This window comes from Oscillatoria salina IIICB1 (genome assembly GCF_020144665.1).
Taxonomy (GTDB): Bacteria; Cyanobacteriota; Cyanobacteriia; order Cyanobacteriales; family SIO1D9; genus IIICB1.
Genome location: NZ_JAAHBQ010000005.1, coordinates 1 through 98,081 on the forward strand (window position 1 = coordinate 1; position 98,081 = coordinate 98,081).

Below are 98,081 nucleotides of genomic sequence, written 5' to 3' on the forward strand. Positions count from 1 at the left end.
GTATGATTGCTTATTTACTACAAGCGGGCTTTTTTCGCCCGGTTGTTTCTATATTAAACACAATGTTGTGTTTTGTAAAGTGTTTTCAGAAACTTTTTTACCAAGATTGTTATCCGGGGGGCCACTGCATTTGGCGATCGCCTAAAATATGACAGTGTAGATGATCTACTGTTTGACCGCCATCAGGACCGTTGTTAATTACCAAGCGATAGCCGTTAGTCAATCCGGCATCTTCTGCCACCTTTTTTGCTGTCAGTAATAAGTGACCCAAAAGTTCTCGATCCTCGTCAGTAGCTTCCTCTAACTGAGAAATTGGTTTTTTGGGAATCACCAAAATATGAGTCGGCGCTTGGGGAGCAATGTCTTTAAACGCAAGGGCTAAGTCATCCTCATAGACAATATCGGCGGGAATTTCCCGACGGATGATTTTGCCAAAGATAGTATCGCTCATAACGAATGAGAAGTTAATTATCTAGTTGATGTTGCAATTGTATGCAATTCTAAACCTAGAAACCTAAGAGTCAAACAAGCTAGGAAGTAACAGTTGCGAGAGTTTACTATATTGGCTAACAGTTTTCAGGGTAATTAATATGCTTGCAAGGGTTTGGAGTGCATCTATTGTCGGCATTAATGCTGTTCAAGTGGGAGTGGAAGTAGATGTCTCTGGGGGACTGCCGAAAACGACTGTGGTTGGTTTACCCGATACCGCAGTACAAGAATCTCGCGAAAGGGTTAAGGCGGCTTTGAAAAATTCTGGTTTTGCCTTCCCTCTGCGGAATATTATCATTAATTTAACTCCGGCGGATTTGCGCAAGGAAGGTCCCAGCTTTGATTTGCCGATCGCTGTGGGTATTTTAGCGGCTTCGGAACAAGCAGATGCTCAGTTATTGGGAGATTATCTATTTTTGGGAGAGGTTTCCCTGGATGGAAGTTTGCGCGCGATCGCTGGTGTCTTACCCATTGCGGCTGCGGCTCAACGCTTTGGTATTGTTGGGTTAGTCGTTCCCGCTAGTAATGCCAAAGAAGCAGCCGTTGTTGATAACATTTCTGTCTATGGTTTTCAACATCTATCTGAAGTAGTAGATTTTCTCGATCGCCCAGAAAATTTTTCACCAATCAGATTAGATGCAAAAGCAGAATTAGAGAAATCTCCTCTTAATGTACCCGATCTCAAAGATGTGAAAGGACAAGCACACGCCCGTCGCGCTTTGGAAATTGCTGCGGCTGGAGGACACAATTTAATCTTTGTCGGACCTCCGGGTAGCGGCAAAACTATGTTAGCTCAACGTTTACCAGGAATTTTACCACCTTTGAATTTTTCAGAATCTTTAGAAGTTTCTCAAATTCATTCAGTTGCCGGTTATTTAAAGGATAAAGGTACGCTGATCAAAGAACGACCTTTTCGCAGTCCTCATCATTCTGCATCGGGTCCCGCTTTGGTTGGTGGTGGTAGTATTCCTCAGCCTGGAGAAATTTCTTTAGCTCATCGAGGGGTATTATTTTTAGATGAATTAACTGAGTTTAAACGCAGTGTTTTAGAATTCTTGCGCCAACCTTTAGAAGATGGTTTTGTCAGCATTTCTCGTACTCGTCAATCAGTAGTTTTCCCCGCTCAATTTACTTTAGTTGCCAGTACCAATCCTTGTCCTTGTGGTTACTATGGCGACCCCATTCAAGCTTGTACTTGTTCGCCTCGCCAAAGAGAACAATATTGGGCAAAACTTTCTGGTCCTTTGATGGATCGGATTGATTTACAAGTAGCAGTTAATCGTCTCAAGCCGGAAGAGATGATTAAACAAAGTACCGGAGAAGAGTCCCAACCAATTCGAGAGCGAGTAAGTCAAGCAAGAGCCAAAGCTTACCAACGCTTTCAAAATGAAAAGAATCTAGTTTGTAATGCTCAAATGAGAACTAAACATTTGCGGCATTTCTGTCAATTAAATGAAGCTTCGAGTAAGTTGTTAGAAAATGCAATTCGTCGCTTAGGACTTTCCGCAAGAGCAATGGATCGCATTTTGAAAGTATCCCGCACAATTGCCGATCTCGCTGGTGATGAAAATTTGCAAACTAATCATGTCGCTGAGGCAATTCAATATCGGACAATTGATAGAATGCAGTAGAGGTTAAGTAAAAAAACTATGAAAATTATCAATGGCAATGGAAGCAACAAATTTTCCCCAGAAGGTTGGGATAGCGTTCAGTCTGTAGCTGCCAGTTTTGGCTTGTCTGGATGGGAACTTTTAGATAAGTTACAATCTCAGCAATTAACATTGATAGAGTTAGAGGAATTAGAAGATTTGTTAGATACTATTGCTGGACTTGAAGGGCTTTTATCAGCGAAGGAAGAGGGTACAATTACTTGGGAAAAAGTAAAAAATGAATTAAATCGTTAATTGACTGTGTATACTGTAGAGTTAACTAAAAATTAATTAATCTATCGACCGATCGCTTCTATAAATTTAATTCATTGTTGCCATAAAATAAGAGTAAACTTGGGATTTAACCAAGAATTTGTGGCATCAGAGACTTTCTGTTACCAGAAGCGGTACAATATGACGGTTGTATTCTCCGACACCAGCCGTGATTGAACGTTATACTTTGCCCGAAATGGGCGATTTTTGGACTGATAACTATAAATTCAAAACTTGGTTACAAGTAGAAATCGCTGTTTGTGAAGCCCAAGCGGAATTAGGCTATATTCCTAGTGAGGCGGTTGAGGAAATTAAAGCGAAGGCTAATTTTGACCCGCAAAGGATTTTAGAAATTGAGGCGGAAGTTCGCCATGATGTAATCGCTTTCTTGACAAATGTCAATGAGTATGTAGGCGAATCCGGTAGATATATTCACTTGGGATTGACAAGTTCTGATGTGCTGGATACAGCTTTAGCACTGCAATTGGTGGCTAGTTTAGATATTATCTTGTCGAAGGTAGAAGAGTTGTCTCAGGCGATACGTTACCAAGCGCAACAGCATCGTTATACAGTAATGGTTGGGCGATCGCATGGAATTCATGCTGAACCAATTACGTTTGGGTTTAAGTTAGCGGGTTGGTTAGCAGAAGTTTTGCGTCATCGGGAACGTTTAATTAATCTCCGTCGCCAAATTGCAGTTGGTAAAATATCTGGTGCGGTGGGAACTTATGCTAATGTTGACCCGAAGGTAGAAGCCTTAGCTTGTGAAAAATTGGGGTTACAACCAGATACAGCTTCGACACAAGTAATTTCGCGCGATCGCCATGCCGAATATGTCCAACAATTAGCACTTTTAGCTGCTTCAATTGAGCGTTTTGCTGTAGAAATTCGTAACCTACAACGCACTGATGTTTTAGAAGTAGAAGAATACTTTTCTAAGAAGCAAAAAGGTTCTTCGGCTATGCCTCATAAACGTAACCCAATTCGTTCGGAAAGGTTAACAGGTATGGCAAGAATTATTCGTGGCAATGCTGTTGCTGCTTTAGAAAATGTTGCCCTTTGGCACGAAAGAGATATTTCTCATAGTTCTGTCGAAAGAGTTATTTTTCCTGACTCTTGCATTTTAACACATTTTATGCTTCAGGAAAGTATTAATTTAGTGAAAAATTTATTAGTTTATCCAGAAAACATGAAGCGGAATATGAATGTTTACGGCGGCGTTATTTTTAGTCAGAGAGTGCTACTTTCCTTAGTAGAAAAAGGCATGACTAGAGAAGATGCTTATCGTCTTGTTCAAGGTTGCGCCCACGAAGCTTGGAATCAAGCAGATGGAGATTTTCATCAATTGATTAGTAAAAATGAGACTGTTAATAAATATCTCTCTTCTGAAGAGATAAAAGCTTGTTTCGATCCCCAACATCATTTGGAAAATTTAGATGAAATTTATCAACGTTTGGGTATCTAAAAAAGAACAATTTTAGCCGGATAAGTTAATTTCTATGCGACTACTAAAACCTCGACCTCCTTACCAACCTCTCCTCCTACGTTTAGGACATGGACTAACCAGTTTTTTTGTCATTGCAGCTATTTTAACTGCTTTTTGGACTTACAATACTTATGACGGACGATGGGGAAGAATTCCGTTACCTAAGTGGAATGCTATTGAGGGAATTCATGGCACATTTGGCTTATTTTCGTTGCTGATATTTCCTTTATTTTTTCTGTATGCAGTGCATCGGGGACATAAGCGGCTGATTCAAGCCAATTCGCTGAAGAAACTAACCCAAGTTGGTAAACCTGTTTGGTGGTATACCCTGCATCGGCTGACTAATACACTCACAATTTTGGCGCTGACTTTTGCCTTATTTAGTGGTAAAATGATGGATGAAACTTGGTTGCCCAAAGGTGAGCTAGATCGTGGTTGGTATTATGCACATCTTATTTCCTGGGTAGTGCTAGTAATTTGTATTAGTCTCCACGTTTTGATGGGTGCGAAAGTGGGAGGTACTCCCCTGTTAATGTCGATGTTTCATTGGCGTTTTCGTGCTAAAGATAGCCCGGTTTTATGGCGAGAAAATATCCGGAGAATGTTAGGAAGGTCGAGAATTTCCTCTAGTTTAGTGCAAGAGTGGTCGCAATTATCTTTTCCCCTGAAAGTGTTAGAAGTTATTGTTTTTGTTAGCTTGGTAGGGGCGTTTATCTTGCCACTTTTTAAGGGGTAAATGAGCGTGGATGACTGGAAATTAATCGCTGGGGAATTATGAATAATTAGTCAAAATTTCATTATTCATAATTCCTTTTGCTTAAATTGATGAAGTCTCTACTCTTGATTTTCCGGTAGTTGTTCTTGTTCTTTGTTATGCTGTTCGATAGTATCTTTTGCGTCATTAGCTTTGTCAATATGCTGTTGTCCTGGTAAAGTGGTATCTTCGGGTTCGCTTTGGGAGGAACAACTAGCGACAAACAGGAGTAAACTAAGAGATGCGATCGCGATCGCACACTTCGATTTAAACATCTATCTCACCTCGTCTCTATCGTGATATATTCATTTTAGTCTGGCGGGAGGATTCGGTGACGCGATCGCGCTTACTAAATTAAGTTTGATTAAGAAAAAATCTCTGGAAAACCTAGTTATTAATTTACTTCATAAAAGCGGCGATCGCCAAACATCCCCAACCAATCAGAAACGCGACACCACCAAAAGGTGTAACGGCTCCTAACCAGCGTACACCACTTAAGGAAAGTGCATATAAACTTCCCGAAAAGATCGCGATTCCCGCAATAAAAGCATAACCTGCAACGGAGAGATAGGTTTGAGATAATTCAGCGCGACTGAGCAACAATGCTACTAAAATCAGTGCTAAAGCATGATACATTTGATATTTAGCACCAGTCTCAAAGATTTCCAAAGCGCGATCGCTAATTCTATCTTTGAGTGCGTGAGTTGCAAATGCACCACCAGCAACGGATACACCTGCAAGAATTGCTGCGATCGCTAAAAAAATTCTACTCATAATCATCTTTGCTACCTACATCAAAAACTTATAAGAAATCTTACCTGATTCGCTTACTTCAAAATCAGCATCAAATTCTTTTGCTTTGCTATCTAAATATTCTTTAGCTACAGCAGCAGATAGATTTGCTTTTCTTGCTAAATCCATAACTGTAATTTTACCATGATTTTCTGCTAACAAACAATCAAAAATAGTTTGGATAAATTCATGAGTTTGTTGTTGCTTTTCGCGAGGTAAACTCCAAATTAACCATCCTCCAGCAGTTGCTTTTAGTTTATTAGCTAATAATGATGAGGTAATTCTAGCTAGTTTTTGAAAGTTACTCTACCTTATGAAGGTATGAAGATAACGGATATTTACTATAATAAAAAAGACAGTTTATCTCATATTTGCTTAATTGCTATGCAACTAACATACTTAGACAGTAATTCCTGGTTAATTGAAATAGCTGGAAAAAGAATCCTTATCGATCCTTGGTTAGTGGATAATTTAGTTTTTGGCAATCAAACTTGGTTATTTAAAGGAGAAAAGCTTACTCAGCGTGAAATTCCGCAAAATATAGACCTAATTTTACTATCTCAAGGTTTGGAAGACCATGCTCATCCACCAACATTAAAAAAATTAGACCATAATCTTCCTGTGGTTGGTTCTCCAAATGCAGCGAAAGTTACTAAAAATTTAGGATATTCTCAAGTAACAGCCTTAAAACATGGAGAAAGTTTTAACTTAGCAAATACAGTAGAAATCAAAGCGGTTCCTGGTTCTCCTATTGGTCCCACTTTAATCGAAAATGGTTACTTGATTAAAGATTTGGCAACGAAGCAAACGATTTACTACGAACCTCATGGCGAACATTCTCCAAGTATAAAAGAAGTTGCGCCTGTGGATGTAGTAATTACACCGATCGCTAATTTATCTCTTCCTTTAATTGGACCAATTATCAAAGGACAAAAAACTGCTTTAGAAATTTGTCAATGGCTACAACCACAAGTAATTTTGCCGACTGCGGCTGGTGGAGATGTGAAGTTTGAAGGTTTATTACTTGGTTTGCTGCGGACTGAAGGAAGTGCGGCAGAATTTAGGGAAATGCTAGCTCAAAATAACTTGAATACGCGAGTTATTGACCCGAAACCAGGAGAAACTTTGGCTTTGGAATTAGTTAATTGATGTAATTTTACGGTACACCTAAAATCAAGTTGTCAGTCTACAAGGAAAATCCTATGTCCGAGACTGTTCCGGCTCAATATAATCTTAAACTGCCGCCAACTCAAAAAGAACTTCCTTGCGATGATGGTATACCAATGGAAACAGCCCGTCACAAAGCGCAAATGGATCTGCTGATGGAAACTTTATCAACTTGGCTGGATGCTAGGGATGATGGGTTTGTGGGTGGGAATATGTTTATTTACTTTAGTCTTGCCCAAGTGCGAAATCAAGACTTTCGCGGTCCAGATTTTTTTGCTGTTTTGGATGTACCGAAAGGTGAACGTCTGAGTTGGGTGGTTTGGGAGGAAGGTAAAGCCCCCGATGTGGTGATTGAACTAATTTCGGAAACGACGAAAGAACGAGATAAAAATGAGAAAAAACGGATTTACCAAAATCAGATGCGAGTTCCTGAGTATTTCTGGTACGATCCGTTTAATCCTGATGATTGGGCGGGATTTGCGCTCCAAAACCGCGTTTATCGACCGATCGCCCCAAATCATCAAAATCAACTGATTAGTGAGTCTCTCGGCTTAGTTTTGCTGCGCTGGGAGGGCAGATATCACGGGATTGAGGCGACTTGGCTGCGTTGGGCGACTTTAGAGGGAGAATTGTTGTTAACTGATGGGGAAATGCGCGATCGCGAACGGTCTGCTAAAGAACTTGCCGAACAACGCGCTGCACAACTGGAATCTCAACTACAACAAGTTGTCCGCAACTTACGCCAACAAGGAATGACTGTTACTCAAATAGCCAGTATCACGGGATTATCAGATACCCAAATCGAAGCAATCAACCCCTAATCACCTTTTCGCGCCACCAAAAAAACGGTAGAGAATCCAATCTTCTCTACCATTTTTTTGCTATTTTGTCAAGAGTTAATTATTCAGCTTTAGTTAAAATTGGTTGCTTATCAGAGGGACGAACCACAACCTTACCTTCCTCATCGATATCAACTTTCGCCGTATCGCCTTCGCCAACGCGACCGGAAAGAATTTCCTCAGCTAGCACATCCTCCAACAAGCGCATAATCGCACGACGTAACGGACGAGCGCCGTAGCTAGGGTTGTAACCTTCTTCGACCAAGCGTTCTTTGAACTTCTCGGTAACTTCCAAGATAATATCTTGTTCAGTTAGTCGCTTGAAGACTTCGCGGAGCATGATTTCGGCAATTTCCTTGACCTCTTCTTTGCTCAACTGACGGAAGACAATAATCTCATCGAGACGGTTGAGGAACTCTGGACGGAAGTAATTCTTCAGTTCTTCATTGACCAAAGAGCGAATGCGGTTGTATTGTGATTCGGTACGGTCTTCGCTGAACTCGAAACCAAGTCCACCGCCACCTTTTTCAATTACCTTAGAACCAATGTTCGAGGTCATAATCAACAAGGTATTCTTGAAGTCTACCGTGCGACCTTTAGCATCAGTCAAGCGACCATCTTCTAAGATTTGTAGCAGCATATTAAATACATCCGGGTGTGCTTTTTCGATTTCGTCGAATAGCACCACGGTGTAGGGACGACGACGCACTGCTTCAGTTAGTTGACCGCCTTCGTTGTAACCTACATATCCCGGAGGCGAACCAATCAACTTAGAAACAGTATGACGTTCCATGTATTCGGACATATCCAAGCGAATCATCGCTTCTTCCGAACCAAAGAAATAAGCTGCTAAAGCTTTAGTCAACTCAGTTTTACCAACACCAGTGGGACCGGAGAAGATAAAACTAGCAATTGGGCGGTTGGGATTCTTCAAACCAACACGGGCGCGACGAATAGCACGAGAAACAGCCTTAACCGCATCTTCTTGACCGATGAGACGTTGGTGCAAAGTATCTTCCATGTGCAACAACTTCTCAGATTCGGATTCAGTAAGCTTATTCACTGGTACGCCAGTCCAAGAAGCGACAATGTGAGCGATTTCCTCAGCATCAACCGAAGGACCTTCTTCATCATTGTCAGATTCAGTTTTCTTCGCATTAGCGATCGCCCGAATCTCCGCCTTAATTTCCATTTCGCGATCGCGTAATTCTCCCGCCCGGTCAAAGTCTTGCGATCGCACCGCATCGTCTTTTTCCTTCAACACCTGACGCAGTTCTTTATCAAGTTCTTTGGCTGCGGGAGGCAATTGGGAATTAATCAAACGTACCCGCGAACCCGCCTCATCAATCAAATCAATCGCCTTATCCGGCAAATAGCGGTCAGAAATATAGCGATCGGACAATTTCGCCGCCGCTTCCAGGGCTTCATCTAAAATTTTCAGTTTGTGGTGTTGCTCGTAACGTTCGCGCAAACCGTATAAAATTTCAATTGTCTCATCTACCGAAGGTTCGCCCACCATTACAGGTTGAAAACGACGTTCGAGGGCAGCATCTCGTTCAATGTGCTTGCGATACTCATCAAGAGTAGTTGCGCCGATACATTGCAGTTCACCTCTTGCCAAAGCCGGCTTCAAGATATTCGCCGCATCGATCGCCCCTTCAGCCGCACCAGCACCGATCAAAGTATGAACCTCATCAATCACCAGAATCACATTTCCAGCTTGACGAATTTCGTCCATAATCTTCTTCAGGCGTTCCTCAAACTCACCCCGATACTTCGTACCAGCGACAAGCAAACCGATATCGAGAGTAACCACCCGTTTTTCTTCAAGGATATCAGGAACATCATTATTCGCGATACGCTGCGCCAAACCTTCAGCGATCGCCGTTTTTCCGACCCCTGGTTCCCCAATCAAAACCGGATTATTCTTCGTCCGCCGACCAAGAATTTGAATTACCCTTTCAATCTCCTTAATTCTGCCTACCACCGGATCGAGCTTGCCTTCGGCTGCCATTTGAGTTAAATTAGCACCAAACTCATCCAAAGTCGGCGTTTTCGTGCGACCTTGATTCGGTCCGACTGCCACTTCCGCCGTTTCGCCCAACATCCGGATCACCTGCGTGCGAACCTTCGAGAGATCCACACCCAAATTTTCCAAGACTCTAGCTGCCACACCCTCACCTTCTCTGATCAAACCGAGAAGTAAGTGTTCGGTACCGATATAATTGTGTCCTAACTGTCGAGCTTCTTCTAAAGATAATTCAAGAACGCGCTTCGCTCTAGGAGTGAAAGGAATTTCCACTGCCACAAAACCCGAACCGCGACCGATAATTTTTTCTACTTCTATGCGAGCATCTTTAAGATTGACACCCATAGATTTCAAGACTTTAGCTGCAACACCCGTTCCTTCTCCGATTAAACCGAGAAGAATTTGTTCAGTGCCGACAAAGTTGTGTCCCAGGCGACGTGCCTCCTCCTGAGCCAGCATAATTACTTTAATTGCTTTTTCTGTGAAGCGTTCAAACATGGTCTATTTCCATAACCTGCTGCGTGCCCGTGTAAGCTGATTTTAGCACAGGGTTCTAGGGAGACTGTTGTTTTTTAGACAGTCACCAGACAATATTTATGACGTAAATCCCGATCCTGATGGTGAGGATTGGCGATCGCGATAATTTTGTTAACCTTTGTCTGCCCTATTTTTTCAAGCCTGATAATGCCAGTTATTGCTTTTCAAGTAATCCTCTATTTCTTGCTGCCATTGAGCTAACTCCACGGCAAATTCTGGGTAAGCCAAACCACCCCGCCAAAGAATCAAAGCATCTTCATTGGTACTTTGGTAGTAACCTCGTCTTCGTCCTGCTTCTCGAAAGCCAAACTTTTTGTATAAAGACAAAGCCACAGTATTACTAGCTTTCACTTCCAAAGTCGCACGTTCGAGACCTCGTTTAACCGCATCTGCTAGCAAGGCACGCAGCAGCATTTTCCCGAAACCTTGACCTTGATAATCTGGATGAACTGCCAAGATTGTCAGATGTGCTTCCTCCAGAATTTGCCAGTAACAACCAATGCCGACAATTTGTTCGCCTTGGTCGTGAGTTGCTTGGGCGATCGCGGGTATGGAAATAACCAACAACTCACTATTAGGACTTGCTAATTCACGCTCATAACCAGCTAATGTCCACAATCCACCTAAACATAATTTGTCCAGTTCGACAACCGCAGGCAATCTTTCTGGTGTTAAATGTAATAATTTTAGTTTTGCTAAAGTCACAGCACTCAATTGTACACTGAAACATGGGCGTGTTTGCGCTTTGTTTGTCCTTGGTCATCGGTCCTTAACCAGCTTAACCTACCGACTAACGACAAATGACTGAAGACAAATGACTAAAATTAAGAATTTGACCATGTTATCGACGGAAAAGAAAGTACCAAATTCAGCGATCGAGTATCTACCGCCGACAGGTGAAACTTCACCTAACCAGCAACTGCTACCTTTAACAGCCAAAGTCAATGAGAACGACTGTCTTGAAATTGGCGGTTGCGACGTAACTAGATTAGTGCAACAGTTTGGTTCTCCTCTTTACATTTTGGATGAGGAGACTTTGCGGGCGGCTTGCAGGCAATATCGAGATAATCTCACCAAGTATTACCCAGGGGAAACGTTAGCCATTTATGCTTCTAAAGCCTGGAACTGTCTGGCTGTCAATGCGATCGTCCAAAGTGAAGGCTTAGGTTTGGATGTAGTCTCTGGTGGCGAACTATATACGGCACTTCAAGCCAACGTCAACCCCGAAAAAATTTATTTTCACGGCAATAATAAGTCTGTTGATGAGTTAGAACTAGCGATTGACTGTGGATGCACGATTGTAGTCGATAATTGGCTAGAATTAACGCTACTGCGGGATTTAATTAGCGATCGCGCCAATGAACCAGTGCAAGTAATGCTCAGGTTAACGCCGGGGATCGAATGTCATACCCATGAGTATATTCGCACGGGTCACTTAGACAGTAAATTTGGCTTCGATCCCAATCAAATCGATCGAGTTTTTGCTTTTGTTAAGGCTCAGCCCAATCTCAACTGTATTGGGCTTCACGCTCATATTGGCTCGCAAATTTTTGAGCGTCAACCCCATCAAGACTTAGCTGCGGTATTAGTTAAGTGGCTCAAACAAGCTAATGAAATGGGTTTGTCAGTCAAAGAATTAAACGTCGGTGGTGGTTTAGGAATTCGTTACACCGAAACTGACGATCCCCCCAGTATTGAAGAATGGGTAAAAGCAGTTTCTCAAGCCACAGTCACAGCTTGTAAAAGCGAAAATGTACCCTTACCCAAACTAATTTGCGAACCAGGGCGATCGCTAATTGGGACAGCTTGCATCACTGCTTACACGATCGGTAGCCGCAAACAAGTTCCCGAAATTCGGACTTATATTGCTGTAGATGGGGGAATGTCCGACAATCCCCGTCCCATTACCTATCAATCAGTTTATCGAGCCGCGATCGCCAACCGTATGTTAGCTCCGGCACAAGAAACGGTAACAATTGCGGGAAAGCACTGTGAATCTGGCGATATCGTCCTTAAAGATGCTCAATTACCCGTTACCAAACCAGGAGATATTCTCGTAGTCATGGGGACAGGAGCATATAACTATAGCATGGCATCTAACTACAATCGCTTGCCCCGCCCGGCAGCAGTTGTCGTCTGTAATGGAGAAGCTAACCTGATTTTACGGCGCGAAACCTACGCCGACCTCATCAAACAAGACCGCTTGCCAGAAAGATTACTTCAACAAAATCAAAGTGACTTAGACCGTTAAAATCTAGCCAGAGGGCAGTTTTTTTGACCTCAAAAAACTTGCCCCCGCCTTCATGGGAACCAAAACCAGAAGTTCGTTAATCGCAGACAGTGTTTTTCGGAGAGATTTTCCCAATCAATCTTGAAGCCAGATCGAGCTTTCCGCACTTGGGCTATTCACAAATTATTGAAAAACGCTATACAGTTACACTGAACAATGCTTGGAGGAAAATCGATTTGAGGATTTGCCAAGCCAGGAACGGCGGATCGTTCAAAACTTCGTCCGGTAGTTCATCTGTTGTGCCAAGCCAATTTATCGATTCAGGAAAATTACCAAGCAGCAAATATTAGCACATTAAGCTAAAACATGGAGAACTAATTTTCATGCCTCCGTCGGGTTCCACCCCAAACCTAGGCTGGATTCAGTCTTGGCTACTATACGCCCTTGATATTGGATTGGTTCTAGCCCTTACCTATTTAGTGCTTCTCATTATTGGGGAGCGCCGGACGCTTTGGATGGTTCGAGGGCTAATTATTTTGATGTTAGCGGCGGTGGTAAGTAACCGAATCGGATTGATCCTGTTAAGCTTTGTATTGGAAAAGCTGGTAGTTGGTTCGGCGGTGGCAATGGCGGTAATTTTCCAGTCGGATTTTCGCCGCTTCCTCGAACAACTCGGACGTGGTGAAATTAAGCAGTTGTTTCAGCCGTCGCTCCGCTCGATCCCCAGACCTGATAGTGTAATTGATGAAATTGTCGATGCGGTGAAAGAATTGTCCCAAAATCGTACTGGTGCGCTGATTGTAATTGAAACTAGTGGTCCTTTAGACGAACGAGATGTTTCTGTACCAGGGGTTATACTTGATGCGGAAATTTCTAAAGAACTGCTACAAACAATTTTTCAAACTTCTACACTTTTACATGATGGTGCTGTAGTGGTGCGTGGTTCTCGAATTTTTGCTGCTGGAGTGATTTTGCCTCTTTCGGAGCGCACTGCATCCAGACAGTTAGGAACTCGCCACCGCGCTGCAATGGGAATTACGGAACGAGTGGAAAATTGTTTGTGTATCGTTGTATCAGAAGAAACGGGTTCAATTTCTCTTGCGGAGAAAAGAAACCTGAATCGACCTTTAACGAGCTCTAAACTAAAAGAGCTATTAGAGGAAAGATTCTCTCCTTCTGTTGAGCGTGAGGCTGTAGCACCTGGTTTGAGTCGTTTGAGTCGTCAAATTGGCTCTCAGGGACAGATACTGCTCAAACGTTTCTTTCGTCTTCCGTCATCGACCTCTGAAGAAAAGAAATGACTGCCAAGCAAAGTTTATTATCAAAGTTACCGCCAGATCTCGACCGTCACCGCTTGCCTAAGCACGTAGCGGTGATTATGGATGGAAATGGTCGCTGGGCTAATCGCCAGGGACTAGCTAGAATTATGGGTCATGGGCAAGGAGCGGATTCGCTGAAGGATTTGCTGCGCTGTTGCCAAGATTGGGGCATTCCGGCTCTGACAGCTTATGCTTTTTCTACAGAAAATTGGCAACGCCCTCTGGAGGAAGTTGAGTTTTTGATGACTTTGATTGAAAGAGTTTTGCGGCGAGAGTTAGCCCAAATGCAGGAAGAAAATGTGAAAATTCGCTTTGTTGGCGATCTAAGTCAATTGCCACTCTCACTGCAAGAGGAAATTGAACGCTCGATGCGCGAAACTCAAGATAATCGGGGCGTTCAATTTACTGTGGCGACTAATTATGGTGGGCGACAGGAAATTTTACAAGCTTGTCGGGCGATCGCTGCTCAGGTTAAGCAAGGTAAAATTGATGTTGATGGCATCGATGAGCAGTTGTTTGAAAAGCAGCTTTATACTGCGGGAATTCCTCATCCGGATCTTTTAATTCGTACTAGTGGTGAAATGCGTATTTCTAATTTCTTGCTTTGGCAAATGGCTTATGCGGAAATTTACGTGACTAATACTACTTGGCCTGATTTTACCAGAGAGGATTTTCATCAAGCTTTAATTGCTTATCAACAGCGCGATCGCCGTTTCGGTAAAATCTAATTCTTTAAGGTCCGCTAAATACTGCTGCTTCAATATCTTCTCTACTTAGAGAGTATTTGAAGGAGCGGGTAAGATCTTCATTCCTACTGTCGATGTTAAAATAACGGACGGTTAGTTCTTCGATTTCTAAGCAAATTTCTGCTTGCCATTCTGGTTTTTCTATCCACCAACAGTGAACTTGTTTTGGGTCTTGTTCGCATCCTTGTTGGATTAGCCACTGTTCGATTTCGGGTAAAGGATGATTGTATAAGGGGGTATCGCTATTTGGTAAAGACATATTTCTATCTAGTAACAAATTCCGCTCGTTGACTATGATTAAAAATTAGCGAATGTACTACAATATTAAACCATTTCGCTAGTGATAATTTAACTATAAATTTGCGAGCAGTCAAAGTTATTGGTGATGGGTTTGGGGTTGTTAAATTTATCTTTTTTTCTATTGACAAATGGCAGATATTGTGGTGTAAATAAGCTTACTTGATTGTGAATTAAGTTACGGTTAGTAGAGTGAGGAATTCTCAATGCAGCTTCTCCTCGAGTCAAGCCGATCGCGATTACTAATAATAAGCAAGCGATAAAAGTTAGCCCCAGAATAAATAAAGCAAAAATTTCGCCTTCGGATAAAGGGCGATCGCTATTATCGAGATAAGCTGAGTTAGATAGATGGCGATCGCGTGCATCAGGATCTCGATTTAAGTCTTGAGGTGGTTGAATTACTTGAAAGCGAGAATAACCGATTTTAAGATCGTAAAGCGATCGCCGTTCGGGATTGCTTAAAGTAGCGTAAGCTTCATTTAGTTGTTGGAATTTCGCTGTTGCTAAATCCGTGGGTAAGTCGGTAGTATCGGGGTGATAGCGTTTGCTCAATTCGCGATAAGAGCGGCGAATTTCAATTGCGGATGCAGAAGGATGTAACCCCAAAAGAGCATAGTAACTGTTAGCCAGCTTGGTATGAGCTGGTATCTTCCGACTTGTTGACTGTTCGGTGGCTCTATCTGTCGTCACGCTCTGTATTCTACTATGTATTTGCTTATTTTACCTTTTTTTTCCTCAATTTTGATATTTAAATTAGTAAATAATTTTACACTCATTTGCTTAACTTGAAGCGAAAATCTGCTTCAGGGCGATAATAATTAGTTACGCCCCAAAGGGCTGATAATAGTATCCAGCTTAAAGTATTTACTCGCAGATCGAAGATACTGACATCGAGTAAATTAAACAAAATACAGCTACTAAAAGCTACTAAATAAGAGAAAATAATTAACTTGTCGGAAAATTCTTCTTTCTCCAATGTTTTTAAGGAGGTTTGCGGGATATCCGAGAAACCGGATCTCGCCTTTAGATCTTTTTCCGTTACTACAGACCAATTTTGCCAGAAAATTATTGCTTGAGCCAGGATCCAAGCAACGATCGCCGATAAAAAAAATGTTGTGGGAATACCCGTTTCTGCGGCTAACATCAACCACAAATTGTGAGGATGACCGAGCCAAACATCCATTTCTTGTTCGTAAAGTAAGGTAAAATTACGCAAGCCCCAACCCAGCCAAGGACGAGATTTGCTCATTTTGATCGTAAATTGCCATTGAGTAGCACGTAAAGTCTCGATTGGGCGATCGCTAAACATTCGATCGGAAAGCCGCAGCCAAAAGTAAGCAGGAACAACTTTACGCAGCGCTCCCTGTCCCCATTTTGGTCCAAAAGATGCCCAAGCGATCGCTCCTGCTGCCGTTGCTACCCCTAACACTAACAAATACCAACCGAGATCGAGCGCAAAAGCTACCCCAATCAAGATTGTGATTCCCCAAGCACTACGGGAGCTGGTTAATAATAGCGCGATCGCGTCGGCAAGCAAAGTTATACTTAAAAATAACCACAACCAGCCTGTTTTTTTCTGCGGATCGTGTCGCCAACTTTGCCAAACATCGAGCCACAAACCAATTCCCAAACTAAGGATAATTAACTCATAAACTGCCAAAATATTTGCATACATAAACACCGAAGCCATTCTTCCCGAAGGATTTCCTTCTGGTGCTAAAATCCAACCCAAAATGGGTAATAATAATTCTCCACCACTCCAACCTAAATATAACTGTCCTAAACCAAGAATTGCGACAATTAACGAAGGAGAAACTAACAGCCAAGCAATTCTTCGCAACTGATTCGTCGTGCAAATCATCTTACTCATGGCGGCAAAAATCACCATAAACGGTAAGAAATTTGCCAAGCCTAAAAAAGCTTCACTAGGTCGAGCGGCAAAACTACAACTAATAATTAACCAAAGACTTAAAACAGCTAACGCCCAATTAATTCGGCTATGAATAATTTCGCGATAATTTTGCTGAAAAATTGCTCCAGTAACGACAAGAATTCCGATTCCGCCCCAAGTAGGTAACAAAGGAAAAATCAACAAAGAAATTTGAGTAAATTTCCACACCCATTGTCGATTTTTTGATGGAAAATTGTTAGTCATTTGCGAGCAAGAAAGGGCTTAAGCCTTAACTACAAACTTGAAAGGGCTAAAGCCCTGACTGCCAAATTATTAAGCTAATTCCCAACATTCTGCACGAGTAAGACGAATTTGGGCTAGGGCAAAAATAGTGGGAATAATGCGACCATAATTAGTAGCGATCGCGCGCCATCCAAGATCGGCAAATAAACTTGCCCATAAAACAGGTCCGAGAAAGGCAAAAATACTTTTAACTGCGGTTTGCCGCGCCGTTGCTACTGCCATTCCTCGTTTTGCTGTTTGTAAAGCCATATAATTTTGAAATTCCGCCATTGCGGCGGCACTACCGCGCACGATCGCGCCTTTAGCAACTTGATAGCGGGCGAAGTGAAAAGCAAACTGACGCGCTAACTGTTTCATCAGGATATTTTTGAGAATGGAACTAATAGCTAGCGCGCTACCACCCTTAAGTAATAAATTAATCGGATCGTGTTGTAATTGTACGGGCAAAGGTTCCGCTAAATTTGATTCAGCCAGCGATCGCTGTACTCTTACGGTTAAAGATTTCTTCTCCGAAGTTGGTAAGCGTTTCCATGCTTTCCCAATCAAATGGAGAAACACCTCGGCTTCAATGTCGGTGGTAGACATCTTTTTCGAGTAAGGAATTTTCAAGTAATGACAAACTTTAATTAGTGCTTCTCTGTAGGTAACTCCACCAGTTTGTCCCCGTAAAACTGTCATTCCATCTGCTGCGAGATAACGAAACCTAGCTTCGATCGCATCTAACCAAGTATCTTTATCTTCACTCTGAATTTCCATTGGATCTGGTGTCTGTAAATAGTCTAACGGATTAAACCTGCGGCAAAACAGAATTTGCGTTAATTGCTGCAACTCTTCTTCTGTCGCTAATTCCAGCGCCACCCTCAACTCGTCCAAAATTCTTCCCTCCAAAACCCCTATCTCGCTATTTGCACTCAACTATTTTACTATTTACGATCGAGTCACGACAGTTACCTTAGCTTTGTTCTACCTAAATTAACTTTAGTTCCTATTCTGGAAATTAACAGCAATTAGCCATTAATCGGTGTTATCTGCGATTCTGATTTATTTTTAGCGGAGATTAGTTAGTTTTGTTCGATCTTGGTATTGTTGGTGCTGGCTAGTTGTTTTGGCAATATCTCGCGCTGTGGGAGGAAGATTGGCTACGCGCGGACTACCTTATCTAGAAATTCCCGGAAATTTTACTACTCAGTTGGGCGATCGCTCTTGGGAGCGAAAATCTTTACGAATTATTACAAAAGCCCACTAGCGAAGTGTTAGGTGCGAGGGAGTGCAAGATTGCTTGATTCGTAATTGAGGATTAGTAGCCTCAAAATGCTTGGGGAGAGGTTGTTTCGGAATCGAACTTTGCTTGGCTAAATAAGTGTCTGTGAATTAAGAATACCACGTGCTTCTAGCTGTGGGAGTGTCAATTTGATGCTACAGTTTAGGCTTTTGGTTTGCTTATTTTATAATAAATTTGAGCTTTGACTCAAACCTAATGTTCCTAATTTTTTCTAACTCTTGAAAATGGGTAATTCTTTGATTGTCGATAACAGTAATTTTCAGGCTGAAGTTTGGGAAAAGTCTTATGAAAAGCCAGTAATTGTGGATTTTTATGCGACTTGGTGCGGTCCTTGTCAAATACTTGCACCAATTTTGTCAAAGTTGGTGCAAGAGTATGATTTTGTCTTAGCAAAAGTCGATATTGACAAAAATCAGGAGTTGGCTTCTCGTTTTCAGGTTGAAGGTGTCCCGGATGTGAGAGTTGCTAAGAAAGGCGAGATCTTTCCTGGTTTTGTTGGGGCTTTGTCAGAAAAAGATTTACGCGAGTTTTTGGCAAATTTGGGTTTAAAATCTGATTTGGAAATGAGTTTAGCTGCGGCGCAAAATGCTATAACTGGAGGAGATGTCAAGCTGGCGAAAAAACTCTTCGATGATTTGTTTGTCAAGTATCCAGAGAATAAACTTGTCGCGATTGAAGCGGCTAAGTTTTTAGTGAAATGCAATCAGTTGGAAGCTGCTAAGAAGATATTAGCAACGGTTGGGGAAGATGAACGTGAATTTTATTCCCAGGCTCAATCTGTGTTAACTTTAGTTGAGTTTAAAGAAGCGATTCTTAATCCTGGGGAAAGTGAGTTGGATCGAAAGTACGCTCAAGCTGCTAAGTTAACTTTAGCGGAGGATTATGAACGAGCTTTACAGTTATTTTTGGAGATTGTCGAAACAAGTCGTAAATATCGCGATGATGGCGCTAGAAAGGCGATGTTGGCTGTGTTTAAATTGTTGGGGGAAAATGATAGTTTGACGCAGAAATATCAGCAAGAATTGATGATGACTCTGTATTGATGGGAATTGGTGACTGGGGATTGGGGATTGGGAAGTAAATTTAATCCAGAAGCTAAAATTTGGCGATCGCCTCTGCTCAGAAAATTTTATTTTACAAATTTGGGGCTGAATGGCGATCGCACGGCGGGAAACAGTTCAATCCATAAAATTGCTCATTTGTCAATAACCAATTTTGTGAGCAATTCTCGATGAAGTTGCGCCGATCTCTGCTCAAAAAGCTGTTATGCACAAAATAGAAAATTTGTCAAGAGCTAAATTTCACTAAAATTCCTGGTTCAGTTTGGATGGGTAAAACGTCGAGAATGTCAGTTTTAGCACAATATTCTAAATCTTCGCGACAGTCTAAACCAAGCAGGCGTTTACCGTGGCTAGCTAACTCAAACATTTGTACCAGTTGACTTTGCCATTGTTGGTAAAGAGCGATCGCGCCGATAATTTCATCATTACCGACAACGGCGGGATCGGCTTGGAAGAAAGATAAGGCGATCGCGCCCGCACAAACACTATCCTCAAGAGAATAAGCACCTTGCCAGCCAGAACCCACTAACCACAAGGTTTCCGGCTGTTTTTCCTGTAAATAATCAACCACAGTTTGGCGATTTACCATTGCCCCTGTAATCACCACAGGCGACTTTTCCACCCGTTGTAAAGCGCGAGTGCCATTCGTAGTAGTGAGAAACAAGCGCTTACCCTGCACCACATCCTGAGTACAATCCAGGGGAGAATTACCCAAATCGCAGCCTTCAACCTTAGCACCGCCTCTTTCCCCAGCACGCAGCACTTTTTCCGGTGGTAAACTAGCGCTCACTTGCATTAACTTATCAATATCGCTAAAAGCTTGTACCGCTTCCGCACCAGCATTCAACGCCGTAGCGATTGTCGTCGTTGCTCGCAAAACATCAATTACAACGGCACAATCAGGTAAACTATCCGTCGGAGTAAGTTCAGGAGTGTGATAGTGAAATATTTTCATTAGCGATCGGTAATTTCCTTGGGAAAAAACGATGAAACTGATTGAGGTAATAACTGTTATTCAGCAGTTACCTTACACAGCTTACCATTGTAATAATCGTAAATATAAATAATTTGTAAACAAAACCTGGTTGAAGTGAGGAGGGGAGCTTTGAGTTACAGATTTTCAGATTATGCCAATCGTCAAACTAGAGCTAAAACTTGCTCGTCAAGTGTAGTTTTGCCTTTAGCAGTAGCGATCGCCGTACCATTTTTTGTGTCTCCTGCGGCAGGAGCATCTTCTTCCCCAGAAGCACATATAATTGTGCAAAATAGGATTGATTTCCAAAATTTATATGTCGATCCGCGATCGGGTAGCGATTTACAAGGAGATGGCACTCAACAACGTCCTTTTCAAACGATTACCAAAGCTTTAGAAGTTGCTCAACCAGGCGGTGCGATTAACTTACTACCGGGAAGATACACGGCGGAAACAGGCGAAAGTTTTCCTTTAATTTTGCCAGCAGGAGTAACAATTAAAGGTAACTCTCGCAACCAAGGCGCAAATTTAATTATCGAGGGTGGTGGCAGTTTCAACAGCAATTTTGCGGGCAGACAAAATGCAACTCTTGTCGTCCAAGAAAAAGGAACTATTAGCGGTATAACTGTTAGTAATCCTAGTAGTCAAGGACACGGAATCTGGATCGAAACCAGCAATTTTGTTTTGGAAAATAGTTCTTTTGTTAATAATGGTAGTTCGGGCATTTACATTGCTGGCAACAACTCACCAACTATTAGTAACAATTATTTTCGCGAAAATAGCGGTAGCGGGATAATAATTTCAGGGAACTCAAAGCCTCAAGTGCGAGATAATGTTATTACTAATTCAAGTAATGGAATCAGAGTCATCGAAACAGCCGCACCAATTTTAATTGGCAATCGCTTACTGAATAATAAAATTGGCGTATTACTTGAAGATAGCGCCCAACCAATGTTGCGGGACAATCAGATCGAGAATTCACAACAAGATGGATTGCTAGCGAAAGCGCGATCGCGTCCGGATCTGGGAACTAATGGTCAACCAGGACGAAATACTTTTAGTAACAATAATCAATTTGATATCAACAACCAAACCGATAATCAAACAATTTCCGCTTTTGGTTCTCGCCTTACCGGAAGAGTACAAGGAAAAATTAATGGTGTAGAAAATGCCAATAATGTTTCACTTTCAGATATAATTGAATCAGGGACAAATCCGACTCTTCAACCGATATCTAATATCCAAATCAACTCTAGACCTCGATCTAATCCAGTTCAAATTCAAGCAGAAGCAGCAGAAGAAAATGTAATTCCGATTCCCGTATACCCAGCACCGAATAATACTCCTCCCTCAGAAACATTTAACACACCCCGTCGGGAACTACGAGATTTATTAATTCTTGAACCGAGTCCATTACCAAATGTACGCGGCGATGATATTTCCTTAAACGATTTTCCCGCCCTACCAACAATTGAAACCTCGGTTTTCTCACCACCAAGTAGTAATTCTCCTAATATTACCGACCCAAATATTACCCCAGAGACATCCCAATATAAAGTTATCGTCGAAACCAGAAATTCCAGTCAAGAAGCAATAGTGCGATCGCTAGTTCCTGCTGCTTTCCGCATCACTTACAACGGACGCTCGATGATGCAAGTAGGTCTATTTGACAATATTGAAAATGCTGAAGAAATTGTCCGCACTCTCAATCGGAGGGGTTTACAAGGAATTATTGTTCCTTTGTAATCGCCCTGTTTGGCGATTATCCTGGGCTTAATTGTCGAAGAAAAGTTGCGTGTTCTGTTGTCGCCAAACCAATTTCCAAAACTCGTCGAACTTCGACTAAATCGCCATTTAAAAGTGCCTCTACCGACAACCATAAACCTGGAAAAACCTGAGAGCGAATTATGCCTTCTGGATCGGGTGATAAAGTAAGATATTCTCCAGCCTGCCATTGAAACCAATCAAAACGGCGATCTGCTACTTGCCAAACTAAATACTCACAACAGCGATTGCGACGATAGACTTGTAACTTATCTCGCAAATCATAAGAAGCGCTACTGGTAGCAATTTCGACAATTAATTCTGGCGCACCTTCAAGATAGCCATCTTCACTAATAGTTGATTGTCCCTCTCGTGCAATTCTTAATAAAGCATCCGGTTGCGGTTCATTGTCAAAATCGAGGCGCACAGTCGTATTATCAGCTACTTGAACTCCCGGCGTAGCCGTCCAGTAAGCCCCCAGCCATGCCATAATTTGAGCATGAGGTGTACCGTGAGCGATCCGAACCGGAGAACCCATATAAACTATTCCTTCAATCAGTTCAGCTTTTTTTAAGTGAGGCATAGCCTGATAGCGACGTTCAAATTCTTGACGAGTGAGGCGATCGCCATTTTCTAAGGGTAAAATTTTCTCTGTAGTTCGCATCTGGGCTTGTCTCTCCTCTTGCACTATGTTCCTTGTTTGGCGATTATCCTGGGCTTAATTGTCGAAGAAAAGTTGCGTGTTCTGTTGTCGCCAAACCAATTTCCAAAACTCGTCGAACTTCGACTAAATCGCCATTTAAAAGTGCCTCTACCGACAACCATAAACCTGGAAAAACCTGAGAGCGAATTATGCCTTCTGGATCGGGTGATAAAGTAAGATATTCTCCAGCCTGCCATTGAAACCAATCAAAACGGCGATCTGCTACTTGCCAAACTAAATACTCACAACAGCGATTGCGACGATAGACTTGTAACTTATCTCGCAAATCATAAGAAGCGCTACTGGTAGCAATTTCGACAATTAATTCTGGCGCACCTTCAAGATAGCCATCCTCACTAATAGTTGATTGTCCCTCTCGTGCAATTCTTAATAAAGCATCCGGTTGCGGTTCATTGTCAAAATCGAGCCGCACAGTCGTATTATCAGCTACTTGAACTCCGGGCGTAGCTAGAGAATAATTAAATAACCAGCCCATAATGTGAGCGTGAGGATTGCCGTGAGTAATCCGAACCGGAGAACCCATATAAACTACTCCTTCAATCAGTTCAGCTTTTTTTAAGTGAGGCATAGCCTGATAGCGACGCTCAAATTCTTGACGAGTGAGGCGATCGCCATTTTCTAAGGGTAAAATTTTCTCTGTGGTTCGCATCTGGGCTTGTCTCTCCTCTTGCACTATGTTCATTTTAGGCTTAGGAAAACAGCATCGAGAATCGGTTAGTTTAGGAGTAGAAATTATTGAGCAAACCCTCAGTTTCCCAAGAGGTCAAGTGACATTAACACCTACCAGCCCAGAAACTAAAACTTTCTTGCTTGAGTTACCCCAGAATCTCGCCCTGTACGTCACTCAAGAACAGTTTGCCACCCTAGCAGCCGCTAACCGTGACTTAAGACTCGAAAGAACTGCACCAGGAGAGTTAATTGTGAATCCACCCACAGGCTGGGAAACAGGTGAACGCAATTGCAATATTTCTGGAGAATTATACTTGTGGTGGCGTAATTCCGACGAAACTGGTAAAGCTTTTGACTCTTCTACAGGCTTTACGTTACCCAATGGTGCGATTCGTTCCCCGGATGCTTCTTGGATAAGTCGAGAACGCTGGGAAGCGCTGACTGCCGAAGAAAAAGGAACATTTGCAAATATTTGCCCGGATTTTGTCGTGGAGTTACGGTCTAGCTCAGATCGCCTGGCAACTCTGCAAGCTAAGATGAGAGAATACCTTGATAATGGCGCAAGACTAGGCTGGTTAATCGATCCACAGCAACGACAGGTAGAAATTTATCGCTTGGGATTAGCTGTAGAAGTGTTAGAAAATCCTGCCGAGTTGTCCGGTGAAGATGTCTTACCTGGTTTTGTCCTCAATTTGCGCCGGGTATGGAGTTAAAAAACGTTTTCTAGTTATCACCAAAATTACTATTTGTAGATAGTCAAATTTTTTATCTCGCGTTACCATCTTTTTTCATTAATTTTGTCGATCGAGTCACCTCTGTAGTTAATTTTCACTGGAAAATCCTCCTTTTGGGTGAAGACAAAACAAAGATAAAAAATATAATAAAACTGGGAAGATTGGAAATTAAAAAGTCGGGAACTGAAAGCAAGGATTAGACCGTCTAGTTGTTTAGGTTAGCTACCTAATCCTTAGTAAGATTTGATTTCCAATTAGCAAAATATGCACAACTCTACCTATAAATCACTTTCAATATTACTTTTGACTGGTATTTTATCGGCGGGAGCAACTTTGACCTTACCCGATCTTGCGGCGGGATTTGTAAGTTCTAGTCAAGCAAGTGAATATCTCGCCCAAAATTCAGTTGGTTCGGAATTACCCAGATTAGTTGGTTCGAGAGTTTTACGCCAAGCTAGTCAAGATTTAGGCGTTTCTGTCGATAGGTTAGAGATCGCTAATGCCGAAAAACGTACCTGGAGTAATGGTTGTTTGGGATTGGCTAAACCCAATGAACTTTGTACTCAAGCTTTAGTAGAAGGTTGGCGAGTAACAGTTACTAATGGAGAACAAAAGTTTATTTATCGTACTAATAGCGAAGGTAGCAATATTCGCTTAGAAACTGGCAATTCACCTATTAGTAATTTACCTCGTTCAGTGGCTCAGGCAGTATTAGAAAATGCGGCTAGGAAGTGGAATGTTTCTAGTTCGGCTTTACGCATTGTTGAGGCGGAAAAACAAACTTGGAATAATGGTTGCTTGGGACTAGCACAACCCGGTGAAGGTTGTACTGAAGCATTGGTTGAAGGTTGGCGAGTTACTGTTGCTCGCGGGGAACAAAAGTTAGTTTATCGGACTAATGATGACGGTAGTAATATTCGCTTAGAAACTGCCAATTCTCCGGTTAGTAATTTACCTCGTTCCGTGGAAAGAGCAGTATTAGCGAATGCAGCACGCCAGTGGAATGTTCCTAGTTCGGCTTTACGCATTGTTGAGGCGGAAAAACAAACTTGGAGCGATAGTTGTTTGGGATTGGGACGAGCTAATGAGTCTTGTCTGCAAGTATTAGTAGAAGGTTGGCGAGTTACTGTTGCTCGCGGGGAACAAAAGTTAGTTTATCGGACTAATGATGACGGTAGTAATATTCGCTTAGAAACTGCCAATTCTCCGGTTAGTAATTTACCTCGTTCCGTGGAAAGAGCAGTATTAGCGAATGCAGCACGCCAGTGGAATGTTCCTAGTTCGGCTTTACGCATTGTTGAGGCGGAAAAACAAACTTGGAGTGATAGTTGTTTAGGATTGGGACGAGCAAATGAGTCTTGTCTGCAAGTATTAGTAGAAGGTTGGCGAGTTACTGTTGCTCGCGGGGAACAAAAGTTAGTTTATCGGACTAATGATGACGGTAGTAATATTCGCTTAGAGACAGAAAATACTCCTATTAGTAATGCACCCCGTCGAGTTATTAATACCGTGTTAGAAGATGCGGCAGAAAAATTAGAAGTTCCGACAAGTTACTTGCGTATTGTGAGCGCGGAAAAACGAACTTGGGGCGATCGCTGTTTGGGAATACCCAATCCTTTAGCTTTGTGCGCTCCGGCTATTGTCGAAGGTTGGCAAGTTACAGTTGATGTAGGCGATCAAATTTGGGTTTATCGTACCGATGAAAGAGCCGATCTAGTTAAGGTAGAAAACCCTTATGCTTCTGAAGATATATTTTCGCGATCGCTAGCTGAGGCGGTTTTGCGTCAAGCTTCCCAAAAGTCGGGTTTACCAATGAGTCAACTGCGGATTGTCGAAAGTTCCCGCCACACCTGGGATGGTTGTTATGGTATTTATATCGATCGCCGCGCTTGTCCGGAAATTGGTATTCCTGGCTGGCGAGTTATTATTGCCAGCGAAAATGGACAAAAACTGGTTTATCATACCGATCTCAACGGTTCAGAAATTCGTTTTAATCCAATTGATAGCGAATTGGGATCGGTAAATGAAGTCAAACCTGTTCGTATTCCTACATCTGAACTCCCAGAAAGTTTACCCAGAAATGTAATTTTCCGCACTGTTTCCTCTGGTGGATTTGCTGGACGCACTTCGGAAACAATTTTGTACACCAACGGGCGCTTAGTTCGCAATCAGTTAGGTGGGAATGGGACAATTTTGTCAACGGAAGCTGATAGTATTTCTCGTCAGCAAATTCGCGAATTTCAACGCCTACTTCAACAGCAAAATTTTGCTCAATTCAACCGTCTCAGTTATCCTGCACCGAGGGGTTCTGCTGATTTTATTACAGTGACTTTAATTGGTCGTGACAGTGTAACCAGCTACGTTGATTTTAATCAAGATCGGCTACCCTTGTCTTTGCAAAATGTAGTTAAATCTTGGAATGAGTTAAGCGGCGGTATCTAAGCAAGTGTAGATTGGGTTGGACAAAAAGTTCAACCCAATTTTTAGCTAAAAAAATACTTCTCTACAATAACAATTTGAGGGCTAATTGAAAGCCCGGTACAACTTCTTCACCACTTAAATTTGCTGTAGCTGGATATTGGGTAATTGTGCCGTCGGCACGGTAAACTAAAGCTTGTTGATTTTGACGATCGATTAACCATCCTAACTTTACGCCATTAGCAATATACTCTTGCATTTTTGCTTTCAGCGTCTCTAAATTATCAGTTTTCGAGCGAATTTCAATCGCGAAATCTGGAGCCAAATTAATAAATTCATCTTCTCCCCGATCCCAGTTTACAGGTAAGCGTCCCTTAGCGACAAAAGCAGCATCTGGCGATCGCACTGCTCCATTTTTTAGTTTAAAACCAGTAGAAGAACTAAAAACATGACCCAGGTCATTATTTTCTACCCAAATTAGTAAATAAGCGCCTGCTTTTAGTTCCCTATTTCCAGAAATTCCTCCAGTTGGTGGCATAGTTACTAATGTACCATCAGCATTACGTTCAAAGCGCAGTTCGCTATTTTGAGAACTAAGCTGCATTAGTTCTTCATCTGTTACTGTATAAAAAGACTTTACCATGTTTCAGCTATTAATTATTAGTTGATATTGAGGATAATTTTGTACCTTGTTTTAATTTTAACTGCGGGGGTCGAGAGCATCTCGGAAACCGTCGCCAAGAAGGTTAAAAGCGAGGACAATTAAAGTAATAAATAAACCAGGAAAAATGGTTGTCCAAGGTGCAGAAAGAGAATAACCCCCTTTAAAAGCATCTGCAATCATTGTCCCTAATTCTGGCGTCGGTGGTTGTGCACCTAAACCCAAAAAACCCAAACCTGCGGCTTCGAGAGTAGCAGTAGCGATCGCCAGTGTTCCTTGAACTACAATTGGACTTAAACTAGCAGGTAAAATATGCCGCAAAATAATCCTTTGGGGGGATGCGCCTAAAGCTTTTGCAGCTTGGACAAATTCTTGCTCTCGCAGAGAGAGTACCATACTGCGAGTCAGACGGATAAAAATTGGAATTTGCACGATCCCCACCGCTAGCATAACACCCGACAAACTCGGTCCGACAACAGTGACAATGGCGATCGCTAAAAGTATCGACGGAAATGCTAACAATATATCCGTCAGCCAATTAATAAAAGTTTCCGCTAGCCCCCGAAAATAGCCAGCCACTAACCCAAAAAACGTCCCAATTACTAATCCTAACCCTACAGAAATAGGTCCCACAATTAAAGAAGTGCGAACCCCATACCAACACAAAGTTAACACATCTCTACCTAAACTATCAGTGCCAAACCAATGTTCCCAACTCGGCATTTTTAGTCTTGCTGCATAGTCACGGGCAGTAGTAGGATCGTAAGGACGCAATACAGGAGCTAAAATTGCTAAAACTATAATCAAAACTGTCAAAATTAAACCTATTTTACCAGCAGGTGACTGCCAAATTTTCAGAAAAATATCAACCCAATATAACTTATCATTAGTTACCCTTTTCTCCCTACTAATTACTTGCATAACTATTTACTATAAATCCTGCCAATCCATCTGCGTTTATCTGTGTATATCTGTGGTTACAAAACTATTCAAAATCTAATTCTGGGATCGATAAAAGCATAAAAAAGATCGACCAATAAATTAACCAACACAAACACCAACGCTACAAACATTACTCCCCCTTGAACAACCGGATAATCTCGCGCCAAAATCCCTTCATAAATCCAAGTACCAACTCCGGGCCAAGAAAAAATAGTTTCCGTCAAAATTGCCCCACCTAAAAGCGTACCAAATTGTAAGCCAATAATCGTACTAACGGGTAAAAGAGCATTTTTAAAAGCGTGTACTAACAGAATATAAATTTCTTTTAATCCCTTCGCTTTTGCCGTGCGAATATAATCTTGAGATAACACTTCTAACATTGCCGATCGCGTAATTCGTGCGACAATTGCTAAAGGTATTGTCCCTAAAGCTAAAGCTGGTAAAATTAAATGAGCTAAAACATCTAAAAAAGCAGAAAAGTTCAATTCCAGCAACGAATCTAAAATGTAAAATCCTGTAATTGGTTCAAAATTTAAACTATTTTCAACACTTATTCTTCCCGAAGGAGGAAGCCAATTTAAGTTAATAGCAAACAAATAAATTAGTAGTAAACCCAACCAATATACAGGCATCGAAACACCAATTAATGATCCACTCATTGCCAAATTATCTATCCAAGTATTTTTCCGTACAGCAGCCAACATACCCGCAGGTATGCCAATAATAATTGCAACGAAGATCGCAGCTAGAGATAATTCAAAAGTTGCCGGAAAACGATTGCTAATTTCTAAACTGATGGGAATCCCACTAATAATACTTTTGCCCAAATCAAAGGTTAATAACTGACCTAAAAATGCGGCATACTGTAGCGGTAAAGGTTGATTTAAACCTAATTTTTCTCGGAGAATTGCTATTTGTTCGGGCGTTGCTCTTTCTCCTAACAATACTGTTGCCGGATCGCCAGGAATTAAATGTAAAAGGAGAAAGACTAGCAAGGTAATTCCGAGGATAACGGGAAGCAAACTTAGAAGTCGTTTGAAAATGTATTGTAGCATTGTAATTGAGTTGGTAGCTCATTTTATCAGCACTATAGATACGCAAACTTGCGAACTAATTTTTATCTATTGCTTCAAAAGGTTCCGAACCCAGGGGACTTGGTAGCCAACCTTCAATATTGGCTCGTTTTCCTAATAAAGGTTGCGAATGAACAATAGGAATTCTTACAGCTTCGTTGAATAAAATTCGATCGACTGCGGCGTAGATTTTTGCTCTTTCTTCAACATTTTGCGTTTGACGACCTTGTTCTAAAAGTTGCACAACTTGTGTGTTTTTCCAACCACCTAAATCGTCGGTAGCGGCGGGACCAAAATGTGAGTAATAAAAGTTATCTGGATCGCCGTAGTCACCAGTCCAACCAAGCATAAAAGCTTGAAATCCTGGCTCTTTTCGGCGATCTTCGAGATAGGCTGCCCAGTCTTTTGTTTGGAGATTAACATTAATTCCAATGGCACTTAATTCGGCGGCAAATGCTTCAGCAATCGGTTTTGGTGTAGGAAAATAAGGACGAGAAACAGGCATATACCATAAGTCTAAATCAAAGCCATTGGAATAGCCTGCGGCTGCTAATAATTCTTTGGCTTTTTCCGGATTATATTCATATTCGCCGAGATTTTTTGCTTGCGCCCAAGCTAAAGATGGGGGTGTAAAATGAGCATCAGTTTGACCTAATTCGCCCCAAAATGCTTGGACTATTTCAAGACGGTTGATAGCTAAGGCGATCGCGCGGCGAACTTGGGGATCGGATAATGGTTCGTAGCTAGGATTTAAAGCTAAGTAACCGACGTTGAATGAAGGACGAAATACTTCTGTAAGGTTGGGATCGTCTTTAATTTCTGTTAGTTGATCTGGGGCGAGATCGGTGGTAAAGTCAATAGAACCTGCGCGTAATTCTGCTAATCTGGCTGCGGGATCGCTAATAAAACGAAAGACTAATTGTTCTTCTTTGGGTAAGTCTGGTTTCCAATAATTAGGATTTTTTTCGAGGATAATTCTATCTCCTGTGCGCCATTCTTGAAAAGTAAAAGGTCCGGTTCCTACAGCGACAGAAGCTGGTGTCCCGTATGCGGCACCTGCTTCTTGGATTGCAGTGGGACTAGCTATCCCAAAATAGCCCGAGGCGATCGCGGCAGGAAAGGCGGCGAAGGGTTGTTGTAAAATAAACTTAATTGTCTGGTTATCGACAACAACAATATCTTGAACTAATGAGTTAGAATCTCCTTGATATCCGCCAAATAAATAGCCCCAAATTTCATAATTTTTTCCCGCATCGCGATACCCATAAGGATGTTCTGGATTCCACCAACGCTCAAAGTTGAATTTAACTGCTTCGGCATTAAAATCAGTATTATCGTGAAATTTTACGTTTTCTCGTAAAGTAAATGTCCATTCTTGACCATTGTCAGAAACAGACCATTCTGTTGCTAAACCTGGTTCTAATTCAGTAGTTCCCGGCTTAAATTCTAGCAGGCGATTATAAATTTGGTGATGCACAATAATGGAATTGCCATCAGTAATATTACCCGGTTCTAAGTTTACTGGTTGTCCCCCAGAACCATAAACTAATACTCCTGGTTCGGTGGTAGTAGAAGTAACTGTTTCCGGCGTGTTTACTTGGTTGCGATCGCAGTTAGTTATCGCGATCGCTAAAGCAAATGTTATCGCTAATAAAAGTAAGCGTAATATTTTACTTCGCTTGACGATCGTCATTTTTATCAAAAATCAAGTGTAAATTAACAGGTGGCGAGGGCAGCCTACTCTTACGATAAGCCGCTACGCATCTAAGTTAGTATAGCCGCGACTTCAGTCGTTCGGCTAAGATAATTACCGTCTCTATGTGTCCGAGATTTTTATTTTTTGTTAAAATTACTTAAATCTTCGTTAAAATAAATCCAAGTAATATTATTTCACGATCGGGAAAAATCAAGGGTGAAAGTATGATTAAGAGCAAAATTGTTCCCCTTGTCTGGATTTTAGCAGCATTGCTTTTGCCAAGTCTAGCTAGCTGCAATTTACTAGAGAAAGACGAAGCCGATGCCCAGTCAGGAGCGCAAGAGCAAGGAAATAGCATTACGGCGGTAGATGTGGCGATCGCTAGTCCGGGTGTAGTTGAAGAAGCAATCGAATATGTGGGGACAACCAAACCCAGTCGAGAAGTGTCGCTGCGATCGCAAGTTGAGGGAAGATTATTAAGCTTAAGTGTCGATGTGGGATCTCGTGTCTCTCAAGCTCAAGTTATCGCCCGTTTGGATGACTCACTTTTAGTGGCTAATGTTAATGAAGCCAAAGCAGAATTAGCTGCTTTAGAGTCAGAAATAGCTCAAACTAAAGCCAGAGTTAGTAACTCGCGAACCCAGTTAGAAAGAGCAAAAGCCGAACTTCAAGAAGCAGTAAATAACGCCCAAAGATATACTAATCTCGCTCAACAAGGAGCCGTTACGCAACAACAAGCAGAGTCTTTTCAAACTGCCGCTAAAGTAGCCGAACAAGCAGTTTTATCCGCACAAGAACAAATTCGCAGCGAAGAAGAAGCAGTCGCCGCCGCGATCGGTAGAGTAGCAGCCCAAAAAGCAGTTCTCGCCCAAGAAGAACAGCGTCAAGCTTACTCTCAATTAAATTCTCCAATTACTGGTGTAGTAACGGAAAAAGTTAGCGAACCAGGAGACTTAATTACGGCTGGTGGCGAAGTTTTGAAACTCGGAGATTTTCGCAGCGTTAAGGTAGAAGTACCTGTGTCTGAATTGGATTTAGCTAACATTGAAATCGGACAATTAGTAACAGTTAAACTAGATTCAATAGCTAATGAAACCTTTACCGGAACTGTTACCCAAATTGCTCCTGTTGCTGGAGATGCACGTCAAGTTCCTATCGAAGTAACCATTCCCAATCCTGATGGGAGAATCGGTGGCGGATTGTTAGCCAGAGTCAATTTTCAGCCGCAAAGTAACCAAAATGTTGTCATCCCAGAAACAGCATTACAAGAAGGAAAAATCTTTGTCGTTGCTAATGCTCAAGAAAACCAGCAAGCAACCGTAGCAGCAAGAGAAGTAGCATTAGGAAATCGGGCTAACGGTAAAGTCGAAATTGTTTCGGGATTGAAAGATGGCGAAAGATTTGTCGTTAAAAGCGGTCAACCTTTAAAAGATGGCGAAACCGTGCGTTTGAGTATTTTATCAAAGTAAAAATTGCTAGTTGAGCCAAGATTGTAATTTGAGGAATAAATCACGATCGCCAACTTATTTCTTAAACTTAATTATTAGTAATTACACTTTAACTTGTCATTGATAGCGCTACGTGTATTAATATTTATTAAATTGTTCTCTTCTTCACGCCAACCCTATGCTGCAACAACCACCTTCAACCAATAGTTCATCTATCTTAGGTAAGAAAAAAGCCACTAAACCCAAAAACTCGATCGCCAGCGTCGCAATTCGCCGGCACATCGGGACACTGATGCTCACTTTAGCAGTAATTGTTGTCGGTGTCTTCTTTTTATTTCGCTTACAAGTAGATTTATTACCATCAATTACCTATCCTCGCATTGGTTTGCGAATGGACGCACCGGGAGTTTCCCCCGAAGTAGCGGTAGAGGAAATTACTAAACCTCTCGAACAAGGTTTAAGTGCTACCGAAGGTGCAGTTCAAGTATTTTCTCAAACTCGCGAAGGACGCATTAGTTTAGACTTATTTTTTCAGCCCGGAGGAGATATTGACCAAGCTTTAAATGATGCAACTGCTGCATTTAATCGGGTTCGAGGTAACTTACCAGATGTAGTCGAAAATAGTCGTTTATTTAAGTTCGATCCTTCTCAACTTCCAGTCTATGAATTTGCTGTTAAATCTACTTCTTTAGAACCTGTAGCTTTGCGAGTATTTGCTGACGAAGAATTAAGTCGGGAATTACTTGTTGTTCCTGGGGTAGCTTCGGTAAATGTTTCTGGTGGCGTTACCGAAGAAGTACGAATTAATTTGGATTTGAAACGTTTGCAAGCATTAGGAGTTAGTTTACAAGACGTTTTAGACGCATTAGAAGAACGCAATTTAGATGTAGCTGGCGGCAGATTAGAAGGAGAAGATGCAGAACCTTTAACCCGTACTATTGGACGTTTTCAATCGGTTGAGGAAATAAATAATTTAACTTTAGAAGTTCCGAATTCGCCTTTAGGAAGGATTTATTTACGGGATGTTGCTGAGATAGTTGATGGGACAGAAGACCAACGTATATATGTGTTTCTCAACAGTGAACCAGCAGTAAAAGTTAGCGTTCAAAAACAACCCGATGCAAATACGATCGCGGTTGTGGATGGCGTGAAAAAACGCATCGAGGAGTTGCAAGAATCAGGGTTAATTCCTAGCGATATGGAATTGCTGGTAACTCTGGACGAATCTCGCTTTATTGAAAATTCAGTGGCTAATGTAACTACTTCTGGTGTGGTTGGGACAGCTTTAGCAGCTTTTGCGGTGTTATTATTTTTGGGTTCTCTACGTCAAACTTTTATTATTGTCACCGCTATTCCTCTCGCTACCTTAATGGCGATCGTTTTAATGCAATTGTTTGGTTTATCAATTAATGTTTTTAGTTTAGGTGGTTTGGCGCTGGGTGTGGGAATTGTGGTCGATAATTCGATCGTGATGTTAGAAAATATTTCGGCGGGAATTGGGAATGCAAATAATAAATTGCCGTCTTCTTTATCATCACTGAATCAAGAAGAGCGTTCTCCCAGAAAAAGAGGGAAAGAAGAAGTAATTTCTGCGGCGATCGCTAGCGGATCGGAGGTAGAATCGGCTTTAGTTGCTTCCACCGCGACTAACTTGGTTGCAGTGTTACCTTTTTTACTCATTGGTGGCTTTATGTCACTGCTGTTTAACGAACTAATTCTGACAATTAGTTTTGCTGTTGCTGCTTCTTTATTAATCGCTTTAACAGTTGTCCCGATGATGGCTTCGCAACTGCTAGGAATTCGGCAAGGTAGTGGTTTGAGTCGCTTTTGGGTACTCAGAGAATTTAATCGTCGCTTTGAGTGGATGACGAAAAACTATCAACGTTTATTAACTGGAGTAGTTCATTATCGACTAGTGGCGATCGCGCTTTCTTTTCTCATTCTCGGTGGTGGTAGTCTCTGGATGGTAGACCAAATTCCCCAAGAAATTTTACCTTCAATTAATACAGGTCAAGCTAATTTATTCGCTCAATTTCCTCCCGGTACTACCTTAGAAACCAACCGCCAAGTAATGGAAGAGGTAGACAACATTATTACTCAACAACCAGAAACTGAATATGCTTTTACCTCAGTAGGCGGTTTTCTTTTTGCTAGCATTACCAGCGAAAATGTTTTGCGAAGTTCTAGTACAATTAGCCTCAAACCCGGCACAGATGTTGAGGCTTTTGTCGAACGAGTTACGAAAGAATTAGACAAGCTAAATTTAGTCGATATTCGCTTGCGTTTATCTCCCGGTGAAGTACGCGGAATTATCCTAACCAACTCGCCAATTCGTGGTGCAGATGTTGATATAATGCTCCAAGGAGATAAGACCGAAACACTTCAGCAAGCAGGTCGTCAAATCCTCGCTGCTTTAGACGAAAAAGCTACTCTCGCCCGCTTTCGACCCGATGCTGACCCGAAACAACCAGAAGTACAAATTCTTCCCAACTGGGAACGTTTAGCCGAATATAATTTAACCGCAGAAGACATTGGCGATACCTTACAAACGGCGATTTTAGGGACAGTTCCCACCGAATTACAACGCGGAACTCGACTTGTAGACATTCGCGTTCAACTCGATCGAACCGCAATGCAACGAGTCTCGCAACTCGAACAATTACCTTTATTTACCGATAATAACCGTCTGATTCGTTTAGGGGAAGTCGCTAAAATTGCCAAAGGCGCAGCTCCTGGTGAAATTCAAAGAATTAACCAAAAAGAAGTATTTTTAATCGCAGGTAGTTTAGCCGAAGGTGCCAGTTTAAGCGAAGCGATCGCGGAAACTAACGCCATCTTAGCGGAAATAGAATTACCTCCCGGAGTCAGAATTTTACCTAGTACCGCCGCCGAAAGTAATCAACAAGTTCAAGATTCTTTAAAAGTCTTAGGTGGTTTAGCCGCATTTCTCGTTTTTATCGTTATGGCGGTACAGTATAACTCCTTAATCGACCCGTTAGTAATCATGTTTACCGTTCCTCTCGCACTTGCAGGGGGAATTTTCGGATTGTACATCACCCAAACCGCGATCGGTGCAACAGTTTTAGTCGGCGCAGTCTTGTTAGTCGGGATCGTCGTTAATAACGCGATCGTCATGGTAGAATTAGCCAACCAAATTCGCGACCAATACGGAGTCAGTTGTCAAACAGCAATTTTACAAGCTGCACCCCAACGTTTGCGACCAATTTTAATGACTACAATTACCACAGTTTTAGGTTTATTTCCTCTCGCATTAGGTATCGGTGAAGGTTCGGAATTTCTCCAACCTTTAGGTGTAGTTGTCTTTTCTGGTTTGTCCCTAGCAACGTTTTTAACTTTGTTTATTATTCCCTGTTTCTACGTTTTGCTACACGGCTTATTTGGAAGTAGCAAAGTTAGTTATAGCACTACCAGATAGAGTTAGAACATTGTTGAATCCTGTAGAGCGACTAAGATGGTCGCTCTTTTTAACTATGGTTAATTATGAGGATCTGATATAATACCCATTCTCATCGTAGAAACGTTCCGCACAACGTCTCTATACTCGACTATCAATGCTCGCTAGGAACCAATTTTCTTTGCAATTTCTCAGCCAGAACATAAAACACTGGAACGATAAATAAACTCAAAAAAGTCGAAACAATCATCCCACCAACAACCGCAGTTCCTAAAGATACCCGACTAGCTGCACCAGCCCCCGATGCTAATACCAAAGGTAGCAAACCGAAAATAGTTGAAAAAGCGGTCATCAAAATCGGACGAAAGCGGACTTGTCCCGCTTGAATTGCGGCTTTAGTTGCTGACATTCCCTCATCGCGTCTTTGGTTAGCAAACTCAACAATTAAAATTGAATTTTTCGTAACTAAACCAATCAACATAATCAAGCCAATTTGACTGTAAACATTCAAATTTAAGCCACCTAATAATAAAGCACCAAAGGCTCCTAACAAAGATAGGGGAACCGCTAAAAGAATCACAATAGGATCGAGATAACTTTCAAATTGTGCCGCTAATACTAGGAAAATAAACGCTAAAGCTAAACCAAAGACAAATAAAATAGATTGACCTGCTTCTCTAAATTCTAACGACTGACCAGACAAGGTTGTCGAAATACTATCAGGTAAAGTTTCCTCAGCTAAATTTTCTAAAGCTGTGAGCGCATCTCCCAAACTATAACCAGGTGCGGGACTACCTTCAATTGTTGCCGAACGAGAGCGGCTAAAATGATTAATTTGCGGCGGTGTTGTCGTACGTTCAACTGTTACTATTGAACTCAAAGGAATAACATCACCGTTGCTAGCTCGAACATAAAATTCGCCGATACTATCAGGTTCGTTGCGATATCTATCTTCAGCTTGAACTACTACTTCAAAACGACGATTTCCGCGATTAAAATTAGTAATTTCTTGTCCGCCTAAAAGAATTTGTAAAGTACGAGCTACATCGCGAACAGAAACGCCTAAATTACCCGCTAAAGCCCGATTTACTTCCACAGTTAATTCAGGTTTATTTAACTGAAAATTGGAATTAACATTCACTAATTCTGGTAACTGTCGAGCTTGATTTGCTAATCTTCCTGAAGCTTCTGCTAATTCTGATAAATCGTTTCCTTGGAGGACAAATTGTACGGGTTGACTGAAACTAGCACCAGGTAGAGAAGAAGGATTAATTGGTAACACTAAAGCATCACTAATTTGTGAAAAACGACCGAATAAACTATTAACAATTGTTTGTTGAGACTCATTTTCTGCGGTACGTTCTGACCAAGGTTTTAACTTAACAAAAGCAATTCCTTCACTGACGGGATTGCCGCCACTACCACTAAAACCACCAATAGTAAAATAACTGTTTACTTCGGGAACTTCGCTATAAATTTCCTCAACTTGTTGCATTACTTCGTCGGTGTAGTTAATGCTAACTCCTTCTGGTCCTTGGACAATGGTAAATATTGAGCCGCGATCTTCCGTAGGTAGAAATTCTTGGGGAATTTGGTTGTATAAAAAATAGGTGATTACTAGAGAAGCTACAAATAAAACAATCGCTACAAATTTAAGCTTCATTAACTGTTTTAAAGACCATTGATAAATAGCATTTAAACGATTTAAACCCCATTCTAAACTATTAAAAAACCAACCACCTAGCTTACTATTTCGTCGCAATAATCGGGCTGATAAAGGCGGCGCGAGAGTGAGGGCGACAAAAGAAGAAAGTACCACTGCACCAGCGAGAGTAAGAGCAAATTCAGTAAATAATTTTCCCGTAGTACCGCCAGAAAATCCCACTGGTGCAAAGACAGCAATTAAAACAATTGTTGTGGCGATGACAGCAAAAACAACTTCGGCTACACCCACAGAAGCAGCGCGAAAAGGGGGGTAGTTTTCTTGTTCGATATAACGAACGATATTTTCGAGAACAACAATCGTATCGTCAACGACTAAACCTGTAGCTAAAGTAAGCGCAAATAAAGTCAATGTATTCACCGAAAAATCCAGAAAATACATAATCGCAAATGCGCCAGTCAAAGCAATCGGAATAGTAATTGCGGGAATAATTGTCGATCGCCAGTCGTGTAAAAAGAGGAAAATCACCAAAACGACGAGTGCGATCGCCAAAAACAACGACTTCCACACTTCCTCAATGGCGATCGCGACAAACTCGGAATCGTCGGAAGCTACTTGATATTGCATCCCCGCAGGAAAATTTTCTGACAATTCCTGCATTTTTTCTTTCACACCATTAGCAACTGCTAAAGTATTAGCATCGCTGAGTTTAACTACTCCTAAACCAACGGCAGCTTGACCTTTAAACCGGACAAAGCTACGATAATTTTCGGCTCCAATTTCTGCTCTACCTACGTCTTCTAAGCGAGTTTGGGAACCATCCGGATTGCTTCTAATTACTAAATCTTGATATTCTTCTGGTGCTTGTAATCTTCCCAAAGTTTGCACCGCATATTCGTTAAACTCTCCCTCAACAATACCGCTAGGAATCTGAACATTTTGGGAACGAAGCGCCTCTTCGACATCTAACACTGTTAAGTTTCTCGCTGCAAGTTGACGAGCATCGAGCCAAATTCGCATTGCATAACGACGTTCCCCACCAATAATTACACTACTAACACCAGAAACCGATTCCAAAGCATCGACAATTACGCGATCGGCGTAGTCACTTAATTGCAAAGTTGTTAAATTTTCGCCATACAAAGCAAACCAAATTATCGGTGAAGAAGAACCCGATTCTTTACTAACCACTGGCGCTTCGACATTATCTGGTAACTCTCCTCTAACTCGTCCAACCCTATCTCTCACGTCTTGTGCGGCGGTATCGAGGTCGCGATCTAGTTCAAATTGAACGGTTATTGTGCTGGTAGATTGACTGCTTTGCGAACTAAGAGTTTTAATGCCGTCAACGCCGTTAATTTCTGCTTCTAAGATTTCGGTTACTTCTGTTTCTACTACTTCTGGATTTGCCCCAGGATACACGCTGGTAACTGTAACTACTGGTGGATCGATACTCGGATATTCTTGTACGGGCAGTCGTGTATAAGCAACTATTCCCAACAGAACAATTAGTAGGGAGCAAACTGAAGCAAAGACAGGTCTTTTTATAAAGAAGTCAGTAAACATTTTTTCAGTGAGCAGTTATCAGTTAGCAGTTATTAGTTGTCAGTGAGCAGTTATCAGTTATTAGTTGTCAGTGAGCAATTCCTAGTCCCTAATCCCCAATCCCCAATCACCAATTAGCAGTTACCAGTTACCAGTTACCAATAGATATTGGAGACAAAAAGCAATTAGGGAATAAACTGTTCACTGGTCACTGTTCCCTGTTCACTGAACCCAATCCCCTCCTCACCAGTCCCTAATCTCCTCCTAAAGGCGAAATTGGCGCACCATCGAACAATTTTTGCATCCCAGAGATAACAATTTGAGTTCCTGGTTGGAGTCCTTCAGTAACTTCTGTAGTTGTTTCTCGTTCTAAACCGAGTTGAATTGGTTGTTTTTGAGCAATTAACTGTCCTTCTCGATCTACAGGAAGGTAAACAAACCTTTCTTCGCCTTCGTAAACAATAGCCGTTGTCGGGATTACGACTGCATTTGGACGTTCTTCCCAAATAATTCGCGATCGCACAAATTGTCCGTCTCGTAATTCTCCATTAGGGTTGGGAAAGGTAGCTTTCGCGGCGATCGCTTGTGACTCGGTATCTACTTGGGGCGCAATAAAACTAATTCTACCCGTACCCAGATAATTACCTCGAGAATCTTCAGCCTCAACTGTTAATCCTAAACGTAAGTCCGCAGTACGTTCGATGGGAATTGCCAGGCGTAAATCTAAATCTTGGTTGGCGGTAATACTGGTGAGATCGTCGCCACTTTGGAGATATTCGCCTTCTTTGACGGGAATGTCCCCAATTACGCCCGCAAACGGTGCCACAATCGTATTATCTTGCAATTGTTCCTGGAGCAGTTCAACATCTGCTTGACGTTGTTCTAAGGTAGCTTGGGCTTGATTAAATCTTGCTTGAGCGGCGGCAATACGTTGGTTGGTAGCATTAAGAGCAGCCCTAGCCGCTTCTAAATCTCTGGTTACGCGATCTAGTTCTTGTCTTGCTAAGGCTCCTTGTCCCACTAAACCAGAAATTCGCCGATATTGCTCTTGTTGAAGATTAACATCGGCTTGGGCGCTACTGCGTTCGGCGATTAAAGCTTGTAATTCAGCCCTAGCGGTTTCTTGAGCAGCTTGAGCAGCGTTAACGCTGGATCTCGCTCTTTCTATCTCTGTTTGGGTTTGTTCCGCCGAAATTCTCGCGATCGCGCTTCCGGCTGCTACTTGTTGTCCTTCGCGAACGTAAATTTCCTCGATTCTTCCTTCGGTTTCGCTTTCAATACTTGAGGTTCTCTCAGCTTCGAGATTCCCCACAAATTCGGAAGTTTCTTCTACTGTGGTCGTTTCCGCTACGCCTAACTCCACAGGTGTACCCCTAGGTTGGCTTTGCTCGGTGGTCGTTTCCGAACTAGAATTATATTCTTGCCACCACCACCAACCACCAAATCCAAGTCCACCCAAAAGCGCGATCGCTCCCCAAATTTTCCACCAATTACGGCTTTTTTGGCGATGTTTGACTAAAGTTTTCAGTTCTTCCTCTTGCTCTAAAGAACTATCTTTGTCTACCTCCGGCTGCTTTTCTGGTGCTTCAATTGTTTTTTTACTTGACTGAGGACTCATTCTCTCTACTTAGCTTTTACTTACGCGAGATGCAAACGAGATAAGTTAATTTCTCATCCTGAAAATAGGCAGTGCAGCTACTTGTTACCTGAATATTTACAATTATTCATCTTTTGGCAGGTATTTTACATCCTTCCAAAGGTTCATTGACTCACGCGTCAGGTTAGGCGCAAAAAAAGCGTCAAATGGCACTAGACGCGAGACAAGTTTCTTGCCCAAATGAAGCCCAAAGTCTCTTGGTAGGCGGCAAATACGTCTCCATTTTCGGGAGCCAAGCAGAAAAATGAGAAGATATTCAAATAACTGTGCTTGACAAGAGAAGAGTTTTGTACTTGAGGTTGGTGCTAGAGGTTGCTGGGACAAACCCTTAATTCAAGTTGTGCCAAAAGGAAGTATTATAGGATACTGAAAAGTTGAGGATTACTCAGAATGTAGTGCAGTTGGTAACTATGAGTATTAGTCTAAAACCGGAACACGAACAATTTATTAAGTCTCAGGCGGCGAGAAAGTAATAATTTGGAGATATCTGATGTCAACAGCAATCTATCTTAATACCGCTAGATTGGGACTTATGTTACCTAGGGTACAGAGATTATACGGTGATTTTCTCAAGTTTACAGGTGACGAAGTCAGCTCACTCTATTTTGATAAATTTATCTATTTTGGATTTGAATCTTTACCAAATAAAATACAAAAAATATATCCATTTTTGTCAGACTGGAAAGGAATTTCAAATTTCAAAAAATCTTTAAAAAGTATACTATCAGTCCCTTTATATGCAACTACAGATGCAAAAATATTATTAGCTAATCGTTCCTGTCAATTAATGAAACTAGGAGCAAACCTTCTCTTTCTTAAATCCCCAAAAGTCTTAACAACCGATTTAGAATGGCCTCAATATAAAGCAATTCTGAAACAACAAAAAGAATTTCTAGGAGGCAAAATAAAAACAGTTGACCTCCGTTCATTTATTTTAGAAGATAATTGTACTCGGGAGGATCTAATTTCAAGAGTTATTTCTGCTTATGACAAATATGATTGTGACGGCTTATTCATTAGTCATATTACCTTTGAAGGATTTCGACTTCCAGTTGAAGACATAGTAAAAATTATTACTAGTCAAAAGAAAAAACCATCATTTGTTGTTGTTGATGGCTCGCAATCTTTTTCTCATAGCCCATTAAATATTTTAGAATATAGTGATTTTTACATAACAGGTTGTCATAAATGGCTGAGAGCGTGGCATCCAATGGGATTAGCTTTTTGTTCTCAATCCAATTCGGTAGAATTTATAACAACTATTTATCGTCAGATGCTGGAAAAGGGCAAATTAGATGACCCTCTTTTAAATTTTACAAACCAACTTGAATTAGGATCTAATTCTGCATTTACAGAAACTGTAAACTTGAATTCATTATTTTCAGCAGCAGCAGCAGTAGCAAATATCCTTGAGGGTAATCAATCAATGGAACAAAAATTTAAGAAATTAGTTGAGCAAGTAGAAAAGCTAGAAGCTGTTTCAATAAATTATCACTGGACACCTTTAGTTAAAAACGATTCCCTCAAATCAGGAATTGGTTTAATCAAAAGCACGAAACCATCAATTAGAGCTTTGACGCCAAAACAACTTCGAGCTAGTTTTCAGTCACATGGGATTGATTTAACAGCTTATGGAAAAGGTATTATTCGCATCTCGGCACCTATTAAAGAATTAGATATAAATGATTATAAACTGTTTCATAAAGCTTTAGATTTTTGTCATTCATAAGCAGAAATATGTTAAATAGAAAAATTGGTTTAGAATTTGAATTTCCAGCAATTAATCTAAGTGATGGTAAAATGATCGACCGCTCCCAAATCAAAAAAGTTTGGGACGAATTAGGAAAAAACTTTGATTATCAAACTTATTACGATCCTGCAACTAAGCAGCCTGTAGGAGTTTTATACAAAGATGAAGATGGCAGGATCGTGATTGTCGATACTGACGTCAGTGTTGGTTTAGTTGAGTTTGGCTTTAATCCCTTTTACACTTTACATGATTGTTATGAAAATATGGTAAAAATACTCAAAAACTTTTTACCATATTTTCATAATAATGGTATTGGGTTACTATCTACTACTTTTCATCCCAAAACTCCCAATTTTTATCCCGATCTCAAAACTGAAAAAGTCTGGTATAGAGTGTTACTTAAACATCTAAATCATTATCTGGGATCTAATTACGCAGCTCATCAGGTTTGTATCGATGTAAGCTATGAAGAACTTATGCCATTGACTAACTCTCTTCTAGCTCTTTCTAGTATATTTATTGCTTTGTTTGCTAATAGTTCAGTCGGTGAAAACAAAATTTTTCAAAATCATGATGAAAGAGAATATCGTTGGGATTTTTGGCCTAGCAATCATCCGAACCGCCTGCAATTACCAAGTCGCAAATTTGCCAGTTTCACAGAATATTTAAAGTATAATTTTGAGGTTCCTTTCGTCGCTGTAAAGCGACCAAATAGTTTCTGTATTGTTGAAGATGAAGTTAGTAATTTTGAGTATTTAGTCAAAGATAATTGGAAGGCTTTTGATGTGATCGACACTGAATACAAATTTCTTGAACCTACAATTAATGATGTTAATGAAATGAATCAGTATATTTTCCTGAAAACCAGGATAAAATACTTTTTTAAAAAGCAATCTTCATTATCAGATTTATTAAAAAACTATAAGGAGAATACATTTGACGATTTTGCTAAGGTAAATCTTGAAAAATTGTATTTAGAAAATAGAAGTATAGATGCTCAAAATTGGGATGAAATTATGGCTCCTTCTGCATTTATCCTCGGTCTAATTGAAAACCTGCCTCAGACAAAAAAAGTCGTCGATAGTCAACCTTGGGAATATTGGTTGGAACTGAGAAAAAGAACGATAAAAAGTAGTCTAAAAGTAGAAGAAGCTGTTTTAATTAGTCAAGAATTATTAGAAATTTCTAAGCAAGGATTGGTAAAAAGAAATATGGGAGAAGAAGTATATCTAGATTCCATTGCTAGGAACTTAAAAGACCAAAAATCTCCAGCAATGAAAGCTATTGAAGAATATCAAGATCGCGGCATCGATGGATATATAAAAAATAGACTAATTAACTTATAAATCGATTATTGGGACTTATAACAGCGATCGGACGCTGTTTACTGTTTACTGCTAGCTGGTATAAGTCACGCTACCTTCAAAACTTTCACCTCTAGTCTCTAAAAAAGAACGAGCCAGAAAAAAGCTACAAATAGATTTAGCATCAATAGCTTCCCCTACTAAAATAGCTTCTAAAAACTCTTGAGGAGATAGTAAAACCACCTCAATATCTTCATCATCATCTAAATTTAAAGGCTGCTGTAGCTTTTCTAAATCTTGAGCAAGAAAAGAGTAAATATATTCATCAGAATAACCTGGAGCGAGAGGAAATTTACCCAAGGAGATCCACTTCTTAGCACGATAGCCCGTTTCCTCTTCAATTTCCCGTTGAATCGTTTCTGCGGGATCTTCATTAACTTCAACAGTACCAGCCGGAAATTCCAAAAGTCGTCCTTTTAATGCAAAGCGATACTGACGCACTAAAACCAGTTTACCCTCTGGTGTAACAGGCACAGCCAAAGCACCGCCAGGGTGACGAATACATTCCCAGTCACCCTCAGCCCCATTCGGTAAGCGCAAACGATGGACATCAAAACTAAACTTCCGACCTTGGTAGAATAAGCGTTGTTGAATAATTTCTGGAGGTTCTTGACCGAGTACCATAGTAAGTTATAAACGACGGACACCAGAACAGTCTACCGCTTCTGTGAGTTCAGCGATCGCGCAATTTGTTACTGGATCGATCCAATCGGGAGCAATTTCTGCTAAAGGTACTAACACGAAACCTCTTTCTCTCATCCGTGGGTGAGGAATTTGCAACTCTGGTGTTTCCAGAATCAAATCTTCGTATAAGATCAGATCGAGGTCGAGCGATCGCGCCCCCCAACGTTCCCGACGCACTCTACCAAAATTTTTTTCCACTTTCAGTAACACCTGTAACAATTCTTGGGGACTTAGCTGCACCTCGAGCAACACACAGCCATTAATATAATCTGGTTGTGGCGGTCCCACTGGTGCAGTTTGATACCAACTGGAAACTGATTTTAAAGCAATACCAGGAGTTTGCGCCAACATCTCCACAGCTTCTCTGACAATTGTACGAGACTCACCTAAATTACTACCCAGCGCCACAGCAACTTTTTTCCCCTCTTTTATCATTCCATTCCTCACGACAGATGTATTTTGCAACTAACTTAAGTTATCAGAAAGTTGTCCATGATGAATAATACCAATTCTCAAAAAATATAGCGGTTTTTTTTGAGAAATAAAATTACAACGAACTAATAACAAATAAAAACACAATGGAACTCGATCGAACCCTTGGCGTTTGGCTAGCAGGACATAGAGATTACGTTTATTCCTTAGCCATAACCAGCGATGGAAACACTTTAGTTAGCGGCAGTGCCGACAAAACTATTCACATTTGGAACTTAAATAATGGCGAACAAAAAGCTATTTTAACAGGTCACTCAGACTGGATTCATGCTGTCGCTATTACTCCAAACGACGAAACAATTGTCAGTGGTAGTTTCGACAAAACAATTAAACTCTGGAACCTCAAAACAGGCGCAGAAATTCGGACAATAACCGGACATCAAGACCGAATTTATTCCTTAGCAATTACTCCCGATGGCAAGAAAATTTATAGCGGTAGCCAAGATACAACTATTAAAGTCTGGAACCTCGAAACAGGCGCAGAAATTCAGACTATTACTAGCCCTTCCGACTGGGTTTACTCAGTAGCAATTAGTCCTGATGGCAAAACTTTAGCAAGTGGCTGTGCCGATGGTAAAATTTATCTAATCGATTCAGGAGCGATCGCTGGTCATCGCGGTGCAGTCACTTCTGTCACCATTACTCCAGATAATCAAAGATTGATTAGTAGTAGTATTGACGAAACAATAAAAATTTGGAACTTAAAAACAGGTCAAGAAATAAAGACAATCAAGGCGCATTCTGATGGCGTAACTTCTATTGCAATTAGTCATGACGGGCAAAAAATAATTAGTGGCGGAAACGACAACTCAGTTAAAATTTGGTCGGCAATCACAGGTCAAGAAATTCACAGCTTTACTGGTCATTGGGATGCCGTTTTATCCGTAGCAATTAGCCCCGATGGAAAGACTATTGTTAGTGGTAGTCGCAACGATGTCATTAAAGTTTGGTTGATGGAATAAACCTAAGTTCGATATAATTCAATATATAGCAGAGAACGAATTAGTTAGGACATCCTCATTTTCGGAAAACCTTGCTAGCATAGGCTCTCATCACTGTTTACTGTTCACTGTTTACTGTTTACTGCTATAAAAGGTGAGGGGGAAAACTAAGCGAGAGCGAGCTTAGATCGACTAATCAATGATGCTTATTGAGAAGGGGAAAACCCAAAAAAATTAGATTAAATGAGTTGAATTACGCTCTTCTTAGAACTGAAAAAAAATTGGATTGCTGTGACGAAAAGTGTTTGGCGATCGCCAAAGACAGGAATAGCAAGTCAAGCAAAGCCGTTTAGACTGGACAATCATAAGCGACATCACCTACTGACTATTCTTCTATTCTTGCCAATACTGAGGCTGATTCAGCACTCTTGAACATTGAACCTTTCCTTGAATGCGCTCAATCACTCCTGCCAATAATCCTTGAACCATCCAGGCATTTGTATGTTCTGCCGGAATCGGATAGGGAGCCTCAAAGCCTAGGTTTCCTGCTGGTACAAAACCAAACCGTGGATAGTACCCTGGATGCCCTAGGACAAACACGAGTTCGACTCCCGATTCTCTTAACTGTTTCAAACCTTCATGAATCAATTTTTTGCCAATGCCTCGCTTTTGTAGCCTAGGGATAACTGCCAAAGGTGCAAGAATCCGACTAGACACAGACTCTACCGTGGTCTGGACACCAGTTGCCACAATTGTTGTTTTACTGAAGAGAATGTGTCCAAACAATTCTCCATTTTCTTCCGCCACTAAAGATAGTAATGGTGCTGCTGTTCGATCGTCGAATAATTTAGTTACCAATTCAGCAATTTCTCGACCTTCTGCTTCACCGAATGCTTGGAAATGGATTTGAGTAATTGTCGGTATATCTATCTGTGTTGATTGTCTAATTTCCAAAGTCTCTAACCTCTGTAGCGGAGCCAAATCAAAAAGTATATTATACTTCTTCCCGGCCCACGAAGGCGAGCTACTCTGGAGAAGTCTATGTTCGTGTAGCTGCCCGTTTACGGGTTCGGCAGAAAATCAATCTAAACTACTTACTTAATTCCTTGTCTCACCGGAATTTTAATCCAAAACTCCGTACCTTTACCTAGCTGAGAAACACATTCTAATGAACCACTATGTTTTTCCACTACAATTTGATAACTAATAGACAAACCTAAACCAGTTCCTTTCCCCACGGGTTTAGTGGTAAAAAATGGATTAAATAATCGCTCTTTAACTGCTTTTGTCATTCCCGGACCATTATCCGCAATTAAAATTACTACTTTTTGAGAATCAACTAACTCAGTTTTAATCGTTATCTGACTGGGATTTGCATTTATCTCTTCCTGAGAACGTTGACTATTGTAATCGTCTAAAGCATCGATAGCATTAGTTAAAATATTCAAAAAAACTTGATTTAACTGACCAGCATAACATTCAACAACTGGTAATTGACTATAATCTTTGATTACTTTTATTTCCGGGTGACTGGGCTTAGATTTGAGACGACTTTGAAGAATCAATAAACTATTATCAAGTCCTTCGTGAATATTAACTTCTTTCATTTCAGCTTCGTCAAGGCGAGAAAAATTACGCAATGATAGTACAATTTTGCGAATACGATTGGTTCCAACTTTAATCGAGTCAATAATTTTGAGAAAATCTTCAACTAAAAATTCTAAGTCAATTTCTTCTATTAAATTGGCAATCTCTGGATGTGGATTAGGATAATATTTTTGATAAAGTTTGACAAGTTTTAGTAAATCATTGGTGTAGTTTTCTGTATGAGTAAGATTGCCATAAATAAAGTTAACTGGATTATTTATTTCGTGAGCTACACCCGCAACCAGTTGACCTAAACTAGACATTTTTTCTGCTTGGATTAACTGGTTTTGTGCTTGACGAAAGTTTTGCAAAGCGTTTTCTGCTTGCTCTTTTGCTTGTAATAATTCCTCTTCTGCTTGTTTGCGATCGCTGATATCTGTAGAAATTCCACAAATAGCATAAACATTTCCGCTTGTATCATAAAAAGGAAATTTACTAGAGATATAAGTCTGGAAAGTATCATTAACTTTAACAGTTTCTTCCCATTGCATAGGAATCCCTGTTTTGATAACTATCCGATCGTTTTCTCGTAATTTATTAGCAACTTCTTCTGGATGAATATCATAGTCATTTTTGCCTTTTATTTTCTCGTTAATTAGGTCAAATAAATGCTCAAATTGGCGATTTATGAGTAAATAACGTCCCTCGATATCTTTAATATAAATTACTTCCGGAGAGTTGTCGAGGATAGCTTGTAGTCGCTCTTCACTTTCTCTTAATGCTTTTTCTGCTTCTTGTTGTTCGGTAATATCAATTCCGGTGCTAATAATATATTCAATAGTTCCTTCTTCATTAAGAAGTACCGTATCTGACCAAGCAATTAAACGTTGTTTACCATCCTTAGTTAACCAATAACTTTCATATTTTTTCGGAAAACTACTAACTTGTAAATCCCCCGATAAAAATTTTTCCGCTTCCACTGTTTCGGAAGACAAAAATAATTGCCAAAAGCATTTACCTTGAACTTCTTGAAAATTATATTTGGTTGTTTTTTCGCAAGCTTTATTGAAGCGAATAATCCGTCCTTGAGAATCTAAAACTACTACTAAAGCCCCGGCTATTTCTAACGTTGCTGCTGCAAAATTACGTTCTATTTCTACTTTATGAAATAGTTCCTGTACCTGCGCTGTCATTTGATTAAAGGTTGTTGCTAGAACACTCAATTCATAGGGACTGGTAATGTTGACTTGAGTATCAAAATTTCCTTCACTAATTTGCGTAGCCGCAGATGTAAAAAATTTGAAAGGTGAAACAATCCGTTGGGAGAGAATAAATCCCGCCGCGATCGCTGCTATAATTACAGCAATTAGGGCTTCTACCGTTCTCTTCACCATACTGTGAATAGGAGCATAAGCTTCGGTGAGAGGTAGTTCAACAACTAAATTCCAACCTAAACTAGGAATTGGTGCTGTTGCTCCTAATACTTTGACATCTTTTAATCCTCTATAAACATGAGGTTTTTGATAAGATTTATTAGATTTAAGATATCCTAATAAAGGATTTTGGGAAAGGTTTTGCCTTTGAAAATTATTTTGCGTGCTTCCTTTTTCAGCAATTAAAAAATTTTTTTCATCAACCACATAAACGTGACCTGTTTTACCTACTTCTGTTTGCGAGACAACAAACCAGAGAAAGCTAAGATTAATTTTAGCAAATAATACGCCATCGACTCGATCTTCGAGATTGCGGATTGGCACTGCTAGGGTTATCATTGGTATACCAGTTGTGGGATTAATTTCCACTGGACTGATATATTCTTCTTGCTGTTTGAAGGTACGCGTAAATAAAGAAGAATCAGCAAGATTTTTGTATTTTACCTGTTCGGAGGGGGAAACTGCGACTACTGGATTACCTTTGCTATCTAAAATGCTTACGAATTCATAAGCATCGTTGTGACGAATTAATCCTTCTAGTAAACTTTGCTGAATTTGTGGAGAATAGTTAGTTATTCCTCTAACTCTAGCTAGATAACTTAGTCTACCATGCAAGTCATCCAAATAATTGTTAATCTGGCTAGCAGTAATTTGGGAAAGCTCTTTTTGCAACTTTCGTGACTGTTGAAAATGATAGTTAAAGCTGAGATAAAGAAGTATTCCTCCGGTTGACAAAACACTTAAAATGCCCATAATAATAAGACTAAAACCTAGCTGATTGGCAATAGAAAAGAACCTATTCCAAAAGGTTATTTTCCTATTTCTAGAGTCAGCTAAAAGACGACTAGAGTCTCGATTTTTCATCAACTTTCACTAAATTAATACTTACTATTTTGATTTATTTGCTTCCCGAATTTCGTTTTTTTATAATATTTTTACTAGCTCAAATATTAGAGAATTGTTTTTTTTAGCTTAGGGAAGCTAAGTTTATTTTTAGGTTACAGAACAAGTATGAAAAACTCGTGAAAGAGCATTTTGGGTATTCGAGTGATTTGAGCGATCGCCAATCTCCTCCTGTAAATTAGGGATACTACCATCAGTATGCTTCACTTTAAGATATACAAGCAAGGTGAAAATCTATGTAAATTCTTGCAAGCAATTATGGATAAATCTCAATTTCTCCAGTAATAACTCGGTTGCGAGCAGTGTTAAAAGCTGCTTCTTCTTCTGGGGTTAGCATTCCCCGAAAGGGAGCAAAATCATAAATCTTCTCTTTGAGACCAAATTTATACAGTTTCCCTTCCCAGCGCCCTTGCTGCATTAAAGTCGCGGCATTTAAAATTAACTGAGGTATATCTTGCAAAACACTGGTTAAAATGCGATCGGGTGCTAGTTCGTACTGATCTTTTGTCCAACCGATAACATATATTCCCTCTTTTTTGGTTACTGTTTTGATTGCAGCTACACCTGCTTCATCTGCATTGAAGGCGAAAATATCAACTCCCGCAGCTAGCAAATCAAGTGCAACTTTGGTTGCTTTTTCTTCATCAGTCCAAGTTCCTAAAAATTTAGTAAAAACTTCAATTGATTGGTTAGTTGCTTCTGCTCCGCGTTTAAATAATGTTGCTTCTTCTTGATAAACTGGATAATTTTCTCCTACTACATAAGCTACTTTATTACTTTTGGTTTTCATCGCTGCTAACAACCCAGTTAAATAGCCGACTTCTCCAGAGCGAAAACCTACAGCGCCTAAGTTATGATTGTTTCCTGGATAGGTTGTTATCAAAGCAAATTTTGTCCGCGGAAATTCCTGAGCTACAATCTCAGCAGAATTAATGTAACCACCACTATGACCGATAATAAAGTCATATCCTTCTCGAGCATATTTTCGCATTACTTCTTCACTGTCAACATTAGATACATACTCTTGATAGGCAATTTGAGCCTGATAGTTTTTTTCAATCGCTCTCAATCCTTCGTAACCAGCTTGACTCCAACTTTCGTCTTCTTTCGAGCCGCTTAAAAGCATTGCTACTTGGAAGTTGCTGGGAGTTTCCACCTTTGAAGAAGTTTCGGTATCGGAGGGCGATCGCTGGCAACTTACAACCAATAATAATGTTAAAATTGCCAGGAAAAAGCTAATTAAAAAATTTTGATGGCGCATACGAGTTGGCTACTCTTCTCAGGTAAAATTAATTAAAATTTTAATTAGACGAAGCAAAATATACTCAGAGTGATTTTACTCTAATATAGGAAACTGAAGTTAGGGAACAGCTATTTACAATTAGAAATATGTCTCAACTGCCAATTTATCTTGATTGTCATGCCACAACACCCCTAGACGAACGGGTTTTGTTAGCAATGCTACCCTATTTTACAAAACACTTTGGCAACCCTTCCAGCATTACTCATGCTTATGGCTGGGAAGCGGAAGCGGCGGTGAAGCAAGCCAGAGAAATTTTGGCAGATGCGATTAATTGTACGCCAGAAGAAATTGTTTTTACGAGCGGTGCGACAGAGGCAAATAATTTAGCAATTAAAGGCGTTGCTGAAGCTTATTTCAACACGGGTCGGCATATTATTACTGTCCAAACTGAACATCGAGCAGTTTTAGATCCTTGTGCTTATTTAGAAACTCTAGGTTTTGAAGTAACATACTTGACAGTAGAAAAGGATGGTTTGCTCAACTTAAATTTGCTAGAGCAAGCAATTCGCCCGGATACGATTTTAGTGTCAGTAATGGCAGCTAATAATGAAATTGGCGTGTTGCAACCAATCGCCGAAATTGGCGCAATTTGTCGGGAACATCAAGTATTGTTTCATACCGATGCCGCACAAGCGATCGCGAAAATTCCTTTGGATGTAGAGGATATGAAGATTGATTTAATGTCCTTGACAGCACATAAAGTTTATGGTCCAAAAGGTATTGGCGCTCTTTATGTTCGTCGTCGTCAGCCGAGAGTGCGTCTCGCTGCTCAAATTCAAGGTGGCGGACAAGAGCGAGGCAGGCGATCGGGTACGCTATATGTACCGCAAATTGTCGGTTTGGCTAAGGCGGTAGAATTAGGCTTAGAGGAAATAGACTCGGAGTCAAAACGCCAAGTTCACTTACGCACCAAATTATGGCAGCGAATTAGTCAACTAGAAGGAATTTACCTTAACGGTCATCCAACTAAACGTTTATCTGGTAATCTAAATATTAGCGTCGAGGGTGTAGATGGTTCGGCACTGTTGTTAGGTTTACAACCAGTAACAGCAGTTTCTTCGGGTTCAGCTTGTTCGTCAACATCAACTGCTCCGTCTCACGTTCTCACAGCACTCGGACATCCAGAGTCTCTGGCTTATGCTTCAGTGAGATTCGGCATTGGGAGATTTAATACCGAAGCGGAGATAAATCGAGTAGCACAACAAGCGATCGCTACGATCAAATCTCTCCGACAAGCTCAAAGCTTGACCTCGTCCAGTGTAACTAGCAAACTTTAATTGCACAAAGTTAGCGCGAGTCGGAAACAACTTGTCCGCAAGCCGAGAATAGCGCGCGACAAGGGATTTTAGCTAGGGTCTAGGCGGTTCATTACAGAAGGGTAGTATAATTATTGTCAGTGGTATGAGCTAATCTCCACTCCTTCCACCCAAAAATCCACCTCGACCACCGAAGATCGGAGAGTTTACCAAAGAAAACTTGGGTCTAAAGTCGGTGTCCTTCTAGGGCGGCTTTGGTCTTACAATGAAGAAAGCTGATACACCACTCAAGGCTCACCCTATGGTCGGAACCTTCTGCGTAAGGGTCAGCACCCCAAGTATTTTTCCAGGTATGTTAGTAGGGTCGGGCAGACCCGAAAAATGCTCGCTGAGGGTAAAGAATCCGGGGATTGTAATTAGCAAGCTAATCATAATCTAGGTTCTCCCGTTGAAGCGAGAATTCTCTCGCCTAAAGGCAGAGGAGTGTCAACTTGGCACAAATGTAGAGACTGCCTGCTGTAGTCTCTTTCAGACAGTGGATAGCTTTTATAGATTAACAGCACTTGGGGATAAGTGCAGTAACAACCTGTGTTTTCATCGCTCCGGGTTTGGCGACTCGCTAAAACAGTTTTTTTCACAAGCAAAGTCAAAAGGCAAAATGCAACAGATGCCTAAATTTGCAATTAAGTTTTGAGGAAATTGAATGCCGAAACAAATTATTATCGCAGAGCAACATCATATAGCTGCTGTTTTTTGGGAAGATCAAATCCAAGAACTTGTCGTCGCTACTGGTAATCAACAAGTCAGCGATATTTATCTCGGTATTGTCGAAAATGTCATACCTGGGATAGATGCCGCTTTTGTGAACATTGGTGATGCAGAGCGAAATGGCTTTATTCACGTTACAGATTTAGGTCCTTTGCGCTTAAAACGTTCTGCTGATACGATTACAGAACTATTAACACCGCAGCAAAAAGTATTAGTACAGGTAATGAAAGAGCCAACGGGCAACAAAGGTCCGAGGCTGACAGGTAATATTACTTTACCAGGACGTTATTTGGTACTAATGCCTTATAACAAAGGAGTAAACTTATCGCGCCGGATCAAAGATGAAGACGAACGCTCTCGATTGCGAGCATTAGCAATTTTAATCAAACCCGCCGGGATGGGGTTACTGGTGCGAACAGAAGCCGAGGGTAAAGCAGAAGAAGCGATCGTTGAAGATTTAGAATTTCTGCAAAAACAGTGGGAGTCAATCCAAGAGCAAGCTAATTACACCAGACCTCCAGCGTTGCTCAACCGAGACGATGACTTTATTCAGCGCGTGTTGCGAGATATCTATACAGCCGATGTAAATCGGATCGTCGTAGACTCTCACACCGGATTAAAGCGAGTCAAGCAACAGTTATTCAACTGGAGTGGCGGTCGTCCACCAGAAGGCGTTTTAATCGACCACCATCGCGATCGCTTATCAATTTTAGAATACTTCCGCGTCAATGCCGCAATTCGAGAAGCTCTCAAACCAAGAGTAGATTTACCTTCTGGTGGCTATATCATTATCGAGCCAACAGAAGCATTAACCGTTATCGACGTTAACTCGGGTTCCTTTACCCGCTCCGCCACCTCACGAGAAACAGTTTTATGGACAAATTGCGAAGCCGCAACAGAAATTGCTCGTCAGCTTCGCCTGCGTAACATCGGCGGCGTGATTGTCGTTGATTTTATTGACATGGACTCACGTCGCGACCAACTCAAACTCCTCGAACACTTTAACAAAACATTAAAAGCGGACAAAGCTAGACCCCAGATAGCTCAACTATCCGAACTTGGTTTAGTCGAACTAACTCGTAAACGTCAAGGAAAAAACATTTACGAGTTATTTGGGAAAAACTGCCCCACCTGTGAAGGATTAGGGCATTTAGTTCACCTTCCAGGAGAGCCAATAATCGCACCAGTCGCCGAAAGTCCGATTCCAGCGAACACCAGCACAATGACTTTAAAGCCCTCAGAAAATCGCTCCCAGGAAATTGAGGCACTATTCGATCTGGATGTAGAAGAAGATGAACCAGAAATCGATCTGCTCCATCATCCCAGCTATCAAGAGCAACTCGGAGGTACTAACACTCGTCGTCGTCGTCGCCGTCGCGTCAACGAAACGAATGTAGAAATCGAACGACCTAATACTCGCAATCTTAGTAGCAACGGAAATGGCTCAGAATTAGATTTCTCGCCAGAACCAGAGCGAGAAAAATTTCCTCCCAGCCGGATTTCACGACGAGATGATTTAAGGTCAGAGAAAGAAAAGATTACTGTCGAAATGTCTCCTCTCGAACAAGACGTATATGCTTTAATGGGCGTTTCCCCACTGCTGCGCTTAGATCGAGAAATCAAAGATCCCAGGTCATATATCATCGACGTAAAAACCGCAGGAAAATCAACACCCTCAGAAGTAGAGGTAATGGAGGAAGAATCTGCTGAGACAGTAATTCCAGCCACAAATACCGATGTCTCAGAATCGGTTGCCACCTCTGAAGAGGATTCAGAACGCAGTCGTCCTGTAGTCCGTCGCCGTCGCCGTCGCTCTTCGGCAAAATAAGCCAAAATATTTCCTCATTAATTCAATGCTCGATCGGGTTTCAACTCTAGGATTAGATTGCTCTAAACCATCTAAATTATTCGGCACTCCAGGACTGATTGCTGGTGTTGATGAAGTGGGACGGGGTGCTTTATTTGGTCCAGTCGTAGCAGCAGCGATAACGATTCCCTCAACAAGTTGGGAACAATTGGCGAAAATAGGGGTGAGAGATAGCAAACAGTTGTCAGCAAAACGGCGATCGGAACTTGCCCAAGAGATGCAGAGGCTATCTTTGAGTTGGAGTATTGCTTGGGCGAGTAGAAAAGAAATAGATCGATTAAATATTTTTCAGGCATCTTTGCTAGCGATGAAGCGGGCTGTAATTAAGCTCAAGCCGCAACCAGCAATCTGTTTGGTTGACGGTAAGCACCAACTTCCTTCTTTAGGTGTGCCGCAGAAAAATTTGGTTAAAGGAGACGAGCGATCGCCGATTATTGCGGCAGCTTCAATTATTGCTAAGGTCTGGCGAGACGAGTTGATTTTGCGTTTTGCCCAAAAGTATCCGGATTATGGATTGGCTACCAATAAAGGCTATGGAACAAAACAGCATTGCTTGGCTTTACAGCAATATGGTCCGACATCTCAGCATCGGATGTCTTTTAGTCCTTGCCAGGTTTCGCGTTAACTTTTTGTGGGGAACTGAAGACAGAAATTGGTTGTCAAGGAGGGCACTATAGCAGTGAACAGTGAATAGTAAACAGTGAACAGGGATCGGAGCCTAGCAAGGTTTTCCGCAAATGAGGATGTCTTGAGCTATCTCGTTCTCTGCTCTAGCATCGAATTGTCAGATTGGCTCTCACCACTAACTGCTGATTCAGTCTAGTGGTGGTATTAGTCAACCAGTAGGGTTTTTTGCGGTTGAAAGAGTCTTAGCTGGAGCGATTTTTGTCTCTTCTTGAATGTTGTTATTCGCCCAGAGGTGGTAGTCTTCGATAAGCTGAGAAACTAACCTTTGTTTAATTCTTAACAGCACGCTCTTGAGTAGTCCGTTACCTGTAGTTTCTAAAATCGGTCTGGGTGTTAGCCAAAGTGGAGGTGGTAACTCGACTTTTACTTCTAAGTCTGCTTTACCTTGAAGATAGGTCTTGCCATTGTGTTCTTGAGGAAACAATCGTCCTTGAACTTTCAAAAAAAAGCGATCGTTGATATATTCTACGCCGCGAATTTCGCAGTCTTCGGATTGTAAATATACTGTGCCGTCGGGGGCTGACCAAACTTTCAGCACTACAGTTGGTTGAAAATGGTATATATCCAAAAAGTTTAAGGGGCGCATTTTTAAGCGAAAATAAGATTCGGAAAGCTGATCCATCAGTTTCTGATTAGCGATCGCCCGCACTAACCGTTGTGGTTGGCGTAAATAGTGTCGAATTGGTACTGACTGTTCTTCGACCGCTATTTTTACGGACTCTGAGGCTGTAAAGCGAATATTCATCAAAGGTAAAACTCTTACTGCTGTTTTTTTAATTTTAGTTTGCAATTCTTCACGTTTAGCACAGACAATCTGCTCTTTTTTCGGGAAGATAATCTTAGATCGTAAACTAATATGTATCTGTCTTCACTTTTGATCGTAAAAGTTTACACAATCTCGGTGCTTCTTTCTCAGGCAATAGAGAACTCAGAGGTTACTTGAGAAAAAGAAGGATAAAATTAACTCCACAAGCTGATGACTAGCGATCGAGGAATTTGAAATTAAGATTTTTTTGCTTAATAGTAGGTAATTATGGCGATTTCAATTGCATACTTAGGACCGAGTGGTACTTATACCGAGGCAGCCGCCTTAGCCTATAGAAATTGGCTCAAAACCGAAACCGAACAAGAAGGTTTGTTATGTCCTTATCCGAGTATTGCTCAAACTTTGCGCTCTGTGACTGCTCGACAGGCAGATGTAGCAGTAGTACCTGTAGAAAATTCGATTCAAGGAAATGTGGCAAGTACCTTGGATACAGTTTGGGAGTTAGATCGACTGCAAATTCAGCACGCCCTGGTTCTCCCGGTGGAACACGCACTTTTATCTCGCGCCAAGTCACTTGCGGATTTAGAAACTGTTTATTCCCATCCTCAAGCTTTGGGACAGTGTCAGAAATGGTTAGAACGCTTAGGAGCTAAGGTTCAGTTAATTCCTACTAATTCTACGACTGAGGCGTTACGGTATTTAGATAAAGAACCAACTGCTGCGGCGATCGCGTCTATCCGAGCCTCTCAGCTATACAATTTGCCGATTCTCGCCTCGAATATTAATGATTATCCAGACAATTGTACTCGTTTTTGGGTTTTGGGGCTATCAAGCTCCAGCAATGGTAGTCATATTTCTTTAGCTTTTAGCGTCCCAGCTAACGTACCAGGAGCGTTGGTCAAACCACTCTCAGTATTTGCTGAAAGAGAAATTAACCTCACGCGGATTGAGTCTCGTCCCACTAAGCGATCGCTCGGAGAATATCTTTTTTTTATTGACTTAGAAGGCAATGCTGAAGAACCCTCTACTCAAGCCGCTTTAAAGGAATTAACCACTTACACAGAGGTGCTAAAAATTTTTGGTAATTATGATATTCTACCGATGCGTCTTAGTAAATCTTAATCTAAAGCATCTTTAAGAGCCGTGCGAGCGGCTAGATGATTGAGAGTTGAAGAGAGAATTTCCGCTTCTCTTTGCAAGCGCTCTGCCGTATCCTGCATTTCTAAAAGACTTTGTTGCTCTGAGGCTACTCGATACAGATTGCTAGCAACCCAGTAGGATAACTCTACGGGTAAAGTCGGAAGGTCTTCTCGAAGATCGATTTGGCGATCGCTTAACTTGGCTGATAGATGTACTACATTCCGTAATAATTGTTCGACCTCTGTTGCTAGTGGTTGGAGATCTTCGTTAGGAGGTCGATCTTCAATCCACTGTACCAAACCAACTCGATAAGGTTTTTCACGAACATATTCGAGAACGCGAAAGCGTTGCTGTCCTAGAGTCAACATTTTCATCCGGTCATCTGGCAAACGCTGACAGTGAACTATCTCCGCACAACAGCCGACTTTAGCTATTTGACCTTGAATCGGGTCAAACATCAAGACACCAAAACGGCGATCGCTCTCCAGAATCGTGTTCATCATAATTCTGTAACGAAACTCGAAAATGTGCAGGGGCAGAGGGCGACCTGGAAACAAGACTACGTCTGGTAGGGGAAATAAAGGAAGTTCTCTCACCGCAATTGATGAAGAAGGTGCCATTAGATACTGGTCTCAAGACTAACGATTTCTTTCACTTTAACTAATTTAACTAATTTCTCAGGTAATTTTCAGAGCAAAAACCCTTTAGATTAATTCTAAAGGGCTCAAATAGCACTCTTTTACAGTTTTACTTCGATATCCACACCTGCGGGTAAGTCTAGTTTCATCAAGGCATCAATTGTTTTTGAAGAAGGTTGGTAAATATCGATGAGCCGACGGTGGGTACGAGTTTCAAAATGTTCTCTGGAATCTTTATCTACGTGGGGCGATCGCAGTACACAATAAATTTTCCGTTTAGTGGGCAAGGGAATCGGTCCGATTGCCGTTGCGTTCGTTCTATTAGCTGTATCGACTATTTTCTCACAGGAAGTATCTAGTAAGCGTCGGTCAAATGCTTTGAGACGAATGCGAATTTTTTGTTGCTGAATTGTTGCCATTTTTAGTTGTCCAGGTTCAAAGCCAATTTTCTATTATAGCAGTTTAATTTTGCCAATAAAAAGCTATTTTTCGCTTGACAAATTTACTTAAATGTGATAAATGAATCGAGTCAAAAGCGAGCAAGAAGGCAGCCTGTGCCTTCTGCTCGAATTCAGGGAAGGATCGGATCTACTTGAGGATCTTCGATACTACTCCCGCACCAATAGTGCGACCGCCTTCACGGATAGCAAAACGCATTCCTTGCTCGATCGCGATCGGGTTAATCAACTCCACATTCATTTTGATGCGATCGCCAGGCATAACCATTTCTGCTGGGCTACCATCATCAGCAGTAAAAGCTGTAATTGTTCCCGTCACATCAGTAGTCCGAACATAGAATTGAGGGCGATAGTTAGGAAAGAAAGGAGTATGACGACCACCTTCTTCTTTTTTCAGCACATAAACCTCAGCTTCAAACTCAGTATGAGGAGTAATCGAACCAGGTTTAGCAATCACCATACCGCGTTCAATCTGATCTTTTTGGATACCGCGAAGCAATACGCCAACGTTATCGCCAGCCATTCCTTCATCCAAAGTTTTTTGGAACATCTCCACACCAGTAACGGTAGTGCTTTTAGTATCCTTAATTCCTACTAACTCAACCGTTTCGCCAACCTTAACCTTACCACGTTCAATCCGTCCGGTAGCCACAGTTCCCCGCCCAGTAATCGAGAACACGTCTTCTACTGCCATCAAGAAAGGTTTATCCACATCTCGTTCCGGCGTAGGAATATACTCATCGACGTTATCCATCAACTCGTAGATTTTATCTACCCATTCATTATCACCTTTCTTAATATTCGGATCTTTCGTTAAAGCTTCTAAAGCCAACAAAGCCGAACCTGCAACTACAGGAATATCATCACCTGGAAAATCGTAGCTACTCAGCAATTCGCGAACTTCTAGTTCTACTAATTCGAGTAATTCTTCGTCATCAACTTGGTCTTGTTTGTTCAAAAAGACAACGAGACTCGGAACACCTACCTGTTTTGCCAGCAAGATATGTTCGCGGGTTTGGGGCATCGGACCATCTGCTGCCGAAACCACAAGAATTCCTCCGTCCATCTGCGCTGCCCCAGTGATCATATTTTTTACATAGTCAGCGTGTCCAGGACAATCCACATGAGCATAGTGCCGATTATCTGTTTGATATTCCACGTGAGCAGTATTAATCGTGATCCCACGTGCTTTTTCTTCCGGTGCCGCATCGATATCTTCGTATTTCTTTGCGGTTGCCTTGCCAGAAGCCGCCAACGTCAGCGTAATCGCTGCTGTTAAAGTGGTTTTCCCGTGGTCTACGTGACCGATAGTGCCGATATTAACGTGAGGTTTATTCCTTTCAAACTTTGCGCGTGCCATAACCGATTAGTGAATTTTTGATTGAGTACGATTCAATTTGGGAATTGAAAATTAGCGACTGTTCAGTAACTTGAGCCTTTTAATTTTAAATGGTTGGTTGACCAAAAAACAGCATTAACTTTTAGCTTTTCCTAGTCAACCCCATTTCCCTTCTCAAGTTTTTAATCTTCAGCCACCTTTAGTTTTAGCGATAATCGCTTCAGCCAATTGACGAGGAACTTCATCGTAGTGGCTAAACTCCATAGAGAAGATACCACGACCTTGAGTTTTCGAGCGGATATCAGTAGCATAACCAAACATTTCTGCCAAGGGAACAGTGCTAGATACTTTCGCCAGACCATCTTCAGAGTTCATTCCCTCAATTTGACCTCGACGAGAATTTAGGTCGCCAATCACATCTCCGAGAAAATCTTCCGGTACTTCTACCTCGACTTTCATTGTTGGCTCTAATAATACTGGATTCGCTTTGTGAACAGCATTCTTAATGCCTATCGATCCAGCTATTTTGAAAGCCATTTCCGAAGAGTCTACTTCATGATAAGAACCATCGACCAAAGTCACCTTGAGGTCAATTACGGGATATCCTGCCAAAATACCCGATTCACAAGCTTCTTTAATCCCTTGCTCTACAGAAGGAATATACTCTTTGGGGATTGAACCACCAACAATTTTGGAGACAAACTCTAAGCCTGCACCAGATTCTGCGGGTTCCACTTCCAGAACTACGTGACCGTATTGACCTTTACCACCACTTTGACGAATATGCTTACCTTCTGCGTTAGTAGCTTTACGAATAGTTTCGCGATAAGCTACTTGCGGTTGACCCACATTTGCCTCTACTTTAAACTCCCGCAACATTCTGTCTACGAGAATTTCTAAGTGTAATTCGCCCATTCCGGCAATCACCGTTTGATTAGTTTCTGGGTCGAGGCTAACGCGGAAGGTCGGGTCTTCATCTGATAGCGCTTGGAGTGCTTTGGAGAGCTTCTCCATATCGTTCTTGGTTTTCGGTTCTACTGCTACCGAGATCACTGGCTCTGGAATATAAAGAGATTCCAAAATAATTGGATTATCTTGATCGCAGAGGGTGTCTCCGGTAGTAGTCTGCTTCAGCCCGACAGCAGCACCTAAGTCTCCTGCGCGTAACTCGTCTACTTCAATCCGCTCGTTAGATTTCAGCACGATGAGGCGCGAAACCCTTTCTTTTTGTTGAGTAGTGGAGTTATAGACGTAACTACCTTTTGCCAATACTCCGGAGTATACCCTCATGAACGTTAAACGTCCGTAGGGATCGGAAGCAATCTTAAAGGCAAGAGCAGAGAATGGTTCATCATCGCTCGCCTTGCGTACTGCTTCTGTATCATCTGGCAACTTACCTTTAATCGGTGGAACCTCAATCGGAGCAGGTAGATAATCTACAACTGCATCTAATAAAAGCTGTACACCTTTGTTTTTGAAAGCTGAACCGCACAACAAGGGAACGATCGCGCCTTCGTTAGTTCCTTTACGCAAAGCCAAGCGAACTTCTTCTTCAGTAAATTCTTCTTCCAGAGCGTATTTTTCTAGCAGTGCTTCATCGGTTTCGGCGATCGCCTCAAGCAACTTACCTCGATACTCTTGAGCAACTTCTTGAACTTCTGCGGGAATTTCTGTGTCTTCGATTTCTGTTCCCAGGTCGTTGGTGTACATTTTGGCGCGCATTCGTACCAAGTCAACAATGCCTCGAAACTCGCTTTCGCTGCCAATGGGAATTTGGATGGGAACTGCGTTTGCTCTTAAACGGTCTTTGATTTGTTCGTAGACTTTAAAGAAGTTTGCCCCAGTTCTATCCATCTTATTGACAAAGGCAATCCGAGGCACTTGGTATCGGTCTGCCTGTCTCCAGACAGTTTCTGATTGGGGCTGAACACCTCCGACTGAGCAGAATACAGCAATTACACCATCCAAAACCCGCATCGAGCGTTCCACTTCAATCGTGAAGTCTACGTGACCTGGAGTATCAATAATGTTGATCTTATGGTCGCGCCAGCTTGTGGTAATAGCAGCAGCGGTGATGGTAATCCCTCGCTCTCTCTCCTGTTCCATCCAGTCCATGATCGCTGTACCTTCATGAACTTCGCCCAATTTGTGAGCGATACCAGAATAAAACAGAATACGTTCAGTCGTTGTTGTCTTGCCCGCATCTATATGAGCTGCAATTCCGATGTTGCGAACTCTCTCTAGCGGGATATTACGTGCCACGGTTACCTCCTTTGTCAAGCAGGAAAAGATTTTTTTTCGTTGCTTTATATTTACACTATTTACAATTCTATACTTTTTTTTAACTTTTCAGGGTGAAAGCAACCCCATCCCTAACAATTCCATCAGAATGTTGTCGGCGTACCAGTTTATTATTTAAATGGGCTTTCCTAACCAGCTACGCTGCTAGCAAATCTTTTGGCACTAATTTTTCTGGTTTTAGTAGCGATAGTGGGCAAAAGCTTTATTTGCTTCTGCCATGCGGTGCGTTTCTTCCCGTTTGCGAATTGCAGATCCTGTTTCGTTGGCTGCATCCATAATCTCGTTCGCTAACTTACTTGCCATTGTTCGCCCAGATCTACTTCGGGAGTATTGCACTAACCATCTTAGCGCTAAGGTGCTGCCACGACCCTGACGTACTTCCATCGGTACTTGATAGGTTGCACCCCCAACCCGACGAGCTTTTACTTCTACTAATGGTGTCAGATTACGAACTGCTTTTTCAAATACTTCTAGGGGGTCGTTCCCGGTGCGTTCCTCAACCATTTTCATCGCATCATAGACAATTCTCAAAGCTAATGATTTCTTTCCATGACGCATTATTCTCCGCACTGTCATACTGACCAAGCGGCTATTATATACGGGATCTGGAGGAACTGGGCGTTTTTTGATAACAGTTCGACGAGACATAATTATACTTACCTTGTAAATTTATTTCAATTTATTAGAATTCACTTCAGACAACAGTATTCTTGAGACTAAAATTTACTCTCAACTTCGCTATTTGCTAGTTTAGATGCTTGGAAAATAATTGAGCTTTTTCAGAACTCATTTTCGTCCTGTAATTTCTCTATTTTCCGAGGATACCTCAAGATCTCAAAATTTCGCTGGTGGCGTTCCCCAAAAATGGAATCTTTACTTAGGACGTTTAGTTCCATACTTAGAACGCCCCTGTCGTCTGTCTTTTACTCCTGTAGCATCTAGAGTACCGCGAATAATGTGATATCTGACTCCAGGTAAGTCTTTTACCCTACCACCCCGAATCAAAACTACCGAGTGTTCCTGTAAGTTATGACCAATACCAGGTATATAAGCAGTTACTTCAAAACCAGAAGTTAAGCGAACCCTTGCGACTTTACGCAATGCCGAGTTCGGCTTTTTCGGTGTTGTCGTGTATACTCTCGTACAAACCCCCCTTCGCTGAGGACATTGTTTGAGAGCTGGGGACTTAGTTTTCTTGTTTGCTGTCGATCTTTGTTTACGAATTAATTGCTGAATAGTGGGCATGAGTTAAAAAGTCTAGCCAGATTACCTTAAGCCTAAGTAATTCTTTACCTAGCTAAATGATTGACAATTTCCTATTATAATCTATCTACCTGGGGTGTTGTCAAGGATTATCTATAAGTTTTAGCTTAATTTTTTTTAGCAAAGGAGTTGCCACAGCTACAAGTGTTAGTAGCATTAGGATTATGAAAACGAAAGCCGCCTCCCATAAGATCTTCTGAATAATCTATATTCAGACCTTCTAGGAATTTATAACTTTCTGCATCTACGACTATCGAGATCCCGTTGCTATTGCAGACGATTTCTTTAACAGGGGGGGTTTCGTCAAACTCAAGAAGATAAAACAAACCAGAACAGCCTCCTGCTTCTACTTTCAAGCGCAATTGGCTGTCTAGTTTTTGACGAGTAGCCTGTAAACGTCTAATTTCGTTAGCGGCAGCTTTACTAAGATTAATCATCGATCGATCGCGATTACTGCTTTCTTGATTGGAGTAAAATTGATTGAGGATTTAGCGACGGGCGTAATCGTCTTGAAAACGAATAATATCATCTTCCCCCAGGTATTCACCATTCTGGACTTCGATCAATACCAGATTAATCACTCCAGGATTTTCTAAACGATGAGCAGTGCATTGGGGAACATAAGTTGATTGATTGCTAGCCAAGATTTCTTCTTTCTCGCCACAAACCACCTTAGCAGTTCCGGAAACAACGATCCAGTGTTCGCTGCGGTGATGGTGCATTTGCAAGCTCAGACGATGACCGGGCTTAACCTCAATCCGTTTAATTTTATATCCTTTTCCTTCTTCTAAAACTGTAAACGAACCCCAAGGACGTAATTCAGTAGCAGCGACAGCTTGAGAAGAAAGGTTGCTGGGTAAGGAAAACGAGGTAGCTGGAGTAGCTTGTTTCGACTGAACCATAATTTATATTTTTCTCCCCAAAATTTTAATATTTAGTGAACATTGCTTGCTCGTATCAATACGATTTGAGCTATTTCACTGACCCAAACATAACAAATCTTGGTCAGAGAGTGTTACCCCAATTAGGTGAGAGTAGACTTAATTTATTAACTCTTTATCTACTGGTTACTTTTACTTTAAGCAGGCTTCACATAAGTTTTGATTCAAGGTAAAGGTTGGAGAAAAATACCTATACCATTATGGATACGGGCTGCGGTGACGGGGGAGCGATCGAGTAATTGCCCTCCTAAATACAAAGAAGTTGAGCTACCACCATCGAGATTTAAAGCGTCAACTGCGCCTAAAAGCTGCATCAATTGAGCTAATTCTTGGAGATTAGGACCTTGACCCGCAACTCGACCATGAACAGTAGCAATAATTAAAGTACCATTATTGCTAGTCGCGATCGCGCTTCGGATTGCGGTTTGTTGACTGAAGGATTGACTAAATTTCTCAGCTTCGGGATCGAGGACAATTTGACGATTTTTCACTAAAAGTGGACCAGCACCGAGAATCTGAGGGTAATTGGCAAAATCCTCTGGCACTGCCACACTAGTAATATTGACTGTTGTGCCGAGAGGAAGATAATTAGCTGCTTCCGGGTAGGCACGTAAAGTTAGCAGATAGCCGTTACTAGGAATAGCAAATGAATCCTCGCCAGCTTTACCGGCTTGAAGTTGTCGAGTAACCAAGTTATTCTCGACAAGGACAATAATTTCGTTATCGATTAAGGTGGTGTAACTTGCGCCCCAAGCTGGTGTATAGCGAGCAATACCAGCTTGAACGTAACCACTATTGAGGAAGAGAACTGGTAAACGCTGTCCCACAGAAGTAGTTAAAGTTTCTCGTAAACTTAGGCGATCGAATCTGATTATCCCCTCATCATTCCAGGCGATCGCACCTCGATTGAGAATGGGTCCTGAATACCAGATTCCCTCACGACGAATTGCTCCTAATGGTAGTTGATTATTACGATTGAAAAATCCACCATTAATTGCTGCCAACGCTTTAGCTTCACGAGCCAGGGTTACTAACGGTTTTGTTCCCGGTAAGCCTTCGGGCGAAGCCCAAATGGGTTGGATCTGAAGATCGGGATTTACCTGGGGATCGATTTCCAACCATACCACCGGAAAGCGAGATTCTTCTAGCTCAATATATCTCTGTCGCCAAAGCACTCCAGGCATCCAGCGAATATCTCGCTCGAGCGTGGGTTCGTCAGTAATATCGATAACCAAACGATTTGGAGAAGGTAAACTCCAAACTCGCAAACCTTTTGCTGCGGTTAGGTTAAGGTGAACAATAATGCGTCCATTTTTACTTTCTAACCTTAACGGTGAAGGTTCTGACTCGGTAATTGAGTCTGGACTAACCGCGTCTTCCTGTTCAGTTTCCGAAACAGAAGGTGTAGTAGGGATTGGTGGAAAGCGCTCAAATAAAGCTGCTTCAGCAGTTGCAGGTAAAATCACGACTCCTCGATCTCTAGCTTGAGAAACCTGCCAAAAAGTAGGGCGATCCAGATCGAGAACGATGCGTTGACCCCAAGTTTGAGTTCCTAAACGAATATTTTCGATTTTGGCAGGAGTAAAGTCTATTTTCAGCGTGTCTCCTAATGCTTGAACTCTAGCTCCTGCTTGTGCAAGTAAATCGGTGACATCAAGATAACGGTAGGGATTGGCAAAGCGAGTTTGCAGAATCGGATTATTGGAGCTAGAGGAAAACCAACTTATCGGCTGTAGTGCCGGATTATTCGTACTTAATAGTTCCACCCCCAACGAGCTTGCGTCAGTGTCGGCGATCGCCAAGTGCGTTTGTTGTCCTTCCTGCCATTGCCTCCAAGCGACCGTCAAAGTAACGTTGTTAAGAGCAATTTTATTTCCCTGGATTGGGGCTGACGATTGTTGCACGATTTGCTCGACTGTAGTTTGGGGAATCTCTGCTGTGGATAAGCGATCGGATTGGGTAATTGTGGGAACCTCTACTGGTTCGGTAGCGGTAACAAATTTTTGATTGAAAGCTAAAGCGATGGCGAAGCCCGCCACAGGCATCGCTAGAGAAAAAAATGCTGTTAAAAGGTAGGATAGCACTCTAGTCAGCCACTTTTTCCTTTGGCTTTGTCTTAGTTGGCGAAATTTAAGTTGATTTTTGAGGATTTTCATGACAGTCTGATTTCGCTCCTAGAAAACCTAGGAAAGTTGATCTGTTCTGAGTTATTGACGCGATCGACTAAGATGTGCGTTTCTCTAGTTTTTGCGTGACTCGCGATCGCCACCAAATGTATTTTTGGCGGGAGAATAATCATGAAATGTTGACTTTCTCGTTACTGTTAACGTTGATTATGAGTAGCAGCGAATCTCACCGAAATAGGCTAGATTAACCACGAGCGCTCTTGGTTTCTCGATTAATACCATTCTTAGAGAAGACGGCTATTGAGAAGCAAAGTTGCCCGCAAAGAAAAAGGTAAGATTCTTGTTGATTGTTATCTTCGTGTGTTTGCGATAATATGGCTAGTCAATGTTTGCTGCATTTAAGGTAAGATATTCAGACTAGGGTTTTCATTACTCTAGAAATAGGTGCGTGGCAGATAAAGTTAATCGCTAGACACTAATTACCGGTGGCAAACGATTCTATTTCTTAATCGCCAAGATCGGAGATTAACTGCCTAAGCATGACTTTTGCCAGTTCGTCGGTCTAGTTCGAGTAGAGATAGACAGAAATTTTCTCTAAAAGTAAAATAAGCAATTCTTAGGTAACGCTCAAGTGCAGCATTTTATTGATTATTGTCAGTATAATAAGGGATCTCCGAGGGGATTAAACAGCCGTAAACGTAAAGAGGATCGATGCTACCCCAAAATACTGAATAAGGGGTCGATTTCCCAAGTTGCACGAGAATAACCCAAGGTCGGTGTGGGGTTCTACTGGGCTGCGGTAGGCATACCGTTTTCGTTTTCGTAGTGCCTCTCCAACAGTGACAACTGTTGCATAGCCCTTACCGCAAGGTAGGGTAGATTGGCATCTGGTCTAAGGTCAGGTCAATTGCTTTAAGGGCTGGACCGACCGACCTACTTGGGTTGAGGTAATGTAATTTGTTTATTATTTAAAGATTCGCTTACTTGTCTAGAAAAGGCGCGTGAGGGTTTATAGGTGTAGAGACTCAATTAATTATGTCTGGACAAATTTTGTTCTCACTTTATAATCGCTCTTATTAGCTTCGACAAGGGTGAAGATACAGTTTCGCAACGGTCGTAAAAAATTTTTCTCCCTGCTTCTGTAATGAATTAGGTAAATTAAAATGGATAACAATATTTTCAACGGCAAGCGTCATAATTTTACTACTCCGGGTCTGTTGAGGAGTCTGGATATTCCAGGTCCAAAATGGCTCGTTGAAGAACGATCTGCTTGTGGTGTTGGTTTTATTGCTTCTAAAGATGGGGTGGCTGACTATAAGCTGATCGAGCAATGTTTGTCTGCTCTGGGTTGTTTGGAACATCGCGGGGCTTGTAGTGCCGATCGCGATACGGGGGATGGTTCGGGAATTATGACGGCTCTGCCAATTGAGGTTTTCCGTCCTTGGTTTGAGTCGCAAAATCTGAGGATGCCAGCACCGGGACGTTTGGGTGTGGCGATGGTTTTTTTGCCTCAAGATCCGGTGGATCGTCAAGAAAAGAAGAGGTTAATTGCAGAAATTGTCAGGGGTGAAAACTTGGAGGTGCTGGGCTGGCGCGAGGTTCCAGTGCGTCCGGAGTTGTTGGGTTCTCAGGCGCGGGAAAGTCAGCCTTTTATCGAGCAGTTGCTGGTGAGTTCCCCGGATTTAGAGGGTGATGAGTTAGACCGCCGTCTTTACATTGCCCGATCGCTCGTTGGCAAAAATCTGAGTGATGATTTTTATATTTGTTCTTTTTCTTGTCGGGCGATCGTTTATAAGGGGATGGTGCGTGCGGCGGTTTTGGGTGAGTTTTATCTGGATTTACAAAATCGCGCTTATGTGAGTTCTTGGGCGGTTTATCATCGTCGCTTTAGTACGAATACTATGCCTCGCTGGCCTCTGGCTCAACCGATGCGGATGTTGGGTCACAATGGGGAAATTAATACTCTGTTGGGTAATCTGAACTGGATGGTGGCGAGGGAGCGCGATCTGGAGGTTCCTGGTTGGAATCAAGAGGATTTAGAAAAGTTAAAACCGTTGGTAAACCCCGAACATAGTGATTCTTTTAATTTGGATTGTGCTCTGGAGTTGTTGGTTCGCACGGGAATGAGTCCCCTAGAGGCGGTGATGGTTTTGGTTCCGGAAGCTTACAAAAACCAGCCGGATTTGGAGTCTTGTCGGTCAATTACTGATTTCTATGAATATCATGCTGGTTTGCAAGAGCCTTGGGATGGTCCGGCTTTACTGGTTTATTCTGATGGGAAGGTTGTGGGCGCAACTCTCGATCGCAATGGGCTGCGTCCGGCGCGTTATTGTCTTACTAATGATGGTTACGTTTTTGTTGCTTCGGAAACAGGGGTTGTCCCGATTGCTGAGGAACGGATTGTTGAAAAGGGTCGCTTGGGTCCGGGTGAAGCGATCGCTGTAGATTTGGTTGCGGGTGAAATTCTCAAAAATTGGCAGATTAAAAGCCGAGTCGCAGCCCGTTTTCCTTATGGTGAGTGGATTCACTCTCATCGCAGGTCATTAGCCCCAATGAAAGATTTTTCGGGAACGATAACTCATTCGGAAGCTCTTGTACGGCGGCAGGCGGCTTTTGGGATGGGGTCGGAAGATGTGGAGATGATTATTGTCCCGATGGCGAGTGCGGGTAAGGAACCGACTTTCTGTATGGGGGATGATATTCCTTTGGCTGTGCTTTCGGATAAACCCCGTTTGTTGTATGACTACTTTAAACAGCGTTTTGCTCAGGTGACGAATCCGCCGATTGACCCATTGCGGGAAAGTTTGGTGATGGATTTGCGGATGTTTTTGGGGAAAAGGGGTAATTTACTCAATCGTCGAGAAAAGGATGGGCGTACGCTGTGTATCGAAAGTCCTCTGCTTTTTCCGGGACAGCTTATAGAGATTGAGGATGGTGAGTTTGCGGTTGGTAAACTCAAAACAAAATGGGATATTTCGAGGGGGGAGGTTGGTTTTGCTGAGGCGATCGCACTTCTCGCTCGCGAGGCGGAGTCGTTAATTAAGCAGGGTAAGGAAATTATTATCCTCAGCGATGCTGAGGCGATGGGACTTGAAACTGGTTATATCCCGCCATTATTGGCGGTCGGTGCGGTTCACCATCAATTAATTCGCTCTGGTTTGCGGCTGAATGCTTCTATTGTTGTGGAAACGGGACAATGTTGGAGTACTCACCACTATGCGGCTCTAATCGGTTATGGGGCGAGTGCTGTGTGTCCTTATCTTGCTCTGGAAACGGTGCAAAATTGGTGGAATGAAGAAAAAACCCAAAAGCTAATGGAGCGCGGCAAACTGGAAAAAATTAGTCGCACGGAGGCGCTGCAACGCTATCGTAAGTCGGTGGAAGCTGGTTTGCTGAAGATTCTCTCGAAGATGGGGATTTCGTTGTTGAGTTCGTACCACGGGGCGCAAATTTTTGAGTGTATTGGTTTGGATTTGGAGTTGATTGAGTTGGCGTTTGCGGGGACGGTTTCTCAGGTGGGGGGTTTGTCTTTGGCGGAGTTGGCGAATGAGTGTTTGGCTTTCCACGGACGGGCGTTTCCCGATTCCCTAAGAAAGTTGGAGAATTATGGTTTGATTAATTATCGTCCTGGTGGGGAGTATCATATGAATTCGCCGGAGATGGCGAAGAGTTTGCATAAGGCGACGAAGTCAGGGAGTTACGACCATTATGAGCTTTATAAAGGGTATTTAGCAGGACGAGTACCGACGGCGTTGCGGGATTTATTGGATTTCAAGAGCGATCGCTCTCCTATCCCTTTGGAAGAGGTGGAGTCTGTGGAGGAGATTGCGAAGCGTTTTTGTACGGGGGCGATGTCGCTGGGTTCGTTGTCGCGGGAGGCGCATGAGACTTTGGCGATCGCGATGAATCGTATTGGTGGGAAGTCTAATTCTGGTGAGGGTGGCGAGGACCCGATTCGGTTTAAAGTGCTGGATGATGTGGATGAGGATGGTTTTTCGCCGACGTTACCGCATCTGAAGGGGTTAGAAGATGGCGATACGGCTTCTTCGGCGACGAAACAGGTGGCGAGTGGTCGTTTTGGGGTTACGCCGGAGTATTTGGTCCAGGCTTCGCAGTTGGAGATTAAGATTGCTCAGGGGGCGAAGCCTGGGGAAGGGGGACAGTTGCCTGGGAAGAAGGTGAGTCCTTATATTGCGATGTTAAGGCGATCGAAGCCGGGGGTGCCTTTGATTAGTCCGCCACCGCATCATGATATTTATTCGATTGAGGATTTGGCGCAGTTGATTTTTGATTTGCACAGTGTCAATCCCCGGGCGAAAGTAGGGGTGAAGTTGGTGGCGGAAATTGGGATTGGGACGATCGCTGCGGGGGTGGCGAAGGCGAATGCGGATGTGATTCAAATTTCGGGGCATGATGGGGGAACGGGTGCTTCTCCGCTTTCTTCGATAAAAAGCGCGGGTACGCCTTGGGAGTTGGGTTTAACTGAGGTGCATCGGGTGTTGTTGGGGAATCAGTTACGCGATCGCGTTTTACTCAGGGTTGATGGTGGTTTGAAGTCGGGCTGGGATGTGGTGATGGCGGCGTTGATGGGGGCTGAGGAGTATGGCTTCGGTTCGGTGTCGATGATTGCTGAGGGGTGTATTATGGCGCGGATTTGCCACACGAATAATTGTCCGGTGGGGGTGGCGACGCAGCAGGAGCGGTTGCGGGAGCGTTTTTCGGGGACTCCAGAGCGAGTTGTTCGGTTTATGTATTTTGTGGCTGAGGAGGTGCGTCATTTGTTGGCGAGGCTGGGTTATCGGACGCTCTTTGAGATTATCGGACGGAGCGATTTGTTGGTGCAGCGAAAGGATAAGTCGTTAAGCAAAACAAGGGGGCTGGATTTAGGAATTTTAACGAAGAATCTGAATGGGTTTGGGCGATCGTTTTTGGAACATGAGGAGGTTCACAGTAATGGGCCTATGTTAGACGATAAGCTTTTGGCCGATCGAGAGATTGCGGAATGTATTGCTAATCAAGGAAAGGTGGGATGCGAGGTGGCGATTGTGAATACGGATCGCTCTGTGGGTGCGAGGGTAGCTGGGGAGTTGGCTCGGCGTTATGGTAATGATGGTTTTGCTGGTGAGTTGAATTTGCGCTTTACGGGGGCAGCTGGACAGAGTTTTGGTGCGTTTAATTTGGGGGGAATGAATTTGTTTTTGAGTGGGGAGGCGAATGATTATGTGGGTAAGGGAATGTATGGAGGCGAGATAGCGATCGCTCCACCACCGGGGGGGAGTTATGTGGCGGCGGAGAATGCGATTGTTGGCAATACTTGTTTGTACGGTGCGACTGGGGGCAGGTTGTTTGCTTGTGGACGTGCTGGGGAACGGTTTGCGGTGCGGAATTCGGCTGGTGTGGCTGTGATTGAGGGGGCTGGCGACCACTGCTGTGAGTATATGACTGGTGGTGTGGTTGTGGTGCTTGGTAGTGTGGGCAGAAATGTCGGTGCGGGTATGACTGGAGGAATTGGCTATTTCTTGGATGAGGATGGTAGTTTGCCACTGAAGGTGAATAAAGAGATTGTCAAGATTCAGCGTGTATCAAGTTCCGCAGGCAAAAAACAACTGCGGGAATTAGTGGAAGCTCACTGCCAGAAAACGGGAAGCGAAAAGGCTAAACAAGTGCTGGCTAATTGGGAGGAGATGCTAAATTTGTTTTGGCAAATAGTTCCTCCCTCAGAGGCTGAGACTCCCGAGGCGAAAGAAGGTTCGACAGAAAAGCACTCAAGTTGCGCATTTTCCAGTTAGTTAACTGATGGTGGGGGTTTGGGGGAGGCGATAAGTCCCACGCCATAATTTTCAATTTGGCGTTGGGATACATGGACATCCCCCAAATTAATATTTACCATTAAGCAGTAAGAGTAGTAGACTAAAATCATGATTCTAAGCTACACTTACCGAATTTACCCTGACACTCAACAAATCCAACTTCTCGATGAGTGGTTGGAAACACTGCGACTGTCCTACAACTATGCGTTGAGGGAGCTAAAAGATTGGATAGCTTCGAGGAAGTGTCCAATAGATAGGTGTAGTTTGGAATCAGAATATATTATTTGCGCAGACTATCCTTTTCCTGGCTACCACCAACAACAAAACAATCTACCAAAAGCCAAGAAAGAATTTCCTCGACTCAAATGCGTTCCTTCTCAAGTGTTGCAAACCAATATTCGGAGGTTACATGATGCTTGGGATTTCTTCAAGGAAAGGGGGTATGGCTTCCCTCGCTACAAGAAAGTGGGACAAATGAAGTCGATGCTATTTCCACAGTTCAAAACTAACCCGATAACAGGGTGGCACATTCAACTTCCCAAATTAGGAAAAGTAGGAATCAACTTGCATCGACCTGTTCGATGCGGGTTTGTCGTCAAGCAAGTGCGGATAGTTAAGAAAGCGATGGGGTGGTTTGCTGTAATCGCTTTGTACTCAGATATTGAAATCCCTGACCCTTTCCCTCATGGTCATGCCATTGGGGTTGATGTGGGGTTATTATCTTACCTGGCTACCAGTGATGGCTTTGTTGAACCTGGACGTAAATTCTTCAAAGATTTACACAGTCGGCTGAAAGTGCTGCAACGTAGATTGTCCAAGAAGAAGAAGCGGTGCGACCCCGCGTCGTCTCACGACGCTAGGGAACGCGCACCAAGACAGCGTTCCCAGAATTACGAAAAAGCCAGAAAAAAGGTAGAAAAGCTGCATAATCATATTGCCTTCAAAAGGAAGGACTACCAGTACAAGCTTGCCCATAAACTTTGTGATATGGCGGATACTATCTTTATTGAAGATATTGATTTTCGCATCATGGCAAAAGGTTTTTTGGGCAAACATACAATTGATGCAGGGTTTGGGCAGTTTCGTTCTATCCTTAAATTTGTTGGCAAGAAGAGGGGGGTATTTGTCGGAGAAGTAGACCATAGAGGAACTTCTCAAACTTGTCCCAATTGCCGAATTACAGTGAGGAAAGAACTCTCAGATAGGGTTCATTCTTGTCCTGAATGTAAATACGAGGTGGATAGAGATATTGCCTCAGCCCAAGAACTGCTCAATAGAGGACTAGAAACGTATCGGGGGACTCCCGAAAAGCACTCGTATTGGCTCTCAAGTCGAAGTGTCGGGCGCGATGTGCCTAGACAACTGGCGTAGGGGAGCAATGCCCAGTCGTGAGGTTGGGAAGCCCACAGCATAATCTTTGATTTGCTGTGGGAGGATGTCACGGACGGTTTCATTTTTATGAGTTTTAGGGGTTAGTGGGGAACCCCTAGCTCTTGTTCTTTGAGCTCCATGAGTTGGGGGACGGTGACGAACTGGTAGCCTTGTTTTTGGAGTTGAGTGATGATGTGGGGGAGGGCAATGACAGTATTGTCTCTGGGTCCGCCGCCATCGTGGAGGAGGATGATGCCGCCTGGGGAAGCTTGGTCGAGGACGTTACGGGCGAGGAGGCTGGGCGAAGCTTGGTAGTCTTTAGAGTCGGCAGACCACATAACAGTGGCGTGGTTTTTTTTGTTGGCATAGGCAGAAAGTCCGTTGTTGAGGAAGCCACCAGGGGGGCGAAAGAGGTAGGTATGAATGCCTGTAGTTTTGTAGATGAGGGCAGCCGTGTTATCGATTTGTTGGGCGGCTGCTGCTTCGTCGTGGTAGTGGTAGGGATGGTTCCAGGTATGGTTGCCCAAAGCATGACCGTGGTTAGCGATTTGTTGAGCTAGGGCTGGGAAGTTTTGAACATTTTGTCCCAAGAGGAAAAATGTTGCTTTGATATTGTATTGTTTGAGGATATAGAGAATATTATTTGTACTATCAGGCCAAGGACCATCATCAAAAGTTAAAGCAATTAATTTTTGTTGATTGTTGAGAGGTATGCTGTTAATAGTTTTTCCCTGAAAAGAAGTTGGTACTGATAATTTAAGTAAAGCAGCTTTTTCCTCTTTTTCTAAAGTTTCTAAGAAAGGAAAAAGCCTGGCAAATATTTCTTCCGACTGTGCTACCAAAACGCGATCGTCGAGCGATGATAATTCAAGTGAATTAGTATCAAAATTCAACAAAAAATCAAAAGAACTTGTTAGTTCAAAACCAGCACCCAAAGGGACAAATAGCCCAGCAAAAAAACTACTAGCTGCCGCAGCAGTGGCAATTAGGGTTCTACGTTGCCAAATTAATGAATTACGCTGTACCAACTTAATTATCCTCACACCTTAAGTTTAATTTAAACCACACAGAGGAAATTATGCGCTCTGCATTATTCTTGACACAAAAGTAAAATCCTGTCAATATACAGGCATTTTCTCACTTCTTGGCAGTCAAAATTATGTTTTTTTGCCCCTGACAATCTTAGCTTGATGAGATTATTTTATTATTAATATCTCGCTCGTGCCGATCCGGAAAAAACGGTTATTTACGAAAATAAATTTTCAGACTCTCGAATTGCTGATTTCTTCTCAAAAAGAAGTTTTTGCGAGAGTTAAGAAAAATTGAAAAAGTTTCACAAAGAGAAAATTATCTCTCTCTGTTCCAAGTTGGAATTGAGATCGAGCTAGTTTAGCCGAAGAGGAGTAACGCTACTCAGACAAAGTTTATCAAAAATTTATCTCCCGAGCCGCAAGTATTGAAAGGTTGATGATTTCACTTCTCAAGTTGCTTTTGATAAAGAGTGATGATTTGCTGGGTTACTTGATTAATAGTTAAACCATCAGTTTGAATTGCGATCGCATCTGCTGCTTGGCGTAAAGGTGCTAGAGTACGAGTGCTATCGAGGCGATCGCGTCTTTGAATATCTGCTGCTAACATTTCCGCACTGATATCTGTCCTACCAATCTCGTTCAATTCTTGCAAGCGGCGCTTTGCTCGCTCTTGTACGGAGGCTGTCAGAAAAATTTTCAATTCGGCATCGGGGAAAACGTGCGTACCAATATCTCTGCCTTCAGCAACAATACCTCCTTGTTTGCCAAAGTGTTGTTGTTGTTTAACTAATTCGTTTCTCACGGTTGGTAACATCGAAACTGCGGAAACGCTAGCAGTAACTTCTGGGCTACGAATGGCTTCAGTTATGTCTTCTTCATCGAGAAAAACGCGAATTGGTTGCTCGAAACTATCTGAGGTAAGTAATTTTAACGATCGCCGATTTGGGTTTTCTTGGTAACTAGGGGAAAACTCGTCAAAGGAAACGTTTAATCCCATACCGATTAATTCGGCGATCGCACTTTCGTCTTTAATGTCGATCCCCGATCTAATTACTAACCAAGTAATTGCTCGATACATTGCGCCAGTATCGAGATAAAGTAATCCCAAGGCATTAGCAACTCGACGAGCAACAGTAGATTTTCCCGCACCAGCCGGACCGTCAATGGCGATAACGGGTTTGCGCTGGCGCAAAATTAGATTATCAATCAAACGAGTTGAACCAATCCCACAGGCGATCGCTAATAATCCACTATCTTGAACAGAATCTAAAGGTTTTAACGTTTCGGGATCGACCAATTCTATATATTCTGGCTTTAATTCCTCAACTGAGGCTAGTTTATCTTTGACAATCGAGATTAAAACAGCACTTTGTTTTTCTCCAGCCTGAAATGCTTTTTGAGCTTGCTGCAAACTAGCAAACAAGGTTGCTGCCTTTTCTTTTTGTGCGGGTGTAAGATACTGATTTCGCGAACTATATGCTAATCCTGACTCTTCCCGCACAATGGGCACAGCTACTATTTTTACTGGGAAATTTAAGTCATGAACTAGACGTCGAATAATTGCTAACTGTTGAGCATCTTTTTGCCCAAAATAAGCAGTTGTCGGATTGATAATCTGAAAAAGTTTCGTCACGACTGTCGTGACACCCTGAAAATGTCCCCTGCGAGACGAACCGCATAAAACTGAAGTCATTTCTGCTGGTGGCACTACCTGAGTAGTCATGCTTAAGTTATTTGTACCTGCTTCGACTAGAGAATGCCCGTACATTTGTTGAGTTGTCGGAGCAAAAATCGCCTCAACCCCAAGGCGATCGCTTAAATCTCGATCTTGTTCTAAAGTTTGAGGATATCGCTCTAAGTCCTCATTTGGTCGAAACTGTAAGGGATTGACAAAAATACTGACTATTACTAAGTCACAATCCTCCTTTGCACGTTCGATCAACCTAACATGACCTGCGTGTAAGGCTCCCATTGTTGGGACTAAACCAATTGTCTTACCCTGACGAATGCTTTCTAAGTAAGAGCGCATTCCAGGAATTGTTCTAAACAGCCGCACTTTTTCCCCTCTCATCAGTATAATTACCCTTATTCATCTTATAATCCAAACCCCTACTTTCTGAAAATTAGGAATCATAATTTCCCAAAGATAGGAAGCTCGATTCAAAAAATGTCAAACTTAACGAGACTATCCTGCTAAATATATCTAGCTTAAATCTGTTTTTTAGCTAGATAATTATTCCCCTAATCGATTTTATTCTCGCTTTATCTCTTGGCAATTTACATTAATTTTAAAGGTATTTTCTGCTTGATATTTCCTTCCCTTAATGGCTACAGCAAGCAGCGTATTTCTTAATCTAAACCTTGACAAATAATCAATTTTATGGAAGGAAAAAGTTGGCGATCGCTAACGCTAACGGCGAGAATTTCTCGAAAATTTAGATAAGTTAGTTAACCCCAGTAAACGCCATACCACACTTAAATTAAGGAAAAATCCGTGCAGTAATTAACGATCGCTAAAGCGATCGCTTCTGTCCCATTTTTGTCTAAAATAGAGTCTTGACGTGGCGGACTAGGGCTTTGGTGAAGAAATTGCCAATCAGAGGCAAAAAATTCTTCTAGTGTGAGAATTTGATGGTACGAGTAATTTTGAATTCCCTCTAACAATAAAGGGGCTTCGGCAAAATCTTCCCTAAGAAGGGAAACTATGGGTACATCTAATCGCAGCGCTTCAGCAAAAGTGCTATAACCTGGTTTAGAGACAATTCGCCCGCAAAATGGCATAAAATCCACGGGTCGGTATTGCTTTTCAGTTACTTTAATTAAATTTGGTAATTCGGGTGCTTGACGGTCGAAAGTAACAAACTGCCAAGAGGGAAAATTCTGAAGATTATTATAAGGAATTTGTTGTAATCCTAGCCCCCCAAATGTAAGTAAAATTAATTTTTCTTGGGGCGAGTTAAGCTTAAACTTACTACGCAGAAGCTCTTCACTAAAGCGAGGAGTTCCTCCAGTTAAACCCACATCGGTAATATAAGGAAAAGCAGTCATCGATTCCGCGAGGGGAAGACGAAACAGGCGATCGCATTTTTGGTAACATTGACTAATCCAATCGGCAATCTCCGCAAACTCTCCTCCCCAAGCGCGATAAATAAAATCCCAACCAAAATTACTCATCATCCAACATTCAATTCCCGCAGCTTTGGCGAGCTCGGTTGCTAAAAAAGGAATATCCGCTAAAATCAATTTGACTCGATTTGTCCGCAGAAAGTTTACCTCACCTACAATAATTGAATGCTGTTGTTGCTCGATCTGCTTTAATTTTTCTAGAGTTGCTGCTTTATCCATCTGCAAGCTATCAGATTGAATTACTCCCACATCAAAAGCGCGAGGACGATGGATAAAATCTCCAGGAATATAAGCTTCTAGTAACCAACGTGGGGCTGTGGTTACTAACACTAACAAAATTTCTGGATTTAACTGTTGAATTTTCGCTGCAACTGAAGCTGTACGGACAACATGACCGAAACCGTGGCTAGTTATGGCAATGTATAATACTGGTCTGGTTTTCATTGGGGATTAGAGATTGGGGACTGGGGATTAGGTATTGGTAATTGGTAAATGCGGCTACGTGATAACTGTTAACTGTTAATTACCCTCTAATAATTCTTGAATTGCAGTAACAAGTTGGTCAATTTCCTCGGTGCTGGTAAAATAATGAACGCAAGCGCGAATGCAGTCAGGGTCAGCAAGAGTTCGGAGTAAGAAACCTCGGTCTTCTAAAGATTTAACAAACTTTTGCTGAGAAATATTTGATAGTTGAAACGAAACTAAACCCGCTTCCGGTGGTGAAGTACGCAAACAGTTAACCGATTCGATTTCCTGCAAAAGTTGCCAAAGATACTCGCTATTTTGACAAATTTGTCGATAGCGTTCCTGACTCGTTCCCCACTTTTGATGAGTAGCGATCGCGGCTCGCAATCCTAGATACTGAGGATAAGCTGAGGTGGCTACTTCATATCGACTTCCGTCAGGTTTCCAATCTTTGGGTTTACCTTTTTGGGTAGTTATACTTCGCCAACCAATAAAAGTCGGATGTAATTCTTCTCGCACTTCTGGGCGTACATAAAGCCCACCTACACCTGCTGGTCCGCAAAGCCATTTATGTCCGGTAAAAGCGTAAAAATCTGCTTTTAGTTCGCTTAATTTCAAGGGTAGAGAACCCGCAGATTGGGCAGCATCAACTAAAATTTTAACTGGTTTGGGACGATGATTGTGACAAAGTTCGACAATTTTGGCTAAAGGCAATACTTGACCTGTATTCCAGAGTAAATGAGAAAGAACCACCAAGCGAGTATTAGCATGGAGATGTTCAGCGATCGCTGCTACTGGATCTCCATGATTTAAAGTTGCCATAATTGGACAAGTGGAGACTTGTACCTGAAAGCGACGGGCAATTTCTCGAACCGCAGCAATAACACCAGGATGTTCGCAGTCAGTCAGCAAAATACGATCGCCTGGTTGCCAAATTATCCCCCAAAGGGCAATATTACAGCCAACAGTAACATTTTCAGTAAGAGTTATCGTTTCTGGTGGTGCGCCCAGTTCAGAAGCGATCGTTGCTCTAGTATAAGCTGTTTCCTCTTGTAACCAAGAATTGATCTTGAAAGCAAAAGGACCGTGAGTTTGAATATGTTCGTAAGCTTGATAAATGGCGGAGAGTGCCGCTTGAGGCATCGTTCCCTGACCGCCAAAGTTAAAATAAGCTTTGTGGGCAAGTGCGGGAAACTGCTGTCGGTATTGTTCTAAATTGAGCATGGTACTGTAAGCGCTAGTCATCAAAGAGAAAAAGCCATCAAGTTTAGTTTGGCATAGAACTATGTCTCACCAGGTTGGTGTAGCGATCGCTAAAATTAACACACTTAAGTAAGAATGTGGTTATGACGTAAATTTATTATTTTTGCTTTGTCTCTGCATTTATCTTCTCCCTTAGTATCCTCTTTTCCCAGCGAGAATCTTCATTTGAGCCAATCGCTGTTAATAACTGATGACTTACTGCTGAACTTCAAACGCTGCCGCAGACGCGCTTTTTTAGATGTTTATAGCGATCGATCCCAAGCCGATCGCGAAAAAGATTTTTTGCTAAAATTGCGGCAAGAACACCGACTACTTCAGGAAGCTGTTCTCGCTGAGTTTGATTATCAGCAACCAAATGCCCTTGACAAGGATTGGCAAGCTAGAGCAAATCAAACTAAGTTATTTATGCAGCTAGGAGTAGAACGCATTTATCACGGTTTGCTGTTACAGCCAGAAATTTCTGGATTGGGTATTACCTGTATCGGCAGTCCCGATTTGTTGATTAAACAACCAGGAAAATCTCAGTTTGGTGATTGGCTCTACGTTCCGATTAACATTAAACTAGGAACGCGCCCGAAGCCAGAATATCAAATTGTTGCTGCTTTTCAGGCACAAATTCTGGCAGCTATCCAAGGAGTTTTGCCACCTACGGCTAAGTTGATTTTACGCCGCCGCAATACTTACCAGGTGAATTTAGAGATTTGGCTGTCTCGAATGCAAGAGGTTTTGACAGAATGTATCGCTATCCTCCAGCAAGAAAATGAACCAGAAGTATTTATTTCTCGTCAACGATGCAGTCTTTGTCACTGGCATTCTCATTGTTATGCACTAGCCGAATCTACAGAACATCTTTCTTTGATTCCGGGAGTTACTCCCAGTCGCTACGAATATTTACAAACTATTGGTGTTGATTCGGTGGAATCTCTGGCTACTGTTTCTCCGGAAACTGTTGCTGAAGTTTTCGGGATTGAGGTTGCTTCTAAGTTAAAATTGCAAGCCCGATCTTTATTAGAAAATCGTGCTTTTCTTAAGGGAGATAGCAGAAACATAAATATCCCTACTACCTCTTTAGAGATATATTTTGATATTGAAGCAGAACCTAATCGCAATTTAGATTACTTACTGGGCATTTTATTAGTTAACAAGGAAACCAAAACTGAGGAATTTTATCCATTTTTGGCAGAAAAACCGGAAGAAGAAGGATTAATTTGGGAGCAGTTTTTGCACTTCGTTTCCCTTTATCCTGATGCACCAATTTTTCATTATTCTGAATATGAAGTAGATGCCGTGCAACGACTGGCTAAACTGTATCGTACATCACCTAAAAAAATACAACCGTTACTGTCTCGTTTTGTCGATTTGCACGAAATGACAATCGAGACTGTAACCCTACCTGTACGAAGTTATTCGCTGAAATCTCTTGCTCAATGGTTGGGCTTTCAGTGGCGCGATCGCGGCGTGAGAGGCGATCAAACTGTTTGCTGGTACGATCGCTGGTTAAAAAGTGGCGATCGCTCTCTCTTAGAAGCAATTTTACGCTACAACGAGGATGATTGTCGCGCTACCTATCTCCTCAAAAATTGGTTGGTTGAGTTCTTGTTAGAGATGAAAGTCAAGTGATTTGGTAATCTCCCAAACAATTGTTAACAATAATTTGATTGTTGTCTCCGAAAAATGAAGATAAATATAAACTTCTGCAAAGAAATCTTAATTTCCCAAAAATGTTAACTAATTTACCAATTAATTTACGAAGTTAGTGTTAAAGTAAAAATACAAAAGCTGGAAAATTTAATAAAGAGAATTGCTTTAAATAAAGATAATTGCTTTTGTTCCCCCCCAGCGCCAACTACGAGAAGGTGATTGCTGATGATACTTCCCATGTTTCCGCTACTACTAACAATCGTTGTTACAAGCATTATTTGGTATCAAAAGTCAAGTCACGAACTGTCTCGCGTGTTAGCGGCAGGTGCAGCTATAGTCTGCTTGATTTGGGGCTTTGCAGTAGCTCATTGGTCTTTTCACTTACTAAGTTTAGTTTTCTTATTTAAATTAGATTGGCTCTTGGCAACTCTCGGCGTAGAATCGAGTCAATAAAAGTAGGTTCAGGGCTGGAAAAGCCGAGATCGAACCCAGCTAAACTAAAGTAAACTAAAGCTAGCTTCAGGATTTGTGTTACAATCAAAGCTGCACTCAAAGCACTACCCAAAAAGGTTTTTGAGATTTTTCAGAAAAACCCTTGACAAAATCATTCAGTAGTTGCTAAGATAGAAATCGCTGAAAAAACAAGGGACTGTAGTTCAATTGGTTAGAGCACCGCCCTGTCACGGCGGAAGTTGCGGGTTCGAGCCCCGTCAGTCCCGTAGAAAAGACGAAAAAGAAGAGAAGAAGCAAGCGGCTAGTTGGCTATAAAATAAATCAGCAAGCCGCTATATTTCATTGGTTTTGTTGAGAGGTAATTTGTGACAGTTAGAGTTCGTATTGCGCCTTCACCGACAGGAAACTTACACATCGGAACAGCCAGAACCGCAGTATTTAACTGGCTATTCGCCCGTCACCACGGCGGGAAATTTATCCTACGAATCGAAGATACCGACAATGAGCGATCGCGTCCAGAATACACCGAAAACATTCTCCAAGGATTGCAATGGCTCGGACTAAACTGGGATGAAGGACCAATCTTTCAAACTCAGCGTTTAGAACTGTATCGTCAAGCCATCCAAACCTTACTAGACAAAGGTTTAGCTTATCCCTGCTACGCTAGCGAAGCAGAATTAGAAGAAATGCGGTCCGCGCAAAAAGCGAAAAAACAAGCCCCTCGCTACGATAACCGCCACCGTAACTTAACAGCAGAAGAAAAAGCCGCCTTTGAAGCCGAAGGACGAAAACCCGTAATCCGCTTTAAAATTGACGACAACCGAGAAATTGTTTGGAACGATTTAGTCCGAGGTCAAGTAACCTGGAAAGGTAGAGATCTCGGCGGCGATATGGTCATCGCCCGCGCCTCACAAACAGAAGCTTTCGGTCAACCTTTATATAATCTGGCAGTAGTCGTGGATGACATCGATATGCAAATCAGCCACGTTATCCGTGGTGAAGATCATATCGCCAACACTGCCAAACAAATTTTACTTTACGAAGCCTTAGCAGCAAACATACCCGAATTTGCTCATACCCCTTTAATTTTGAATCAAGAAGGGCGCAAACTGTCCAAGCGAGATGGAGTAACAAGTATTGGCGACTTCCAAAACCTGGGCTTTGTCGCCCCCGCAATGGCAAACTACATGACTTTGCTCGGTTGGACTCCACCAGATTCTACCAAGGAAATATTTAGCCTCAGCGAAGCCGCCAAAGAATTTAGCTTAGAGAGGGTAAATAAAGCCGGGGCAAAATTTGACTGGGCGAAACTTGATTGGATTAACTCGCAATATATCCATCAACTACCAATCGAGGTATTAGTCGAAATGTTAATTCCCTACTGGGAACAAACAGGGTATAAAGTTGATTTAGCCAGCGATCGCCCTTGGTTAGAAGAACTAACTAGGTTAATTGCCCCCAGTTTAACTCGCCTTGCCGACGCAATTACCGAAAGCCGCTTATTATTCGGCGAAACCGTAGAATATAGCGAAGACGCGAGATCCCAACTGAAAAACGAACAAGTCGCTGAAGTCTTAGAAACCGTTGTCGAAGCAGTGGAAAAAGCCGAGGAATTAACTCAAGCAGACGCTCAACAGCTTATCAAAGACGTAACCAAAACCCACAAAGTCAAAAAAGGTTTAGTAATGCGTAGTCTCCGCGCTGGATTAATGGGAGAAATGCAAGGACCAGATTTAATGCAGTCTTGGTTGTTGCTGAATAAAAAAGGATTAGATCGAATCCGCTTGCGCCAAGCATTGACTTTAATCTCATAAATGCTTAATATTCGGCACAAACGGAACATTTTCCAGAGTAACAGGGTCACAGGAACAGTAAAAACAGCTAACATTCCTAACACTGGTTATTCCTAACAGTACGAATGGACAACAAATTACTAAACCCAGGGAGAAAACCATTTCCAGCTTGGAAATGGCTCTCCCAGAGCGCGATACTCGCTACAATCGGTTCGCTGTTAGCTGTATCTTCAGCTTCAGCCCAACTAGCACAATCGCCACCCATTTTCGAGAATCCGACGATCGCTCCTACATTCACTCCCGATCCTTTAGAAATTCGGGGTGTAAGTGGCGGAGACGTAACTGCCCGTAGTATCGTTGGCACAGCAGAATCCCCAACAGGTGCTTGCGTGGGATATATCGATCGCCAACCAGATCACGTTCTTACCCTAACTTCCTTTTTTAAATTTCTCAAAGTCGAAGTCCGAAGCTCTCAAGATACAACGCTCGTCGTCAAAGGACCAGGGGGAATTTGGTGTAACGACGACGGTTCAAATAATAACAAGAATCCCGCGATCGCTGGTCAATGGCAACAAGGAGCATACCAAATTTGGGTCGGTTCCTACCAGAAAAATGCTTTTCACGACTATGTAATGCGAATTACCCAGATTCAGTAAGGGGCTGGGGATTGGTGATTGGTGATTGGTGATTGGGGACTGGGGATTGGGGATTGGGGATTGGGGATTAGGGATTGGGAGACAAGGGTGATTGGGGACTGGGGATTGGGGATTGGTGATTGGGGATTAGGGATTGGGAGACAAGGAGGATAAACTAATAACTGGTCCCTGCTCACTGATAACTGTTCACTGATAACTGTTCACTGATAACTGTTCACTGATAACTGTTCACTGATAACTGATAACTGCACTAGCGATCGCGATTTTTGATAAAGTGAGGATACACCGAAGACAGAAGATAACATAACTGTGGGATTTAAGATTGGATTGCTGGGATTAGGAACAGTAGGAACGGGAACAGCAGAGATTTTGTTAACTCCGGCTGGTCGTCACCCGTTACTAACAGAAATCGAAATCGCGAAAGTGGGAGTGCGATCGCCAGATAAACCGAGAGACGTAAAATTGTCACCAGGGTTAATGACTAGCGACCTCGAAAGTATAGTCACTGACCCAGAAATCGACATTATTGTGGAATTAATTGGTGGCTTAGAACCAGCGCGATCGCTTATCCTGAAAGCTATTAATCGAGGTAAGCACATCGTTACAGCCAATAAAGCGGTAATTTCTCGTTACGGAGACGAAATTTACACTGCGGCTAATCAAGCAGGAGTATACGTCTTGCTAGAAGCATCCGTCGCTGGTGGTATCCCAGTTATTCAGCCTTTAAAACAATCTTTAGGTGTCAACCGCATTCATAGCGTTATCGGTATTGTTAACGGTACCACTAACTACATTTTGACTCGGATGAGTGCAGAAGGGGTAGATTTTGCCGATGTCCTCGCCGAAGCCCAAGAATTAGGTTACGCTGAAGCCGATCCTACCGCCGATGTTGATGGATTAGATGCTGCGGATAAAATTGCAATTTTGGCATCTTTAGCCTTTGGCGGACGGATAAAATTATCAGAGGTTAACTGTGAAGGTATTCGTCAAGTTAGCGCTGCCGATATCGCTTACGCAGAAAACTTAGGCTTTGTCATTAAATTATTAGCGATCGCCGAACGTCACCAAAGCAATAATTTACAAGTAAGAGTTCATCCTACCCTGGTTCCGAAAACTCATCCTCTCGCGAGTATTAATGGAGTTAATAACGCCATTTTTATTGAAGGCGAACCCCTTGGACAAGTAATGTTTTTCGGTCCCGGTGCAGGAAAAGGCGCAACAGCAAGTGCAGTTGTTTCTGATATTTTAAACCTAGTTGGTATCCTTAAAAATAGCGGTAACAATGGGCAAATTCATCCTCTTTACAGTTGCTCTCACCAAGACTATTGCACGGTAGCACCAATTGCAGAATTAGTTACCAGATTTTACTGTCGTTTTATTTGTCAAGATAGTCCTGGAGTTATTGGTCAACTAGGAACCGGCTTTGGCAAACATGATGTTAGTTTAGAATCAGTAGTCCAAATCGGCTTTAAAAACAATTGTGCCGAAGTAGTCGTAGTTACGCACGATGTCCTCGAAGGAAAAGTTCGGGCTGCATTAAAAGAGATTGGCAGTCAAGACGCGATCGCCGACATTCCTAGTATTCTTCGAGTGCTTTAAATATCGCGACCTTTTGCGAAAATAAAAGCCTCGCTCGAAACCGTTTTTTCACTTAAAATTAACTCAAAAAAACCAGCGATCGCTCTCTCAAATTTAAACAGAATTATTTCGCCGTCTTCGTGTTGTTTGCCACCACATAATAATACCAGTCACAATCAAAAATAATAGACCTAAAGCATTCAAAAATGTATAAACATTTTCAAGATTAATAGAACCAAAATTACCTCGATGTAAAGCTAACAACCAAATAAAATCAGATTCCTTCCCTGCTATTACAGCCAATTGAAAAAGCACTCCTGTGGTCAAACTTAACAACAAAGGCAATAGCATAATCGGGGCAAGATTACGATGCAGTTGGCGGACATAGCGTTTGAGCGAACTAGACACAACTTATCTTCTACTCCAAAACAAGCCAATGGGAGTCATCACGATTAAAAACAGAATTAACTCTCCCAATCCAGAAGGTATAAAACTTTGGTTTTGAGAAACAATAACTTCGCTTATCTCCTTTGACTTCATTTCCCCCATCTCAGCAGCAGATTCATCATGGTTCATAACTTCCGAATCTTCATCATCGATCGTCCTTGATGGAGAAGTAGATTCAGAGCTAGATTCCGGCAAAGTATGACGCTCTCCATTATGAGCAAAGGAAGGACTAATATTCAATAACAAAAGTAAGAAGAGACTGACAAAGTTTAAAGTCAAAGTTTGTCTTTCCAGTAATTTCATAATCTCACAATATTCAACTCAAATTTGGACGAGGAGGTTGATGTAGTTCATCTTCATGAGTTCCCCGCTCTTCACAATTGTTGTAGGATTCCATACGGAGGTCATCAACTTGATTAGACTCAGATTGAGCCAAAACAGGTTGAGCGATCGATCCTGCTAAACTCAATAGAGCAGCGATCGCTAAAACCACATTGCCTAAACTAAATTTTATCTACATAAACACTCCTCCAGAGAAGATAACTTTGAGAATACACAAACAAAATGCAAACAAAGTGAAACAGAAAAATTTCTTTTAAAACAGTAGCCTTACACCTCCAAAGACAGCAAAATCATCCACACTTTCCCCTTCTTCGGAGGCAAAATCCGCCGTCTCCCCAAAAAGGCGCGTCCAACTCACTCCAACATAGGGAGCAAAGCGACGATTAAACTCATAGCGTAAACGCAAACTCAACTCAAGATCGTTAATTCCTGAACCAACTCCAAACTCCTCTACCTCTTGAATTGCGAGATTAGTTTCCAAACTTGGCTCCAAAAACAAACGTTGAGAAACAAGTAACTGTTGCTCGGCTGAAAATCTTGCAGATATATCTCCTGCTTGACTCACGAACAAAGAAGCATCCACCTCAAATAAATAGGGAAGGAGTCCTTGCAAACCAATTACCCCAAAAGCTCGCCCTCTAGTATCCTCGCCGTATAGTTGGTCGTAACGCACCCCCACTTGCAAATCAAAGAAAGGGCTGATTAGCTGACCATAGAGGAGTTGAATCTCTGCTTCCCCGTCTCCATCCTCTAAACCAACTTCTCCTTCCGTTTTTATCCAAATTCTCTGATAATCTCCACCAACCCAACTAATCGCCTCCCAATTAAATGTATCCTGTCCATCATTCGCGCGATATTCCAATTTATCCACCAGAATCAGCCAAAAAATTTGCTCGTCTTCTATCGGTTCATTCCAATCAAGTATCGAATCTGGAATTGGCTCTGTAGACTGGGACAAGGTTTGAGTCTCTTGTTCGGAAGAGGTAGACAACCCCCCTGTCTGCCCTAAAGCAACGGGTTTAACAGAATTTGTAATTTGTGAAGACTCCTTAGCGATATCTGCTCCCAAAAAAAGATCTGTGAGTTCAGAGTTAGGGGCTAATTCTGTTAGCTCTGAATTAGTTATTTCTATCTCAGTATTTTCGGAGATAGTTATCTTTTCTTCTGTCGTACTACTAAACACATCTGTTAAGAAAATTGTTTCTAATGGTAATTCTTGAGCTTGAAGAGGATAACCCAAAAAACTCCCTAAAACCAAATGCCCCATCAGACTAAAGCAAAACTTTATCTGTCGTTGCTTCACTAGCTTACCTCCCTTAGACGGTCAACCACAGCCACAGTACGGAACATTCCAACTTTCATGTGATAGAGCAAATGACAATGAAATGCCCATTTACCAGGTGCATCGACATTAACTTCTACTGACATTTTTTCAGCAGGTTTGACGATTACAGTATGTTTACGAGGCTTATATTCTCCTGCACCGTTATCAAGCTCCATCCACATTCCATGTAAGTGAATGGGGTGTTCCATCATGGTGTCGTTGACAAAGGTTAAACGCAGTCGTTCGCCGTTATAGAAAGTAAGTTCTTTTTCTTCTGAATACTTCTTCCCATTAAATGACCACATATATCGTTCCATATTTCCGGTAAGATGTAGCTCTAATTCTCGTTCGGGTTGTCTTTGGTCATAACCTGGGGTAAGACTGCGAAGGTCTGTATAAGCTAAGACACGAGTACCTGTATTTTCTAAACCAATACCAGGTTCATTAAGACGATTTTTCACCATCATTGGCACTCCTGCATTCCCTCTACCACGATCGTCATGACCATGAGGTTGCCAAGATGTATTTAAGGTACTATGGTTCATCTGCGGCATCTCGTGGTTCATCGGAGTACCATTGATCTGCGGCATTTCGTGATTCATCGGAGTACCATTGATCTGCGGCATCTCGTGGTTCATCGGAGTACCATTCATCTGCCGCATCTCGTGGCTCATCCCCATATCTGCCATTGTCCTTAGAGGACGTTCCCTTTGTTCGGGAATAGCTGCACTCAAACCTTGACGAGTTGCTAAAGTTCCGCGAGCATAGCCACTGCGATCCATCGTTTCTGCAAAAATGGTGTATGCTTGTGCGTCTTGAGGTTCGACGATCGCATCATAGGTTTCTGCTGTCCCAATACGAAACTCGTCAACAGTTACAGGCTGCACATTCTGACCATCTGCTTGTACAAGAGTCATTTTTAAGCCAGGAATACGAACATCGAAGAACGTCATTGCTGAAGCGTTGATAAATCGCAGGCGTACCTTTTCTCCTGGTTTAAATACTGCTGTCCAGTTGGAGTCTGGGGCTAAACCGTTCATCAAGTAAGTATAAGTTGCACCAGTTACATCAGCAATATCTGTAGGGTCCATTCGCATCTGCCGCCAAGGCAAATCTTCAAAGAAAGTACCAATGGTACGTCTTTGGTAGTTGTAGTAGGTACTCATTTTTTTGAGATTAGACAAAATATTATGAGGGTCTTCAAATGTCCAATCGGAGAGCAATACTACATAGTCTTGGTCATACTGGAAAGGTTCGGGTTCGATGGGATCGATAATAATCGCACCATAGTGACCGCGTTGTTCTTGTAATCCACTATGGCTATGATACCAATATGTCCCATTTTGGGCGACGGAGAACTCGTAGCTGAAGGTTTCTCCGGGTTTAATCCCTGCAAAGCTCAGACCAGGGACACCATCCATGTTTGCTGGTAAAATAATGCCATGCCAGTGAATAGAAGTATCTTCTTTAAGTTTGTTCGTGACCCTAATTTTGGCAGTTTGTCCTTCCCGTAAGCGAATAAGTTGTCCTGGAAGAGAGTTATTAATGGTTAAGGCTTTGGTGTTTTTTCCTCCAATCGTAACGGAGGTTTCTTGAATAGTAAGATCGATCGCATTTGGATAGGCAGGTGCATTCGTAGATTGCTCGATCCCAGAAAGTTGTTGGGCAGACACAGGAAGTAATTGTTCTAATCCTATGGCAATGCCAAATCCGGTGGTAAAACGAAAAAAATTTCGTCGGGTGAAGATTTTGGGTGAATGGCTCATATCAAGTGATAAACAACTAGCAGTTGAAAGCCTAGGTTGAAAGCAACTCCAGGAAAAATTGCTTCTCCCGATTTAGGCTAAATGTGCTTTTATTTATTGTGCTATATGATTATGAAATCAAAATGAAATAAGCAATTTTTATCAGTTAGTAATTTTAGTTTGTAACGATTTAGTTGCAGTTTCTCACTAATAAGTAAAAATTAGTCTTACTGAGAAAGAAGAGCGAAAAATAGCGCTAGCTGAACTTCCCAGACCAAATTAAGCAGAAAGTTCATAATAGCGATAAGAGGAAATAAAGGCAGATTTTGCCAAGTTTTTTGCTCTTATTTGATGAAAATGAAATCGGGATGAAATTAGGGTCACTCTTAAGAATAAAATTCTATCTTTTGATAGATCCTACCTGCGAGAGAAGGAGTCAATCCCAGCTAAAAGTTAATCTTTGGAGGTGGAAATCTCTAAATAAATTAGAGTTATTTAACGAAGGAGAAAATTTATGCCACATCAAGAGTATCAAACTAGTATTGATGCTGCGATTCATTGTGCTTATGAATGCGAACACTGTGCAGATACCTGTTTAGGGAGTATGCCAGAGTGTGTTAGGTTATGTCGTGATTGTGCCGATATGTGTTGGACGATCGCGGGATTTATGAGTCGAGGTTCCCGTTTTATTCCTAATGTAGTCAAGGCTTGTATCGATCTTTGTGAAGCTTGTGCCACAGAATGCGAAAGCCACAGCGATAACGAACACTGTCAATCTTGTGCGAAGGCTTGTCGTCAAGCGGTAGAAGAGTACCAAAAAGTAGTGAGTGTTGCTCGCTAAGTGAACTTCAGAGTTCGCGTAAGTTTGGTCTAAGTTGATCCTAATTTGTTCTCGGTCAACTTGTGAGTGAGTTATCGGGAAATGCAAACAGATAAACTCTGGATCTAGAGCTTAATTTGAACTGTCAGTAAGGAAAATAATTAATCATGGGACTAGTATTTGAACAAATCAAGACAGAAGGGTTAGCCCAACTCTCCTATCTAGTGGGAGACGATAGTGCGGGGGTAGCTGCGATTATCGATCCCCGTCGCGATGTGGATATTTATCTCGAAAAGGCGCGGGTTGCGGGAGTCAGGATTACTCACATTATTGAAACCCATATTCATGCTGATTTTGTTTCTGGTTCCCATGAACTGCAAGCCCGTATTGGTGCAAAAATCTGTGGTGGAAAAAGTTTAGATTATCAGTTTGAGTTACAACAACTAACCCAAGGAGATGAGATCGAATTGGGGAAAGTGAAACTCCAAGTTTTACATACTCCTGGACATACCCCAGAACATATTACCCTACAAGTTTTTGATGCTCAACAAGGAGAGCAACCCTTCGGTATTTTTACTGGAGATACGTTATTTAACCTGGATGTAGGACGACCAGATCTTAGTGGGACAGGGACAGAAAAAGAACTCGCTAGTAAACTGTATCATTCTTTGTTTGACGTTTTAGTGCCACTCGGCGATCGCGTCGAAGTCTATCCTTGTCATGGTGCGGGTTCAGCCTGTGGAAAATCCATCGGCGATCGCGCTCAAAGTACCATTGGTAATGAACGTATCTTTAGTGATGCCTTTCAAAAACGTAGCGAAGCGGAATTCATCGATTGGATTCTCGGAGATCTGCCCGAAGCCCCAAGATACTATTTCCGCCTGAAAAAAGTTAATGCTCAAGGTGCAAAAGTAACAGGCTGTGTTCCCACTCTCCAACCCCTTTCCCCTGCTGATTTTCAAGCTGCAATGGAAGATGAAAATACCTTAGTTATCGATACACGCTCCATGTTAGCCTTCGGAGGGGGACACATACCCGGCGCGATCAACATTGGTTTTGGTTCATCCTTTACCAACTGGATTGGTTGGATAATCGACGCAGACAAAAAACTACTCCTCGTCACCGAAGATACCCATGACGTTACCCTCGTCACCGACTACTTATATCGCATTGGCTACGACAACTTATTCGGTTATCTTCGCAACGGAATGAGTAGTTGGTCGAAAGCAGGTTTACCCTTACAACATCTAGGGGAATGGTCAGTGCATGAGTTAAACGAACATCTCGAGCAAGTAACTGTCCTGGATGTGCGTAGTGACAGCGAATATGCAAAAGGTCGCATTCCAGGCGCCAAACATATCTATGTTCCTCATCTTGAAGAAAATTTCGAGAAGTTAGATAAAACTCAAGCTATTGCCACCTATTGCGGAAGTGGTTATCGCGCCTCTATTGCTGCCAGTCTCCTAGAAAAAAATGGCTTTGAAAATGTCATTAATATTCCTGGTTCTTGGAGTGCGTGGAAAACAGCAGGTCTTCCGGTTGAACAATAACCGAAATTAATCAGCCAAACTTGATACAACCAATAACCATTGAAGAAAAATGGCACAATCTCACTCCCACCATCACAACGAACCCGGGGCGCACCGCGCTGGCGGACATGGTAAACACGCTGGACATGACCCAGAGATGTTTAAACGACGTTTCTTTGTCTGTCTAGTTTTGACTCTCCCCATTCTCTACTACTCCGAACAAATGCAAAAGTGGTTTGGCTACACCGCCCTCTTGTTTCCAGGGTGGGAGTGGGTGAACCCGATACTAGCGATCGTTGTTTTCTTCTACGGTGGCTGGGTGTTCCTTAAAGGAGCTTGGCATGAGTTTCAGGGCAAAATTGGTATGATGACGCTGATTGCCCTGGCAATTACTGTAGCGTTTGTCTACAGCCTAGCAGTTTCTTTCGGCTTGGCAGGAATACCCTTTTATTGGGAACTGGCGACCCTGATTGATGTAATGTTACTGGGTCATTGGATCGAAATGCGGTCTGTAGAAACAGCGAGTCGGGCGTTGGAAGAGTTGACAAAACTTGTTCCCCACCAAGCCCACCGCTATCGCGACAGAAACCCAGAAGGACAAATAGAAGACGTCTCAGTGAAAGAAATTGTCCGAGGGGATTTGATTCTGATTCGTCCCGGAGAACAAATTTCTAATGATGGGGAGATTGTTGAGGGAAATACGGCTGTCAATGAGTCATTTTTGACCGGAGAGTCTCGTCCGGTTGAAAAGCAAAAGGGAGATGAAGTAGTTGCAGGTTCAGTAAATGGGGAAGGGGCGATTAAAGTGGAAGTCACCCGCGTGGGAGAAGCCACAACCATTAGCCAGATGAAACGTTTAGTCGAAGAAGCGCAAAAATCTCGTAGTGGTTATCAGGTGTTAGCAGACAGGATCGCCTTTTGGTTAACTCTCGTCGCGATCGCAGTGGGAACGTTAACCTTTGTTGTCTGGTTAGTCTTTGAAGACTTACTTTTTGCCATTAATCGTACAGTTACTGTCTTAGTGATTACCTGTCCTCATGCTTTAGGATTAGCAATTCCCCTGGTGATTGTCAGCGCCACCGCTTTAGCTGCAAAAAACGGCATTCTTATCCGTAACCGCGAAGCCGTAGAACGGGCGAGAAATATTAAAACTATGGCATTTGATAAGACGGGAACTCTCACAGAAGGTAAATTTGGAGTCCAACGGATTTATAGCGAAGGCTTAGAAGAAATGGAAGCCCTCGCCATTGCCGCAGCCCTCGAAACCTCCTCCGAACATCCCCTGGCTAAAGCGATCGCCACTGAAGCTCACAAGCGCAATCTCCAAATTCCCTCAATGGCAGACTTTGAAACTGTTACCGGACGCGGAGTTGGGGGGAAAGTCAACGGTCAAATTTATCGTATTGGTCGCCCAGAGTGGGTTCAAGAACAAAATCTCACTGTTACTTCATCGGTAAAAGATGGATTAGCGGTTGCGGATGAACGTGGGGAAAGTGCGGTGGTTTTAATGAATCGGACTAGTGCAGTTGCGGTGATTTCTTTGGCAGATCGAGTTCGAGAACGCGCCAGACAAACTATCGATCGTCTCAAAGAATTAGACATAGAACCGATTATGATTACCGGAGATGCAGAAGCTGTCGCCCGCACTGTCGCTCAAGATTTAGGTATCGAACGCTATTATGCACGAGTTCTCCCCGAAGATAAGGTCAATATTCTCAAAAAACTTAAAAAAGAAGGGGCAACTGCTTTTGTTGGAGATGGAATTAACGATGCAGCAGCTTTACTTGAAGCGAATATGGGAATCGCAATCGGTGCAGGAACAAATGTCGCTATTGAATCGGCGGATTTAGTTCTCATTGAAGACGATCCCCTCGATGCGGTTAAAGCCCTGAATTTAGGTAAGAAAACTTATCGCAAAATGATTCAAAACTTATTTTGGGCAACGGGATATAATGTTCTGGCTATTCCCCTAGCTGCGGGAGTTGCTTATAGTTGGGGCTTGTTACTTTCTCCAGCAATTGGGGCGTTACTGATGAGTTTGTCTACTGTGATTGTGGCGATTAATGCTGTGCTTTTAAGAAGGGCAAAATTGGCTTAATTAAATCAGAGATTATTAAGCTAAGTAAAGTAGGGCGATCGCCAATGAGAAAATTTCTGTATTTGTCTGTGGCGATCGCCCTAATCTGTTTGTTTGGCTAAAAATAATTTAGCCCGCATCTGCGGGCTGTATTTATTGAGGAACAACAAAATTATGAGTCTTGTTCTTGATTTACCTCAATTCGATCTTCAGGAATACCGAGAAGATTGTTATACAATTTGACGTATTCTATAGCAGATTTTTCCCAGCTATAGTCGGTTTTCATACCTCGCTGTTGGATTTTTTTCCAGGTATCTTTGTGACGATAAGCTTCGGAAGCACGTACCATTGAAGTATACAAGTCGAGTGGTTCGTAGCGATCGAAACAATAACCAGTACCAATTTCTTTTACTGGATCGTGGTGAAAAACGGTATCGACTAAACCGCCAGTACGTCGCACAATAGGGACGGAACCATAGCGCATAGCAATTAATTGACTAATTCCGCAAGGTTCAAAGCGAGAAGGCATTAAAAAGGCATCGCAACCTGCGTAAATACGACGGGCGAGAGAATTACTATAAAGCAGTTGCACTGCCATACGTCCCGGAAAACGGGATGCCAGATGCCACAATTGAGTTTCGTAGTAGCGATCGCCAGTTCCTAAGAGAACAAACTGCGAATCAGTATATGATAAATATCGCTCCATGATTTGCAGAATTAAGTCAATACCTTTTTGTTCTACCAGTCGCGATACTAGCCCAATTAGAAAACTACCGCTATTAACTTCTAAACCTACTTCTTCTTGTAAAGTAATTTTGTTGGCGCGGCGTTTTTCCAAAGTATCGATCGTGAAATTCTCTTCGAGATATTTATCGGTAGCTGGATTATAACTATCGGTGTCAATACCGTTGAGAATACCTGATAGCTTACCACTCATCCAAGATAATAAACCTTCGAGAGTTTCACCGTAAGCAGCAGTTTTGATTTGTTCGGCATAGGTAGGAGAAACTGTCGTTACGCGATCGGCAGATTGGATCGCTGCTGCCATTGTATTATGACCTTGCATATACCAAGGACACCAAGTCATTTGTTCCAAACGCCAACGCCAGGGACCTTGGTAAGCTAGATTATGAATTGTGAAAACTGTACTGATGTCTGAAGATGAACTCATCCAAACTGGAATCATGCCTGTATGCCAGTCATGACAGTGAATAATATTTGGTTTCCAGTAATTCCAAGCAAATTCAGCCGCAGCATTGGCAAAAAGTGTGAAGCGCCAATCTTCATCTTCTCCACTATAAATGCGGCGAGGTGAGAAAGAGTAGTGAGCAAATAAGTATACGGGAATGTCGGTTCCAGGTAAGGTTGATTTGCAGATGGAAAAATCCTGAAACATGACATTACTTTTCCAAACCGGATCGCTGGGAATATCCATCTTATCCGGCAAAAAGCCATAATAAGGCATAAAAACCCGCACATCATGCCCCATTTGGCGTAAAATCTTCGGTAACGAACCAACCACATCTCCCATTCCGCCTACTTTGGCAACGGGGGCTGCTTCTGCGGAAACAAATAAAATTCTCATTTGGGTTAATCAGCTATTTTCTATTTTTAGTCGTTCTTTGCTAATTGTTTATCGATAGTTGTCTTCTTGTCTATTGTCTCTCTAAAAATAGGGTGCGTTCGGTAACGCACCCTACTAGATATTTCCAGGAAAGGAAATTAGCTTCGTTCAATTTCTGCCAAAATCTCGTCGAGTATGTTTTGCGCGCCCTGCGATCGCAGTTTCTCGGCTAATTTTACTCCTAGTTGTTCGGCTTTGCTGCTTTTGCCGCTTACTGTATCTTTGATTAAGCGTTTACCGTCTAAACTAGCAACCATACCGACTAAAGTTAGATTATCTTCGTGGTCAATGCTGGTATTAACACCAATTGGTACTTGACAACCGCCTTCTAGTTCCCGCAACATAGATCTTTCTGCTAAAGCGCGAGCTTTTGTCGGCGGATGTTCGATCGCTTTGAGCAATTCTAAGATTTCTGTGTCTCCTTCTCGGCATTCTATCCCTAATGCGCCTTGTCCGACGGCGTGAAGAGAGATTTCACCAGGGATAACTTGTTGGATGCGATCGCCCATTCCTAAGCGTTGTAATCCGGCTACGGCTAAAATTAGGGCATCGTATTCGCCTGCGTCTAATTTTGCTAATCTGGTGTTGAGGTTACCGCGAATGTCTTTGAATTCTAAGTGAGGGAAATGATGGCGCAGTTGTGCTAACCTTCGTAATGAGGAAGTCCCAATTACTGCTCCTTCAGGTAAGCTATCTAGTTGTTTATCTTGATGTTTTGCGTGGACTACTAACGCATCTGCTGGATCTACTCTTTCGGTAACGCAACCTAAGATTAATCCTTCTGGTAGTTTGGTAGGTAAGTCTTTCAGCGAATGAACCGCAAAATCTACCTGTTTGCTAAGTATTCCTACTTCTAATTCTTTGGTAAACAGTCCCTTGTCCCCGATCTTTGACAAAGCGACATCAAGAATTTTGTCTCCTTGGGTACTCATTGTTTCCACTTCAAACTGGCGATCGGGAAAATGTTTTTGTAGTTGCTCTTGTACCCAGTGAGTTTGTACTAGCGCCAATTGACTTTTTCGGGAACCGATGCGAATTGTTCGTAGAGGACGAGAAACTGTTGAGGTCATATAGCAGTTATGTCAAAAAAAAAATTATAGTCACCCGATCTAGGTTATCGCGTTAGATGACAAACAGATTCGCTGTGATTGGTTACAACCCCTAAATGTAACATATAGTAACATTTCTTTGGCTGAGCCAAGTTGCTTACCTTCCCTAGCAAAATCGTTCTCGCTACTTTTATCCCTCAACTCTCATTACCACTTTTAAGGTTTTTCATCTGTAAATTTGTATACAAAAACTGTTAAGAATAAGAAAATTTTTGCCTAATCTGAAATTAATTTTGTTGACATAGAATATAGGAAGAGAAATCGTTCTAAAATTTAAAGATGAATTAATCGCAATCGGTAGTGTTGCCGATCGTTTCTAGCGATGACGCGTTTCAATGTTGCTCAAATTAGTTGAAGCAGATAAAGGAGCGGAATATGATTAAATCTATCTTAAGATTAATGTTTGCCCTTGGTGGAGTTGCAGTTACGGCTGCGGGTGCAGTAGCTCAAGAAAGCATTTTCAATCCACCAATTACGAGCGATCCAAGTGTTTTAAATCAAGAAGGAGTAAGAGAAACTCCACCATCAGAGTCAAATCTGTCTGAGGAGCGATCGCCAACCAGTAATTCTACAGAAAATAACGATAACAGATTATCAGGTTTAGAAATTAGAATTTCTGAGCAAGCAGAAGTCCGTGTCAGAGGTAACGATCTTAACGTTGATAGTCCGGGAATTGTCGAGTTTGTCAACCGATTTTAACTTTTTTAACAAAATCGCTCTGAGACAGACGTTTTTCCTGGCGAAAAAAAATGTAATAGTTAACTCAAGTGAGGGAAATCTCTAACCAAAGATTTGTATAAACCGATAGACGATTTTTTGCCTTAATTTTCTCACAATTAATAGCAAGATGTGCTGGTAAAAGTAATTTTATTTGCACTTTACATCGTATTTTTAGCTATTAAGGAGGAAATTTATGCGTAAATCGTTATTAGCATTGCTTTTTAGTTTTGTAGGAGTTACAACATTCTCAAATAATGTTCTCGCGCAAACAGAAGAAGTTTTTTATCCACCGATTAATCCCGAACCAAGCGCTCTACCTGAAGTAGATAATAATTCCCTGGGTTTGCAAGAGTCAACAGTTCCAGTGGATAGCGTCGCTGAGGAACCTTTTACTGATTTACAATGTTTTAACTCCGAAACTGGGACAGATATCAACTGCGGTTATAGATTAAATGATTCTCTCGCGGTAGCTGAGTCGTTTGATGCGACCGGGTTTGATAATGATAGATTAGCTAGTTATGGTATAGAACTAAACGAAGATACTAATTTGCGGGTTCGATCTAGACTATCTACGGTAAACTCCAAAGTAATTGTTGAGGTGGTTAATCCCTTCTAAAATAAGCG

80 protein-coding genes and 1 tRNA gene are annotated in these 98,081 nt (G+C 42.0%); 36 read left to right on the forward strand and 45 right to left on the reverse strand.

Features of this window, described 5'->3' with window-relative positions; translation table 11 throughout:
- Positions 1 to 109: 109 nt before the first annotated feature.
- Positions 110 to 451 carry a histidine triad nucleotide-binding protein gene (locus tag G3T18_RS01495; RefSeq protein WP_224408747.1) on the reverse strand — a complete coding sequence of 114 codons (342 nt, stop codon included), beginning with the start codon at positions 449 to 451 and terminating at the stop codon, positions 110 to 112.
- 139 nt (positions 452 to 590) lie between these two features.
- On the opposite strand from G3T18_RS01495, the gene G3T18_RS01500 reads away from it, so the two are divergent.
- From G3T18_RS01500 to G3T18_RS01515, 4 genes are all read left to right on the forward strand, one after another.
- The gene (locus G3T18_RS01500; RefSeq protein WP_224408748.1) at positions 591 to 2,120 is read left to right on the forward strand and encodes a YifB family Mg chelatase-like AAA ATPase; all 1,530 of its coding nucleotides are present in this window, start codon (positions 591 to 593) and stop codon (positions 2,118 to 2,120) included.
- An 18-nt stretch (positions 2,121 to 2,138) separates the two neighbouring features.
- Positions 2,139 to 2,393, forward strand: a complete 255-nt coding sequence (locus G3T18_RS01505; protein ID WP_224408749.1) for a hypothetical protein — start codon at positions 2,139 to 2,141, stop codon at positions 2,391 to 2,393.
- A gap of 187 nt (positions 2,394 to 2,580) precedes the next feature.
- Positions 2,581 to 3,876: an adenylosuccinate lyase gene (gene purB, locus G3T18_RS01510; RefSeq protein ID WP_224408821.1), complete on the forward strand. Its 1,296-nt coding sequence runs from the start codon at positions 2,581 to 2,583 to the stop codon at positions 3,874 to 3,876.
- Between the two features lie 34 nt (positions 3,877 to 3,910).
- Entirely contained in the window at positions 3,911 to 4,633 is a 723-nt protein-coding gene (locus G3T18_RS01515) for a cytochrome b/b6 domain-containing protein (protein ID WP_224408750.1), read from the forward strand.
- A 98-nt stretch (positions 4,634 to 4,731) separates the two neighbouring features.
- On the opposite strand, the gene G3T18_RS01520 is transcribed toward G3T18_RS01515, so the two are convergent.
- The 3 genes from G3T18_RS01520 to G3T18_RS25405 all read right to left on the reverse strand — a co-directional run bounded on the left by G3T18_RS01520 (position 4,732) and on the right by G3T18_RS25405 (position 5,572).
- Complete coding sequence (locus G3T18_RS01520) at positions 4,732 to 4,926, reverse strand: hypothetical protein (protein WP_224408751.1); 195 nt, start codon at positions 4,924 to 4,926, stop codon at positions 4,732 to 4,734.
- A gap of 124 nt (positions 4,927 to 5,050) precedes the next feature.
- Positions 5,051 to 5,425, reverse strand: coding sequence for a DUF423 domain-containing protein (locus G3T18_RS01525; protein WP_224408752.1), 375 nt, complete (start codon positions 5,423 to 5,425; stop codon positions 5,051 to 5,053).
- A gap of 15 nt (positions 5,426 to 5,440) precedes the next feature.
- Entirely contained in the window at positions 5,441 to 5,572 is a 132-nt protein-coding gene (locus G3T18_RS25405; RefSeq protein ID WP_263480233.1) for a hypothetical protein, read from the reverse strand.
- A gap of 255 nt (positions 5,573 to 5,827) precedes the next feature.
- Here G3T18_RS25405 and G3T18_RS01530 point away from each other — a divergent pair, with 255 nt between their 5' ends.
- Positions 5,828 to 6,592 (forward strand): MBL fold metallo-hydrolase, encoded by a 765-nt coding sequence (locus G3T18_RS01530; protein WP_224408822.1) that lies wholly within the window; start codon positions 5,828 to 5,830, stop codon positions 6,590 to 6,592.
- A gap of 53 nt (positions 6,593 to 6,645) precedes the next feature.
- A complete protein-coding gene (locus tag G3T18_RS01535) occupies positions 6,646 to 7,431 on the forward strand; it encodes a Uma2 family endonuclease (protein WP_224408753.1) in 786 nt (261 codons plus the stop codon).
- A 79-nt stretch (positions 7,432 to 7,510) separates the two neighbouring features.
- On the opposite strand, the gene G3T18_RS01540 is transcribed toward G3T18_RS01535, so the two are convergent.
- Together G3T18_RS01540 and rimI are read right to left on the reverse strand one after the other, a co-directional pair.
- The gene (locus G3T18_RS01540) at positions 7,511 to 9,976 is read right to left on the reverse strand and encodes an ATP-dependent Clp protease ATP-binding subunit (RefSeq protein WP_224408754.1); all 2,466 of its coding nucleotides are present in this window, start codon (positions 9,974 to 9,976) and stop codon (positions 7,511 to 7,513) included.
- Between the two features lie 174 nt (positions 9,977 to 10,150).
- Positions 10,151 to 10,720 carry a ribosomal protein S18-alanine N-acetyltransferase gene (gene rimI, locus G3T18_RS01545; protein WP_318013915.1) on the reverse strand — a complete coding sequence of 190 codons (570 nt, stop codon included), beginning with the start codon at positions 10,718 to 10,720 and terminating at the stop codon, positions 10,151 to 10,153.
- Positions 10,721 to 10,829: 109 nt separating this feature from the next.
- Here rimI and lysA point away from each other — a divergent pair, with 109 nt between their 5' ends.
- The 3 genes from lysA to uppS all read left to right on the forward strand — a co-directional run bounded on the left by lysA (position 10,830) and on the right by uppS (position 14,292).
- A complete protein-coding gene (gene lysA, locus G3T18_RS01550; protein WP_449867547.1) occupies positions 10,830 to 12,266 on the forward strand; it encodes a diaminopimelate decarboxylase in 1,437 nt (478 codons plus the stop codon).
- Positions 12,267 to 12,628: 362 nt separating this feature from the next.
- A complete protein-coding gene (gene cdaA, locus G3T18_RS01555; RefSeq protein WP_224408756.1) occupies positions 12,629 to 13,546 on the forward strand; it encodes a diadenylate cyclase CdaA in 918 nt (305 codons plus the stop codon).
- Complete coding sequence (uppS, locus tag G3T18_RS01560; RefSeq protein ID WP_224408757.1) at positions 13,543 to 14,292, forward strand: polyprenyl diphosphate synthase; 750 nt, start codon at positions 13,543 to 13,545, stop codon at positions 14,290 to 14,292. Before cdaA ends, uppS begins: the two co-directional genes overlap by 4 nt.
- Before the next feature lie 4 nt (positions 14,293 to 14,296).
- On the opposite strand, the gene G3T18_RS01565 is transcribed toward uppS, so the two are convergent.
- The 4 genes from G3T18_RS01565 to G3T18_RS01580 all read right to left on the reverse strand — a co-directional run bounded on the left by G3T18_RS01565 (position 14,297) and on the right by G3T18_RS01580 (position 17,674).
- Complete coding sequence (locus G3T18_RS01565; RefSeq protein ID WP_224408758.1) at positions 14,297 to 14,569, reverse strand: DUF3143 domain-containing protein; 273 nt, start codon at positions 14,567 to 14,569, stop codon at positions 14,297 to 14,299.
- 89 nt (positions 14,570 to 14,658) lie between these two features.
- Positions 14,659 to 15,297 carry a J domain-containing protein gene (locus tag G3T18_RS01570; RefSeq protein ID WP_224408759.1) on the reverse strand — a complete coding sequence of 213 codons (639 nt, stop codon included), beginning with the start codon at positions 15,295 to 15,297 and terminating at the stop codon, positions 14,659 to 14,661.
- 82 nt (positions 15,298 to 15,379) lie between these two features.
- Positions 15,380 to 16,762 (reverse strand): O-antigen ligase family protein, encoded by a 1,383-nt coding sequence (locus G3T18_RS01575; RefSeq protein WP_224408760.1) that lies wholly within the window; start codon positions 16,760 to 16,762, stop codon positions 15,380 to 15,382.
- A 69-nt stretch (positions 16,763 to 16,831) separates the two neighbouring features.
- Positions 16,832 to 17,674: a YaaW family protein gene (locus tag G3T18_RS01580; protein WP_224408761.1), complete on the reverse strand. Its 843-nt coding sequence runs from the start codon at positions 17,672 to 17,674 to the stop codon at positions 16,832 to 16,834.
- 232 nt (positions 17,675 to 17,906) lie between these two features.
- Between G3T18_RS01580 and G3T18_RS01585 the strand changes: the two genes are divergently transcribed.
- Together G3T18_RS01585 and G3T18_RS01590 are read left to right on the forward strand one after the other, a co-directional pair.
- On the forward strand, positions 17,907 to 18,047 hold the full coding sequence (locus G3T18_RS01585) for a hypothetical protein (RefSeq protein WP_224408762.1): 141 nt from the start codon (positions 17,907 to 17,909) through the stop codon (positions 18,045 to 18,047).
- Between the two features lie 260 nt (positions 18,048 to 18,307).
- The gene (locus G3T18_RS01590; RefSeq protein ID WP_224408763.1) at positions 18,308 to 19,126 is read left to right on the forward strand and encodes a tetratricopeptide repeat protein; all 819 of its coding nucleotides are present in this window, start codon (positions 18,308 to 18,310) and stop codon (positions 19,124 to 19,126) included.
- Between the two features lie 244 nt (positions 19,127 to 19,370).
- Here the strand turns inward: G3T18_RS01590 and G3T18_RS01595 are convergent, their stop codons facing one another.
- Entirely contained in the window at positions 19,371 to 20,099 is a 729-nt protein-coding gene (locus tag G3T18_RS01595; RefSeq protein ID WP_224408764.1) for a 2-phosphosulfolactate phosphatase family protein, read from the reverse strand.
- Between the two features lie 150 nt (positions 20,100 to 20,249).
- Here G3T18_RS01595 and G3T18_RS01600 point away from each other — a divergent pair, with 150 nt between their 5' ends.
- The gene (locus tag G3T18_RS01600) at positions 20,250 to 21,863 is read left to right on the forward strand and encodes a DUF1565 domain-containing protein (RefSeq protein WP_224408765.1); all 1,614 of its coding nucleotides are present in this window, start codon (positions 20,250 to 20,252) and stop codon (positions 21,861 to 21,863) included.
- 16 nt (positions 21,864 to 21,879) lie between these two features.
- Here the strand turns inward: G3T18_RS01600 and G3T18_RS01605 are convergent, their stop codons facing one another.
- Positions 21,880 to 22,545 carry a Uma2 family endonuclease gene (locus tag G3T18_RS01605; protein ID WP_224408766.1) on the reverse strand — a complete coding sequence of 222 codons (666 nt, stop codon included), beginning with the start codon at positions 22,543 to 22,545 and terminating at the stop codon, positions 21,880 to 21,882.
- Positions 22,546 to 22,588: 43 nt separating this feature from the next.
- Positions 22,589 to 23,287: a Uma2 family endonuclease gene (locus tag G3T18_RS01610; protein WP_224408767.1), complete on the reverse strand. Its 699-nt coding sequence runs from the start codon at positions 23,285 to 23,287 to the stop codon at positions 22,589 to 22,591.
- Between G3T18_RS01610 and G3T18_RS01615 the strand changes: the two genes are divergently transcribed.
- Together G3T18_RS01615 and G3T18_RS01620 are read left to right on the forward strand one after the other, a co-directional pair.
- The gene (locus tag G3T18_RS01615; RefSeq protein WP_263480234.1) at positions 23,280 to 23,987 is read left to right on the forward strand and encodes a Uma2 family endonuclease; all 708 of its coding nucleotides are present in this window, start codon (positions 23,280 to 23,282) and stop codon (positions 23,985 to 23,987) included. The genes G3T18_RS01610 and G3T18_RS01615 overlap by 8 nt on opposite strands.
- A gap of 285 nt (positions 23,988 to 24,272) precedes the next feature.
- The gene (locus G3T18_RS01620; protein WP_224408768.1) at positions 24,273 to 26,450 is read left to right on the forward strand and encodes a hypothetical protein; all 2,178 of its coding nucleotides are present in this window, start codon (positions 24,273 to 24,275) and stop codon (positions 26,448 to 26,450) included.
- 61 nt (positions 26,451 to 26,511) lie between these two features.
- Here the strand turns inward: G3T18_RS01620 and G3T18_RS01625 are convergent, their stop codons facing one another.
- From G3T18_RS01625 to G3T18_RS01640, 4 genes are all read right to left on the reverse strand, one after another.
- Positions 26,512 to 27,069, reverse strand: coding sequence for a Uma2 family endonuclease (locus G3T18_RS01625; RefSeq protein ID WP_224408769.1), 558 nt, complete (start codon positions 27,067 to 27,069; stop codon positions 26,512 to 26,514).
- Positions 27,070 to 27,126: 57 nt separating this feature from the next.
- Positions 27,127 to 28,008 (reverse strand): ABC transporter permease, encoded by an 882-nt coding sequence (locus G3T18_RS01630; protein WP_224408770.1) that lies wholly within the window; start codon positions 28,006 to 28,008, stop codon positions 27,127 to 27,129.
- A gap of 68 nt (positions 28,009 to 28,076) precedes the next feature.
- Positions 28,077 to 29,084: an ABC transporter permease gene (locus tag G3T18_RS01635; protein ID WP_224408771.1), complete on the reverse strand. Its 1,008-nt coding sequence runs from the start codon at positions 29,082 to 29,084 to the stop codon at positions 28,077 to 28,079.
- Between the two features lie 55 nt (positions 29,085 to 29,139).
- On the reverse strand, positions 29,140 to 30,795 hold the full coding sequence (locus tag G3T18_RS01640) for an ABC transporter substrate-binding protein (protein ID WP_224408772.1): 1,656 nt from the start codon (positions 30,793 to 30,795) through the stop codon (positions 29,140 to 29,142).
- 227 nt (positions 30,796 to 31,022) lie between these two features.
- Here G3T18_RS01640 and G3T18_RS01645 point away from each other — a divergent pair, with 227 nt between their 5' ends.
- Positions 31,023 to 32,267, forward strand: a complete 1,245-nt coding sequence (locus G3T18_RS01645; RefSeq protein ID WP_224408773.1) for an efflux RND transporter periplasmic adaptor subunit — start codon at positions 31,023 to 31,025, stop codon at positions 32,265 to 32,267.
- Positions 32,268 to 32,538: 271 nt separating this feature from the next.
- Complete coding sequence (locus G3T18_RS01650; protein ID WP_397333901.1) at positions 32,539 to 35,682, forward strand: efflux RND transporter permease subunit; 3,144 nt, start codon at positions 32,539 to 32,541, stop codon at positions 35,680 to 35,682.
- Positions 35,683 to 35,815: 133 nt separating this feature from the next.
- Here the strand turns inward: G3T18_RS01650 and G3T18_RS01655 are convergent, their stop codons facing one another.
- Together G3T18_RS01655 and G3T18_RS01660 are read right to left on the reverse strand one after the other, a co-directional pair.
- Entirely contained in the window at positions 35,816 to 38,890 is a 3,075-nt protein-coding gene (locus G3T18_RS01655) for an efflux RND transporter permease subunit (protein WP_224408775.1), read from the reverse strand.
- A gap of 232 nt (positions 38,891 to 39,122) precedes the next feature.
- Positions 39,123 to 40,487: an efflux RND transporter periplasmic adaptor subunit gene (locus G3T18_RS01660; protein WP_224408776.1), complete on the reverse strand. Its 1,365-nt coding sequence runs from the start codon at positions 40,485 to 40,487 to the stop codon at positions 39,123 to 39,125.
- A 529-nt stretch (positions 40,488 to 41,016) separates the two neighbouring features.
- On the opposite strand from G3T18_RS01660, the gene G3T18_RS01665 reads away from it, so the two are divergent.
- The gene (locus G3T18_RS01665) at positions 41,017 to 42,255 is read left to right on the forward strand and encodes an aminotransferase class V-fold PLP-dependent enzyme (RefSeq protein WP_224408777.1); all 1,239 of its coding nucleotides are present in this window, start codon (positions 41,017 to 41,019) and stop codon (positions 42,253 to 42,255) included.
- 8 nt (positions 42,256 to 42,263) lie between these two features.
- Complete coding sequence (locus tag G3T18_RS01670) at positions 42,264 to 43,622, forward strand: glutamate-cysteine ligase family protein (protein WP_224408778.1); 1,359 nt, start codon at positions 42,264 to 42,266, stop codon at positions 43,620 to 43,622.
- A 51-nt stretch (positions 43,623 to 43,673) separates the two neighbouring features.
- On the opposite strand, the gene G3T18_RS01675 is transcribed toward G3T18_RS01670, so the two are convergent.
- Entirely contained in the window at positions 43,674 to 44,264 is a 591-nt protein-coding gene (locus tag G3T18_RS01675) for an NUDIX hydrolase (protein ID WP_224408779.1), read from the reverse strand.
- Positions 44,265 to 44,270: 6 nt separating this feature from the next.
- Entirely contained in the window at positions 44,271 to 44,759 is a 489-nt protein-coding gene (gene folK / locus G3T18_RS01680) for a 2-amino-4-hydroxy-6-hydroxymethyldihydropteridine diphosphokinase (protein ID WP_224408780.1), read from the reverse strand.
- 143 nt (positions 44,760 to 44,902) lie between these two features.
- Here folK and G3T18_RS01685 point away from each other — a divergent pair, with 143 nt between their 5' ends.
- Positions 44,903 to 45,778, forward strand: coding sequence for a WD40 repeat domain-containing protein (locus G3T18_RS01685; RefSeq protein ID WP_224408781.1), 876 nt, complete (start codon positions 44,903 to 44,905; stop codon positions 45,776 to 45,778).
- Positions 45,779 to 46,150: 372 nt separating this feature from the next.
- On the opposite strand, the gene G3T18_RS01690 is transcribed toward G3T18_RS01685, so the two are convergent.
- The 3 genes from G3T18_RS01690 to G3T18_RS01700 all read right to left on the reverse strand — a co-directional run bounded on the left by G3T18_RS01690 (position 46,151) and on the right by G3T18_RS01700 (position 50,941).
- Positions 46,151 to 46,711 carry a GNAT family N-acetyltransferase gene (locus tag G3T18_RS01690; RefSeq protein WP_224408782.1) on the reverse strand — a complete coding sequence of 187 codons (561 nt, stop codon included), beginning with the start codon at positions 46,709 to 46,711 and terminating at the stop codon, positions 46,151 to 46,153.
- Between the two features lie 140 nt (positions 46,712 to 46,851).
- Positions 46,852 to 49,530, reverse strand: coding sequence for a cache domain-containing protein (locus tag G3T18_RS01695; protein WP_224408783.1), 2,679 nt, complete (start codon positions 49,528 to 49,530; stop codon positions 46,852 to 46,854).
- Between the two features lie 406 nt (positions 49,531 to 49,936).
- The gene (locus G3T18_RS01700; protein ID WP_224408784.1) at positions 49,937 to 50,941 is read right to left on the reverse strand and encodes a BMP family protein; all 1,005 of its coding nucleotides are present in this window, start codon (positions 50,939 to 50,941) and stop codon (positions 49,937 to 49,939) included.
- A 128-nt stretch (positions 50,942 to 51,069) separates the two neighbouring features.
- Between G3T18_RS01700 and G3T18_RS01705 the strand changes: the two genes are divergently transcribed.
- The 3 genes from G3T18_RS01705 to G3T18_RS01715 all read left to right on the forward strand — a co-directional run bounded on the left by G3T18_RS01705 (position 51,070) and on the right by G3T18_RS01715 (position 55,499).
- The gene (locus G3T18_RS01705; RefSeq protein ID WP_224408785.1) at positions 51,070 to 52,260 is read left to right on the forward strand and encodes a cysteine desulfurase family protein; all 1,191 of its coding nucleotides are present in this window, start codon (positions 51,070 to 51,072) and stop codon (positions 52,258 to 52,260) included.
- 682 nt (positions 52,261 to 52,942) lie between these two features.
- A complete protein-coding gene (locus tag G3T18_RS01710; RefSeq protein ID WP_224408786.1) occupies positions 52,943 to 54,835 on the forward strand; it encodes an Rne/Rng family ribonuclease in 1,893 nt (630 codons plus the stop codon).
- A gap of 25 nt (positions 54,836 to 54,860) precedes the next feature.
- Positions 54,861 to 55,499 carry a ribonuclease HII gene (locus tag G3T18_RS01715; protein ID WP_224408787.1) on the forward strand — a complete coding sequence of 213 codons (639 nt, stop codon included), beginning with the start codon at positions 54,861 to 54,863 and terminating at the stop codon, positions 55,497 to 55,499.
- A 210-nt stretch (positions 55,500 to 55,709) separates the two neighbouring features.
- Here the strand turns inward: G3T18_RS01715 and G3T18_RS01720 are convergent, their stop codons facing one another.
- On the reverse strand, positions 55,710 to 56,351 hold the full coding sequence (locus G3T18_RS01720) for a DUF1997 domain-containing protein (protein WP_397333900.1): 642 nt from the start codon (positions 56,349 to 56,351) through the stop codon (positions 55,710 to 55,712).
- Positions 56,352 to 56,594: 243 nt separating this feature from the next.
- On the opposite strand from G3T18_RS01720, the gene pheA reads away from it, so the two are divergent.
- Positions 56,595 to 57,449, forward strand: coding sequence for a prephenate dehydratase (gene pheA, locus G3T18_RS01725; RefSeq protein WP_224408788.1), 855 nt, complete (start codon positions 56,595 to 56,597; stop codon positions 57,447 to 57,449).
- On the opposite strand, the gene G3T18_RS01730 is transcribed toward pheA, so the two are convergent.
- The 9 genes from G3T18_RS01730 to G3T18_RS01770 form a co-directional block, all read right to left on the reverse strand.
- Positions 57,446 to 58,087: an LON peptidase substrate-binding domain-containing protein gene (locus tag G3T18_RS01730; protein ID WP_224408789.1), complete on the reverse strand. Its 642-nt coding sequence runs from the start codon at positions 58,085 to 58,087 to the stop codon at positions 57,446 to 57,448. The genes pheA and G3T18_RS01730 overlap by 4 nt on opposite strands.
- Positions 58,088 to 58,206: 119 nt before the next feature.
- Positions 58,207 to 58,524 (reverse strand): 30S ribosomal protein S10, encoded by a 318-nt coding sequence (rpsJ, locus tag G3T18_RS01735; protein WP_224408790.1) that lies wholly within the window; start codon positions 58,522 to 58,524, stop codon positions 58,207 to 58,209.
- 169 nt (positions 58,525 to 58,693) lie between these two features.
- The gene (gene tuf, locus G3T18_RS01740) at positions 58,694 to 59,923 is read right to left on the reverse strand and encodes an elongation factor Tu (RefSeq protein WP_224408791.1); all 1,230 of its coding nucleotides are present in this window, start codon (positions 59,921 to 59,923) and stop codon (positions 58,694 to 58,696) included.
- 168 nt (positions 59,924 to 60,091) lie between these two features.
- Positions 60,092 to 62,164: an elongation factor G gene (fusA, locus tag G3T18_RS01745; protein WP_224408792.1), complete on the reverse strand. Its 2,073-nt coding sequence runs from the start codon at positions 62,162 to 62,164 to the stop codon at positions 60,092 to 60,094.
- A 216-nt stretch (positions 62,165 to 62,380) separates the two neighbouring features.
- Positions 62,381 to 62,851 (reverse strand): 30S ribosomal protein S7, encoded by a 471-nt coding sequence (gene rpsG, locus G3T18_RS01750; RefSeq protein ID WP_224408793.1) that lies wholly within the window; start codon positions 62,849 to 62,851, stop codon positions 62,381 to 62,383.
- Positions 62,852 to 63,076: 225 nt separating this feature from the next.
- Positions 63,077 to 63,448, reverse strand: a complete 372-nt coding sequence (gene rpsL / locus G3T18_RS01755) for a 30S ribosomal protein S12 (protein ID WP_224408794.1) — start codon at positions 63,446 to 63,448, stop codon at positions 63,077 to 63,079.
- 125 nt (positions 63,449 to 63,573) lie between these two features.
- Entirely contained in the window at positions 63,574 to 63,903 is a 330-nt protein-coding gene (locus G3T18_RS01760) for a HesB/IscA family protein (RefSeq protein WP_224408795.1), read from the reverse strand.
- Between the two features lie 51 nt (positions 63,904 to 63,954).
- Positions 63,955 to 64,368 (reverse strand): phosphomannose isomerase type II C-terminal cupin domain, encoded by a 414-nt coding sequence (locus tag G3T18_RS01765; protein ID WP_224408796.1) that lies wholly within the window; start codon positions 64,366 to 64,368, stop codon positions 63,955 to 63,957.
- 203 nt (positions 64,369 to 64,571) lie between these two features.
- Positions 64,572 to 66,563, reverse strand: coding sequence for a phosphodiester glycosidase family protein (locus G3T18_RS01770; protein ID WP_224408797.1), 1,992 nt, complete (start codon positions 66,561 to 66,563; stop codon positions 64,572 to 64,574).
- Positions 66,564 to 67,696: 1,133 nt separating this feature from the next.
- Here G3T18_RS01770 and gltB point away from each other — a divergent pair.
- Together gltB and G3T18_RS01780 are read left to right on the forward strand one after the other, a co-directional pair.
- Positions 67,697 to 72,322: a glutamate synthase large subunit gene (gene gltB / locus G3T18_RS01775; protein ID WP_224408798.1), complete on the forward strand. Its 4,626-nt coding sequence runs from the start codon at positions 67,697 to 67,699 to the stop codon at positions 72,320 to 72,322.
- 129 nt (positions 72,323 to 72,451) lie between these two features.
- Positions 72,452 to 73,714: an RNA-guided endonuclease InsQ/TnpB family protein gene (locus G3T18_RS01780; RefSeq protein WP_224408799.1), complete on the forward strand. Its 1,263-nt coding sequence runs from the start codon at positions 72,452 to 72,454 to the stop codon at positions 73,712 to 73,714.
- Between the two features lie 101 nt (positions 73,715 to 73,815).
- Here G3T18_RS01780 and G3T18_RS01785 read toward each other — a convergent pair whose 3' ends face one another.
- The 4 genes from G3T18_RS01785 to G3T18_RS01800 form a co-directional block, all read right to left on the reverse strand.
- Positions 73,816 to 74,742 carry a polysaccharide deacetylase family protein gene (locus G3T18_RS01785; protein WP_224408800.1) on the reverse strand — a complete coding sequence of 309 codons (927 nt, stop codon included), beginning with the start codon at positions 74,740 to 74,742 and terminating at the stop codon, positions 73,816 to 73,818.
- A 445-nt stretch (positions 74,743 to 75,187) separates the two neighbouring features.
- Entirely contained in the window at positions 75,188 to 76,816 is a 1,629-nt protein-coding gene (locus tag G3T18_RS01790) for a bifunctional pantoate--beta-alanine ligase/(d)CMP kinase (protein WP_224408801.1), read from the reverse strand.
- A 404-nt stretch (positions 76,817 to 77,220) separates the two neighbouring features.
- Entirely contained in the window at positions 77,221 to 78,315 is a 1,095-nt protein-coding gene (locus G3T18_RS01795) for a glycosyl transferase (protein ID WP_224408802.1), read from the reverse strand.
- Between the two features lie 75 nt (positions 78,316 to 78,390).
- Positions 78,391 to 79,581: an aminotransferase class V-fold PLP-dependent enzyme gene (locus G3T18_RS01800; RefSeq protein ID WP_224408803.1), complete on the reverse strand. Its 1,191-nt coding sequence runs from the start codon at positions 79,579 to 79,581 to the stop codon at positions 78,391 to 78,393.
- Between the two features lie 183 nt (positions 79,582 to 79,764).
- Here G3T18_RS01800 and G3T18_RS01805 point away from each other — a divergent pair, with 183 nt between their 5' ends.
- From G3T18_RS01805 to G3T18_RS01830, 6 genes are all read left to right on the forward strand, one after another.
- Complete coding sequence (locus G3T18_RS01805) at positions 79,765 to 81,219, forward strand: TM0106 family RecB-like putative nuclease (RefSeq protein ID WP_224408804.1); 1,455 nt, start codon at positions 79,765 to 79,767, stop codon at positions 81,217 to 81,219.
- Between the two features lie 246 nt (positions 81,220 to 81,465).
- Complete coding sequence (locus G3T18_RS01810; protein ID WP_224408805.1) at positions 81,466 to 81,693, forward strand: hypothetical protein; 228 nt, start codon at positions 81,466 to 81,468, stop codon at positions 81,691 to 81,693.
- Between the two features lie 192 nt (positions 81,694 to 81,885).
- Positions 81,886 to 81,959, forward strand: a tRNA-Asp gene (locus G3T18_RS01815).
- Positions 81,960 to 82,058: 99 nt separating this feature from the next.
- Entirely contained in the window at positions 82,059 to 83,507 is a 1,449-nt protein-coding gene (gene gltX / locus G3T18_RS01820) for a glutamate--tRNA ligase (RefSeq protein ID WP_224408806.1), read from the forward strand.
- 104 nt (positions 83,508 to 83,611) lie between these two features.
- Positions 83,612 to 84,142: a flagellar basal body L-ring protein FlgH gene (locus G3T18_RS01825; RefSeq protein ID WP_224408807.1), complete on the forward strand. Its 531-nt coding sequence runs from the start codon at positions 83,612 to 83,614 to the stop codon at positions 84,140 to 84,142.
- A 309-nt stretch (positions 84,143 to 84,451) separates the two neighbouring features.
- Positions 84,452 to 85,741 carry a homoserine dehydrogenase gene (locus G3T18_RS01830; RefSeq protein ID WP_224408808.1) on the forward strand — a complete coding sequence of 430 codons (1,290 nt, stop codon included), beginning with the start codon at positions 84,452 to 84,454 and terminating at the stop codon, positions 85,739 to 85,741.
- A gap of 93 nt (positions 85,742 to 85,834) precedes the next feature.
- Here G3T18_RS01830 and G3T18_RS01835 read toward each other — a convergent pair whose 3' ends face one another.
- The 5 genes from G3T18_RS01835 to G3T18_RS01855 all read right to left on the reverse strand — a co-directional run bounded on the left by G3T18_RS01835 (position 85,835) and on the right by G3T18_RS01855 (position 89,599).
- The gene (locus tag G3T18_RS01835; RefSeq protein ID WP_224408809.1) at positions 85,835 to 86,128 is read right to left on the reverse strand and encodes a PepSY domain-containing protein; all 294 of its coding nucleotides are present in this window, start codon (positions 86,126 to 86,128) and stop codon (positions 85,835 to 85,837) included.
- 3 nt (positions 86,129 to 86,131) lie between these two features.
- Positions 86,132 to 86,470, reverse strand: a complete 339-nt coding sequence (locus tag G3T18_RS01840) for a hypothetical protein (RefSeq protein WP_224408810.1) — start codon at positions 86,468 to 86,470, stop codon at positions 86,132 to 86,134.
- Positions 86,471 to 86,483: 13 nt separating this feature from the next.
- Positions 86,484 to 86,660 carry a hypothetical protein gene (locus G3T18_RS01845; protein WP_224408811.1) on the reverse strand — a complete coding sequence of 59 codons (177 nt, stop codon included), beginning with the start codon at positions 86,658 to 86,660 and terminating at the stop codon, positions 86,484 to 86,486.
- Between the two features lie 102 nt (positions 86,661 to 86,762).
- The gene (locus G3T18_RS01850; protein WP_224408812.1) at positions 86,763 to 87,812 is read right to left on the reverse strand and encodes a copper resistance protein B; all 1,050 of its coding nucleotides are present in this window, start codon (positions 87,810 to 87,812) and stop codon (positions 86,763 to 86,765) included.
- Positions 87,812 to 89,599, reverse strand: coding sequence for a copper resistance system multicopper oxidase (locus tag G3T18_RS01855; RefSeq protein WP_224408813.1), 1,788 nt, complete (start codon positions 89,597 to 89,599; stop codon positions 87,812 to 87,814). The genes G3T18_RS01850 and G3T18_RS01855 overlap by 1 nt, the downstream gene beginning before the upstream one ends.
- 493 nt (positions 89,600 to 90,092) lie before the next feature.
- Here G3T18_RS01855 and G3T18_RS01860 point away from each other — a divergent pair, with 493 nt between their 5' ends.
- The 3 genes from G3T18_RS01860 (at position 90,093) to G3T18_RS01870 (ending at position 94,025) form a co-directional block, all read left to right on the forward strand.
- Positions 90,093 to 90,419, forward strand: a complete 327-nt coding sequence (locus tag G3T18_RS01860) for a four-helix bundle copper-binding protein (protein ID WP_224408814.1) — start codon at positions 90,093 to 90,095, stop codon at positions 90,417 to 90,419.
- 146 nt (positions 90,420 to 90,565) lie between these two features.
- Positions 90,566 to 91,948: an MBL fold metallo-hydrolase gene (locus G3T18_RS01865; RefSeq protein ID WP_224408815.1), complete on the forward strand. Its 1,383-nt coding sequence runs from the start codon at positions 90,566 to 90,568 to the stop codon at positions 91,946 to 91,948.
- Positions 91,949 to 91,997: 49 nt separating this feature from the next.
- Positions 91,998 to 94,025 (forward strand): heavy metal translocating P-type ATPase, encoded by a 2,028-nt coding sequence (locus G3T18_RS01870; RefSeq protein ID WP_224408816.1) that lies wholly within the window; start codon positions 91,998 to 92,000, stop codon positions 94,023 to 94,025.
- A 151-nt stretch (positions 94,026 to 94,176) separates the two neighbouring features.
- Here the strand turns inward: G3T18_RS01870 and glgA are convergent, their stop codons facing one another.
- Positions 94,177 to 95,589, reverse strand: coding sequence for a glycogen synthase GlgA (gene glgA / locus G3T18_RS01875; protein ID WP_224408817.1), 1,413 nt, complete (start codon positions 95,587 to 95,589; stop codon positions 94,177 to 94,179).
- Positions 95,590 to 95,726: 137 nt separating this feature from the next.
- The gene (gene hemC / locus G3T18_RS01880; RefSeq protein WP_224408818.1) at positions 95,727 to 96,698 is read right to left on the reverse strand and encodes a hydroxymethylbilane synthase; all 972 of its coding nucleotides are present in this window, start codon (positions 96,696 to 96,698) and stop codon (positions 95,727 to 95,729) included.
- Between the two features lie 414 nt (positions 96,699 to 97,112).
- Here hemC and G3T18_RS01885 point away from each other — a divergent pair, with 414 nt between their 5' ends.
- Together G3T18_RS01885 and G3T18_RS01890 are read left to right on the forward strand one after the other, a co-directional pair.
- Positions 97,113 to 97,436 carry a hypothetical protein gene (locus G3T18_RS01885; RefSeq protein ID WP_224408819.1) on the forward strand — a complete coding sequence of 108 codons (324 nt, stop codon included), beginning with the start codon at positions 97,113 to 97,115 and terminating at the stop codon, positions 97,434 to 97,436.
- Between the two features lie 214 nt (positions 97,437 to 97,650).
- Positions 97,651 to 98,073: a hypothetical protein gene (locus G3T18_RS01890; RefSeq protein ID WP_224408820.1), complete on the forward strand. Its 423-nt coding sequence runs from the start codon at positions 97,651 to 97,653 to the stop codon at positions 98,071 to 98,073.
- Positions 98,074 to 98,081 lie beyond the last annotated feature (8 nt).

Excerpts from the sequence above, each read along its gene's own strand:
- G3T18_RS01495 (WP_224408747.1), bottom strand. The coding sequence starts at position 451 with ATGAGCGATACTATCTTTGGCAAAATCATCCGTCGGGAAATTCCCGCC.
- G3T18_RS01500 (WP_224408748.1), top strand. The coding sequence starts at position 591 with ATGCTTGCAAGGGTTTGGAGTGCATCTATTGTCGGCATTAATGCTGTT.
- G3T18_RS01505 (WP_224408749.1), top strand. The coding sequence starts at position 2,139 with ATGAAAATTATCAATGGCAATGGAAGCAACAAATTTTCCCCAGAAGGT.
- G3T18_RS01515 (WP_224408750.1), top strand. The coding sequence starts at position 3,911 with ATGCGACTACTAAAACCTCGACCTCCTTACCAACCTCTCCTCCTACGT.
- G3T18_RS01520 (WP_224408751.1), bottom strand. The coding sequence starts at position 4,926 with ATGTTTAAATCGAAGTGTGCGATCGCGATCGCATCTCTTAGTTTACTC.
- G3T18_RS01525 (WP_224408752.1), bottom strand. The coding sequence starts at position 5,425 with ATGAGTAGAATTTTTTTAGCGATCGCAGCAATTCTTGCAGGTGTATCC.
- G3T18_RS25405 (WP_263480233.1), bottom strand. The coding sequence starts at position 5,572 with ATGGATTTAGCAAGAAAAGCAAATCTATCTGCTGCTGTAGCTAAAGAA.
- G3T18_RS01530 (WP_224408822.1), top strand. The coding sequence starts at position 5,828 with ATGCAACTAACATACTTAGACAGTAATTCCTGGTTAATTGAAATAGCT.
- G3T18_RS01535 (WP_224408753.1), top strand. The coding sequence starts at position 6,646 with ATGTCCGAGACTGTTCCGGCTCAATATAATCTTAAACTGCCGCCAACT.
- G3T18_RS01540 (WP_224408754.1), bottom strand. The coding sequence starts at position 9,976 with ATGTTTGAACGCTTCACAGAAAAAGCAATTAAAGTAATTATGCTGGCT.
- lysA (WP_449867547.1), top strand. The coding sequence starts at position 10,830 with ATGACTAAAATTAAGAATTTGACCATGTTATCGACGGAAAAGAAAGTA.
- cdaA (WP_224408756.1), top strand. The coding sequence starts at position 12,629 with ATGCCTCCGTCGGGTTCCACCCCAAACCTAGGCTGGATTCAGTCTTGG.
- uppS (WP_224408757.1), top strand. The coding sequence starts at position 13,543 with ATGACTGCCAAGCAAAGTTTATTATCAAAGTTACCGCCAGATCTCGAC.
- G3T18_RS01565 (WP_224408758.1), bottom strand. The coding sequence starts at position 14,569 with ATGTCTTTACCAAATAGCGATACCCCCTTATACAATCATCCTTTACCC.
- G3T18_RS01575 (WP_224408760.1), bottom strand. The coding sequence starts at position 16,762 with ATGACTAACAATTTTCCATCAAAAAATCGACAATGGGTGTGGAAATTT.
- G3T18_RS01590 (WP_224408763.1), top strand. The coding sequence starts at position 18,308 with ATGGGTAATTCTTTGATTGTCGATAACAGTAATTTTCAGGCTGAAGTT.
- G3T18_RS01595 (WP_224408764.1), bottom strand. The coding sequence starts at position 20,099 with ATGAAAATATTTCACTATCACACTCCTGAACTTACTCCGACGGATAGT.
- G3T18_RS01605 (WP_224408766.1), bottom strand. The coding sequence starts at position 22,545 with ATGCGAACTACAGAGAAAATTTTACCCTTAGAAAATGGCGATCGCCTC.
- G3T18_RS01615 (WP_263480234.1), top strand. The coding sequence starts at position 23,280 with ATGTTCATTTTAGGCTTAGGAAAACAGCATCGAGAATCGGTTAGTTTA.
- G3T18_RS01610 (WP_224408767.1), bottom strand. The coding sequence starts at position 23,287 with ATGAACATAGTGCAAGAGGAGAGACAAGCCCAGATGCGAACCACAGAG.
- G3T18_RS01620 (WP_224408768.1), top strand. The coding sequence starts at position 24,273 with ATGCACAACTCTACCTATAAATCACTTTCAATATTACTTTTGACTGGT.
- G3T18_RS01625 (WP_224408769.1), bottom strand. The coding sequence starts at position 27,069 with ATGGTAAAGTCTTTTTATACAGTAACAGATGAAGAACTAATGCAGCTT.
- G3T18_RS01630 (WP_224408770.1), bottom strand. The coding sequence starts at position 28,008 with ATGCAAGTAATTAGTAGGGAGAAAAGGGTAACTAATGATAAGTTATAT.
- G3T18_RS01635 (WP_224408771.1), bottom strand. The coding sequence starts at position 29,084 with ATGCTACAATACATTTTCAAACGACTTCTAAGTTTGCTTCCCGTTATC.
- G3T18_RS01640 (WP_224408772.1), bottom strand. The coding sequence starts at position 30,795 with ATGACGATCGTCAAGCGAAGTAAAATATTACGCTTACTTTTATTAGCG.
- G3T18_RS01645 (WP_224408773.1), top strand. The coding sequence starts at position 31,023 with ATGATTAAGAGCAAAATTGTTCCCCTTGTCTGGATTTTAGCAGCATTG.
- G3T18_RS01650 (WP_397333901.1), top strand. The coding sequence starts at position 32,539 with ATGCTCACTTTAGCAGTAATTGTTGTCGGTGTCTTCTTTTTATTTCGC.
- G3T18_RS01655 (WP_224408775.1), bottom strand. The coding sequence starts at position 38,890 with ATGTTTACTGACTTCTTTATAAAAAGACCTGTCTTTGCTTCAGTTTGC.
- G3T18_RS01660 (WP_224408776.1), bottom strand. The coding sequence starts at position 40,487 with ATGAGTCCTCAGTCAAGTAAAAAAACAATTGAAGCACCAGAAAAGCAG.
- G3T18_RS01665 (WP_224408777.1), top strand. The coding sequence starts at position 41,017 with ATGTCAACAGCAATCTATCTTAATACCGCTAGATTGGGACTTATGTTA.
- G3T18_RS01670 (WP_224408778.1), top strand. The coding sequence starts at position 42,264 with ATGTTAAATAGAAAAATTGGTTTAGAATTTGAATTTCCAGCAATTAAT.
- G3T18_RS01675 (WP_224408779.1), bottom strand. The coding sequence starts at position 44,264 with ATGGTACTCGGTCAAGAACCTCCAGAAATTATTCAACAACGCTTATTC.
- folK (WP_224408780.1), bottom strand. The coding sequence starts at position 44,759 with ATGATAAAAGAGGGGAAAAAAGTTGCTGTGGCGCTGGGTAGTAATTTA.
- G3T18_RS01685 (WP_224408781.1), top strand. The coding sequence starts at position 44,903 with ATGGAACTCGATCGAACCCTTGGCGTTTGGCTAGCAGGACATAGAGAT.
- G3T18_RS01695 (WP_224408783.1), bottom strand. The coding sequence starts at position 49,530 with ATGGGCATTTTAAGTGTTTTGTCAACCGGAGGAATACTTCTTTATCTC.
- G3T18_RS01700 (WP_224408784.1), bottom strand. The coding sequence starts at position 50,941 with ATGCGCCATCAAAATTTTTTAATTAGCTTTTTCCTGGCAATTTTAACA.
- G3T18_RS01705 (WP_224408785.1), top strand. The coding sequence starts at position 51,070 with ATGTCTCAACTGCCAATTTATCTTGATTGTCATGCCACAACACCCCTA.
- G3T18_RS01710 (WP_224408786.1), top strand. The coding sequence starts at position 52,943 with ATGCCGAAACAAATTATTATCGCAGAGCAACATCATATAGCTGCTGTT.
- G3T18_RS01715 (WP_224408787.1), top strand. The coding sequence starts at position 54,861 with ATGCTCGATCGGGTTTCAACTCTAGGATTAGATTGCTCTAAACCATCT.
- pheA (WP_224408788.1), top strand. The coding sequence starts at position 56,595 with ATGGCGATTTCAATTGCATACTTAGGACCGAGTGGTACTTATACCGAG.
- G3T18_RS01730 (WP_224408789.1), bottom strand. The coding sequence starts at position 58,087 with ATGGCACCTTCTTCATCAATTGCGGTGAGAGAACTTCCTTTATTTCCC.
- rpsJ (WP_224408790.1), bottom strand. The coding sequence starts at position 58,524 with ATGGCAACAATTCAGCAACAAAAAATTCGCATTCGTCTCAAAGCATTT.
- tuf (WP_224408791.1), bottom strand. The coding sequence starts at position 59,923 with ATGGCACGCGCAAAGTTTGAAAGGAATAAACCTCACGTTAATATCGGC.
- rpsG (WP_224408793.1), bottom strand. The coding sequence starts at position 62,851 with ATGTCTCGTCGAACTGTTATCAAAAAACGCCCAGTTCCTCCAGATCCC.
- rpsL (WP_224408794.1), bottom strand. The coding sequence starts at position 63,448 with ATGCCCACTATTCAGCAATTAATTCGTAAACAAAGATCGACAGCAAAC.
- G3T18_RS01760 (WP_224408795.1), bottom strand. The coding sequence starts at position 63,903 with ATGATTAATCTTAGTAAAGCTGCCGCTAACGAAATTAGACGTTTACAG.
- G3T18_RS01765 (WP_224408796.1), bottom strand. The coding sequence starts at position 64,368 with ATGGTTCAGTCGAAACAAGCTACTCCAGCTACCTCGTTTTCCTTACCC.
- G3T18_RS01770 (WP_224408797.1), bottom strand. The coding sequence starts at position 66,563 with ATGAAAATCCTCAAAAATCAACTTAAATTTCGCCAACTAAGACAAAGC.
- gltB (WP_224408798.1), top strand. The coding sequence starts at position 67,697 with ATGGATAACAATATTTTCAACGGCAAGCGTCATAATTTTACTACTCCG.
- G3T18_RS01780 (WP_224408799.1), top strand. The coding sequence starts at position 72,452 with ATGATTCTAAGCTACACTTACCGAATTTACCCTGACACTCAACAAATC.
- G3T18_RS01790 (WP_224408801.1), bottom strand. The coding sequence starts at position 76,816 with ATGAGAGGGGAAAAAGTGCGGCTGTTTAGAACAATTCCTGGAATGCGC.
- G3T18_RS01795 (WP_224408802.1), bottom strand. The coding sequence starts at position 78,315 with ATGAAAACCAGACCAGTATTATACATTGCCATAACTAGCCACGGTTTC.
- G3T18_RS01800 (WP_224408803.1), bottom strand. The coding sequence starts at position 79,581 with ATGACTAGCGCTTACAGTACCATGCTCAATTTAGAACAATACCGACAG.
- G3T18_RS01810 (WP_224408805.1), top strand. The coding sequence starts at position 81,466 with ATGATACTTCCCATGTTTCCGCTACTACTAACAATCGTTGTTACAAGC.
- G3T18_RS01825 (WP_224408807.1), top strand. The coding sequence starts at position 83,612 with ATGGACAACAAATTACTAAACCCAGGGAGAAAACCATTTCCAGCTTGG.
- G3T18_RS01840 (WP_224408810.1), bottom strand. The coding sequence starts at position 86,470 with ATGAAATTACTGGAAAGACAAACTTTGACTTTAAACTTTGTCAGTCTC.
- G3T18_RS01855 (WP_224408813.1), bottom strand. The coding sequence starts at position 89,599 with ATGAGCCATTCACCCAAAATCTTCACCCGACGAAATTTTTTTCGTTTT.
- G3T18_RS01860 (WP_224408814.1), top strand. The coding sequence starts at position 90,093 with ATGCCACATCAAGAGTATCAAACTAGTATTGATGCTGCGATTCATTGT.
- G3T18_RS01865 (WP_224408815.1), top strand. The coding sequence starts at position 90,566 with ATGGGACTAGTATTTGAACAAATCAAGACAGAAGGGTTAGCCCAACTC.
- G3T18_RS01870 (WP_224408816.1), top strand. The coding sequence starts at position 91,998 with ATGGCACAATCTCACTCCCACCATCACAACGAACCCGGGGCGCACCGC.
- glgA (WP_224408817.1), bottom strand. The coding sequence starts at position 95,589 with ATGAGAATTTTATTTGTTTCCGCAGAAGCAGCCCCCGTTGCCAAAGTA.
- hemC (WP_224408818.1), bottom strand. The coding sequence starts at position 96,698 with ATGACCTCAACAGTTTCTCGTCCTCTACGAACAATTCGCATCGGTTCC.
- G3T18_RS01885 (WP_224408819.1), top strand. The coding sequence starts at position 97,113 with ATGATTAAATCTATCTTAAGATTAATGTTTGCCCTTGGTGGAGTTGCA.
- G3T18_RS01890 (WP_224408820.1), top strand. The coding sequence starts at position 97,651 with ATGCGTAAATCGTTATTAGCATTGCTTTTTAGTTTTGTAGGAGTTACA.